General features: G+C 65.4%; 96 protein-coding genes and 1 tRNA gene (2 of these 97 running past the window's edge). 61 read left to right on the top strand and 36 right to left on the bottom strand.

Translation table 11 applies throughout. The features are described 5' to 3' along the window. Positions 1–362, top strand: the 3' end of a protein-coding gene (locus tag K323_RS0107030) for a sulfite exporter TauE/SafE family protein (RefSeq protein ID WP_022884582.1). Its footprint begins 403 nt before the window's first position; 362 of the gene's 765 nt are visible here — the last part of the coding sequence; the start codon falls outside the window, past its left edge; the stop codon is at positions 360–362. Between the two features lie 15 nt (positions 363–377). Here K323_RS0107030 and K323_RS0107025 read toward each other — a convergent pair whose 3' ends face one another. The 3 genes from K323_RS0107025 to K323_RS0107015 are packed head-to-tail and all read right to left on the bottom strand — an operon-like array spanning position 378 to position 3,348. Continuing rightward, positions 378–1,421, bottom strand: coding sequence for a proline racemase family protein (locus K323_RS0107025; RefSeq protein ID WP_022884581.1), 1,044 nt, complete (start codon positions 1,419–1,421; stop codon positions 378–380). Next, a complete protein-coding gene (locus tag K323_RS24735) occupies positions 1,418–2,359 on the bottom strand; it encodes an ornithine cyclodeaminase family protein (RefSeq protein ID WP_022884580.1) in 942 nt (313 codons plus the stop codon). Before K323_RS24735 ends, K323_RS0107025 begins: the two co-directional genes overlap by 4 nt. Further along, positions 2,356–3,348, bottom strand: a complete 993-nt coding sequence (locus K323_RS0107015; protein ID WP_245570937.1) for a proline racemase family protein — start codon at positions 3,346–3,348, stop codon at positions 2,356–2,358. Before K323_RS0107015 ends, K323_RS24735 begins: the two co-directional genes overlap by 4 nt. Positions 3,349–3,442: 94 nt before the next feature. Between K323_RS0107015 and K323_RS0107010 the strand changes: the two genes are divergently transcribed. The 9 genes from K323_RS0107010 to K323_RS0106970 all read left to right on the top strand — a co-directional run bounded on the left by K323_RS0107010 (position 3,443) and on the right by K323_RS0106970 (position 14,454). After that, positions 3,443–4,114: a GntR family transcriptional regulator gene (locus tag K323_RS0107010; RefSeq protein ID WP_022884578.1), complete on the top strand. Its 672-nt coding sequence runs from the start codon at positions 3,443–3,445 to the stop codon at positions 4,112–4,114. 165 nt (positions 4,115–4,279) lie between these two features. After that, positions 4,280–6,229 carry a glycoside hydrolase family 127 protein gene (locus tag K323_RS0107005; protein WP_022884577.1) on the top strand — a complete coding sequence of 650 codons (1,950 nt, stop codon included), beginning with the start codon at positions 4,280–4,282 and terminating at the stop codon, positions 6,227–6,229. Between the two features lie 73 nt (positions 6,230–6,302). Then, a complete protein-coding gene (locus tag K323_RS24730; protein WP_022884576.1) occupies positions 6,303–7,997 on the top strand; it encodes an ABC transporter substrate-binding protein in 1,695 nt (564 codons plus the stop codon). Positions 7,998–8,003: 6 nt separating this feature from the next. Then, positions 8,004–8,963, top strand: coding sequence for an ABC transporter permease (locus K323_RS0106995; protein ID WP_022884575.1), 960 nt, complete (start codon positions 8,004–8,006; stop codon positions 8,961–8,963). Then, on the top strand, positions 8,963–9,958 hold the full coding sequence (locus K323_RS0106990) for an ABC transporter permease (protein WP_022884574.1): 996 nt from the start codon (positions 8,963–8,965) through the stop codon (positions 9,956–9,958). The genes K323_RS0106995 and K323_RS0106990 overlap by 1 nt, the downstream gene beginning before the upstream one ends. After that, positions 9,955–10,779, top strand: coding sequence for an ABC transporter ATP-binding protein (locus K323_RS24725; RefSeq protein WP_022884573.1), 825 nt, complete (start codon positions 9,955–9,957; stop codon positions 10,777–10,779). The genes K323_RS0106990 and K323_RS24725 overlap by 4 nt, the downstream gene beginning before the upstream one ends. Then, entirely contained in the window at positions 10,776–11,675 is a 900-nt protein-coding gene (locus tag K323_RS24720; protein ID WP_022884572.1) for an ABC transporter ATP-binding protein, read from the top strand. The genes K323_RS24725 and K323_RS24720 overlap by 4 nt, the downstream gene beginning before the upstream one ends. After that, positions 11,672–12,994 (top strand): alpha/beta fold hydrolase, encoded by a 1,323-nt coding sequence (locus K323_RS0106975; protein ID WP_022884571.1) that lies wholly within the window; start codon positions 11,672–11,674, stop codon positions 12,992–12,994. The genes K323_RS24720 and K323_RS0106975 overlap by 4 nt, the downstream gene beginning before the upstream one ends. Continuing rightward, on the top strand, positions 12,991–14,454 hold the full coding sequence (locus K323_RS0106970; RefSeq protein ID WP_022884570.1) for an aminopeptidase P N-terminal domain-containing protein: 1,464 nt from the start codon (positions 12,991–12,993) through the stop codon (positions 14,452–14,454). The genes K323_RS0106975 and K323_RS0106970 overlap by 4 nt, the downstream gene beginning before the upstream one ends. 36 nt (positions 14,455–14,490) lie before the next feature. On the opposite strand, the gene K323_RS0106965 is transcribed toward K323_RS0106970, so the two are convergent. Then, complete coding sequence (locus tag K323_RS0106965) at positions 14,491–15,501, bottom strand: LacI family DNA-binding transcriptional regulator (RefSeq protein ID WP_022884569.1); 1,011 nt, start codon at positions 15,499–15,501, stop codon at positions 14,491–14,493. A 303-nt stretch (positions 15,502–15,804) separates the two neighbouring features. Here K323_RS0106965 and K323_RS0106960 point away from each other — a divergent pair, with 303 nt between their 5' ends. From K323_RS0106960 to K323_RS0106940, 5 genes are all read left to right on the top strand, one after another. Continuing rightward, positions 15,805–17,670: a glycoside hydrolase family 127 protein gene (locus tag K323_RS0106960; protein ID WP_033372607.1), complete on the top strand. Its 1,866-nt coding sequence runs from the start codon at positions 15,805–15,807 to the stop codon at positions 17,668–17,670. A 16-nt stretch (positions 17,671–17,686) separates the two neighbouring features. Beyond that, positions 17,687–18,985, top strand: a complete 1,299-nt coding sequence (locus K323_RS0106955; RefSeq protein ID WP_022884567.1) for an ABC transporter substrate-binding protein — start codon at positions 17,687–17,689, stop codon at positions 18,983–18,985. Between the two features lie 93 nt (positions 18,986–19,078). Next, positions 19,079–19,993, top strand: coding sequence for a carbohydrate ABC transporter permease (locus K323_RS0106950; RefSeq protein WP_022884566.1), 915 nt, complete (start codon positions 19,079–19,081; stop codon positions 19,991–19,993). After that, positions 19,983–20,849: a carbohydrate ABC transporter permease gene (locus K323_RS0106945; RefSeq protein ID WP_022884565.1), complete on the top strand. Its 867-nt coding sequence runs from the start codon at positions 19,983–19,985 to the stop codon at positions 20,847–20,849. The genes K323_RS0106950 and K323_RS0106945 overlap by 11 nt, the downstream gene beginning before the upstream one ends. Before the next feature lie 25 nt (positions 20,850–20,874). Continuing rightward, the gene (locus K323_RS0106940; RefSeq protein ID WP_033372604.1) at positions 20,875–22,065 is read left to right on the top strand and encodes a metal-dependent hydrolase family protein; all 1,191 of its coding nucleotides are present in this window, start codon (positions 20,875–20,877) and stop codon (positions 22,063–22,065) included. Positions 22,066–22,286: 221 nt separating this feature from the next. Here K323_RS0106940 and K323_RS0106935 read toward each other — a convergent pair whose 3' ends face one another. Continuing rightward, positions 22,287–23,432 carry an FAD-dependent oxidoreductase gene (locus K323_RS0106935; RefSeq protein ID WP_022884563.1) on the bottom strand — a complete coding sequence of 382 codons (1,146 nt, stop codon included), beginning with the start codon at positions 23,430–23,432 and terminating at the stop codon, positions 22,287–22,289. Between the two features lie 2 nt (positions 23,433–23,434). After that, positions 23,435–24,181 (bottom strand): TetR/AcrR family transcriptional regulator, encoded by a 747-nt coding sequence (locus K323_RS24715; protein WP_022884562.1) that lies wholly within the window; start codon positions 24,179–24,181, stop codon positions 23,435–23,437. A gap of 119 nt (positions 24,182–24,300) precedes the next feature. Between K323_RS24715 and K323_RS24710 the strand changes: the two genes are divergently transcribed. The 16 genes from K323_RS24710 (at position 24,301) to K323_RS30020 (ending at position 41,055) form a co-directional block, all read left to right on the top strand. Continuing rightward, positions 24,301–25,713: an MDR family MFS transporter gene (locus K323_RS24710; RefSeq protein ID WP_022884561.1), complete on the top strand. Its 1,413-nt coding sequence runs from the start codon at positions 24,301–24,303 to the stop codon at positions 25,711–25,713. Positions 25,714–25,814: 101 nt separating this feature from the next. Further along, positions 25,815–26,912, top strand: coding sequence for a class I SAM-dependent methyltransferase (locus tag K323_RS0106920; RefSeq protein ID WP_157509369.1), 1,098 nt, complete (start codon positions 25,815–25,817; stop codon positions 26,910–26,912). A gap of 267 nt (positions 26,913–27,179) precedes the next feature. Further along, positions 27,180–28,361 carry a branched-chain amino acid ABC transporter substrate-binding protein gene (locus tag K323_RS0106915; protein WP_022884559.1) on the top strand — a complete coding sequence of 394 codons (1,182 nt, stop codon included), beginning with the start codon at positions 27,180–27,182 and terminating at the stop codon, positions 28,359–28,361. Between the two features lie 125 nt (positions 28,362–28,486). Further along, entirely contained in the window at positions 28,487–29,380 is an 894-nt protein-coding gene (locus K323_RS0106910; RefSeq protein WP_022884558.1) for a branched-chain amino acid ABC transporter permease, read from the top strand. Continuing rightward, positions 29,380–30,417: a branched-chain amino acid ABC transporter permease gene (locus tag K323_RS24705; RefSeq protein WP_084697073.1), complete on the top strand. Its 1,038-nt coding sequence runs from the start codon at positions 29,380–29,382 to the stop codon at positions 30,415–30,417. The genes K323_RS0106910 and K323_RS24705 overlap by 1 nt, the downstream gene beginning before the upstream one ends. After that, entirely contained in the window at positions 30,417–31,193 is a 777-nt protein-coding gene (locus tag K323_RS0106900) for an ABC transporter ATP-binding protein (protein WP_033372547.1), read from the top strand. The genes K323_RS24705 and K323_RS0106900 overlap by 1 nt, the downstream gene beginning before the upstream one ends. Next, the gene (locus K323_RS0106895; RefSeq protein ID WP_022884557.1) at positions 31,193–31,903 is read left to right on the top strand and encodes an ABC transporter ATP-binding protein; all 711 of its coding nucleotides are present in this window, start codon (positions 31,193–31,195) and stop codon (positions 31,901–31,903) included. The genes K323_RS0106900 and K323_RS0106895 overlap by 1 nt, the downstream gene beginning before the upstream one ends. Before the next feature lie 26 nt (positions 31,904–31,929). Next, positions 31,930–33,210, top strand: coding sequence for an aconitase X (locus K323_RS0106890; protein WP_026851346.1), 1,281 nt, complete (start codon positions 31,930–31,932; stop codon positions 33,208–33,210). A 4-nt stretch (positions 33,211–33,214) separates the two neighbouring features. Then, on the top strand, positions 33,215–33,664 hold the full coding sequence (locus tag K323_RS0106885) for an aconitase X swivel domain-containing protein (protein WP_245570936.1): 450 nt from the start codon (positions 33,215–33,217) through the stop codon (positions 33,662–33,664). A 198-nt stretch (positions 33,665–33,862) separates the two neighbouring features. Next, entirely contained in the window at positions 33,863–35,092 is a 1,230-nt protein-coding gene (locus tag K323_RS24700; protein ID WP_022884554.1) for an NAD(P)/FAD-dependent oxidoreductase, read from the top strand. After that, complete coding sequence (locus tag K323_RS0106875; protein WP_022884553.1) at positions 35,092–35,427, top strand: (2Fe-2S)-binding protein; 336 nt, start codon at positions 35,092–35,094, stop codon at positions 35,425–35,427. The genes K323_RS24700 and K323_RS0106875 overlap by 1 nt, the downstream gene beginning before the upstream one ends. Further along, positions 35,424–36,902 carry an NAD(P)/FAD-dependent oxidoreductase gene (locus K323_RS0106870; RefSeq protein ID WP_022884552.1) on the top strand — a complete coding sequence of 493 codons (1,479 nt, stop codon included), beginning with the start codon at positions 35,424–35,426 and terminating at the stop codon, positions 36,900–36,902. The genes K323_RS0106875 and K323_RS0106870 overlap by 4 nt, the downstream gene beginning before the upstream one ends. Continuing rightward, positions 36,899–37,828, top strand: coding sequence for a dihydrodipicolinate synthase family protein (locus tag K323_RS0106865; RefSeq protein ID WP_022884551.1), 930 nt, complete (start codon positions 36,899–36,901; stop codon positions 37,826–37,828). The genes K323_RS0106870 and K323_RS0106865 overlap by 4 nt, the downstream gene beginning before the upstream one ends. Positions 37,829–37,972: 144 nt before the next feature. Then, positions 37,973–38,974, top strand: coding sequence for a proline racemase family protein (locus K323_RS0106860; RefSeq protein WP_022884550.1), 1,002 nt, complete (start codon positions 37,973–37,975; stop codon positions 38,972–38,974). A 9-nt stretch (positions 38,975–38,983) separates the two neighbouring features. After that, positions 38,984–40,513, top strand: coding sequence for an aldehyde dehydrogenase (NADP(+)) (locus tag K323_RS0106855; RefSeq protein ID WP_022884549.1), 1,530 nt, complete (start codon positions 38,984–38,986; stop codon positions 40,511–40,513). 377 nt (positions 40,514–40,890) lie between these two features. After that, complete coding sequence (locus K323_RS30020) at positions 40,891–41,055, top strand: hypothetical protein (RefSeq protein ID WP_022884548.1); 165 nt, start codon at positions 40,891–40,893, stop codon at positions 41,053–41,055. A 198-nt stretch (positions 41,056–41,253) separates the two neighbouring features. Here K323_RS30020 and K323_RS0106845 read toward each other — a convergent pair whose 3' ends face one another. Both K323_RS0106845 and K323_RS24695 read right to left on the bottom strand, forming a co-directional pair. Further along, on the bottom strand, positions 41,254–42,084 hold the full coding sequence (locus tag K323_RS0106845; protein WP_022884547.1) for an SGNH/GDSL hydrolase family protein: 831 nt from the start codon (positions 42,082–42,084) through the stop codon (positions 41,254–41,256). Between the two features lie 10 nt (positions 42,085–42,094). Beyond that, entirely contained in the window at positions 42,095–42,751 is a 657-nt protein-coding gene (locus tag K323_RS24695) for a HEAT repeat domain-containing protein (protein WP_022884546.1), read from the bottom strand. Between the two features lie 241 nt (positions 42,752–42,992). On the opposite strand from K323_RS24695, the gene K323_RS0106835 reads away from it, so the two are divergent. Both K323_RS0106835 and K323_RS29345 read left to right on the top strand, forming a co-directional pair. Further along, positions 42,993–49,214 (top strand): OmpL47-type beta-barrel domain-containing protein, encoded by a 6,222-nt coding sequence (locus tag K323_RS0106835; RefSeq protein ID WP_026851342.1) that lies wholly within the window; start codon positions 42,993–42,995, stop codon positions 49,212–49,214. Next, positions 49,211–53,239, top strand: coding sequence for an OmpL47-type beta-barrel domain-containing protein (locus K323_RS29345; RefSeq protein WP_022884544.1), 4,029 nt, complete (start codon positions 49,211–49,213; stop codon positions 53,237–53,239). Before K323_RS0106835 ends, K323_RS29345 begins: the two co-directional genes overlap by 4 nt. A 58-nt stretch (positions 53,240–53,297) precedes the next feature. Here the strand turns inward: K323_RS29345 and K323_RS0106825 are convergent, their stop codons facing one another. From K323_RS0106825 to K323_RS0106805, 5 genes are all read right to left on the bottom strand, one after another. Then, the gene (locus tag K323_RS0106825; RefSeq protein WP_022884543.1) at positions 53,298–54,323 is read right to left on the bottom strand and encodes a LacI family DNA-binding transcriptional regulator; all 1,026 of its coding nucleotides are present in this window, start codon (positions 54,321–54,323) and stop codon (positions 53,298–53,300) included. Between the two features lie 121 nt (positions 54,324–54,444). Further along, complete coding sequence (yjfF, locus tag K323_RS0106820) at positions 54,445–55,461, bottom strand: galactofuranose ABC transporter, permease protein YjfF (RefSeq protein WP_022884542.1); 1,017 nt, start codon at positions 55,459–55,461, stop codon at positions 54,445–54,447. After that, positions 55,458–56,489: an ABC transporter permease gene (locus K323_RS24685; RefSeq protein ID WP_022884541.1), complete on the bottom strand. Its 1,032-nt coding sequence runs from the start codon at positions 56,487–56,489 to the stop codon at positions 55,458–55,460. The genes yjfF and K323_RS24685 overlap by 4 nt, the downstream gene beginning before the upstream one ends. Next, on the bottom strand, positions 56,486–58,021 hold the full coding sequence (locus K323_RS0106810) for a sugar ABC transporter ATP-binding protein (RefSeq protein ID WP_022884540.1): 1,536 nt from the start codon (positions 58,019–58,021) through the stop codon (positions 56,486–56,488). Before K323_RS0106810 ends, K323_RS24685 begins: the two co-directional genes overlap by 4 nt. Before the next feature lie 99 nt (positions 58,022–58,120). Next, positions 58,121–59,101: an ABC transporter substrate-binding protein gene (locus K323_RS0106805; RefSeq protein ID WP_022884539.1), complete on the bottom strand. Its 981-nt coding sequence runs from the start codon at positions 59,099–59,101 to the stop codon at positions 58,121–58,123. Between the two features lie 262 nt (positions 59,102–59,363). On the opposite strand from K323_RS0106805, the gene K323_RS0106800 reads away from it, so the two are divergent. After that, entirely contained in the window at positions 59,364–61,622 is a 2,259-nt protein-coding gene (locus K323_RS0106800) for a glycoside hydrolase family 127 protein (RefSeq protein WP_022884538.1), read from the top strand. Positions 61,623–61,630: 8 nt separating this feature from the next. Beyond that, entirely contained in the window at positions 61,631–63,952 is a 2,322-nt protein-coding gene (locus K323_RS0106795) for an OmpL47-type beta-barrel domain-containing protein (protein ID WP_169515615.1), read from the top strand. A gap of 128 nt (positions 63,953–64,080) precedes the next feature. Here the strand turns inward: K323_RS0106795 and K323_RS0106790 are convergent, their stop codons facing one another. From K323_RS0106790 to K323_RS0106775, 4 genes are all read right to left on the bottom strand, one after another. Then, on the bottom strand, positions 64,081–66,018 hold the full coding sequence (locus K323_RS0106790; protein WP_022884536.1) for a glycoside hydrolase family 127 protein: 1,938 nt from the start codon (positions 66,016–66,018) through the stop codon (positions 64,081–64,083). 74 nt (positions 66,019–66,092) lie between these two features. Further along, entirely contained in the window at positions 66,093–66,917 is an 825-nt protein-coding gene (locus K323_RS0106785; RefSeq protein WP_022884535.1) for a carbohydrate ABC transporter permease, read from the bottom strand. 3 nt (positions 66,918–66,920) lie between these two features. Next, entirely contained in the window at positions 66,921–67,868 is a 948-nt protein-coding gene (locus K323_RS0106780) for a carbohydrate ABC transporter permease (protein WP_033372546.1), read from the bottom strand. 93 nt (positions 67,869–67,961) lie between these two features. Beyond that, a complete protein-coding gene (locus K323_RS0106775; RefSeq protein ID WP_022884533.1) occupies positions 67,962–69,302 on the bottom strand; it encodes an ABC transporter substrate-binding protein in 1,341 nt (446 codons plus the stop codon). 232 nt (positions 69,303–69,534) lie between these two features. Between K323_RS0106775 and K323_RS0106770 the strand changes: the two genes are divergently transcribed. Beyond that, positions 69,535–70,572, top strand: a complete 1,038-nt coding sequence (locus K323_RS0106770; protein ID WP_022884532.1) for a LacI family DNA-binding transcriptional regulator — start codon at positions 69,535–69,537, stop codon at positions 70,570–70,572. 93 nt (positions 70,573–70,665) lie between these two features. Here the strand turns inward: K323_RS0106770 and K323_RS0106765 are convergent, their stop codons facing one another. Next, positions 70,666–71,091: a VOC family protein gene (locus K323_RS0106765; RefSeq protein WP_022884531.1), complete on the bottom strand. Its 426-nt coding sequence runs from the start codon at positions 71,089–71,091 to the stop codon at positions 70,666–70,668. A gap of 167 nt (positions 71,092–71,258) precedes the next feature. Here K323_RS0106765 and K323_RS0106760 point away from each other — a divergent pair, with 167 nt between their 5' ends. The 3 genes from K323_RS0106760 (at position 71,259) to K323_RS0106750 (ending at position 73,520) form a co-directional block, all read left to right on the top strand. After that, positions 71,259–71,705 (top strand): FAS1-like dehydratase domain-containing protein, encoded by a 447-nt coding sequence (locus K323_RS0106760; RefSeq protein ID WP_026851335.1) that lies wholly within the window; start codon positions 71,259–71,261, stop codon positions 71,703–71,705. Further along, positions 71,702–72,142: a MaoC family dehydratase gene (locus K323_RS0106755; protein ID WP_022884529.1), complete on the top strand. Its 441-nt coding sequence runs from the start codon at positions 71,702–71,704 to the stop codon at positions 72,140–72,142. Before K323_RS0106760 ends, K323_RS0106755 begins: the two co-directional genes overlap by 4 nt. Before the next feature lie 160 nt (positions 72,143–72,302). After that, positions 72,303–73,520 carry a UDP-N-acetylmuramate dehydrogenase gene (locus K323_RS0106750; RefSeq protein ID WP_022884528.1) on the top strand — a complete coding sequence of 406 codons (1,218 nt, stop codon included), beginning with the start codon at positions 72,303–72,305 and terminating at the stop codon, positions 73,518–73,520. A gap of 33 nt (positions 73,521–73,553) precedes the next feature. Here the strand turns inward: K323_RS0106750 and K323_RS0106745 are convergent, their stop codons facing one another. After that, positions 73,554–74,117, bottom strand: a complete 564-nt coding sequence (locus K323_RS0106745) for a hypothetical protein (RefSeq protein WP_022884527.1) — start codon at positions 74,115–74,117, stop codon at positions 73,554–73,556. Then, complete coding sequence (locus K323_RS0106740) at positions 74,117–75,613, bottom strand: PspC domain-containing protein (protein ID WP_022884526.1); 1,497 nt, start codon at positions 75,611–75,613, stop codon at positions 74,117–74,119. Before K323_RS0106740 ends, K323_RS0106745 begins: the two co-directional genes overlap by 1 nt. Positions 75,614–75,727: 114 nt before the next feature. Between K323_RS0106740 and K323_RS24680 the strand changes: the two genes are divergently transcribed. Both K323_RS24680 and K323_RS0106730 read left to right on the top strand, forming a co-directional pair. Next, positions 75,728–77,350 carry an ATP-binding protein gene (locus K323_RS24680; RefSeq protein ID WP_022884525.1) on the top strand — a complete coding sequence of 541 codons (1,623 nt, stop codon included), beginning with the start codon at positions 75,728–75,730 and terminating at the stop codon, positions 77,348–77,350. 280 nt (positions 77,351–77,630) lie between these two features. Then, entirely contained in the window at positions 77,631–78,338 is a 708-nt protein-coding gene (locus K323_RS0106730; protein WP_022884524.1) for a LuxR C-terminal-related transcriptional regulator, read from the top strand. Positions 78,339–78,504: 166 nt separating this feature from the next. Here the strand turns inward: K323_RS0106730 and K323_RS0106725 are convergent, their stop codons facing one another. From K323_RS0106725 to K323_RS0106705, 5 genes are all read right to left on the bottom strand, one after another. Next, entirely contained in the window at positions 78,505–79,128 is a 624-nt protein-coding gene (locus tag K323_RS0106725) for a response regulator (RefSeq protein ID WP_022884523.1), read from the bottom strand. Then, positions 79,125–80,360 (bottom strand): sensor histidine kinase, encoded by a 1,236-nt coding sequence (locus tag K323_RS24675; protein WP_022884522.1) that lies wholly within the window; start codon positions 80,358–80,360, stop codon positions 79,125–79,127. The genes K323_RS0106725 and K323_RS24675 overlap by 4 nt, the downstream gene beginning before the upstream one ends. Before the next feature lie 278 nt (positions 80,361–80,638). Beyond that, positions 80,639–81,496, bottom strand: coding sequence for an ABC transporter permease (locus K323_RS0106715; protein WP_022884521.1), 858 nt, complete (start codon positions 81,494–81,496; stop codon positions 80,639–80,641). Further along, a complete protein-coding gene (locus K323_RS24670; RefSeq protein ID WP_022884520.1) occupies positions 81,493–82,488 on the bottom strand; it encodes an ABC transporter ATP-binding protein in 996 nt (331 codons plus the stop codon). Before K323_RS24670 ends, K323_RS0106715 begins: the two co-directional genes overlap by 4 nt. 168 nt (positions 82,489–82,656) lie before the next feature. Then, the gene (locus tag K323_RS0106705; protein WP_022884519.1) at positions 82,657–83,859 is read right to left on the bottom strand and encodes a pyridoxal phosphate-dependent aminotransferase; all 1,203 of its coding nucleotides are present in this window, start codon (positions 83,857–83,859) and stop codon (positions 82,657–82,659) included. A 322-nt stretch (positions 83,860–84,181) separates the two neighbouring features. Here K323_RS0106705 and K323_RS0106700 point away from each other — a divergent pair. From K323_RS0106700 to rplA, 5 genes are all read left to right on the top strand, one after another. Further along, positions 84,182–84,254, top strand: a tRNA-Trp gene (locus K323_RS0106700). Between the two features lie 41 nt (positions 84,255–84,295). Next, positions 84,296–84,574 carry a preprotein translocase subunit SecE gene (secE, locus tag K323_RS0106695; protein ID WP_022884518.1) on the top strand — a complete coding sequence of 93 codons (279 nt, stop codon included), beginning with the start codon at positions 84,296–84,298 and terminating at the stop codon, positions 84,572–84,574. Positions 84,575–84,672: 98 nt separating this feature from the next. Further along, positions 84,673–85,599 (top strand): transcription termination/antitermination protein NusG, encoded by a 927-nt coding sequence (gene nusG, locus K323_RS0106690; RefSeq protein WP_022884517.1) that lies wholly within the window; start codon positions 84,673–84,675, stop codon positions 85,597–85,599. A 121-nt stretch (positions 85,600–85,720) separates the two neighbouring features. Continuing rightward, entirely contained in the window at positions 85,721–86,152 is a 432-nt protein-coding gene (gene rplK / locus K323_RS0106685) for a 50S ribosomal protein L11 (protein WP_022884516.1), read from the top strand. 104 nt (positions 86,153–86,256) lie between these two features. After that, entirely contained in the window at positions 86,257–86,946 is a 690-nt protein-coding gene (gene rplA, locus K323_RS0106680; RefSeq protein ID WP_022884515.1) for a 50S ribosomal protein L1, read from the top strand. A 133-nt stretch (positions 86,947–87,079) separates the two neighbouring features. Here rplA and K323_RS0106675 read toward each other — a convergent pair whose 3' ends face one another. Both K323_RS0106675 and K323_RS0106670 read right to left on the bottom strand, forming a co-directional pair. After that, entirely contained in the window at positions 87,080–87,457 is a 378-nt protein-coding gene (locus tag K323_RS0106675; RefSeq protein WP_022884514.1) for a VOC family protein, read from the bottom strand. Between the two features lie 24 nt (positions 87,458–87,481). After that, on the bottom strand, positions 87,482–88,849 hold the full coding sequence (locus K323_RS0106670; protein WP_022884513.1) for an NAD-dependent succinate-semialdehyde dehydrogenase: 1,368 nt from the start codon (positions 88,847–88,849) through the stop codon (positions 87,482–87,484). Positions 88,850–88,981: 132 nt separating this feature from the next. Here K323_RS0106670 and K323_RS0106665 point away from each other — a divergent pair, with 132 nt between their 5' ends. The 3 genes from K323_RS0106665 to K323_RS0106655 all read left to right on the top strand — a co-directional run bounded on the left by K323_RS0106665 (position 88,982) and on the right by K323_RS0106655 (position 92,532). Continuing rightward, positions 88,982–90,184 (top strand): acyl-CoA dehydrogenase family protein, encoded by a 1,203-nt coding sequence (locus K323_RS0106665; protein WP_022884512.1) that lies wholly within the window; start codon positions 88,982–88,984, stop codon positions 90,182–90,184. A 59-nt stretch (positions 90,185–90,243) separates the two neighbouring features. Next, positions 90,244–90,864 (top strand): ATP synthase beta subunit C-terminal domain-containing protein, encoded by a 621-nt coding sequence (locus K323_RS0106660; protein ID WP_022884511.1) that lies wholly within the window; start codon positions 90,244–90,246, stop codon positions 90,862–90,864. 132 nt (positions 90,865–90,996) lie between these two features. Then, a complete protein-coding gene (locus K323_RS0106655; RefSeq protein ID WP_022884510.1) occupies positions 90,997–92,532 on the top strand; it encodes a M20/M25/M40 family metallo-hydrolase in 1,536 nt (511 codons plus the stop codon). An 88-nt stretch (positions 92,533–92,620) separates the two neighbouring features. On the opposite strand, the gene K323_RS0106650 is transcribed toward K323_RS0106655, so the two are convergent. Further along, positions 92,621–94,060, bottom strand: a complete 1,440-nt coding sequence (locus tag K323_RS0106650; protein WP_022884509.1) for an NAD(P)/FAD-dependent oxidoreductase — start codon at positions 94,058–94,060, stop codon at positions 92,621–92,623. A gap of 444 nt (positions 94,061–94,504) precedes the next feature. On the opposite strand from K323_RS0106650, the gene K323_RS0106645 reads away from it, so the two are divergent. Both K323_RS0106645 and K323_RS0106640 read left to right on the top strand, forming a co-directional pair. Continuing rightward, a complete protein-coding gene (locus tag K323_RS0106645) occupies positions 94,505–95,572 on the top strand; it encodes a DUF5684 domain-containing protein (protein ID WP_022884508.1) in 1,068 nt (355 codons plus the stop codon). Then, positions 95,569–95,850: a hypothetical protein gene (locus K323_RS0106640; RefSeq protein ID WP_022884507.1), complete on the top strand. Its 282-nt coding sequence runs from the start codon at positions 95,569–95,571 to the stop codon at positions 95,848–95,850. Before K323_RS0106645 ends, K323_RS0106640 begins: the two co-directional genes overlap by 4 nt. Here K323_RS0106640 and K323_RS24665 read toward each other — a convergent pair. After that, positions 95,805–97,316 (bottom strand): helix-turn-helix domain-containing protein, encoded by a 1,512-nt coding sequence (locus tag K323_RS24665; RefSeq protein ID WP_022884506.1) that lies wholly within the window; start codon positions 97,314–97,316, stop codon positions 95,805–95,807. The genes K323_RS0106640 and K323_RS24665 overlap by 46 nt on opposite strands. A gap of 140 nt (positions 97,317–97,456) precedes the next feature. Between K323_RS24665 and aceA the strand changes: the two genes are divergently transcribed. The 3 genes from aceA (at position 97,457) to K323_RS0106620 (ending at position 101,184) form a co-directional block, all read left to right on the top strand. Continuing rightward, positions 97,457–98,842 carry an isocitrate lyase gene (aceA, locus tag K323_RS24660; protein WP_022884505.1) on the top strand — a complete coding sequence of 462 codons (1,386 nt, stop codon included), beginning with the start codon at positions 97,457–97,459 and terminating at the stop codon, positions 98,840–98,842. A 51-nt stretch (positions 98,843–98,893) separates the two neighbouring features. Next, entirely contained in the window at positions 98,894–100,531 is a 1,638-nt protein-coding gene (gene aceB / locus K323_RS0106625; RefSeq protein WP_022884504.1) for a malate synthase A, read from the top strand. A gap of 110 nt (positions 100,532–100,641) precedes the next feature. After that, positions 100,642–101,184, top strand: coding sequence for a GNAT family N-acetyltransferase (locus K323_RS0106620; protein WP_022884503.1), 543 nt, complete (start codon positions 100,642–100,644; stop codon positions 101,182–101,184). Between the two features lie 28 nt (positions 101,185–101,212). On the opposite strand, the gene K323_RS0106615 is transcribed toward K323_RS0106620, so the two are convergent. Further along, positions 101,213–102,205 (bottom strand): NADP-dependent oxidoreductase, encoded by a 993-nt coding sequence (locus K323_RS0106615; protein ID WP_022884502.1) that lies wholly within the window; start codon positions 102,203–102,205, stop codon positions 101,213–101,215. 133 nt (positions 102,206–102,338) lie between these two features. On the opposite strand from K323_RS0106615, the gene K323_RS0106610 reads away from it, so the two are divergent. Then, on the top strand, positions 102,339–102,977 hold the full coding sequence (locus K323_RS0106610; protein WP_033372544.1) for a Pr6Pr family membrane protein: 639 nt from the start codon (positions 102,339–102,341) through the stop codon (positions 102,975–102,977). A gap of 73 nt (positions 102,978–103,050) precedes the next feature. Here the strand turns inward: K323_RS0106610 and K323_RS0106605 are convergent, their stop codons facing one another. Continuing rightward, a complete protein-coding gene (locus K323_RS0106605) occupies positions 103,051–103,563 on the bottom strand; it encodes a MarR family winged helix-turn-helix transcriptional regulator (RefSeq protein WP_022884500.1) in 513 nt (170 codons plus the stop codon). A gap of 89 nt (positions 103,564–103,652) precedes the next feature. Here K323_RS0106605 and K323_RS24655 point away from each other — a divergent pair, with 89 nt between their 5' ends. Then, positions 103,653–104,636 (top strand): EamA family transporter, encoded by a 984-nt coding sequence (locus K323_RS24655; RefSeq protein ID WP_022884499.1) that lies wholly within the window; start codon positions 103,653–103,655, stop codon positions 104,634–104,636. Next, positions 104,633–105,271: an NAD(P)-dependent oxidoreductase gene (locus tag K323_RS0106595; protein WP_022884498.1), complete on the top strand. Its 639-nt coding sequence runs from the start codon at positions 104,633–104,635 to the stop codon at positions 105,269–105,271. Before K323_RS24655 ends, K323_RS0106595 begins: the two co-directional genes overlap by 4 nt. A gap of 90 nt (positions 105,272–105,361) precedes the next feature. Here K323_RS0106595 and K323_RS24650 read toward each other — a convergent pair whose 3' ends face one another. The 4 genes from K323_RS24650 to K323_RS0106575 all read right to left on the bottom strand — a co-directional run bounded on the left by K323_RS24650 (position 105,362) and on the right by K323_RS0106575 (position 109,534). Beyond that, complete coding sequence (locus K323_RS24650) at positions 105,362–106,087, bottom strand: YqaJ viral recombinase family protein (RefSeq protein WP_022884497.1); 726 nt, start codon at positions 106,085–106,087, stop codon at positions 105,362–105,364. 87 nt (positions 106,088–106,174) lie between these two features. After that, positions 106,175–106,894, bottom strand: coding sequence for an AAA family ATPase (locus tag K323_RS0106585; RefSeq protein ID WP_022884496.1), 720 nt, complete (start codon positions 106,892–106,894; stop codon positions 106,175–106,177). Between the two features lie 64 nt (positions 106,895–106,958). After that, the gene (locus K323_RS0106580; RefSeq protein ID WP_022884495.1) at positions 106,959–108,017 is read right to left on the bottom strand and encodes an ABC transporter permease; all 1,059 of its coding nucleotides are present in this window, start codon (positions 108,015–108,017) and stop codon (positions 106,959–106,961) included. Then, complete coding sequence (locus K323_RS0106575; protein WP_022884494.1) at positions 108,014–109,534, bottom strand: sugar ABC transporter ATP-binding protein; 1,521 nt, start codon at positions 109,532–109,534, stop codon at positions 108,014–108,016. The genes K323_RS0106580 and K323_RS0106575 overlap by 4 nt, the downstream gene beginning before the upstream one ends. Positions 109,535–109,703: 169 nt before the next feature. Between K323_RS0106575 and K323_RS0106570 the strand changes: the two genes are divergently transcribed. From K323_RS0106570 to K323_RS0106560, 3 genes are all read left to right on the top strand, one after another. Then, positions 109,704–110,753 carry a substrate-binding domain-containing protein gene (locus K323_RS0106570; RefSeq protein ID WP_026851328.1) on the top strand — a complete coding sequence of 350 codons (1,050 nt, stop codon included), beginning with the start codon at positions 109,704–109,706 and terminating at the stop codon, positions 110,751–110,753. A gap of 181 nt (positions 110,754–110,934) precedes the next feature. Next, a complete protein-coding gene (locus K323_RS0106565) occupies positions 110,935–112,140 on the top strand; it encodes a Gfo/Idh/MocA family protein (protein ID WP_026851327.1) in 1,206 nt (401 codons plus the stop codon). Between the two features lie 103 nt (positions 112,141–112,243). Next, on the top strand, positions 112,244–113,245 hold the full coding sequence (locus K323_RS0106560; protein WP_022884491.1) for a sugar phosphate isomerase/epimerase family protein: 1,002 nt from the start codon (positions 112,244–112,246) through the stop codon (positions 113,243–113,245). A gap of 42 nt (positions 113,246–113,287) precedes the next feature. On the opposite strand, the gene K323_RS0106555 is transcribed toward K323_RS0106560, so the two are convergent. Further along, complete coding sequence (locus K323_RS0106555; protein ID WP_425402268.1) at positions 113,288–114,496, bottom strand: ROK family protein; 1,209 nt, start codon at positions 114,494–114,496, stop codon at positions 113,288–113,290. 138 nt (positions 114,497–114,634) lie between these two features. Here K323_RS0106555 and K323_RS24645 point away from each other — a divergent pair, with 138 nt between their 5' ends. Beyond that, on the top strand, positions 114,635–115,343 hold the 5' portion of the coding sequence (locus K323_RS24645) for an IclR family transcriptional regulator (protein ID WP_084697068.1). Its footprint extends 116 nt past the window's final position; 709 of the gene's 825 nt are visible here — the first part of the coding sequence; its start codon is at positions 114,635–114,637; its stop codon lies off the right edge, out of view.

Raw genomic sequence — 115,343 nt, 5'->3', positions numbered from 1 at the left:
ATACCAGACCGGTGACCTTCGGCTTGGTGCTCGGCGTCCTGGCGACCGGCGTCTACGGCGGCTATTTCGGTGCAGCACAGGGAGTTGTTCTCCTCGCCCTGCTCGGAATCCTGTGGTCGACGGATCTGAACCGCGCCAACGGCGCCAAGAATGTCCTCGCCGGGGTGGCAAACATCGTGTCGGCGGTGATCTTCATCTCCAGCGGCGCGGTCGACTGGATGATTGCCCTTCTGGTCGGCGTCGGTTCCGCCGTCGGTGGAATGATCGGTGCCCGAATCGGGCGGCGGCTCCCCGCGCCGGTGCTTCGCGTGATTCTGGTCGTCGTCGCACTGACAGCGGCCATCGTGCTGTTCGTGACCTGACCGATTCGCGCACGCTCAGCGCAGCAGGAAGCCTGAGGCCAATGGATCACGCGGGTCGAGAGGGAAGACATGCTCGCCCGTTCGGTGGGCCAGGCCTTCGATCTCAGCGCCGATGGCATGCGGGTGGGGATCCAGTGGGAGCGGGAGTGCACGTGCCGTGAATCGGGTGCCGACAATCGACTCCTGCATCAGCTGCGACCCAGCGGCCAGTCGCCCGGACTGGGCAAGGAGCGCGAGCCTCGCCCCGGTCGCAGATCCGCACGGGGAGCGGTCGATCCAGCCGTTGTTGAAGACGTTGACGATGCGTTGGTGTGGTCCATTCTCGGTGTCGCCCAGATCGTCGTAGAAGACGACACCGAAGACACCGTCTAGCCGCTCGTCGTGCGGGTGTCGCTCCGTGGCGCCTTCATTCAGGACAGTTCGAATCTCCTGGCCGAGTTCGGCCAGGCTCGCAGCGTGCTTCGGTTCGACGCTCAACCCGAAGGCATCCGCCGGTACGCAGGCGAAGAGGGCACCGCTGAACGCCAGGTCGACGACGAAGGAATCCGTCTCCAGGCGGACCGGTACGGCGAGTGCAACCGGGTATGACGCTCCCTTGTCCAACCAGACGCCCGTCACGACGCCACCCGCCTTCCGCACTCTGGCGATCGCTCGCCCGGCGGGTACGTCGATCGTGACCGTCGTCACCCCGTCGTCCGGGGCATCGACCATCCCGGATTCGACGGCGAAGACGCCGAGCGCCATGGTGCCGTGGCCGCACGACGGCGGATAGCCGTCTGCGTGGAAGAAGACCGCGCTGAAGTCGGCACTTTCAGTGTCTGCCGGGAAGCCTTCAGTGTCTGCCGGGAAGAGGTAGCAGCCGTACATGTCGGCGTGGCCGCGGGGTTCCCAGCACAGGAACGTCCGGAAGGCATCGATCTGGGGCGTGTTCAGTGCGTGGTGACGTCGTTCCGCGGCCGTCGCACCGGGGATGACCGGTGCCCCGTCGACGACGATCCGGATGGGCTGACCACCGGTGTGGTAATCGACGGTGCTTACGGCGATGGCCGGTGAAATCACGGTGTCGCGCCGCTTTGGCCGTTGCGATAAACCTCGCCGGCGACAACGAGGTCTTCCCACGACATCCCGGAACTGGTGAATACCCGTGGGCGAGAGTGGTCGACCGCCACCGTCCCGGTGATGATGCCCCGCATCGGCACGAGCGATGCAGCGTCGAGCAGCCCTTCTCCGATCGGGATGAGCACGTCGCCACCCTCGCGCATGGCGACCGCCGTGTCTTCAACGACGATCTGCGCCCTTGCCATGAGTGCAGACGGGAGCTCACGCGCATCCGGTTCATGTGACCCGACAGCGATCGAGCAGGAATCGTCTGGGACCAGCGAACCATCGAAAAGGGGCTCCCGCGCCGTGGTCGCGCAGACGATGATCTGGGCAGTGCGGACGTCTTCCGCCGACCCCACCCGAGCTTCAAGACCGCTCTCCTGAACACGCGCGGCCAGCGCAGCAGCGCGACCCTTGTCCCGACCGACGACCGATACGCGGCCAAGAGAACGGATGGCCCGCATCGCCTCGATGTGGCCCCAGGCCTGCGGCCCAGAACCGAACACGACGAGTTGGTCGACCTCGTTCGGTGCAAGACGGTCCGCCACCGCGGCAGAGACCGCCGGAGTGCGCAGGGTGGTTAGCGCAGTGCCGTCAAGGAGGGCGACCGGGCTCAGCGTCGCCGCATCCATCAGCAGGTACACGCCCTGGATGCGCTCCTTGCCGACAGCGGGATTGCCAGGGGCCACGGTGGCGACCTTGACGCCCACGAACTCAGAGGACCGTGACGGCATGAGAAGCAATTGCCCGCTGTCGACGTCCAGGATGCTGCGGCTGAAGTCAGCGGACGGGTCGAGGCCGGCGGTCAGATCGCGCTGGAGCGCACGGATTGCGTCGCCGAACCCGACGCGAGCGAAGACGTCGTCGGCGGAGATCCAGGGGAGGGCTTCGGTCATGAGAGAACGAATCCTGTCTCGAGCGAGTCGCCCGGGTCGAGGGTGAATGAGTGCGTTCCGGTCTGGTAGGCCATGCCCTCGACCTCGGGGATGACAGCGCCAGGCATGTCGCTCCCCGGCGCCGGACGCGCGCGACCGAGAAACCTGGTGCCCACGATCGAGTCGTGGGTGAGTACCTGCCCGGCTCCGAGTCGTCCGGAATCGGCGAGCAGTGCGACCCTCGCCGCAGTGCCGGAGCCGCACGGCGAACGATCGATGCGTCCGTCGGCGAACACGGTGACGTTGCGCTGGTGCGGACCGGCGTCGGTGTCACCCAGGTCATCGAAGATGATGGTGCCGTACACGCCGCTGAGTCTGTCGTCATCCGGATGCCGCGCCAGCTCACTGTCGTTCAGGGCCCACTTGATCTCACGACCGACCGCGCGCAGGCGCTCGGAGTGTTCCGTCGCCACCGATAGGCCGAGAGCGGATGCCGGGACGCTGGCATAAAGGGCGCCACCGAAGGCGAGGTCTACGGTGAGTTTTCCGACCGAGGTGTTGACGTCGACGCCGCGGGCCACCGGATAGGACGGCACGTTCTCGAAGACGACTCCGGTGATCTGGCCGGCCGACTGGCGCACGTGGGCGACGACCCTGCCAGATGGCACGTCGATGGTGACCGGAGTCAGGCCGTCAGCATCCGCGATGACGCGCCCGGTCTGCACCGCCCAGACGCCGAGCGCAATTGTGCCGTGTCCGCAGGCGGTCGAGTAGCCGTCGTTGTGCCAGAAGAGCACGCCGAAGTCGGCGCCGGCGTCGTCGGGCGGCACGATGAAGCCACCGTACATGTCTGCGTGGCCGCGTGGTTCGCGGCAGAGCAGCTGCCGGTAGGCGTCGATGGAAGGAGAATCCCGCGCCGTGATACGACGCTCTGCTACGGTGCGACCCTCTATGCGCGGCAGGCCTTCCGCTACGATGCGAAATGGCTCACCGGCCGTGTGGTAATCCATTGTTTCCACACGATTCGTAATATGGCACATATCATGATGCTAGTAAGAGCCCGCGGTTCTCGCGAATAGTAGTGAACTGACCGGAGGTGGGTCCATGGCAGTGTCGGCGATTCAAAAAGTGGAGCAGGTCGCGAGCCTGCGCGATCGGATTGGCGAGTCGTTGTCGGCCGCCATCGTCTCCGGAGAGCTCGCGCCGGGCACCCTTGTCTCTGTGCCGACGCTCGCCGCCCAGTTCGCGGTGTCTGCCACGCCGGTGCGTGAAGCCATGCTCGACCTGGAACAGCGAGGCTTTGTCGCGTCGGTGCGAAACAAGGGCTTTCGCGTGACCGAGGTCAGCGAGCAGGACCTCAAAGACATCATCGAATTGCGCCAGCTCCTCGAAGCTCCCGCCATGCGCTCGCTGGCCGGGAGGTTCCCGCTCGAGACCATTCCCCAGTGGCGTGCACTGGCCAGAGAGATCGTGGTGCACGCCGATGAGGCGAACCTCACCGGTTTCATCGAACGCGATCGCGACTTCCATCTCGGCCTTCTCGCGCTGTACGGCAACGATCGCCTGGTCGAGATGGTGCGCGAGCTGCGCTCGCAGACCCGCATGGTGAACCTGGCGAGAATGACGAAGAGCCACGAGTTGCCCGAATCCGCCAGGGAGCATCTGGAGATGCTCGATCTCATCGAGGCTGGAGACGGCGAGGCCCTTGAGGCGCTGACAATTCGCCACCTCGAGCACGTCGTCGGCTGGTGGTCCGGTTCCCCGTCAGAGGGCTGATCTGACCCGCCGGCAACGAGAACGCGCGCCGATTCTGACCGCGAAATTACGCCGAATCCCTGAGTGTGCACATCTCGTAATGCGAATGTAATATGTCACCCATTACATTTGTGAACGGTCACAAGATAGTGTGATGTGTCACACCGTACAAGGGGATTGGTTCGGATGAACGACAGTGAAGTCAATATCAGCGGCGTCGTAGCAACGACTCTGCCCGCCGTCACCACGGGTTCCGGTCGGGTGCGACCGCTGCCCTCATCCGATGTGATCATCGCCGATGGAGTTTTGGCCGGGTGGCAGCAGCGCAACCGTGCCGCAACCGTTCCCCACACCATTCGGCAGCTGAGAGAGTCCGGCAACCTCGATAACTTGCGCACCATCGCCGAGTCCGGTGATGCGGCGTTCCGCGGCCGTTACCCGTTTCTCGACACCGATGTGTTCAAGACGCTGGAAGGGCTCGCCTATGAACTCGCTCGCCCCAGCGCGGATGAGGCCTCACGGGAGTTCTTTGAGGAGTCTGTTGCGCTCATCGAAGCCGCGCAGGCCGACGACGGCTATCTGAATTCCTACTTCCAGCACCCTGGTATCGTGAAGCAGCCATGGGAAGACCTGTCATGGGGACATGAGCTGTACAACCTCGGTCACCTCATCCAGGCCGCCGTTGCCGCGTCCAGGCAGCTCGGCGACAACCGGCTGCTCGATGTGGCTGTGCGTTTCGCGGACCTCGCCGTGGCGAAATTCGGACCCGGCGGCGAAGAAGAAGTGCCAGGGCACCCCGAGGTGGAGATGGCCCTCGTTGAGCTCTATCGCACCACCAGCGAGGCACGCTACCTGCAACTCGCGAAACTTTTCATCGACCGGCGGGGCCATGGAACCGTCGCACTGAGCGTCTTCCCCGCCGAGTACTTCCAGGACAACGCGCCTCTCCGCGAGCTCGACTCGGTCACCGGTCATGCCGTTCGGATGGTCTATCTCGCCGCGGGCGCAACCGATGTCGCCATTGAAGCGGGCGATGCCGAACTGCTCGCATCGGTCATCCGGCTGTGGGACGACATGGTGGAGACCAAGCTCTACGTGACCGGAGGCCTCGGCAGCCGTCACTCCGACGAAGCGATCGGCGACCGCTACGAGCTTCCGTCTGAGCGCTCATACAGCGAGACGTGCGCTGCGATCGGCACCATGCAGTGGGCCTGGCGACTGTTCATCGCTACCGGCGACGCGCACTATCTTGATGTCTTTGAGATCGTCCTGTTCAATGCCTACGCCGCCGGCCTGTCGGCAGACGGTTGTGCCTTCTTCTACGACAACCCATTGCAGCGCCGCCCAGACCACCAGCAGCGCACCGGTGCCGAACCCGATGGCGAGCTCCTGCGTCGCGCCTGGTTCGTGTGCCCCTGCTGCCCGCCGAACATCATCCGCTGGAATGCCGAACTGCAGGACTACTTCGCGGCGTCCGATGCCGACGCACTCTACCTCGCCCAGTACGGCGACGCATCGGTCACACACGACGGGCTCGAACTGGGCATCCGCACCAGCTACCCGCTGGACGGCGAGATCACGATTCACGTCGAAGCCTCCCCCGGCGACGAGCGCACGATCGCGCTGCGCGTCCCTGCCTGGTGCCACGGCGCATCCGTCACCGTCAACGGCACGCCGGCCGCGGATGCATCGGAAAACGGATGGCTGCGACTGACACGCTCATTCTCCGCCGGTGACCTGATCGTGCTCACGCTTCCGATGCCGGTTCGGGCGCACGGGTCGCATCCGCACCTGGACGCCACTCGCGGAACGCTGAGTATCGCCCGCGGCCCTGTCGTCTACAGCGCAGAGCAGCAGGACAACGAGTACGACCTCGATGACCTGGTCGTCGATCCTGCGTGGGTGAAGGCGGCAGAGCTCTCCAGCGCGCAACTGAGCGGAGATGCTCCGGAAACCGTGATCATCAGTGTGCCCGCTGCGGTTGACACACCCGGGCGCGCGCTCTATCCCGAACTCGCCGAGAGCGTCTCCGCGCCGAAGCCGGGGGAACCGACGACGACGGTCACCCTTGTGCCCTACTACCTGTGGGGAAACCGCGAGGCCCTCGCGATGCGCGTCTGGCTGCGACGTCCATAGCCTGTCCCCGCTTCACAGCCCTTCCCCGCTTCACCCACCGGGGCGTTCGCCCCACAACGAGAGAGAAGAATCCATGAAGAAGCGCTACGCGGTGCTGGGCATAGCCCTCACTGCAGCCCTTGCCCTGACCGGATGCACCGCCGGTGGGTCCACAGCCCAGAACGGGAACGGCGTCAGCGGTGAACCCGTAAAAGGTGGCACACTCCACGTGCTCCAGAACGCCGACTTCTCCCACCTCGACCCCACCATGGGCTTCGACGGCGGGGTCAACAACATGTACCGGCTGATTTATCGCACGCTCACTACCCAGTCCACCGGCGAGGGAGCCGAGGGCACGGAGATGGTGCCTGACCTCGCGACCGACCTCGGCACGCCGAATGCGGATGCCACAGAGTGGACGTTCACTCTCAAGGACGACATCTTCTTCGAAGACGGCTCACCGATCACGAGCGCCGACGTGAAGTTCGGCGTCGAGCGCGCGTTCGACCCTGCGTTGGCCATCGGTTCTCCCTATGCGCGCATTCTCCTGGCCGGCGCCGACGACTACCAGGGGCCATACATCTCCGGTGACATGCCGGCCATCCAGACGCCAGACGACAAGACCATCGTCTTCTCCCTGAGCAAGCCGTTCGCGGACTTCGCCAGCGCCGTCGGCCAGAACGTGTTCGTCCCATTCCCGGCGGACGGCGACGTCACCGCCACCAGCGTCGACCAGCAGCCGATCGCCTCCGGCCCGTACCGGGTCGAGAGCTACCAGCGCGGTTCTGAACTGGTGCTGGTGCGGAACGAGCACTGGGACCCCAAGACCGACGAGGTGCGCAAGGCATACCCGGACTCCTTCGTGTGGACCTTCGGGCTCGACAGCTCAACTGTCGATGAGCGCATGATCGCCGGCCAGGGCGACGACAAGGACGCGATCGCCGGCTCGGTGCAGGCAGCGTCCATCCCCCGCATCCAGACCGATGAGATCAAGGAACGCACGATCTCCGGCATCCAGGGGTGCACCACATACCTCGGCCTGAACACGACAAAAGAGGTCATGAGCGACCCGCTCGTTCGGCAGGCGATCAGCTACGCCGTCGACAAGGTTTCTGTGCAGTCCGGAACAGGCGGAACGCTTCTGGCCGACGTCGCGAACACCATGTTGCCGCCGACAGTGGCCGGACAGACGGAGTTCAACCTGTACCAGAGCGACGACGACAAGGGCGACCCAGAGAAGGCCAAGTCGCTCCTCACGGAAGCCGGGTACCCGGACGGGATCGAATTCACCATGGACATCCGTAACCAGCCGAAGATGCAGGCGCAGGCGGAGGCCGTTCAGCAGTCGCTGGCCAAGGCCGGGATCACCGTGAACTTCAACTTGATCGACACTTCCACTTACTACGAGGTCATCGGCACCACGACGCAGCAGAACGATGCTGCCATCACCGGCTGGTGCCCAGACTGGGCGACCGGTGCCACGTTCCTTCCGCCGCTCTTCGAGGGAAGCCAGATCTACGAGAAGGGCAACTCGAACATCGCCCAGCTGAACGATCCGGGTGTCAACTCGCGCATCACTGAGATCAATGCGATGACGGATGTCGACGAAGCGAACAAGGCATGGGGCGCACTCGACGAGCAGATCCTGGAACTCGCTCCCGCGGTTCCGCTCCTGTTCGAGAAGACCGTCATGGTCGTCGGTTCCAACATCGCCGGGGCGTATTCGCACGCTGGATTCTCCGGCGGCATCGACTACGTCTCAGTCGGCCTCGCGAGCGTTCCGGAGTAATACCTGATGTCGACGGCTCCCAGTCAGCTGGCCATCGAGGTCGACACGGTGGGAGCGTCGCCTGGCGGCGGCGCTCCCACCCCGGCCCGACGCGTCATCTCCACCCTCCGCCGCTCCCCGGCGGTTGTCCTCAGTGTCGCGTACATCGTGGCCGTCGTGCTGCTGGCGGCACTTGCGCCGGTGCTGGCGAGCATCACGGGCTGGGGGCCGTACACATACGACCCAGAAGCAATCAACGCCGATCTCGGCGGCATCCCGATCGGGCCGCTCGGCGGAATCAGTGCAGAGCACTGGTTCGGGGTCGAGCCGCAGAACGGCCGGGACATCTTCGCGCGGATTGCGCAGGGCGCCCAGGTCTCCCTGCTCATCGCCGTCTCAGCCACCCTGGTGACCACCGTCGTCGGCGTCGTGCTCGGAATGGTCGCCGGTTTCTACGGCGGCTGGGCCGACCAGGTGATCTCCCGCGTCATGGACTTCCTGATGGCGTTTCCAGCACTGATCTTCATGATCGCCCTGCTTTCGGCACTGCCGGCAGGGAACAGGCCGGCGTTGCTGGTCATCGTGCTCAGCATCTTCGGCTGGCCATACGTCGCCAGGGTCATCCGCGGACAGACGATGTCGCTGAAGAACCGCGAGTTCGTCGAAGCCGCACGAGCCAGCGGCGCAGGCAACTGGCGGATCGTCTCCCGAGAGGTTCTCCCGAACCTCCGGGGGACCATTATCGTCCTGGCCACACTCGCCGTGCCCGGCTACATCGGCACAGAAGCCGGACTCTCCTTCCTCGGTGTCGGTGTCATGCCGCCGACACCGTCCTGGGGTCAGATGATCGCGAGTGCGGTCGGCTGGTACACGGTCGATCCGATGTTCTTCCTGATTCCGGGAACCTTCCTCTTCCTCACCGTGCTTTCGTTCACCGTCTTCGGCGATCACCTCCAGAAGGCACTCGACGCGGGAGATGCCGCCTGATGGTCCTCTACCTGTTGCGCCGGATCCTGTCGGCCCTCGGCATCCTGCTCCTCATCAGCCTGTTCACCTACGCCATCTTCTTCCTGCTCTCGCCTGACCCGGCTGTGCTGATCTGCGGCAAGACCTGCACGCCGGAGAGGATCGACCAGATTCGCGGTCAGCTCGGTCTCGACCAGCCGTTCTGGGTGCAGTACTGGGAGTTCTTGCGCGGTCTCGTCGCCGGCCGCAGTTACGGCGATGGTCCATCGGCGATCGACTGTGCCGCGCCCTGCCTCGGTTTCAGCTTCCAGACCAACGAGTCGGTCACGAACATGATCACCAGCCGGTTCCCAGTGAGCGCGACGCTCGCCATCGGTGCCGCTGTGCTGTGGTTGCTCGCCGGAATCGGCGGCGGTCTGCTCTCCGCTGTGAAGCAGGGAACCTGGTGGGATCGCGGCGCGATGATGGTCGCGCTCGGCGGCATAAGCCTGCCGAACTACTTCGTCGCCCTGATCCTGCAGTACGTGCTTGTGGTGCAACTGCAGATCCTGCCCTTCCCGACCGCGGTGGAGTTCGGCGAGAATCCGCTGTTGTGGTTCCAGTCCTACCTCATGCCGTGGCTGGTGCTCGCGTTCGCCTATGCATCCATGTACGCCAGGCTGGTGCGCACGAATGTGATCGACACCCTCGGCGAGAACTTCATGCGGACCGCCCGGGCGAAAGGACTGGCCGCTCCGTTGATCCTCAGGAGGCACGCGCTCCGGCCGGCGCTCACCCCTGTCGTGACGCTGTTCGGGATGGACTTCGCCGGTCTCCTCGGAGGTGCTCTGATCACCGAGACCGTCTTCGGGCTGAACGGAGTCGGAAAGCTTGCAGCGGACTCGATCGCCAAGAACGACCAGCCGGTCATCATGGGAGTCACCCTGCTTGCTGCGCTCTTCGTCGTCTTCGGGAACGTGATCGTTGACATCCTGTACACGGTTCTCGATCCGAGAGTGAGGGTCACATCGCGATGAACACCACACCACTGCTTGAAATCGAACATCTGACGATCACTTTTCCGACCGGAAGCGGCCCGGTTGACGTCGTCAGGGACCTCTCTGCCGTACTCGACGCCAACAGAACGCTCGGTGTCGTCGGCGAGTCAGGTTCCGGGAAGTCGATGACCTCGCTCGCCATCATGGGACTGCTCCCCTCGACCGCCAGGGTGAGCGGCAGCATCCGTTTGAACGGCCAGGAACTGGTCGGAAAGACCGATCGCGAGTTTCGAACCATCAGGGGAGAGAAGGTGGCGATGGTCTTCCAGGACCCGTTGTCGTCGTTGAACCCGTACTACACGGTCGGCCTGCAGATCGAAGAGGCGTATCGGTCGCACCGTGGCGGCTCACGGCGGGCGGCCCGTGCGGTTGTGCTTGACGCTCTCGAACGGGTGCGGATCAAGGATGCCGCCAGGCGGATCGACCACTACCCGCACCAGTTCTCCGGTGGAATGCGGCAGCGCATCATGATCGCGATGGCGCTGTGCCTCGAGCCAGAACTCCTCATCGCCGATGAGCCGACGACCGCGCTCGATGTGACGGTGCAGGCCCAGATCCTCGACCTCCTCGCCGAGCTCCAGCAGGAGACCGGCTCCGGGATGATCTTCATCACACACGACCTGGCCGTCGTGAGCCAGGTCGCTGAAGACATCCTGGTAATGAAGGACGGTGACGTCGTCGAGCGGGGCACGGCCGAACAGATCTTCAGCAACCCGCAGGCCGCATACACCAGGTCGCTTCTGGACGCTTTGCCGAGGATCGACGATCCGTTCGAGGAACTGAGGGGGACGGCGCGATGAGCGACACCATTCTTTCCGGCCACAACCTGACCAAGGAATTCATCACCAGGGGCGACGGCGCCTTCAGCGCGAGCAAGAATCGCTTCCGTGCCGTCGACGACGTGAGTTTCGATGTTCAGGCCGGCCGGACCCTGGCCATCGTTGGGGAGTCTGGATGCGGAAAATCCACGACGGCACGCCTCGCATCGAAACTGCTTGACATGACCAGCGGAACCCTTCGGTTCGAGGGAGAGGATGTCACCATCGCCGGCGCGAAGGAACTGGCCAGATTCCGGAGCAACGTGCAGGTCGTGTTCCAGGATCCGTTCTCGTCGTTGAATCCCCGGCACACCGTCGAGCGCATCATCTCTGCGCCGCTGGACTACCAGGGCATCAAGGTTCCGCGTGGAAGGGCGGCGCTCGTGCGCGAACTTCTCGAGCGCGTCGGCCTGAATCCAGACCACTCCCAGCGTTACCCGGGCCAGTTCTCCGGCGGCCAGGCGCAACGGATCGGGATCGCGCGCGCCCTTGCCGTCAAACCGAAGCTCGTTGTCTGCGATGAAGCCGTTTCTGCACTGGATGTTTCTGTGCAGGCGATCGTGATCAACTTGCTCAGGGACCTTCAAGCCGATCTCGGTCTCAGCTACATCTTCATTGCCCACGACCTCGCGGTGGTTCGGCAGATCGCAGACCGCGTGGCCGTGATGAGCCAGGGGAAGCTGGTCGAGCAGGGCGACCGCGACGAGATCTTCACCAATCCGCAACATGAGTACACCAAGACCCTGCTGGCCGCTGTGCCGAGGATCAACCCAGAGTGGGAACGGGCGCGGGCCGCGAGAATGGCCGAGGGCACGCACCCAGACCAGGACGTCACGCCACGCGCACGCGCCACGACAGACGACGGAGGACAGGCATGATCACCGCACGCTACACGGTGCCAGGAATGTACATCATCGATCACGAGGTGGATGTTCCGCTCGACTGGTTCGACGACGTTTCGACAAAGAGCATCACCGTCTTCGCCCGCGAGATCGTCGACCCGATTAAGAAGGGCGATGAGCTTCCCTGCCTGGTCTACCTCCAGGGTGGGCCAGGAGGGAAGGGACCGCGGCCGACGGAGGCGAACGGATGGCTCGGGCAGGCCCTGAAGACGCACCGGGTCGTGTTGCTCGACCAGCGCGGCACCGGCCGGAGCTCACGCATCGACGGACGGCTGATCGCCTCCATCGGAGACGATGCTACGGCCGCCGAGTACCTGAAGCACTTCAGGGCTGACTCGATCGTCGCAGACGCCGAACATCTGCGACGCACTGTCTTCGGCGACAGACCGTGGTCGACACTCGGCCAGAGTTACGGCGGCTTTCTGACCCTCAGCTACCTTTCCCGTGCACCTGAGGGCCTGGCCGCTTGCTATGTCACCGGGGGACTCGCCAGCGTCTGGCCTGACGCGAGCGAGGTGTATCGCCGCACCTATCCGAGAACGGAAGCGAAGAATCGCGAGTTCTATGCCAGGTACCCGCACGACGAGGCACAGGTCGGACGCATCGCCGATCGGCTGGCTGATGGCGATGTGCTCCTGCCAGACGGCGACATCCTCACCGTTCGCCGATTGCAGAGCCTCGGCATCGACTTCGGCATGAAACCGGGCTTCGAGCGGATGCACTGGCTGGTCGACGAGGCATTCGCCACAGGTCCAGACGAACTCAGTGACGCGTTCCTGGGCCAGGTGCTCGCGCGCAGCTCGTACGCGGACAACCCCCTTTTCGCCGTGATGCAGGAGAGCATCTACAGCTCTAATGAGACGGGTGCAACGAACTGGGCAGCGGAACGTGAACGAATCCTTCGGCCGCAGTTCGCTGAAACTGCGAGGCCGCTGCTGTTCACCGGCGAAATGATGTACCCCTGGATGTTCGAGGAGATCCGAGCCCTCAGGCCGTTCCGCGGAGCGGTAGAGCAGCTCGCCAGGGAGACGGAGTGGAGTGCTCTCTACGACCTCGACAAGCTGGCTTCCAATGAGGTGCCGGTCGCCGCGGCGGTCTACTACGACGACATGTACGTCGACGCGCACCTGCAGCTGGACACCGCACGGCACGTCGGCAACACCCAGGCCTGGGTGACCAACGAATACGAGCACGACGGGATCGGATCCGATCGGGTCTTCGCCAGGCTGGTCGAACTCGTGGCACAGAACGGCGGCCCGCGACGCGGCTCGCAAGAGAATGGAGCAGCACAGTGACAGACACCCAGCAGCACCAGGCGGCATCCGCCTCCTCGATGCCGGCTCCGGCCGCGCCAGACCCGCGCCTGCCGCGCCTGACCGAGGTGGCCGGGTTTGTCGAATACATGGGCACTGGGTGGGCAATTCCAGATCGCACGGCACCGGTCGAGCCGGGGGCGGCGGCCGCCGCGGCGGCGCACCGGGAGCGGTTGAGCGCTGCCTGGCCGAATCAGACGATCATCGTCCTGGCAGGCCGTGCCCCGGTGCGCGCGAACGACAGCTTCTACGGGTTCCGCCCAGACAGCAATTTCTTCTGGCTGACCGGATGCGACGCGGAGGATGCCGTTGTGGTGCTCCACCCGACGACCGGCGGTCATGACACGACGGTCTACCTGCCCGCTCCCGCATACCCTGGCGACCGCGGGTTCTTCGCCGACGCGGCACACGGTGAGTTGTGGGTCGGGTCTGCACCGGGAATGACAGAGTGGTCGACCGCACTCGAGGTGCCGGTGAAGCCACTCACGGACCTCGCCGGTGACCTCCGGACCGTGAGCGAGCCTGTGCTCGCCGGACAGGGCGGGTCAGGTCACGAAGCCGTGCGGGGCATCCGTTTCTCAACGGAACTCGTCAGAACGCTTGCCGAACTGCGCATGGTGAAAGACGAGTGGGAGATCGACGAACTGCGGCGTGCGGTCGACGCGACGGTGGGCGGTTTTGCCAGTGTGCTGCGGGAGATCCCGGCGGCCATCTCGGGCGGCGGTGAGCGCTGGCTGCAGGGCACATTCGACCGGCACGCGCGCACGTTCGGCAACGGTCCCGGCTACTCGACGATCGTGGGCAGCGGTGCACACGCGCCGACTCTGCACTGGGTGCGGTGCGATGGCCCAGTGCTGGAGAGCGAGGTGCTGTTGCTCGACATGGGGGTTGAGACGCGGGCTTTCTACACGGCGGATGTCACGCGCACGTTCCCGGCGTCCGGCACGTTCAGCGCGGCGCAGCGCCAGGTGCACGACCTCGTGGAGAAGTCGCACCTGGCTGGTCTGGATGCCGTTCGGCCGGGACGGAATTTCTCGGACTTCCACGGTGCGGCGATGGAAGTCATCGCGAATGGGCTGCACGACTGGGGCCTGCTTCCGGTCTCGGTCGACGAGGCGTTGAGCCCCACCGGTCAGCAGCATCGGCGGTACCTGGTCTGCGGTATCGGGCATCACCTTGGGCTCGATGTGCACGATTGTGCGCAGTCCAGTTACGAGGCGTACCAGGGTGGCGCGATGACGCCGGGGATGGTGCTCACCGTCGAGCCCGGCCTCTACTTCCACGCGTTCGACGAGACGGTGCCGCCCGAGTTGCGTGGCATCGGTGTGCGGATCGAGGACGACATCCTGGTCACTCCGACCGGGTCAGAGGTGCTCTCGGATGCCATGCCGATCGACGCGGTCGGTCTCGAACGCTGGATGGCCGAGCAGCAGTCCGCCTGATTGACCTCAGAGCCTGGAGCCAGAGGGAGGGTTGCTTCAGCTGTCCGCCATCGTTGAACCGCGCACGACCAGCCGGCAGAGGAGGTGCTTGATTCCGGCATCGGCGACTTCGCCTTCGAAGGATGCGAACAGGGTGCGCGCTGCGAGGCGACCCATGTATTCGAGGTTCATATCGACGCTGGTGATGCCTGGTTGGGTCTCGGCGGTGATGAGTGTCCAGTTGTCGAACCCCATCAGCGCCACGTCGTCCGGCACTGAGCGACCGCGTGCGCGTAAGGCATCGAGTGCCCCGCGCGCAATCTGGTCTGAGTCGCAGAGTACGGCGTCAATCTCAGTCGTCGAGCCCAGAAGGAGCGAGGTCGCTGAGCGACCCCAGCGCTCCGTCCATTCGCCGTAGCCGGGTTCGTTGATGATCTGCAGCCCTGCCTCGTTCATCGCCTCAGTGATTCCCTGCGCCCGGTCCGCCGACGCCTGATTGTCGATCTCGCCCCTGACGTGGGCGATCCGCTTTCTCCCGGTGGTGATGAGATGACGTGCAGCGATTCGACCGGCTTCGACGTTATCCGGCGTCAGAGAGATGTCTGCAGGGTCATCGGACGGCGTGTAGACGTAGATGACGGGAATTCCCAATTGGCGACCGAGTGAGGGGCGCGCGTCTGTGCGACTGCCGACGACCAGGAGCCCGTCGATCTGACGACTCAACAGCGTGTTGATGTGTCGCTGCTCACGGATGGCATCTCCCCGGGCATCGCACAACACCACAGATACTTCTCCCGCCCCTAAAGCGTCTTCTGCGCCCATCAGTACCGGAAGACTGAAGCGGCCCTCGAGGTCGCTCGTCAACAGGCCGACAGTGCCGGACCGTCCACGCGAGAGGCTGCGCGCTATCGAATTGTGGCTGAAGGATAGCTCTCGAGCGGTGGCAGCCACCCGGAGCCGCGTCTCCTCTTTCACCTCGGCTCGACCATTCAGTGCCTTCGAGGCTGTCGCCAGCGAGACTCCGGCCGCCGAGGCGACATCGCTGAGAGTCACCGCTTTCCTGGCCATTTGCACTCCGCTTTCAGTCCGCTATCTGCGCCATGACGACTCTATACCGCCCCACCTCGAAAACTTATCTCAAAGTATTGAAAGCGGTTTCGGAGTGCGCTACAGTATTTCGAGATGCACCGCGGCACCAGCTCACTCTGTGATATGTCACGCGGTACATACCATGAATCGCCGATCACATATGCACATCACGGGGAGAGCCGGCAGTTGACGACCATCACAACGAGCAATGACTTCACGAGCCTCGACGGACCAATCGCGCCGCCGCGGCTTGCTCGAGTTATACCGGCTGGCCGTAACGCCGTGAAGCTCGGAGCAGGACTCCTCGGTGACTGGTCGAGGCGAAATCGCGAGACCACCATTCCGCACGGTATCGCGATGCTTCGCGAATCGGGGGTCCTTGCCAACTTCCAGCGGCTGATCGGAGAGACAGACGCGCAATTCCGCGGTCCGCTGTTTGCCGACTCCGACCTGTACAAGATGCTCGAGGCCATCGCCTGGGAGTTGGGACACGAGGACGATGTCGAACTCCGCCGCTTCTTCATGGAATCGGTGGAACTGCTCGAACGCGCGCAACGCGACGACGGATATCTCAACACGGCGTTCCAGCGCGGCGAACGCGAACCGTGGAGCGACTTCATTCACGGTCACGAGCTCTACTGTCTCGGCCACCTCATCCAGGCAGCGATCGCGGCCAACCGGACGATCGGCGATGCGCGCTTGCTGGCTGTTGCCCTCAAGTACGTCGATCTTGTCATCAACCTCTTCGGAGCCGCAGAATCCGATGCCTACTGCGGACATCCGGAGATCGAGACCGCTCTCGTCGAGCTGTATCGACTGACCGCCGACCGACGCCACCTCGATCTGGCGAGTGCCTTCATCGACCGCAGGGGCAGCGGATTCATCGGCGCAGGCATCTATGGTTCCCAGTACTACCAGGACGATGCGCCAGTCAGAAGCACAGCGACCCTGCGCGGCCACGCCGTTCGCGCCCTCTACCTCAATACCGGTGTCGCGGACCTCTATCTGGAGACCGGAGACAGGAGCCTGCTCGAAGCGCTGCAACGTCAGTGGGACGACCTGACCACGCGCCGCCTGTACATTACCGGCGGCACCGGCGCGCGGCATCGCGATGAGGCCTTCGGTGACGGTTACGAACTGCCAAGCGAACGGGCGTATGCGGAAACCTGCGCGGGGATCGCCCTGATGACGTGGGCGTGGCGCATGTATCTGATATCCGGACACGCTCGTTACCTCGACACCTTTGAGACGACGATGTACAACCTGCTCGCAGCCGGAATCAGTCTGAACGGGACCGAGTTCTTCTACACGAATCCGCTGCAGCGACGGCCAGACCACGGCGCAACTCAGGAAGAAGCGTCCGGCGCCAGACAGCCATGGTTTTACTGCGCGTGCTGCCCGCCGAACATCATGCGCACATTCGCATCCATCGAGAACTACGCGGTAACCACCGTGACCGATCGCGATGAGCTGCAGATCGGGCTCTTCACGCACGCCGCCATCTGCAGCACACTGTCGAGCGGTGTGACGACCGAGCTCACCGTCGCCACCGACTACCCGGAACGCGGCGCGATTCGCATCGACGTAACGCGCGGTGCAGGGTTAGACGCGATCCTGTCCCTTCGCGTTCCCGCCTGGTGCGCAGACTTCGAGGTTTCCGTCAACAACACTGTCCTGACAGTGGAACCCGAGGAGGGCTGGATCCGATTGCCAGGAGCGCTGGCTGAGGGAACGGTGGTCGAGCTCCAACTGGGCCTGGAACCGAAGTTCGTCCGCGGCCACCCGCGGGCGGACGGCATCCGCGGATCCGTGGCGATCCTGCGCGGCCCGACGGTGTACTGCCTGGACCAGTCGGACAATGCGGTCGATATCGACTCAGTTGAGGCGCTCCTGCCCGCATCTGTGCACGAGTCCGCGGAGCATTCTGACAGCCCGGTTGTCGGGCCGAAGCTCATAGTGCAAGCGGGCGTTGATCAGCGCGCCCCGGACCAGATTCCGCTCTACGCATCGATTGGCGACGCACAGAATGAGGACCGGCAGGTTGCCGAAGTGGTGCTTCGCCCCTACGCGACGTGGGGGAACACGGAAACAGTCAGCGGAATGCGGGTATGGATTCCCTATGCCCAGCGTCATGAAACACATCAATAAAGGAGGCAGATCAACAATGCTACGCATCAACAGAACACGGCTGTCCAGCAGTGTCGCACTCGGCATCGCAGCCGTCTCGGTACTCGGGCTGAGCGCCTGCGCGACGGAAGAATCGGCCTCAGGGCCGGTTGAGTTGACGGTGTGGAGTCGGTCGGACGGAGAGCTTTATCTGACCGCACTGGCAGAGGAGTACAACAAGACCCACGAGGACATCCAGGTGAAGCCGGTGATCATCCCGAACCACGACTACCAGTCGAAGCTCGGGAATGCGATCGGCTCCGGCGACGCCCCGGATGTCGCGGCCCTCGATGACGTGCTTGCCCCGTACTTTGCCTCAAAAGGTGCCTTCGTCGACATCACCGACCGAGTCGGAGAACTCCCGTACAGCGATGACCTCAACGAAGCACAACAGTCGCAGGGAGTCGTCGACGGCAAGACGTACACCGTCCCGTTCACTTCGGACAACTCGGTGATGTTCTACAACAAGAATCTCTTTGCTCAGGCAGGCCTCGACCCGGAGAAGGCGCCAGAAACTTGGCAGGAGTTCGCCGACGCGGCAAACGCCATCGGAAAGCTCGGCCCCGATTACACCGGGTACCATTTCTCGGCCGGTTGCGGCGGGTGCACGGTCTTCACCTTCGCACCACTCGTATGGGCTGCCGGCGGAGACATTCTCGCCTCGGGCGAGAATGAGTCCAACCCTCCGGCCACCTTCGACGATCCGATCGTCGCGGAAGCAGTCGAGCTCCTGAACGGCATGTATCTGAACGGCGGCCTGACCACGCAAAGCCAGGTCGACGACGGATCGAACTATGGTGGATCTTTCGAGTCTGGGCAGTTGGGAATCGTCTTCTCTGGTTCCTTCTACCTGACACAGTTGGGAACAACACCCCCTGACTTCGACTTTGGAGTTGCACCCATTCCCGGCAAGACCGCCGGGGACATCGCCTCCTTTGCAGGTGGGGACGTACTCGGCATTCCAGAGGGTTCCGGTCATGTCGATGAGGCGTGGGAGTTTCTGACCTGGGCCACCGGTGATGAAGCGCAGACGGCTCTCGCCGAGCAGGGAATCACCCCAGTGCGCACAGACCTACTCGAATCGGTCTACTCGTCCAAGGGGCCACAGTTCGCCGCCCTTTCCGAAGCTGCGATGAACGGGAAGGTCCCGTACAGCATCCAGGAACTCGCGCTCTTCAACGATGCCAACGGTCCGCTGGTCGGATTGATGCAGAACGGAGTTTTCGGGGACGATGTCCCAGCCGCTATCGACGCGGCTCAGAAGACGGCCGACGGAATAGTCGCGAACGCGGGATAGCCAACCCTCGACAACACGGATGGCGAGGCGGCAACTCGTCGGCTCGCCATCCGTCGCTGATTCCTCGCATCATCAATTCAATGTGGAGCAGAAATGTCAGTAGACGCAGTCCCGATCAGACGATCGAGGCGTCGAAGGAGCGACTCGTGGATCGGTGTTGCTTCGATCAGCCCGGCCATTCTCCTGATCACCGTGCTGTTTGTCGTGCCGTTGGTGCTGATGCTGTGGATGAGCCTCAACAACTGGTCGTTCCTCGGCAAGCCCACCTTCATCGGGCTGGAAAACTACGTGCGGGCATTCACGACGGACACCACATTCGTGAACTCCATCGTCTTCACCCTCGTCTACACCGTGATCATCACGCCGATTCTCTTCGTCGGTGGGCTCGCCCTTGCGCTCTTCGTGAAGCGACCTGGGAAGGCGAGTGGGCTATTCAGAACGATCTTCTTCACGCCATATGTCGTTGGATTCGCGGCTGCCAGCTTCCTGTGGCTCTGGTTCGTTAATGACTCGGTCGGCCCGATAAGCGCAGCGACCAGCGCATTCGGTATCGACCTCGACCAAACGTCGTGGCTTGTGGAGAAATGGCCTGGCCTGGTTGTCGTGATCACCATGGTGACGTGGAAGGTCATCGGCTTCCAGATGATCCTGCTGTTGTCCGGGCTCCAGGGCGTTCCAGAGGAACTACTCGAGGCGGCGGCGATCGACGGTGCAGGGTGGTTCCGTCGGCTCTTCAGCGTCATCCTTCCACTCATGAAACCCACCGTGATCATGGTGCTGGTGTTCTCGATCAGCGGGTCACTTCTGGCGTTCGAGCAATTCTTCCTGATCACCACCGGCAGGCCGAACAACGAAACGATCACGGCTGTCTATTGGATCTACAACGTGTCATTCACCAAGTTCGAGCTTGGTTATGGTGCCGCGCTCTCTGTCGTGATGCTCGTGCTGCTCTTGGTCGTGACGGCGATCCAACTCAAATTCTTGAAAGGCCGGAGTGATGAAGACTGAGCCGCTGAGTTCACGCCGTCTCCGCCGGAAGCCATTCGTCTCGGTGTGGTGGTGGGTAACGGGAATCGTCCTCTCCTCGTTGTTCCTGATCCCCCTGGTGACGATGCTGCTGTCCACCTTCAAGTCCCGCACTGAACTCGGCATGAAGCCGCCGACTCTGTTGCCGCGAGAGCTGACACTTGACAATTGGCAACGACTCTTCGATCCGAGTGCCGGGCTGATCCAGAGCACGATGAACAGCGCCATAGTGTCGCTTGGCACCGTGGCGCTCACTGTTGTTGTGTCGGCGCTGGCCGGATATGGATTCGGGCGGTTCAGGTTTCGAGGGAGCGGCGTGCTCTTCTTCGTCGTCCTCGCCGGACTGATGGTGCCGTTTACCGTGCTGCTGACGCCTCTCCTCGTGGTTTTGAGGGGAATGGGACTCAGCAACAACCTGTTCGGGGTGATGCTCGTCTACACCGTGTACCAGCTCCCCTTCTGTATCTTCATCATGCGAAATGCCTTCTCCGGCATACCGAACGAGATCGAAGAAGCTGCGCTGATGGATGGCTGCACCAGGGTCGGTGTCTTCCGTCGAATATTCATCCCGCTCGTCATACCCGGCATCGTCACCTCCGCGATATTCGCGTTCCTGAACTCGTGGAACGAATTTCTGGCGGCGCTTGTGCTCCTGACAGACCAGGAGAAGTTCACCCTTCCGATCATGCTCGCCGTCCGCCAAGTCGGAAAGTTCGGTACCGTCGACTGGGGATTGCTTGATACCGGAATCGTGGTGTCGATGATCCCGTGTCTGCTGATCTTTTTCCTTCTTCAGCGCTACTACGTCAGCGGCATTTTCAGCGGCGCGGCGAAGTAGAACCACCCCACCGATGGGAGCCACGATGAACCAACAGGACATCACCATCACCAATGCCGTGATCTGGGATGGCGTGACCGGTGTCAACGCGGGCGGAATCAGGATCGTTGACGGGCGGATTGCCGAGGTCGGGGCCGACGTGTCAGCCGGCCAGTTCGACTTCGATGCGGCCGGCAGGACCGTCGTGCCTGGGCTGATCGATGCCCACTTCCACGCATACGCGACCAACCTGCACGGCTCCGACGTGTCGCTGAGCTTTGCGGCGCTCACTGCGGCCAGGCGACTGCGGTCTGCCCTCGAGCGGGGATTCACCACTCTGCGTGACGTCGCCGGCGGCGACTCAGGTCTCGCACGCGCCATCGACCAGGGAGTGATCGAAGCGCCTCGGTATTTCTACACCGGTGCCGCGCTCAGCCAGACGGGCGGGCACGGTGACCCTCGATCGGCTGATGACCAAGGAGGGCCGATTACCGACGGTTGGACCACGGTCATAGCCGACGGAGAGTACGAGGTGCGAAAGGCGGTGCGCGAACGCTTTCGTCAGGGAGCACACGCCATCAAGTTGATGACCTCCGGTGGAGTCATCAGCCTTACGGATCCGATCCGAGTTCCGCAGTACTCGTCAGGAGAAATTCGAGTTGCGGTGGAAGAGGCAACGCGGAGAGGCAGCTATGTCGCGGCACACGCGTATTCACCAGAGGCGATCGTGCACTCCGTTGAGAACGGGATCAGGTCCATCGAGCACGGCAACCTGCTGGACGCGGAATCGGCAAAGCTCATGGCCGAACGGCGCGCGTTCCTGGTGCCAACGCTCGCCGCTTATCACGCGATGGAGGAGCATGGTTCAGCACTGGGCCTTGACCCGGTCTCGCAGGAGAAGAATCGAAGTGTCTTGGCGGCGGGGGCTCATTCACTCGGAATCGCCAGATCTGCCGGAGTGCAGGTCGGCTTCGGAAGCGATCTGATGGGTGAGTTGGAAGAGCATCAGCTTCAGGGTCTCAGGCTTCAGATCGAGGCCGATGGCGTCGAGAATGTTCTGCGGTCCGCGACCAGCGTCAACGCCGCCCTGATCGGCAGGAGCGACATCGGACGAATCGCGGTGGGTGCTTTCGGTGACCTCCTGATCGTGGATGGTGACCCTTTCGCGGATCCTTCGACACTCTGGGACGAAAGCCGCGATCGCATCGTCATTCACGGCGGGCGAATCGTCTCCTGACCGAGGACGCTTTGCGATCCGCGAAGCGCCACACGAATCGCTTTTCAGACAGCGGTCACGGTTGAGTCAAGGCGTTGGATAGCGCCCGAGTCCTCGGCCGAGCTTGGCGAGCCTTTGAGCAATCGCGACACCGACGCGAAGAGCGCAGACGGTGGACCGTCGGCGCTCTTCGCGTGCGTGGAACACTCGGCCGGTAGATCGCTCCGGCCAGGGCGGAGGCTCTAGGCCGCCTCGGGGGCCTGGGCGAACATGCCGAGCAGGCCCTGCGGTGCGTCGGGAGCGAAGATGAGCTCGAGGTTCGCGGCCGACCCGGCTGCGGACTCGGTCGCACGGGGGAACATCTCGGCCTCATAGGCTCCGAGTGCGGCTTCGACGTCTCCAGGGTGCGCGACGATGGCGAGCGCGAGCTGGGAAGCGTCGTAAATCGCCAGGTTCGCACCCTCGCCCCCGAACGGAGACATCACATGCGCGGCGTCGCCGAGCAGCGTGACACCCGGTACCCGATCCCAAGAGTGTCCAACAGGGAGGGCGTTGATCGGCCGTACGGTCAGCTGGCCGTCGGCGTTGCCGATCAGGCCACGGATGGCGTCGTCCCAGCCGCCCATCAGGTCGAGCAGGAGCGCTTTGAGCGCAGTGGTGTCGGCGAGGTCGACGCGGTTGACCCAGTCCTCGTCGATGCGGTACCCGAGGTAGGTGTGCAGGCTGCCGTCACCCTCGTGGTGCGCGATAACGCCGATGTCCCCGTCGAGCGCGAACAGCAACCCGTCGCCGACGATGGCGGCTTCTGCGGGGTGCTTGGACAGGGCGTCGCGCAGGTCGGCCTCGATGAACGAGATGCCTGAGTATGCCGGCAATGCTGCAGAGACCAGCGGGCGCACGTGCGACCACGCTCCGTCTGCGCCGATGAGCAGGTCGGTCGTGAACCGGGTGCCGTCGGCCAGCTCGACCTCGTGGCGACCCGGATGGCCTGCCACCGGATGGACCGCAGTGGCCCTGCTGCCCCAGTTCACTGTGCCGTCTGGAAGCGAGTCGAGCAGGAGGTTCCTGAGCAGGCCGCGGTCGATCTCTGGCCGCTCCATTTCGCCGTCGTCCGGCGCCTCGAGCAAGACCGTGCCTGTGCGGTCGGCGATGCGCAACGCTTCGGCCCCCGGGGTCACGCCGGCCAGGAACTCGTCGTACAGTTCGGCTGCACGGATGGCCAGCTGGCCACTGTCGGCATGGATGTCGAGCATGCCGCCCTGCGTGCGGGCCTGGCGATTGGGCTCATTCTCGAAGATCTTCGCTTCGATGCCGTTGACGTGCAGTACGCGGGCGGCGGTCAATCCGCCGAGTCCGCCGCCGATGATTGCAATCGGGTAGTGCTTCATGATTACTCCTTATTAGTTGGTGGTTCTGGTTCTGGTTCTGGTTCTGGTTCTGGTTCTGGTTGAGGTAGTGGTTGAGGTGTTGCAGCGATGCCGGCGATCTGCGCTCTGACCGCCCATTGCCAGCGCTGGTCAGGCGTACCGCCGAGCAAGCTGTCTGCGTGCTCATTGATGTGCGGTGTGCTGACGCCGCCGGCGCCGCGGACCGCCTGGCCCTGTGCGCTGTGCTCGATTTCGGCCGAGCCATCGACGTCGCCCGGTTCGGACGCAGCGTGCTCCGCAGCAGTTGCGGTGGTGGACAGGAGCAGCAGATTCACTCCCCAGCTCGCCTGCCCGGCATTGACGCCACCCTCGATGAGTAGTCCGAGTAAGCGGTCCACCATGGCGATGAAGTTCTCGCCGGCGGGTCGAATGACGAGCACGGAACGGGCGAGCCCCGGGTTGGCGAACAAGAGCCCCCGGTAGTCGGTGAGCAGCGCTTCGATTCGCTCGTCCCAAGCGCCCTCTGTTCGCTGAGGAAGCTCGCCGAGGAGCGCGTCGAGGACCGCCCCGTGCAGCTCGGCCGTGTTACGGACGTAGACGTACAGCGATGCCGGACCGGTGTCCAGCTCGTGCGCGACCCGCCGCATGGTGGCTTTGCCGAGGCCCTCCTTGCGCATGATCTCGATGGTGGTGTCGACGATCCACTGGCGAGACAGTGGCGGCTTGGCCGGACGATCGCGACGACTTCTGGGTACAGGTTGATTAGTCATGATTCATGCTAACGATCGTGTTTGCCACGAACGAGATCGTTTGATCGTGGACTCCATCTGATTCTCTTCCTAGGAACATGTTCGTTCAAGAACTCGTACACCAGGCCGGGAGGCAAAAAATGACCACAGAGACACCACCGCGAACAACCCCGAACGTGCGCCTCCCCATGTTGGGAGTGCTGTTCGGCCTCCTGCTCGCGATGCTGGACAACTTCATCGTCGGCACGGCCCTGCCCTCCGTGCTGAACGAGCTGGGAGGCGCGCCCGTGTTGTCGTGGGTCGTCACCGCGTACACCCTGACCGCAGCCGCGACCACGCCCATTTGGGGAAAGCTCGGCGACCTCTACGGTCGCAAGCGAATGATCCTCACTGCCGTGGGGCTCTTCGTCGTCGGCTCTGTTCTGGCAGCGATCGCGCCAACGATGGGAATGCTCATCGGCGCGCGAGTCGTGCAGGGGATCGGTGCAGGAGGGCTCGCCGTCAGTGCCTTCGCCGTCATCGGCGACCTGGTTCCCCCGCGTGAGCGCGGTAAGTACCAGGGCATGGTCGCGATAGTCGTCGCGGCGGGCACCATCGGCGGTCCTTTGCTCGGCGGCTTCCTCACCGATGCCCTGAGCTGGCGTTGGGCGTTCCTGATCAATCTTCCGCTGGGGATCCTGACCTTGGTGTGGGTGGCGCTCTCGCTGCACGTCAAGCACGAGCGGCGGCGCGCGCGGATCGACTGGATCGGGGCGATGCTGCTCGTCGTGAGCCTGAGCGCCGTCGTGTTGATCAGCACGTGGGCGGGCAGTGCGTTCCCCTGGTTTTCACCACAGGCCATCGCGCTCGTCGTCGTTGCCGTCGTCAGCCTTGCCGCGTTCGTCTGGCAGGAGCGCCGCGCTCCAGAACCCCTGCTGCCCCTCCGTATCTTCGCCACGCGCAACTTCACGATGGCGGCGGTCCTCGCCCTCGTCAGTGGAGTCATCCTCTTCGCCTGTGTGCTGTACCTCCCGCTGTTCCAGCAGAACGTGCAGGGGGTCTCGGCGAGCGTGTCTGGCCTGCTGCTGCTCCCGATGATGATCCCGGTGGTCATCGCATCGCAGGTCGCCGGCCGGATCATGTCGGTGACCGGCCGCTACAAGATCCTCCCGATCATCGGCACGGCGAGCGCGGTGCTGGGCTCGGTGCTGCTCGCCACCATGACCACGACGACGCCGGTAGCGCTCACCGCGTGCTTCATGGTCCTGATGGGCATCGCGTCCGGGCTGACGCAGCAGATGACGACGACCATCGCGCAGAACAGCGTCGAGCATCGGGACATCGGCGCGGCGTCTGGAGCGGTCACCATGGTCCGCACAGCAGGCGGCTCCATTGCCGTTGCGATCTTCGGGTCGATCTATGCCGCGCACACCTCCGGTCTGGCGACCGGCGCCCTGGAGCCCGGGATCGCGGCGTCGGTCAGCCAGATCTTCGTCATCGTCGCCGTCGTCGCCGCGCTCGGTCTCGCTGCGGCGCTCACCCTTCGCGAGACCCCGCTCCGCGGCACCCGCTGACACGGCCCCCGGTGGCTCACTCCTCCACCGCTGCAGTCGTTGTGGCGTCTGTCAACCGGCGCGGGGTGGTGCGGTGGACGGCACGCGAGCATGATGAGAGCGTGACGAGCGACGAAGAGGTCAGCGGCGTGATGGCCGGGGACGGATATTACGACCGGCACTCGGCGACACAGCAGGGCGCCGCTGTCATCGGGCTCGATCTGCTGCGCACAGCGATTGCAGAATCAGATCGTGGAGCGATGGAATCACCGAAGATCGCCGACCTCGGCTGCGCTCAAGGGCACAACTCGCTCGCGCCCATGAAGGCCGCCATCGGGGCCGTTCGCCGACGCACGACCGCCGACATCGACATCGTGCACACCGATCTGCCCGGCAACGACTGGACCAGTCTGTTCGAAGTGATTGAGCACGATCCTGCGAGTTACATGGTCGGCCACAAGAACGACGTGCACCCGTCGGTGATCGGGCGTTCGTTCTATAAGGAACTCTTCGCACCGGCCACCCTGACGGCCGCGTGGTCCTCGTCGTCCTTGCACTGGCTGAGCGCCTCGCCTGGGCCTGTCGCCGATAACTTCTTCGTACAGTCATCGACCGATCACGTCGCGATCGAACGATACCGTTCCCGCTCTGTGACGGACTGGACCGACTTCCTGGCCCGCCGATCCGTCGAACTCGCGCCAACGGCATCCGTCGTCTTCGTCGATGTGCTCATGGGTGATGCGCGGGGCGGCGTGGCTGGAACCATGGGCTCAGAGGCGCTCTTCGACACTCTCGAACAGGCGCTGCGAGCAGCGCGCTCGGCCGGAACCATCACAGCGGAGGAATACGCCGCCATGGTCTACCCGACCTGGTTCAGATCCCTTGACGAAGTGCGTGCGCCATTCGCTCCCGCGTTCACCGGGCCAGGAGGGGAAACTCTGCAGCTCGTCACGCTCGAACCGACCACGCTCGCCGACCCTTTCCTGGCCGCGTACGACACCTCCGGCGACGCGGGGGCGTATGCACGGCAACAGGCGGGGTTCCTCCGGGGTTTCCTCGAGCCCAGCTTCGGAACCGCACTGCCGAGGCGGACGGCCCCGCAGCGCACGGCCATCCTGGACGCAGTCTTCGCCGACGCCGAGCGGCGGATCGCGGCCGACCCGCGCGCCGTTTCGCCGACGTACAAACTGGCTGCCGGCCGCATCCGCCGAGCCGCCTGACACCGAAACGCGTCCCCGGATTCGGTTAATCCCGCACGCCCGCACGCTGAAGCCCCGGACGGGTGTGAGACCCAGCCTGTCGACCGCCGTTTAACCGAATCCGGGGACAGTGCGCGACTCAGTAACGACTCGGTCACGACGATTGACCGCCTGGCTGTGGCATGTCATATTGTACTGAGCGGGCATCATGGGCCGCGAGTAGACACCGCTCGCAGCAGGATGCACTGTAGTACTACCCGGTTGTCACCATCAAAGGAGAGGCAGACAATGAAGATCACCAAGCGCAGCACGATGCTGTTAGGAGTCGCTACGGCGGTACTCCTGGCCACCGCCGGATGCAGCGGTGGGCTACTCGGCGGGGGCGGCGACGGTGGCGATGGAGGCGGCGAAGAGTCCGGCCCGATCAAACTCGCTCTGGTCGTTCCGATCTCCGGAAGCAGCGCCCCGACCGGCGCCTACATGGAGAACGGCGCCCAGCTGGCCGTTGACGAGATCAACGATGACGGCGGCATTCTCGACGGTCGCATGCTCGAACTCGACGTCGAAGACGAGGCGTGCGACGCACAGCAGTCCGTTGCCGGTGCGAACAAGGCCGTCTCCAACGGCGCGGTCGTCTCTGTCGGTGGCTACTGCTCTGGTGCGACCCTGCCAGAGATCCCGATCTTCGAGAAGGCCAATATCCCGATGATCATCCCGGCGGCCAACTCACAGGACATCGTGAACCAGGGCGCAAAGAACGTCTTCATGATCAACGGCACGGGCAAGCAGCAGTCCACCGCCGCGCTGACCTTCATGAAGGACCAGGGCTTCAAGACCGTCGCCCTCGTTGACGACAACACCAGCTACTCGAAGGACATCAACACCGAGACGGCAAAGCAAATCGAGGAAGACGGGTCAGTCACCGTCGCCCTCAGCACCTCTGTGACCCCCGGCGAGAGCGACTACTCCGCTGTCGTGCGTGACATCATGGGCGCCAACCCTGAGCTCGTCTACTGGACTGGTTACTACCAGGAAGGCGGCCTCATCATCAACCAGCTGATGAACGCCGGCTACACCGGAAAGATCATGGTCGCCGACGGCAGCGTCGACGCGTCGCTCTCCGAAATCGCGGGAGCAGGCGCAGAGGGCGTGTACGCCACGATGACCCAGACCCCAGACACTCTCGAGGGCGCTGAGGACTGGATCGCCAACTACAAAGAGGCATTCGGCTCAGACCCCGGCCCGTACTCGACCCAGTCCTACGACGCCGTGCGCCTCGCGGCCCAGGCGATCGAAGACGCCGGCAGCACAGACGGCGACGCGATCATCAAGGCGCTCGAGGCCATCGACGGTTTCGAGATGTTCTCCGGTCCGCTGAAGTTCACCCCGGAGCACACCCTCTCCAGCGGTGGATTTGTGATCCTGGTCGTCAAGGACGGCGCGTTCGTTCTTGAAGACGATCTGTCGTAGGTTCTGAATCGCACAGTTCCTGAAAGAACTGCGCGAGATGACGGATGCCGCGGCGCACGTCGCCGAAACGGCCCACGGCATCCGTCACCGCCACCGTATGCTTCGCTGACCCGAAACGGATTCTTATGGTCCAAGTCATCTGGGACGGGCTGTTCGTCGGCTCGTTCTATGCCCTGATCGCGCTGGGATACAGCATGGTCTACGGCATCATCAAGCTGCTGAACTTCGCCCACGGCGACATCTACATGCTCGGCGCCTTCATCGGTTTCGCCGCGCTGACGTCGCTCGGTGGCATCCCCGCCACTCTCTCCATCGGAGCGCTGCTGGTGGTGATGCTGCTCAGCATGGTGCTCACCGGTGGCGCCGGCGTGCTCATCGAACGGTTCGCTTACCGGCCGCTTCGCGGCGCACCCAGGCTCGCGGTGCTGATCACGGCCGTCGGTGTCTCGTTCTCGCTCGAGTACGGCATCGCCGCCATCGCAGGGCCGAACCCCCGTGCGTTCCCGATCCGCCTCGAGGGCAACGTGTTCAACATCATCGGCGCACGGATCTCGCTGCCGCAGATCATCCTCATTCTCATTGCGGGGGTGCTCATGATCCTGCTGAACTTCTACGTGCAGAAGACCTCGACAGGCCGGGCGATGAGGTCGATCTCGCTCGACCGCAACGCATCCCTCCTGATGGGCATCAACGTGAATCAGGTGATCAGCCGCACCTTCTTCATCGGTTCGGCCCTCGCCGGCGCCGCGGGTGTGATGGCCGGCGCGTACTACGGCAAGATCGACTTCCTGATGGGATTCATCATCGGACTGAAGGCCTTCACCGCCGCCGTCATCGGCGGTATCGGCAACATCAAGGGCGCCATGCTCGGAGGGCTGGTGCTCGGGTTCGTCGAGGCATTCGGGTCTGAATGGTTCGGCGGCCAGTGGCGGGATGTCTTCGCCTTCGCCGTGTTGATTCTCTTCCTGACCCTGCGGCCGACGGGCATTCTCGGCGAGCGTGTGACGGAGCGTGTCTGATGACCGAAAACGTCGACACCACACTCGCCCCGAAGAAGGTGGGCGCACCGCAGTCGTTCCTCTCCCGGGTCTTCGAGAGCAGGCAACTGGGCTGGGTCGCACTCGGGATCGCCCTCCTGGCACCCTTCGTCATCGCCACGCCGTATGCCCTGAACGTGATGACCACCGCGGCGATCTTCGTGTTGCTCGCCTCGGGCCTGAACATCGTCGTCGGCTATTGCGGGCTGCTCGACCTCGGATACATCGCGTTCATGGCCGTCGGGGCATATACGTCGGGGATCATCGCGAAGGCGTTCGAGTTGCCCCTGGTCTTCACGATTCCAGCGGTGCTCGTCATGACGGTGCTGGCCGGTCTCATCATCGGCGCTCCGACCCTCCGGCTACGCAGCGACTACCTCGCGATCGTCACCCTCGGATTCGGGGAGATCACCCGCATCACCGCGAACAACCTCACCATCACCGGCGGGCCATCCGGCATCTTCGGTATTCCAGGCTTGTTCGAGGTCGGCGACTTCGATTCCCAGGAGCCGGCGGTGTTCTACTACATCACCGTGCTGGTCGTCGCGGCATTCGTGCTTGCTGCTGCACGCCTGGGCAAGTCGCGGCTTGGCCGGGCATGGCGGTTCGTGCGTGAAGACGAAGACGCGGCGGAGGCCATGGGCATCCACACCTACAAGGTGAAACTGCTGGCCTACATCTTCGGCGCGATCTGGGGCGGCTTCGGCGGAATCCTGTTCGCCGCGCACCTGTCTGCCGTGTCGCCGCAGAGCTTCATCTTCCTGCAGTCGGCGCTGGTGCTGATGGCGGTCGTGCTGGGAGGCATGGGCAACATGCGCGGTGTGGTCATCGGTGCGCTGGTGATCAGCCTGCTGCCCGAACTGCTCCGCGACCTGTCTGACTATCGCTACCTGGCGTTCGGTCTGCTGCTCGTTGTGGTGATGGTGTTCCGCCCGCAGGGCTTCTGGCCGGCGCGCGGCTACGAACCGGAGCGGCGGAAGATGGAGAAACTCGACCCGGCACTGAAGGGGGCTAGCTGATGAGCGCCGTGCTCGAGGTGAAGGACCTCCAGATCGCCTTCGGCGGCGTGAAAGCCGTCGACGGGCTGAGTTTTGAGGCGCGCGAGAACGAGATCATCGCGGTGATCGGGCCGAACGGTGCTGGCAAGACCAGCGCGTTCAACTGCATCACCGGTTTCTACAAACCGACAGGCGGCGCCATCTCACTGAACGGCAAGGACATCACCGGCAAGCGTCCGGCCGATATCGCCGCCGCCGGAATCTCGCGCACCTTCCAGAATCTCCGGTTGTTCCCCGACCTGACGGTGCTCGACAATGTTCGGGCCGGGATGCATCTCTACGGCGGCCAGAACTGGGCGGATGCGATCTTTCACACTCCCCGGTTCAAACGGAGCGAGGCGCATTACACCGACGAGGCGCACCGCTGGCTTGACTTCGTCGGCTACACCGGGCCGCGCGGTGTGCCGATTCGCAACCTCGCATACGGCCAGCAGAAGCAGGTCGAGATCGCGAGAGCCCTGGCCCGAAAATCGGGTGTCCTCCTGCTCGATGAGCCGGCCGCCGGACTGAACTACACGGAAAAGCAGGGTCTGCTCTCCTTGTGCCGGCGCATCCGTGACCTGGGCACCGCCATCGTGCTGATCGAGCACGACATGGGTTTGGTGATGGAGTTGTCTGAACGGATCGTGGTGATGAACTTCGGGCACGAGATCGCCGAGGGCACACCAGCAGAAGTGAAGGCGAACCCCGCGGTGATCGAGGCGTACCTCGGCAAGGACGAGGAGGTGGAATCCTGATGGCGATGCTCGAATTCGACAACGTCGAGGTGTTCTACGGCAAGGTGCAGGCACTGCGCGGCATCAGCCTGCGGGTCGACGAGGGCGAGATCGTGGCGCTGCTCGGCAACAACGGTGCCGGCAAGACGACCACCCTGTCGACGGCATCCGCCCTGGTAAAGGCGCACTCCGGAAAGATCGCCTTCAATGGCGCCGACATCTCCAAGGCGCAGCCGTGGAACGTTGTCGGGGCCGGCCTGATCCATGTGCCGGAGGGGCGCCGTATCTTCAGCACGCTGACCGTGCTGGAGAACCTGCAACTCGGCGGCTATCTGGTCAAAGACCGCTCCGTGGTCGCCAAGCGCATTGAGCACGTGTACGAACTGCTGCCACTGCTCGCCGAGCGTCGTGCTCAGCAGGGCGGAACGCTTTCCGGTGGTGAACAGCAGATGCTGGCCATCGGACGGGGTCTCATCGCGGGGCCGAAGATGCTGATGCTCGACGAGCCGTCGATGGGGCTCGCCCCGTTGATCGTCGCCCAGGTGATGCAGGTCATCAGCGAGATTCGCGACCAGGGCACCACGGTGCTGCTGGTCGAGCAGAACGCGCGTGCCGCACTGAAGGTCACCGATCGCGCCTACGTCATCGAGGACGGCGTGACGACGATGGAGGGGAAGGCGGACGATCTGCTCGCAGACCCGCGCATCATCGACGCCTACCTCGGCGCGTGATGACGGACCCGCCGGCGGCAGTTGGGTTGATCGAGCCCGTTCACCTCGAGCTCTCCGGTGAAGATGAAGCGAAGCTCGCCGGTGAGCGCGGGCCGGCCGTCGCCATGGCCATGCGCCTGATCGTGGCGCTGGCCAAAGTTTCGCAGGCGCCGCGGCTGATCGACGTGGAGTCTGCCCACATCGACGGATGCCTCTACCACGGGCAGGCCGGGCTGGATTTTGCCGAGAAGCTGGCGGAGTTGGGCGCTTCGGTGAGTGTTCCGACGACGTTGAATGTCAGCTCGCTTGACCTCATGCATCCGGGGCTTGTTCGCCTGGATCCGGACGAGACGGCGGCGGCGAAGCGGTTGATGGACGCTTACGTGGCCATGGGGGCACGGGCAACATGGACCTGCGCGCCGTACCAATTGGCCGACCGCCCGGCCTTCGGCACCGACGTTGCCTGGGCCGAATCGAACGCGATCGTGTTCGCCAACTCGGCACTGGGCGCTCGCACCGCGCGGTACGGCGATTTTGCGGATGTCTGCGCTGCGATAACCGGACGGGTGCCGTATGCCGGCCTGCACGTGACGGCGAACCGCGTGCCGACGCTCGAGCTCGACTGCTCCGGCATCCCGACCCGCGTGCTCGACTCGGATGCCGCGTGGGCCGCGCTCGGGTTCGCCGTGGGGAAAACGGTCGGCGAGCGGGTGTGCATCCTCACCGGCATCGATTCAGAGGTGGCAGACGAGGATCGGCTCAAAGCACTCGGTGCGACGGCGGCGTCCAGCGGGGGAGTGGCGTTGTTCCATGTGGCCGGGGTGACGCCGGAGGCGGTGGCGGCTGGCGCCGACTGGCCCGCGCCCGATCTGCCGCGGATCTCGCTCACCGCCGACACGCTGCGTGCGGCACGCGACGACCTCACCACGGCGACGGTCGGCGACCGTCTCGATGCGGTGTCGATCGGCACGCCCCACTTCTCGCTCAGTGAGTTCGCCAAGCTGGCCGACGTGCTTCGTGATGGTGAGCCGTTCCATCCGTCGTGCACGGTGTGGATCTCGACGTCGCGTGACGTGCTGGCCCTGGCGCGAGAGGCCGGCTTCGCGCAACTCTGCGAACAAGCGGGTGCGAAGCTCGTCGTCGACACCTGCACGTACCTGGTGCCGATCCTCTCGGAGACGGTGCGCACGGCGATGACAACCTCTGGCAAGTGGGCCTGGTACGCGCCGGCGAACATGGGTATCGATGTGGTGCTCGGCTCGATCGACGAGTGCATCGCGTCGGCGCGGGCGGGGCGGGTGATCCGCGATGAAGCCGTCTGGCACTGAGGCGGTGACTGGCGATGAAGCGGTGGCTGGTGCTGAGGCAGGTGTGAGAGCGCAGATGCTCTGCGAAGGAGACGGATGCGGTGAGGTGCTCTGGCTCGACGAGCCGCTGTCGTTCTGGGGTGGCACCGACATCGCCACCGCCGTGATCACCGACGTGCACCACCCGCAGCACGGTATCTCCCTGGCTGGCCGGGTGCTGGTGATGAGCGCATCGCGGGGGTCGAGTTCGTCGTCGAGTGTCATTGCGGAGCAGGTGCGCGCGGGGGTGGCACCTGCGGCGATCGTGTTGTCGTCGCGGGACGCGATCGTGGTGCTCGGCGCGCTCGCCGCGGCCGAGGTGTACGGCACCCGACTGCCGATCGTGCTGCTGGGCTCCGCCGCGCTCGAGGGCCTGCCACGCACCGGGAACGTGTGCGTGCGCGCGGACGCGGACGCGGCATCCGTCACCTGGTAGCCAGTAGCGCTGCGCCGCTGGCACCCGAAAATGTTCTGGGCAACCGCAATTGCGGGTGCCCAGTGCATTTTTGAGCGCCAGGAGTTGGTGCCGCAACAACCGTGCACACGAGGAAGATGGGCGCATAGCGCAAACCACCGTGAATCCGCTATGGTATGTAACATATTATTGATCGGGCGAGGGGGCGGAGGAGCGAGCATGGCGAGCAGTGTGCTGATCGTCGGTGCCGGCATCATCGGTGCCGCCTGTGCTCGCGCCCTCGCGATGGCCGGCTTCGACGTCACCGTCGTCGATCGCGGCACGGTCGCAGGCGGCACCTCCTCCGCCTGCGAGGGAAACCTTCTCGTCTCGGACAAAGGCCCTGGACACGAACTGGTTCTCGCGCAATACGCGACCTCACTCTGGAAACAGACTGTCTCAGACCTCACCGAGCAACTCGGCGACGCCTTCCCCTCCGTCGAGTACGACCCGAAAGGCGGTCTGGTCGTCGCCACGACTGGCTCCGGCGCGCAGGCGCTTCTCGATTTCGCGGCCAGCCAGCGCGGCGCCGGTGTCGACGCCCGCGTGATCGAGCCAGACGAGGCTCGCCGACTCGAACCCGACCTGGGTCCACTCGCCGAGGCCGCCGTGCACTACCCAGAAGACGCCCAGGTGCAGCCCGCCATCGCCACGGAAGCCCTGATCGCCTCCGCCAGGCGATTCGGGGCACGAGTGCTCGAGAACACACCTGTTCTCGGCCCGGTGCATGACTCCTCCGGAGTACTCATCGGAATCGGCTCGCCGGCCGGTCACATCAGAGCTGAGCGCATCCTTATTGCTGCCGGCCCGTGGTCTGGCGAGGTGGCACGCATGCTCGGTGCGCCCCTGCCAGTACGCCCCCGGCGCGGCGAGCTCCTGGTCACCACACGCATGCGACACCGCATCTTCCACAAGGTTTACGACGCGGACTACGTCGGAGCCGTGGGCTCGGATGACAGCGCCCTGCAGACCTCGAGCGTCGTCGAATCGACGGCATCCGGCACCGTGCTGATCGGATCGTCCCGGCAGCAGGTCGGCTTCGACTCGCGGATGCGCGTGGACGCGCTCAGCGGAATCGCCGCGAAGGCGATCCGCCTGTTCCCGTTCCTCGCCGATGCCGCCGTCATGCGTAGCTACGGCGGATTCCGCCCGTTCATGCCGGACCACCTGCCCGTGATCGGTGAAGACCCACGGATGCCTGGGCTCTGGCACGCGACCGGTCACGAAGGCGCAGGCATCGGCCTCAGCCTCGCTACCGCGGAACTCATTCGCGACCTCATGCTGGGGGCGGATCCCGCCATCGACGCTGCACCGTTCTCAGTGGGGCGCGCATCCCTCGCCTCTCACCTCTCGGCGGCGGCCGGAGATGCGGTAGCCAGCAATGCCGCGCCCAGAGACGCGGTGGCCTGATGACGTCACGAATCCTCCCGTTTCAGAATGACCCGATCAAGCCGACAGCGCCCGCGCCCGTCACGATCACCGTCGACGGAGTTCCGGCGACCGGTGCCATGGGCCAGAGCCTGGCCGGGGTTATCCTCGCCAGCGGAACCCTCCGCTTCCGGCGTACCTCCGTGCACGGCGCTCCACGCGGAGTGTTCTGCGGAATCGGCGTCTGCTATGACTGCCTGGTCGAGGTCAACGGCCAGCGCGATGTGCGCGCCTGCCAGCGTCGCGCGCGTGACGGCGACGCGGTCGTCACCCAGCACGACGAACTCCCTGCCGCGCCGGCAGGTGATGCGGCATGAACACCTCACGAACTGACGTGCTCGTGATCGGAGCCGGCCCCGCCGGGCTCGCCGCCGCCCGCGCTGCCCGCGCTCGCGGCGCATCCGTCACCATGCTCGACTCCTCAGACCAGCTCGGCGGCCAGTTCTGGCGCCACCTTCCGCCAGAGCGCCCGTCGGCGAACGAACGGATGCTGCACCACGGCTGGGTGAAATTCCGCGAACTCAGTGAGACGGTCCTGTCCGACGACGGATGCCGCGTCATCCGCGGCGCCCAGGTGTGGGCCATCGAGCCCGACAGCACGAGTGCCGGCGCCGCGCACCTCGCGGTTCACGTTGTCGTCGGCGAGCCAGACGGCACAGGGCGCCGGCGCCTGGTGCTCACGCCAGACGCCATCGTGCTCGCCACCGGCGCACACGACCGCACGCTTCCCTTCCCCGGCTGGGACCTCCCCGGAGTCTTCACCGGCGGCGCAGCGCAGGCTCTCGCCAAAGGAGAGCGCCTCGCCGTCGGCCAGCGGGTCGTCGTCTCCGGGGCAGGGCCGTTCCTGCTGCCGGTCGCCGCCTCCTTGGCGAACACCGGCTCAGACGTGGTGGGCGTGTACGAGGCCAATCGGGTTCCTGCACTGGTGCGCGGCTGGCTGCCGAAGCCGTGGGAACTGGCCGGCGCCGCAGGCAAGGGCACAGAACTCGCCGGCTACCTGGCCGGCCACCTCCGTCATCGCATCCCGTACCGGCTCGGCCGCGCCGTTGTCGCTGCGCACGGAACCGACCGGGTTGAGGCTGTGACCATCGCCGCGGTCACACCGGACTGGGCGCCGATCCCCGGCACCAAGCAGCGTATCGAGGTCGACGCCGTCTGCGTCAGCCACGGCTTCACGCCGCGACTCGAGCTGGCCATCGCGGCCGGCTGCGAACTCACCGCGGAACGCTTCGTGCAGGTTGACGACAGCCAGCACACCAACGTGCACGGCGTGTTCGCGGCGGGCGAGATCACCGGCATCGGCGGAGTCGACCTCGCCCTCGCCGAGGGGCAGATCGCCGGGCACGCGGCTGCCGGTGGTCTCGCTGCCGACACCGAGGTGCGTTCGGCCGTTCGGCGCCGCCGCACGTTCCGGGGATTCGCGCGGCGCATCGAAGCTGCCCACGGCATCCGTGACGGCTGGCCGGCGATGCTCACCGACGACACCATCGTCTGCCGCTGTGAAGAGGTCAGTTACGGCACGCTGTGCCGGGCAACGGATGCGACCGGCTCGCGCTCCCTTCGCGCGCTGAAGCTCAGCACCCGCGCCGGCCTCGGCATCTGCCAGGGCCGCATCTGCGGACGCACGATCGAGGCGCTGCTCGCCGACCGGGTCGGCGATGCCGGACTCACCGACGGCGTCAGCACCGACCGCAGGCCGATCGCGGCGCCCATCAGACTCGGCGAACTCGCCGACCCAGCTCACCCCGACCCAGCATCCCAACACCCCGTTCCATTGAAAGGACCGAAATGAGCACGCAATTCGACCTCGGCGGCGTCATCGTCGCCACCACCCTCGCCTTTAAAGAGGACTCATCGGCGCCCGCCGGCCTGGCCGTCGATTATGACAAGTTCGCCGAGCACTGCGACTGGTTGATGAACAATGGATGCCGCGGGGTCGGTCCGAACGGATCCCTCGGCGAATATGAGGCGCTCACCGACGACGAACGTCGCAAGGTGATCCAGGTCGCCGTGAAAGCCGTTGACGGCCGCGGCGTTGTCATCGCCGGCGTGCACGGCACCGGATGGCATGCTGCCAAGCGCTGGGCCGAATACGCCAAGGAAGACGGAGCAGACGGCCTGTTGTTGCTGCCGCCGACCATCTACAAGTCCAACGACGATGAAATCGTCGAACACTATGCAAAGGTGGCCGAGGTTGGCCTGCCGATCATGGTCTACAACAACCCGTTCTCCACCAAGATCGACCTCTCTCCTCAGCTGATCGCCCGGCTCGCCGAAATCCCGGAGGTCGTCGCGGTCAAGGAGTTCTCCACCGATGTGCGCCGGGTGCTGGAGATCAAGGAACTCTGCGACATCGACGTCATCTGCGGTTCGGACGACCTGCTCTTCGAGTCACTCGTGGTCGGCGCCGACGGCTGGTTCGCTGGCTACCCGAACGCCTTCCCCAAGGAAGCCGTCGAGATCTACGACCAGGTCAAGGCCGGCAACATCGCCGAAGCGCTTGAGCTGTACCGGCACCTCATCACGGTCTTCCGCTGGGACACCAAGGTCGAGTTCGTGCAGGCGATCAAGCTCTCGATCGACCTGGCCGGCGCCAGCTATGGTGGCGTCACCCGCCCGCCGCGTGGTCCGCTGAGCGCCGAGCAGGATGCCCAGGTGCGCGCCGACACCAAGAAGGCACTCGACTACATCGCCAGTCGCCGCGCCACCGCCGCGTAACGCCGTGCGAGAGTGACCTTTCCGGTCGAGAGTGACCGGCGGAACGGGCGCACTCGACCGGAAAGGTCACTGTGGCGATGCGGGTGGCCGCGCAGCGGCGCAACCCCTGCGCCAAGTCCTATGAGTTCTTGAGAGGATGGCAGTATGCGTTCCAAGCGGATGTTCACCGCGGTCGACTCGCACACCGAGGGGATGCCCACCAGGGTCGTCACCGGAGGCGTGGGAGTGATTCCGGGCGCCACCATGAACGAGAAGCGACTGTATTTCATGGAGCATCTCGACGACATCCGTCTGCTGCTCATGAACGAGCCGCGGGGGCACGCGGCCATGAGCGGCGCGATCCTGCAGCCGTCGACCAGGCCCGACGCCGAGTGGGGCGTCGTGTATATCGAGGTCTCCGGATGCCTGCCCATGTGCGGTCACGGAACCATCGGTGTCGCCACCGTCCTGGTCGAAACCGGAATGGTCGAGGTCGTCGAGCCGGTCACGGAGATTCGCCTCGACACCCCGGCCGGTCTGGTCATCGCCCGGGTCGCCGTCAGCGACGGCCACGCGGACTCCGTCACGATCGAGAACGTCCCATCGTTCAGCGTTCGGCTCGACGACACCGTCGATGTTCCCGGTTACGGCACCATCGGGTACAGTCTCGCATTCGGCGGCAACTTCTACGCCATGGTCGACCTCGACGCGATCGGCCTGCCGTTCCACCGATCGGCGCAGCAGGCGATCAGTGCCGCGGGCCTGGCGATCATGGAGGCGATCAACGAGACGAACCCTCCGCGGCATCCGTTCATCGATGGCGTCGACCACTGCCACCACGTCGAGTTCATCGCGCCTGGGTCGACGGCCGAGCATTCCCGGCACGCCATGGCGATCTACCCCGGCTGGTTCGACCGCTCGCCCTGCGGCACCGGAACCTCTGCCCGCATGGCGGAGCTCTGGGCACGCGGCGAGCTCGCCCTCGACACCGACTTCGTGAACGAATCCTTCATCGGCTCACGATTCACCGGTCGCCTGATCAGGGAGACCACCGTCGACGGCATCCCGGCCGTGGTGCCAACCATCACCGGTCGGGCCTGGGTCACCGGCATCGGCCAATACCTGCTCGACCCCTCAGACCCCTTTCCCACCGGATTCCAGTTCTAAAGGAGCACCATGAACGCGCAGACCCCGACCCCCACCACGCCAGCCACCACTTCGCCGGAAGAATTGGACCGCATCGCCCGGCTGGCGACGGATGCCGCACCGGCCTGGGCAGGCACGTCACCTCGCGACCGGGCCAGGGCGCTGGTCGCGGCGGCGGATGCGCTGGTCGCCGACAAGGCAGAGTTGGTCGACATCGCGATGGCCGAGACGGGGCTCTCGGAGGCCCGCCTGAACGGGGAGCTGACCCGTACGGCGGTGCAGCTGCGACTCTTTGCCGACACCATCGTCGACGGGGAGTACCTCGACGTGCGCATCGACGAGGCTGATGACGCATTCGCCCTCGGGGTGCGTCCAGACCTCAGGCGCTACCTGATTCCGGTCGGGCCGGTGTTGAACTTCTCCGCCAGCAACTTTCCGTTCGCGTTCTCGGTGGCGGGCGGCGACACCGCCGCCGCGCTCGCGGCAGGCAACCCGGTGATCGTCAAGGCGCACTCAGGGCACCCGAGGCTCTCGGAGCGCACAGCTGCCGTTGTGGCCGACGCCCTCGAAGGTGCCGGTGCCCCCGCCGGCGTGCTGCAGTTGATCTTCGGCCAGCAGGCCGGCGTCCTGATGCTGAAGGATCCGCGCATCGCGGCCGGTAGCTTCACCGGCTCGATCAGGGCCGGCCGTCTCCTCGCCGACATCGCGGCAGCGCGACCGACGCCGATCCCGTTCTACGGGGAGCTCGGCAGCGTGAACCCGGCATTCGTCACGAGTGCCGCACTAGGCGCCGGAGCTGAGGCGATCGCCGACGGCTTCGTCGCCAGCGTGGCGGGCTCCGCCGGGCAGCTCTGCACCAAGCCGGGATTCCTGTTCGTTCCGACCGGCCACGGCCTGGACGATGGGCTGGCCACCAGGGCGGCGGCGGTTGCAGAACACCGACTGTTGAACCCCGGAATCGCGCGTGGCTACGGCGAACGGCGCGACAGCATCCTGGGCACTGCGGGCGTTCGCGTGATCTCGGAAGGTGCGTTGCGCATCGACGAAGACGGCCAGGGCTGGGCGACACCGACGCTGGTGAGTGTGAGCGCCGGCGACCTGGTTGCGCACCGCGACACTCTCGCTGAGGAGGCTTTCGGGCCGCTGTCCGTCGTGGTCGAGTACGACGACGAGGCCGAGTTGGCTCCGACCGCCGATGCGTTGTTCGAGGGCAACCTGACCGGCACCGTGCATGTGGGGGACGGCGAGGACTCGCCAGCGCTCCGCAGCCTGGTCGGCTGGATCACCGAGCACGCCGGACGCGTGTTGTTCGGTGGCTGGCCGACCGGTGTCGCGGTGACTCCGGCGCAGCAGCACGGCGGACCGTGGCCGGCGACGACCAACGACAGCAGCACCTCGGTGGGGACAGCGGCCATCAGCCGGTTCCTGCGGCCGGTCGCGTACCAGAGCGCACCACAGGCGCTGCTGCCGGAGCCACTGCGCGATGACAACCCCTGGGGCGTCCCGCAGGTTCGCGCGCACGCGGGCGAATCGCAGTCCTGGGGTGACACCTCCCGCTGACTCGGGCCTCCGCTGGCTGCGGATGCCCGACTGGCCTGCACTGCACTGCACGCGACGCGACGCGACGCGACCGCGTCACGCGGCTGAGGCGCACGCGGCTCAGGAGGGTGTGACGCGGGGCAAGCGCAGGCACACGGTGGGGAGGGCTACCCCGACGATAACCCACCCCCGGCAGGGAGTGCTTCGATCTCGCCTCGTCCGGGCCTCCTCGATGAGACCTAAGGGCGATTTCACGGGGCGCACCCCCATATAGTGGCGATCTTACCCGTGTGCGCTCGGAATCGAAAGGGGTGCGCCCACACTCCGACGCGGCACCCAGATGGGGGATAGGCTCGGAAACAAACGGGGATCTCCCCGCGAGAAGAAAGGTCGCCATTATGAACCTCCTGCTCATCATCGTTGCCGTCGTTGCCGTCGTGCTTCTGATCACCGGTGGACTGGTCGAGTCGCTGCAATTCCTCCTCTGGGTGGGAATCGTGCTCGCGATCATCGCGGTCATCATGTTCCTCCTCCGGTCCATCTCTGGCAGGAAGAGCGTCTAGCACTCGAACTCTCCGCTTCCACGCGGAATGACGAAGGCCGCGCGGGGTTCCGCGCGGCCTTCGTGCTCCCGTGGTGCGTCCGGCCGCCCGTCGCCCGCGAATACAGCAAGAACGCCCGAAACGCCGTCAGATGCTGATGTTCTCGATGACAGGTGGCCATTCCTTGATGTCTTCGCGCGTCTGGTCGGAGACGTCGGCTCAGCCGAGGTCGACCGGCGTGAGCTCCGGGCGCTTCGGAGGGCGGCCGTCGCCAGACGAGCGGCCGGTCAGCCGACGGCCGATCCACGGCAGTACGAACTCGCGGTAGTAGGCGAGAGTGCCCTGCACCCGCTCGTCTGAAGGGGCCTCGGCCGTCGCTCCAGCGCCCCATTCCCCGGGCACCGGCACATCGAGCGCTTCGAGCACATGGGCGGCAACTCGGGTGTGCCCGCGGGCGTTCAGGTGTAGTTTGTCGGCCGACCAGAAGCGACGCTGCCCGAGTTCGGTGTCAGCCCAGTTGTCTACAAAAGTGACCCCGGGCATCCCCTTGCCGGCGAACAGGGGGCGCACCGCGGCCGCCAGCTGGTCGCCCCTGCGCTGCATGAGCGAGCCCATCGGCAGGTGCGCAGACGGGTTGGCGCCGCTCAGCATGATGACGTGGGTGCCCTGCTCTCCGGCGCGATCCACGACGCGCATCAGCAGGTCGACGATGTACGAGATCGCCACCTTCGGGCGCATCAGGTCGTTGCCGCCGCCGCAAATGCTGAGCAGGTCGGGGCCGAGCGCAAGGGCCGGCTCGAGTTGTTCGGTCACGATCGGTGCGAGCAGCTTGCCACGGATGGCGAGGTTCGCGTAGGTGGGCGGCACTGTCGCCGCACTCGCGAGCCCGAAGGCCACCAGGTCGGCCCAGCCGCGCACCTGGCCGTCGCCGAGTTCATCGCCGACACCTTCGGTGAAACTGTCGCCGATGGCAACATAACGCTCATACTCAGCGCGCTGGTACTCAGCGCCCTGGTATGCGGCGGGCTTGTTCGCGGCGCGCTCGGTCATGGTGCGCCGGTCAGGCTTCGGTGCTGTCGGTGCTGTCGGTGCTGACGGTGCTGACGGTGCTGTCTGTGTTATCTGTGCTGGCAGACGTGTCGCCCTCGGTGTCGGCAGAACCGGCGTCGGAGGTGCCGCCGACTCGGGATGTCAGGAGGTCACGGGCCTGCTGCGCCGCGCGGCGCACGTCTTTGTCTGGGTCGCGCAGTCGCTGTTCGATGGTGGGCAGGTGCTCGGCGGTGCCTTGCGCTGCGAGGGCGTTCAGGGCGGCGACGCGAACGCGCGGGACCTCATCCGTCGTCAATCTGACCAGCTTGGGCGCGACCTGGAGGCCCCGGAGCAGGATGACTTTCGCGCACATCTCGCGCACCCGCCAGGCCTGGTTGGTGAGGCCGACGACGACATACGGGGCCGCGTTCTCGCCCCAGACGTGCAGGAAGGTGCGCGCACCCCAGAGTTCAGGCCAGTACAGGGCGGGGGCGCCTTCCAGGATGCCGAGCGCGTGTCGCCCGCCGGCGTAGAGCAGGAAGTCCTTGCCGGCATTCTTCGCGCGGAGCAGCGCGATGGCGCTGTCGATGACAGCGGACTCACCGTAGTGGTCGACGGCGGCCTTGATGCGTTCGTCGGTCGGGCTTTCGATCGGAACGCCCGGATGCGGCGTGAGTTTGTTTGACATGGCGGCTCCAACGCTACCCCGGTGGGCGCCCCGTCGTCGCATTGCGCTGCCCACGCAGCGGCAGTGAGCAGTACGAGAAAAGTATGTATCCCTGGTTTTCGCCCAATCCAGGCCGAAAGCAGGGCTATAGCGCGGACATTTCCGAAACATTCCGAAAAGGCTTGCGTAAAACATCACGGCATCGGTAACGTTCCTCAGCAAGAGTGTCTGGCTCAATGGCGAGAGGTATGAACTGGTGGCGTTGAAGTACACGAGGACCGCACACAAGGCTCGCGGACTGCGGTCCGCACTGGCAATCGGGTTGACAGCGGCGGTGACCGGTTCCCTCCTGATGTCGTCGCCCGCAGTTGCGACTCCGAACGAGGACGTCGGGTATCCGGTCTTCACCGGCAGCGAGAATCCGGTTCCCGCCACTGGAGTCGATTACAACCCGCACAGTCAACTGCAGGCGATCTTCGACGAAGATGTCGCGCAGGGCGCGGGTGCGACGACTGACAATGACTTCTGGTTCGACGAGATGCTCGCTCGCACCGGTACAGACGGCAGCCACGGTGACAACAACCAGTGGCTGTTCACCAGGGGTCGTGCCGTGTTCATGAAGGAGCACTCCCCTGCCACCCTCGGCTTCGGGGGCCAGGTCGCCTATTGGGAGTCGATCGACAACCGCGGTGCATACTCGATCACGGCATCCGTCGACGGTGAAGCCGTCTCGCTGACGGAAGACACCGCGGCACGCAAGCAGACCCCAAGCTATTGGCGCAGCGTGCACAACAACGCTGCACGCGGCATCCAGGTCATCCAGACGAAGTACATCACAGACGCCAACGTCGCGGTCACCGATCTCGATGTGGTGTCGACGGATGCCGCGAGAAGCGTGAAGCTCCGGGCCACGTCGCCGTACGCGTCGATTGTCGAGGGCGAAGAACTGACCGGTGCAGTTACGGCGTTCAACAAGCTGACCACGATCTTCCCGCGCTTCTCCGGCGACGGCTTCGTACCCGATGGCGGAAGCCTCACGGCGACGCTCGACGTGCCGGCAGGCGGGTCGGCCTCCACGAAGGTGCAGCTCGGTTTTGTCACGTCGGAGATCGCAGAGTCGCGCACAGAGTACGACGCGATCAGGGCGACGGCACCGGTCGAGGCGTACACCGCGCACGTCACCGCGTACAACGCGTGGTGGGCAGACAACGTGCCGTACCTCGACACCCCTGAGGACAACATTGACAAGACGCTGTTCTACCGCTGGTGGCTGATGCGGTTCAACTTCCTCGATGCGAACATCCCTGGCAACGACTACCAGTTCCCGACTTCGATGGAGGGTGTTCTCGGCTACAACAACGCCATCGTGCTAACCGCCGGCATGTTCATCGACGACCTCAAGTACTTCAGGGACCCCATTTACTCCTATGGCCCATGGGTATCGGCAGGCGAGACGTCGAAGAGCTACAAATACGTCGACAACCCGGGTGACCCGGCCAACTGGAGCAACAGCTACACGCAGTACATCTCAGAGGCCGGCTGGCGCTCCTACCAGTTGCACGGCGGACCGCCGGCGATCGCCCAGAACCTTGCGGAGTACGCCGAGTACGACGTCAAGGGCCTCATCGACGCCTACGACACAGACGACAGCGGGCTCATCGACTACAACTGGGGTGCGATGACCGGAAACGACGCCGATGCGGTGTCGTTCCACGAGCGCCCGAACGCCTCCATGGACCGGGCGGAGAACGCCTACCTGTACTCGAATGCGAAGGCGTCGGCAGAGGCGTATCGGCTCGCCGGCGACACGGCGAAAGCCGATGAGATGGACGCGTTCGCGCAGAACATCAAGGACAAGGTCGTCGAGCTCCTCTGGGATTCAGACGAGAACCTCCTGAAGCACCGCTTCACCAGTGACGGTCAGCTGGCCAAGTGGAAGGAGATCAACAACTACTACCCGTTCAGCGTCGGCCTGATGCCGAAGCCGGGAGACGACGACTACAACGACGACTACACCGAGGCGCTCCGCCTGTTCGCGGACGACGACGAGTACCCGATCTTCCCGTTCTACACGGCGAACCAGGCAGACCAGGCCGAGTACGGCGGACCGGGAAGCAACAACTTCTCCGTCATCAACTCCACGGTGACGTTCCGCATGCTCTCGAGTGTGCTCCGGGACTACCCGACCGAGTACATCGACGCCGAGTGGTACAAAAAACTCCTCTACTGGAACGCCTGGTCGCATTACGAGAACGACGGTGACAACCGTCTGCCAGACCAGAACGAGTTCTGGTCTGACGGGTCGGCCGATCCGCAGAACATCGGCTACCGCTCCTGGATCCACCACACGATCCTCGGGGCGACGAACTTCACCATGATCGAGGATGCGATGGGCCTGCGCCCGCGCAGTGACGGCAAGGTCGAACTCGACCCCGTCGACATCGACTGGGACCACTTCACGGCGAACAACATCAAATACCGTGACAAGGACCTGACGATCACCTGGGACCAGCCGGGCGGCGAACGGTATTACGGCGACGCTGTCCCTGAGGGCTACTCCGTGTTCCTCGACGGCGAGCTCGCCTTCACCGTCGACCAGTTGGCCCACGTGGTCTACGACCCGGCAACGGGGGAGGTCGAAGCACCGTCAGATGTGACTGTCAGCACCAGCACGACGGCAACCGTCGACGCACCGGAAGACGTGAGCTTTGCGGCATCCGACCGTGTCGTCGACCTGTTCTCCAAGGCCGGTGCCGACATCGACCCTGCCAGCGTCGGTTCACAGAACCTCGCGGCAGGAAAGACGGCGACGGCCACGTTCTCGGCAGATGGCCGTGCACCAGCAGGAGCCGTGAACGGCACAACGATCAACGAACCATTCTGGGGCTCGGCCGGGTCGCCGAATGCCACGGACAGCCTCGAGATCGATCTCGGTTCCCCGCAGCCGATCGATGACATCCGCACGTACTTTTACACGTCGTCGTCGACGGCGACCGTGCAGGGCTATGCGGAGCCGTCCGTCTACACACTCGAGTATTTCGACGGTTCTGACTGGGCACCGATCCCGGCCCAGGCGCGAACGCCGGTCTACCCGCAAGGTAACTTCAACCGGGCGCAGTTTCCGGCGGTCACGGCCAGCAAGGTACGTGTCACGTCGACACACGCCGCCGGGTCCACGACGGGAATCAAGGAAGTGCAGGTGTTCAACACCGGCGTCGAAGCGCCGGCATCGACCAACCAGGCACCCCACGTCGGCGCCTGGCGTGACTCCGGGTTCGTTGCGTCTGGTCAGGCGCGCCTGATCGGCACGGTCAAAGATGACGGGCTCCCGGGCGACGCGCTCGTTAGCGAGTGGTCGGTCGTCTCCGCGCCGCAGGATGGCGTCGCCGTTTTCGACGACCCATCCTCTGCGACGACCATCGCCCGGTTCACGACCGCAGGCGAGTACACGCTCGGGCTCACCGCGACAGACGGTGAGCTGACCAGCACGAAGGACATCGTCGTACTCGGCGATGTCGCAACCGGCGGTACGAACGTGGCATCCTCTGCAACACCGACCGGAGAATTCACCGCGGGTTGGAACGACGTGAACGCGGTGAACAACGGCACCATCCTGCACTCCGGCGGGGCCCAAACTGAACTCTGGGGCACCTGGTCAGGAGAACGACCGGCAACGCGGTGGCTGCAGTATGACTGGCAGAACCCCGTGCGGGTCGGCTCGATGTCGGTGAGCTTCTGGGGAGACCAGGGCAACAACGCGGCATCGGGCGCCGGCGTCAACATCCCGAAAAGCTGGAAGGCCCAGTACTGGGACGGCGCAACCTGGGTCGATGTGGAAAACCCGGAAGAGTACGGTATCGAGCGCACCGAACCGAACTCCGTCACCTTCGACGCGGTATCAACGACCAAGCTGCGCCTCATCCTCAGCGCGGCCGGCCCGGGCACGGGAGGCGAGCCGTACGCGGGAGTCGCCGTCAGCGAGTGGGAGGTCTTCGCCGTCGCGCCAGACTCGATCGAGCCGATCGACGTGCGCACAGGTGTCGACGAGGTCCCCGTGCTGCCGACGACCGTGACCGGAGTCTTCTCAGACGGTTCCCGTGCCCAGCTTCCCGTCGCCTGGCCGCCGATCGCGGCGGAGCAGGTTGCTGCGGAAGGGAGCTTCCCCGTGCTCGGAATCGTCGATGGCTCACCGCTGCCGGCCACCGCCACCGTGTGGGTGCGGGCGACCCCACCCGGCCAGATCAATACCGTCGACCCTGTGGCGGTCACGACGAGTGCCGGTGTCGCGCCCCAGCTCCCCGGCACCGTGACCGTGCAGTACAACGACGGGTCGCGCTCCAGCGGCATTCCCGTCGCCTGGGAAGACATCGACCCGGCCGACTACGCCACGGACGGAAGCTTCACCGTCGCCGGCACCGTGGAGAACTCCCCGGTCGGCGCCGTCGCGACGGTCAATGTCGGCTCAGGTGGACCTGGCGGGGAAGACACGACGAAGCCCGTCGTGACCCTGCAGCCTGACGCCTCCGTCCCTGCCTCCGGCTGGTACACCGCCGACGTCTCCATCACTGTCTCAGCGACCGACAATGCGGACCCCGCCCCGATGATCGAGGTGGGCGTCGACGGTGGCGAGTGGTCCACATACACGGATATCGTCGTCTCGGGAGACGGAGACCACACTGTGCGGGTGCGTGCCACGGACGCGGCGGGCAATGTTTCGAGCGAGAAGGAGCTCGCGTTCAAAATCGACGCGACGGCTCCCGTCGTCACACCCGTTCCTGACGCCGTCGCCCGCACCGTCAAGGCGACCGCGAGCGATACGCTGTCAGGGCTGGAGTCGATCGAGTACCGGGTTGCGGACGCAACAGAGTGGACGCCGTACACTCGTTCTGTGCTCGTCGGACTCGGCGAGACGACCGTCACTTTCCGGGCGAGCGATGCCGCAGGCAACGTCAGCCAAGAAGTACAAGTGGTCGTGCCGGAGACCGACGGCAATCACCGTCGCAACGTTGCCCTGCTGGCGACACCGACGGCATCCGTCACCGCCGGCTGGAACTCCGTCGCCGGGTTGAATGACGACGTCGCACCAACGGCATCCGGAGATGTGACGCCGAACGACAATGTCAATGTCTGGGGCGCCTGGCCAGAGATCGGCCAGCAGTGGGTGCAGTACGACTGGACCGAACCGGTCACCGTCGACGAGTCCGGCCTGTATTTCGTGGAGAACCTCGACGAAGCCGGTATCGGAATCGCCGTTCCGAGCAAGTGGAAGCTGCAGTGGTGGGACGCCGACGCCGGAACCGACGGTGAGTGGGCAAACGTGGCAGGCGCCTCGGCGTACGGCACAGAGGTCGACACCTTCAACTCGGTGACCTTCGACGAGGTGACAACGACCAGACTGAGGGCGGTGCTCGAAGCAAGGGGCGAGGTCTCGGGCGAGGGCAGCCTCGGCATCAAGGAGTGGCAGGTCTTCGAGGCGAGTGCCGTCGACGTTCCAGACGTCGAGGCGCCGCTGCTGGCCACGGCCGTCGATCCGCTGGCGCCGTCCGGCGGCTGGTACACGGCCGATGTCACGGTGACGGCAACCGCCGTCGACAATCGCGATGGACTCCCCGTAATCGAGGTGAAGGCGGGTGATGGCGAGTGGGCAGCGTACGCGGATCCCGTCGTCATCGACTCCGATGCGGTTCACAGCCTGCAGTTCAGGGCAACGGACGCGGCAGGCAACGTGTCGGAGGTGCAGGCCGTCGAGGTGAAACGCGACACGGCACCGCCTTCGGCTTCGGCTTCGGCAGACGCCAACACCCGCCAGGTGAGGATTGAGGCCGAAGACCTGCTCTCAGGCGTGACGTCCATCGAATACCGAGTCAGAGCCGGTGACTGGGTGGGATACACCGCCCCGTTCACCGTCGGTGACGAGGCGCAGACCGTCGACTTCCGGGCGACGGACGTTGCTGGCAACGTCTCTGCTGCGGGTGAGATCGAGATCGCGGTCAACCCGACGGACCCGACGGACCCCACCGATCCGACCGACCCGACCGATCCTGGTGAGCCGAGCGGCCAGCTGACCGGCAACGAGGTCGTCACCATCGGCGTGAGCCGGGTCGCACCTGGTGGGCAGCTGCCAATCACGGTGACCGGCGCCCAGCCCGGCGCGGTCTTCAGGGTAGAGCTCCACTCCGAACCGGCGGTACTAGGAAACCTGACGGTTGGAGAGGACGGCAGTGCGACGGGAACCTTCACGATCCCGTACAGCACGAGTGCAGGAGAGCACCGAGTCGTGCTTGTGCTCCCGGATGCAACGCTCGAGGCCACCATCACCGTGGTGCCCGCCGGCGTCAGCTCTCCCGATGTGATCGCCTCGACCGGTGTTGCGGATGGGACGGCATCTGCCGGCTGGCTGGCCGTGCTCGCCTTGCTGGCCGGGCTCGTGCTGACAGCGGTCACTATTCGCGTGCACGGCCGTAGGGCGATGGTGAAGCGGTGAGATCCGTCATCCGTCTCACCGCGTCCATCAGCTGCGCACTCCTGCTCGGAACCGGTCTCGTCGTGGCCGCCGCAACTCCGGCTGCGGCGGCCACCGAGAATCCGATTCTGGGCGACGGCAGCTACTACTCGGCCGACCCGACCGCGCTTGTCGTCGACGACACGCTCTATGTGCACGCCGGTCGTGACGAAGCGGGTGAGACGCAGAACGACTTCATTATGAACGAGTGGCAGGCGTTCTCGACAACGGATGTCGATGGCGGCCAGTGGGAGCACCACCCGAACCAGATGCGTCCTGAAACGGTCTTCGACTGGGCGACACCGGGGCGGGCATACGCGGGCCAGGTTGTCGAGGGGGTCGACGGTCGCTTCTACTGGTACGTGCCGGTGAACGAGAAGGACAGTGTTTCGCCTGACGCCTTCGGGATCGGCGTTGCCGTGTCTGACAGTCCACTCGGGCCGTGGACCGACCATGCCGGGGGTCCCATCGTCTCGCAGGAGATTCTCGGCAACACCATCCATAACATCGACCCGACGGTCTTCGTCGACGACGATGAGCGGGTCTACCTGTACTGGGGGAGCTTCGGCCAGCTTCGCTCAACCGAACTGGCCGCCGACATGAAGTCGCTGGTGGGAGAGGTGCAGTCGGTGGGCGGGCTGACCGGGTACTTCGAGGCGCCGTGGCTGTTCGAACGGGACGGCACCTACTACCTGGCCTATGCAGGCAACAACGCCGGGCCGACCTCCGACTGCACGCCGGCGAACTACCACGCCTGCATTGCGTACGGCACCGCAGACTCCCCGCTCGGCCCATGGACGTATCGAGGCACGGTTCTGAAACCGGTGTCATCGACCACCAGCCACCCGGCGATCACCGAGTTCAATGGACAGTGGTACATCGTCTACCACACGGCGGACGCGGTCGGCGGGAACCACTTCCGGCGCTCTGTCGCCATTGACGCACTCGAGTGGGACGACACGCAGACACCGGCGCGCATCAAGACCGTCACGCAGACGCCGGAGAAGTCGGCCGACCTGACTCCCCGCGCGAACATCGCACCGTGGGCGTCCGTCACCGTCTCGAACGACCCGGTTCCCACCCAGTACTGGGTGAAATCGCTGAACGACGAGATCATCAGGCCGAATCCGCTGCCGCCGGACATGTGGGGCAGCTGGACGGGAACGAGACCGGCCGAACAGTGGCTCCAGTACACCTGGGACCAACCAGTTCGGGTGGACAGCGCCGAGATCAAGTTCTGGCGCGACGCGCCCCCCGGCACAGGAAACGGTGTCTCAGACCCGGCATCCTGGAAGCTCCAGTACTGGAGCGCTGGCACCTGGCTCGACGTGCCGAACCCGAGCGAATACGGAGCGTCGACGACATCCGTTCAACAGGTGAACTTCGACGCCGTGACGACGACGCAGCTGCGGGCAACACTCGCCGCGTCACCAGGAGATGCCAACCCGGCTGAGTACTCGGCGCTCGCCGTCGAGGAATGGAAGGTCAACGCTACTGCGGCGACGGGTGTGCGCGAGGCGACGGCGACCACGCTCGTCGGCGAACTGCCGATATTGCCAGACCTCGTCACCGTCGACTATGCCGACGGGTCAACTCTGCAGGCACCGGTGCGCTGGGATTCCATCGACGAAGCGGATGTTGCCGCCGCTGGCACGATCACCGTCTCCGGTTTTGTCGAAGGCTACGCCGGCGGAACGGCCACGGCGACGGTCACGATCACCGAGGAACCGGCGTGGCGCACGAACGTCGCTCCCCAGGCCCAGGCGTCGGCGTCGTACACCGCAGACTGGAACAGCACTGGCGGCCTGAACGACGGCGTGGAGCCGACCACCTCTGGTGACACGCCGGACGAGAACCCGACGGTGTGGGGCGCGTGGCCGCAGGTGGACGACCAGTGGATCCAGTACGACTGGGCAGATCCGGTGACCTTCGACGAGGTGAGCCTGTACTTCATCCACAACCTCACGGGTGCCGGAGACGGCATCGCCGTTCCACAGGACTGGAGCCTCGAATACTGGAATGCCGACGCCGATGGTGGTTCCGGCTCTTGGGCACCTGTCGGAAACCCGACCGGGTACGGGACAGACGTCGACCGCTACAACGTGGTCGGCTTCGACACCGTGACGACCGACAGGCTCCGCGCGAATCTGACCGCGGCAGGAACGGTGTCCGGGCAGGGAAGCCTCGGCGTCAAGGAGTGGCAGGTGCGCGGGGAAAACATCGATGTCACCGCACCGGAGATCACCATGAACGCCCGCGGAACAGAGGGCGGAGCCGACTGGTTCGTGTCGCCGGTGACCGTTCGCGTGACCGCCGCAGACGACCGCGACCAGCGGATGACCGTGGGAACCCGGGTCGACGACGGCGAGTGGGCGAGCACCGAGAATGTGCGATCCAGTGAGGTCGTCGTGGCGAATGACGGTCTTCATACAATCAGGGGCACAGCGACGGATGCCGCCGGCAACGAGTCTGCTGAGCAGAGCGTTGCGGTATCGATCGACACGCAGGTGCCGACGGCGGAAGCCGTGGTGGACGCTGAAGGGCGGTCCGTGACCGTGACGGGCGCCGATGACGGTTCCGGTCTGGCCGGCCTCCAGTTCTCCGTCGACACCCAGTCCGCGTGGCAGGACTACGGCGAACCGGTCGTCGTCGACGAGCAGAAGCACGACGTCTTCTATCGCAGCGTCGATGTGGCGGGCAATGTGTCTGCTGCCGGCAAGGTTACGGTCCCGCTCTCGAACGATGCGCCCCTGGTCGGCAACATCGCGCCGCTCGCTGTGCCGACGGCATCCTTCACCTCCGGGTGGAACAGCGTGACCGCGCTGAACGACGACGCGGAGAGCGGCGCATCGTGGGGCACCTGGCCGATGGTCGGTGAGCAATGGATCCAATACGAGTGGGACAGGGAAGTGCCGATCGACCGGGCGGAGATCAAGTTCTTCGCCGACCAGCCGGACGAGGCGAACGGCGGGGTCATCCCGCCGCGCAGCTGGACGCTGCAGTACCTCGACAAGGCGACGCAGGCGTGGACGGATGTCCCGGCATCCGTCGACTATGCCCGTGAACGGGAGGTATTCAACTCCGTGGCATTCGAGCCGGTGGTGACGACGAGCTTGCGCGCGGTCATGCGGGCATGGGGTGAGGCAGAGGGCGAAGGATCAAGCGGCGTGTTCGAGTGGAGAGTTTTCGCCGCCCTGCCAACGGAACCACCGGTGGACACGACACCGCCGACGGTGTCGCTGAACGCCGCACCGGCCGAACCGGACTCCGGCTGGTACACGGGCGAGGTCACCGTTGCGGCTCTGGCGACGGATGACACCGACGATGCACCGCTCGTCGAGCAGAGCCTCGACGGGGCAGAATGGGTGGCATACGCCGGGCCGATCGTCGTCGCGGCAGACGGTGAGCACCTGTTGCGTGCACGAGCAACCGATGCCGCCGGCAATGTCTCCGAGGTCCAGGAGGCCCGGTTCCGAATCGACTCAGAGGCGCCGGTGACCACAGCGTCTGTTGCAACACTGACGGCGACGAGTGCGATGGCAGAAGCGGCCGCCGATGGTCTTGGCACGCCGAATGAGCCGGCTATGGTGACCTTCACAAGTGCAGACGCCCTCTCCGGTGTGGCCGTCACCGAGTATTCCGTCGGCGAGGAGTGGGAACCTGTGCCGGAGTCTGGCGTCACCTTTGCCGAGGTGGGCTCGTACACGGTGTTATACCGGTCGGTCGACGTGGCCGGCAATATCGAGCAGGCGCAGAGCATCGCGGTTGAGATTGAGCCGGTCGAGATCGAGCCGGTCGACCCTACCGTGCCGCCTGGCGAACCCGGTGAGCCAGGACAGCCGGGAGGAGCGGGAGGGCAGAGGCCAGACAACACGCCAGGCCAGGGCGCAGGTGGCCTCGCGTCCACCGGCTCCGAGCCTGGCCCCTGGGCGGTTCTCGCCCTGCTAGTCCTGTTCGCCGGCGCTGTGACGTTGCGCCTGCGTCGGAAAGCGGAGCGGGCGAGATAGCCTGCGCGCGGTCACAACCGAAGGAATTGAATGACGGGCGCTGTGGAAGTCGGCGCGCTCATGAAGCAGGCGCGGTGGACTCACGCACGACGAGTGCAGGCACCGCAGGTGGAGGGTCGGCCACTTCGTTGTCCGCGAGTACCGCCAGCAGGGTATCGAGGATCTCCCGCCCGAGCGCGTTGAAGTCCTGCCTCATTGTGGTGAGCGGCGGGGAGAAGTGTTCTGCCTCAGGGATGTCATCGAAGCCGATCACACTGACATCGGTCGGAACTGAGAGGGAATGCGCGTCGAGTGCGTGGATCAGGCCCAGTGCCATTTGGTCGTTCCCCGCGAACACGGCAGTGAACGGGTCGGCTGCAAAGTTCGCCGCCAGCTCTGTGCCGTGCCGGAATCCACTCGCAGGCGTCCAGTCACCGAGCAACGGCGCCTTGGCGAGGAGCCCCCGCTCCGCGAGCTCGTCACGCCATCCGCGCACGCGCTCTGTGGCATCCATCGAATCCGCGGGCCCCGCCAGGTGCAGGATGCTGGTGTGCCCGAGTCCGGCGAGGTGGGAGACGGCATGCCTCGCACCCTGGTACTGGTTGATGGCGACGCTGTGGAACCCGCTGCGCCCGCTGGACTCGACGGCCACAAGAGGCACACCGAGTTCGGTGCCGCGTACGGCGTCGAGTGCTCCTCGATGGGCGGCAATCAATACGATCGCCTCGACGTTCTGCCTGAGCAGCAGCTCGACGGCCGACGTCAGCGAGTCCGGGTCGGACTTCAGCATGCTGGCCATGCTCACGGCGTAGCGCGCCTGCCTGGCGGCCTCGTTGAACTGGAGCACCGTGCTCGATGGGCCGTAGTCCGGCCCCCCGGTCGTGATCAGTCCGATGGTGCGGGAGCGACGGGTGACCAGCGCTCGCGCAGCGGGAGAGGGCCGGTAGCGCAGTTGTTTGATCGCCTGCTCGACGCGCTCTCGCGTTGCGGGTCGAACGTTGGGCAGGTCGTTGAGCACGCGGGAAACCGTCTGATGGGACACCCCAGCCAGGCGGGCGACATCGAAGATGTTCGCGGCACGCGCTTTCTCGTCGTCCTTCGTCACCAGATTCGTTGGCTCCCACCGCCCTGCATGGCGCTCCTCTTCGTTGCTTCATTATTTCGTTTCCGGCGCGTGCCGCACGCATCCGTCACCTGCCACCGTGCGCGCGAACTGCGAGCCATGCTCATCTGCGCCTGGCGGTGAGGATCTTCTGCAGAATGATGAAGACGAGCAGAAGCACGCCGATGAAGATCCTGGTCCACCAGGAACTGAGGGTTCCCTCGAAGGTGATGATCGTCTGGATGGTTCCGAGCACCAGCACGCCGAGAACGGAGCCGAGGACAAATCCGTAGCCACCGGTCAACAGGGTTCCGCCGATGACGACGGCCGCGATGGCATCGAGCTCGGTCCCGACGGCGGTGAGGCTGTAACCAGACAGCGTGTAGAAGGTGAACAGCACACCAGCCAACCCTGAGCAGAAGCCGCTGATCACATAGACGAGCACGTTGGTGCGGGCGACCGGGAGGCCCATCAGCATGCCGGATTGCTCGCTCCCGCCAATGGCGTAGACGGTGCGACCGAGCCGGGTGTAGTGCAGCACGACCATGGCCACCAGGACCAGCGCGATGGCGATGACGACGCTCGGTGTGATGCTCATCCGGTCGCCAAGCGGGATCTTGGTCTGCGCAAGGGCCACGAAAAACGGATCGGTGATCGAGATCGAGTCCTTGCTGATCACATAACACAGGCCGCGAGCCAGGAACATCGCCGCGAGGGTGGCGATGAACGACTGGATCTTGAAGACCTGCACCATCAGGCCGACCAGGAGTCCGAGCACCGATGTGACCACCAGGATCAGCGGGATGACGACGCCGGCAGACCATCCGGCCTGCAGCAGGCTGGCCGCGATCATGGTCGACATTGCGACGACCGCACCGACCGAAAGATCGATGCCCCCGGTCAGGATGACGAACGTCATGCCGACGGCGAGAACGATCAGGTAGGCGTTGTCGACGAACAGATTGAGGATGACCGGGCCGGAGACGAATCCCCGATAGCGGCTGCCGCCGACGGCGAAGACCACGATCAGCAGAAGGAAGGTGACCAGCACCGGACCGTACTTCGGGCTGGTGAAAACGTCGCGAATTCCGCCGAGGACACGCCCGGCGCCTGTTGCGGGAGGGAACGGTGCGACGCTCATGCGGCCACTCCTTTTCGGGTTCGGGAAGAAAGCGAGGTGCGCCAGCGCGCGAAGGCGGCGTTGGTGGTCGGCGACTGCAACAGGCAGACCACGGTCACCACGGCCGCCTTGAACACCATCGTGGCGATCGGGGGGATCCCGACGGTATAGACGGTGGTGACGAGCGTTTGGATGACCAGCGCCCCGACCAGAGTCCCGAGGAGCGAGTACCGACCGCCCATCAGCGATGTGCCGCCGATGACGACAGCCAGGATGGCGTCGAGTTCGATGAAGAGGCCGGTGTTGTTGGCATCCGCAGCGGTCTGGTTGGACGTCAGGATCAGGCCGGCCACCGCCGCGCAGAAGGCGCAGAACGTGTAGACGGCGAACAGGAGCCCACGCGAACGCACGCCGGCCTGTCGGCTCGCCTCCGGATTGATTCCGACAGACTCGATCAACAGCCCGAGCGCGGTGCGGCGGGTCAACAGCGCTGCGAGGACGAAGATCGCTACGGCGATGACGGTCGCAACCGGCAATCCGAACAAGAACCCGGAGCCGAGCACCTTGAACGGCGGACTGTTCACGGTGAGGATCTGGCCCTCGGTGATGAGCATGGCCACACCGCGCCCCGCGGTCATCAGGATCAGGGTGGCGATGATCGGCTGGATGCCGAGCACGGCGACCAGGAATCCGTTCCAGACACCGAGAACCAGCGAGATCACCATCGCCACGACGATCGCCACCACGACGGTGCCGACACTCCCGGGGTCTGGCGAGCCGAGGATGATGGAGCAGGCGACCGCACCGGCGATCGCGCAGATGGCGCCGACGGAGAGGTCGATGCCGCGCGTTGCGATCACGAGGGTCATCCCGATCGCGATGATCAGGGTCGGTGCGCCATTGCGCACGATGTCGATCAGGCTGCCGAAGAGGTGCTCGTTTTTCAGCTCGATGCTGAAGAAGCCCGGGAAAGCGATGAGGTTGACGATGAAGAGTGCCAGCAGCATCACGACAGGCCAGAACAGCCGGCTGGCGAATATTCGGTTCATGAGGCGTCCTCCAGGATCGAACCGTCGGCGATGATGGCCAGCAGGCTCTCGACCGAGATGTCGTCGTTCTGGATGTCGGCGACCATGGTGCGGTCACGCATGATGACGATGCGGTGACTCAGCCGCAGTACCTCTTCCAACTCAGCGGAGATGAAGATCACCGACATCCCGTTCTCTGCAAGGTTCACGACCAGTTTCTGGATCTCGGCCTTCGCACCGACATCGATCCCTCGGGTCGGCTCGTCGAGGATGAGCAGGCGGGGCGCAATGGCCAGCCAGCGGGCCAGGAGGACCTTCTGTTGGTTGCCCCCTGAAAGGTTCTTCACCAGTGCGTCTGGGTTCGGCGGACGGATGCCGAGCGCCTGGATGTAGCTTGCGGTGAGTTCATCCTGGCGCCGCTTGGGGATCCGCCGGAACCAGCCGCGGTCGGCCTGGAGGGCGAGGGCGATGTTGTCGCGCACCGTCAGCTCTTCGACGACACCCTCCGCTTTGCGGTTCTCTGACGAATACGCCACTCCCCTGGAGAGCGCGGCCCTCGGGGTGCGGAGCCTGCCCGGTTTTCCGTTGATCGACAATGATCCGGAGTCCGGTCGGTCGATGCCGGAGATGATGCGGGCGAGCTCGGTGCGACCTGATCCGAGGAGGCCGGCCATGCCGACGACCTCGCCCTCGTACACCTTCAGGTCGATGGGTTCGATCGCACCCTTCTTTCCCAGGCCGATTGCCTGGAGGAACGGCGTCTCGCCGTCGTCGCCTGAGGTGGAGTCGTGGGTCTTCTTCTCCAGGTCGTCGAGAAGAGTGAGTTCCTTGCCGATCATCTTCTGCACCAGGTCGATGCGCAGGATCTCGTCGGTGAGGTATTCGCCGACCAGGCTGCCGTTGCGCAGCACCGTCAGCCGATCGGCTATCTCGTAGACCTGGTCGAGGAAGTGGGACACGAACAGGATGGCGACACCCTCGTCTTTCAACGAGCGGATGACGCGGAAGAGCTCGGCGACCTCATCGGCGTCCAGGCTCGACGTCGGTTCGTCGAGGATCAGGACCTTGGCCTGAACGTCGATGGCCCTGGCGATGGCGACGAGTTGCTGGATGGCGAGCGAGTGTGAACCGAGGAGGGAGTTCGGATCGATGTCCAGGTGGAGACGCGTGAGCAGTTCTGCCGCGCGTATGCGTGTGGCCCGCCAGTCGATGAGGCCGAATCTGCGCGGCTCCCTGCCGAGCATGATGTTCTCTCCGACACTGAGGTTGGTGAGGAGGTTGACCTCCTGGTAGACGGTGCTGATGCCGAACTCCTGTGCCTGGGCCGGGCCGGTGAACGCAACACGTGACCCGCTCAGCGTCATGATGCCGCTGTCGACGGAGTACACGCCGGTGAGGGCCTTGATCAGCGTGGACTTGCCGGCCCCGTTCTCGCCCATGAGCGAGTGGACTTCACCGGGGAACATCCGGAAGCTGACCTGGTCGAGGGCTTTCACACCGGGGAAGGAGATGGAGATGTTCGTCATCTCGACAACGGGAACGGGTTCGCTCATGCTGGGCTCTCTTCAGTGAGGATGAGGTGAGCGGGTCCGCCATGCTGACATGACGGACCCGCCTTACTCGGATGCTACCGGTGGCTTAGTACGTGCGGCCTAGTACTTGCGGTCTGGCAGCGCCTCGATCGCCTGCTCCTGGGTGAACGTCGTCTCGTCGGCGACGATGCGCTTCTCCACCTCTTCGCCTGCGACGACCTTCTCGACGATCTCGATCAGCTGCTTGCCGAGCAGGGGGGAGCACTCCACGATGAAGTTGATCTTGCCGTCGGCGAGGGCCTGCATTCCATCCTTGACGGCGTCGACGGTGATGATCTTGATGTCTTTGCCCGGCTTGAGACCGGCAGCTTCAATGGCTTCGATCGCGCCGAGACCCATGTCGTCGTTGTGCGAGTAGATCACGTCGACGTCGGGGTTCGACTTGAGGAGGGCTTCGGTGACCTGCTTGCCGCCCGCGCGGGTGAAGTCACCGGTCTGCGAGGCAACCACTTCGAACTTCGGGTCGGCCGCGATGACATTCGCGAAGCCCTCAGCACGGTCGATGGCCGGCGCGGCACCGGTTGTACCCTCAAGCTGAATGATCTTGACGGGTTCGGTCTGGTCCTTGTACTCCTCGACCAGCCACTCGCCTGCCTTCTCACCCTCCAGGATGAAGTCGGAGCCCAGGAAGCTCACGTACAGCGAATCGTCCTTGGAATCGACGGCACGGTCGGTGAGAACGACCGGGATGTCGGCATCCTTCGCCTCCTGTAGGACTGCATCCCAGCCGGTCTCGACGACAGGCGAGAAGGCGATGACGTCGACGCCCTGGGTGATGTAGGAGCGGATCGCCTTGATCTGGTTTTCCTGCTTCTGCTGCGCGTCGGAGAACTTCAGTTCGATCCCGGCTTCCTTGAAGGAATCCTGGATGTCTTTGGTGTTGGCGGTGCGCCAGCCGCTCTCCGCACCGACCTGCGCGAATCCGACGACGATGTCGCCCGGGTCTTTCGGTCCGTCTGCCGATGCATCTAATCCACCGGCGCATCCCGCGAGCGAAACGAGCATCGCGCTCGCGGCCAGGATCGTGACGAGTTTCTTCATCTGACTAAACCTCCTTGTTCAGCGTCCCGGCGGGGGAACGTTGCTGCGTGTCTCGGTGCCGGGCGGTCGGGTCATTCCGGCCGTGCTGGAATGCTAGCGCGTATTTGTGAGCGCTCACAACCCGTATCTCAATATTGATTATCACAACGTGCACTGTGCTTGACAGTCGGATTGTGAGCGGTCACACTGGCCACCAATGTGAGTGTGCCCGACGCGCGCAGTCGGTGGTCGAATCGGACCGCCTCAAACTCGAAGGAGAGTCATGGCTGAGAACGACAACGGCTACTCACGGCGATCGTTCCTGCGGGTCGGCGGCCTCATGGTCGGCGCGACGGCAGGAGCGGCGGCATTCATGCAGGGAGGCGGCGCGGCGCAGGCCGTGCAGACCATACCGACGGCATCCGCGTTCCGGATCCCCTCAGGACCGAGGCTGAGCGGGGCGTACCTCACCGGTCTCGACGGCAGCGTGATCCCAGACTCCTGGAAGGCGAAGCCGTTCGCGCTGTCGCAGGTGACCCTGGACCAGAGCGTCTTCACACGCGCTCAGCAGCAGATGCTGAACCTGGCACGGGAGTATCCAGCCGATCGCATCCTCGCGGTCTTCCGAACGAACGCGGGAATCGACACCAAAGGTGCCAGGCCGCCGGGTGGCTGGGAGGGTCCGGGGCACGCGGACGAAGAGGCCTGGGGACCGGGCGACTATCCAGGTAAGAACGCACCGAGGGCCAACCTGCTTCGCGGGCACTTCGGCGGCCACTTCCTGTCGATGATGGCACTGGCCTATGCGGGAACGGGCGATCAGGATTTCAAGACGAAGATCGATTACCTCGTCGATGCCCTCGGCGAGTGTCAGGACGCGCTGGCCGCGACGGGCAGGTACAGCCATCCGGGATTTTTGGCCGCGTACGGAGAGTGGCAATTCAGCGCGCTGGAGGACTATGCGCTGTACGGAGAGATCTGGGCCCCGTACTACACGGCGCACAAGATCATGGCTGGCTTGCTCGAGTGTTACCGGCTCGCCGGGTCGACGAAGGCGCTCGAGATCGTGGCGGCGATGGGAAAGTGGATCCACTCCCGCCTCCGCGATTGCACACCCGACCAGCTCGAGCGCATGTGGAGCATCTACATCGCCGGCGAGTACGGGGGCATGAACGAGGTCATGGTCGACCTGTACGCGATCACCAAAGACGACGACTTCCTGGACTGCGCGCGCTTTTTCGACCTGAATTCGCTCGTTGACGCCTGTGCGGCAGGCGAGGACATCCTGGACGGCAAACACGCCAACCAGCACATTCCGCAGTTCTCCGGCTACGCGAAACTCTTCGACTACACGGGTGAAACCCGGTACCGCGACGCGGTCACCAATTTCTGGGGGATGATCGTGCCTGGGCGAATGTACGCCCACGGTGGCACAGGAGAAGGCGAACTCTGGGGGCCGGCCAACACGGTTGCCGGCGACATCGGCGGGCGGAACGCCGAGTGTTGCGCCGCGTACAACATGCTCAAGGTGTCCAGGCTGCTGTTCTTCCAAGAGCCTGACGCCAAATACATGGACTACTACGAGCGTACGGTGCTGAACCACATTCTGGGCTCCAGGCGCAACGTGGACTCCGATACCAGCCCCGAAGTGCTGTACATGTATCCGGTGCATCCGGGGGCCATGCGCGAGTACAACAACGTCGGAACCTGCTGTGGTGGAACCGGCCTCGAGAATCACCTCAAGTACCAGGACTCGGTGTACTTCCAATCGGCAGACCAGACCGAGCTCTACGTCAATCTCTATGTGGCATCAACTCTGGATTGGTCGGAGAACGGCTTCCGGGTCGTGCAGCGCACGGCATTCCCGCAGGAGGGGTCCAGTGAAATCACGATCGAAGGCGACGGAGCGCTGAAGGTCAGGCTGAGGGTGCCGTCCTGGTCGGAGAATGGCTTCAGGGTCTCCGTCAACGGGAGCCCGCTCGACACGCAGTCGACACCAGGTTCGTACCTGCTGATCGACCGAGTCTGGTCGGCGGGAGACGTGATCTCGATCGACATGCCGCTCAGCGTGCATGCTGAGCCGGCTGTCGACGATCCGACCATCCAGAGCCTGCGGCACGGGCCGGTCACACTGCTCGCCGTGAACGACTCTGCCAAGTACCAGAAGTTCTCGTTGTACTCCGGGATGACGCTGGACAAAGGCCTGGAGAACGTGATCGTGCCCGCTGGCCAGAACCGATTCTGGATGGGATCGCAGGAGTTCGAGCCCGCATACTCCGGCGCCCACACGAAGTACCACATGTACTTCGAGCGTTCGGAACCGGTCATCGCGTTCGGGGGCGTCAGTTCAGCGGTGGTGAACCCGGCCCGTGGGGACAAGACGACATTTCTCGACGTGCTCTGGGCCAGTGGCCCTTTCGCGAACCGTGGAGAGTTCCTGACCGCTGTTCAGGATACCTCGCAGCAATTCGTGAACGAGGGACTTCTGGGCCGTCGTGATCGACAAAAAGTGCTGATCGCAGCAGGCAAGGCACGACTGTGATGGGGATCATGAAGAGACGGACCTGGGCACACAGTTGGGTGGCGATCGCCCTCGCTGCACTGATGACAACGGCCGGGATGGGCCTCGCGCAACCGGCCGCAGCGGCAGACGAGGTTCCTTCGTCGAACGTCGCGCCACGTGCCGAGCCGACGGCCAGCTACACAGCCGGATGGAACAGCGTTGGTGCCGTCATCGACGGCAAGCCGCCGGTCAACTCCGGCGGGGGGCACGGCGACGTCTGGGGCAGCTACGGGGAGAACCCGCCTTCGCAATGGCTGGAGCTGACCTGGGACTACCCGGCGACGGTGAACAGCTCGAAGATCTGGTTCTGGCACGACGCGCCCGCAGGCACCGGCGGCAACGTCGCCACTCCAGAATCGTGGACTCTCGAATACTGGAACGATGCCACCGCAAAATACGAGCCGGTGCCGAATCCGAGTGGATTTCCTGCCGTCGACGACGGTGTCAGTGAGACGACATTCGACTCCGTTACGACCGTCAAGCTACGGGCGACATTCAGCGCGTCGCCCGGTCTGGCAGACCCGGTGACCTACGCGGGCGTCGCCGCCACCGAATGGGAGGTGTGGGGAACCGGTGGCACCGCACCCGAGGTGCCCGCCGACCCGAACGGGCCCATCGAGATACGCGACGTGCACATTCCGACGACGATCGGCGTGGTGCCGGAGCTGCCGAATGAGATTACGGTCGTCTACGAGAACGGACGAGTCGATGACGCCGCCGCGGTGTGGACGAGTATCGACGCCGCGCAGGTCGCCGAGTCGGGCACTTTCGACGTCAGCGGCGAAGCGGCGGGCGTTGAGGCTCCCGTCTCAGCGCATGTCTGGGTGCGGGCAGGTGAGCCGGGCCCCATCGTCTGGATCGACTTCGTCTCCGTGATCACCCTGGCCGGGGTCGCTCCAATCCTGCCGGATACGGTCGTTGCGGAGTACGAAGACGGGTCGAAAGACAGCAGGATCGCCGTCGATTGGGACGACGTCTCCCCTGATGACTATGCAGAGGGTGAGACGCTCTTTTCGGTCAACGGGGTGGTCGAGGGAACAGACAGCCTCGCCGAGGCGACGGTGTTCGTCGATCTCGCCGACGACGGGGACGACACGATCTCGCCGACGATCTCGATGAGCGCCGATCCGGGACCGTCGGTCAGCGGATGGCACACCGAGGCGACGCTGGTCACCGTTGAAGCGCGGGACAACCGGGATCCGGCTCCGAGCCTTGAGGTGCGTGTCGACGACGGCGCGTGGCTCGCTTACGCCGGCCCGATTGCGATCGAAGCCGACGGCATTCACACCGTTGACGCCAGGGCGACCGACAGCTCTGGCAACATCGCCGAGTCGACGATGACGGCGCAGCTCGATGCCACCCGAGCGGTCACCACGGCGACCCTGGCTAATTTCGGTACCAGTGTCGAGGTCACCCTCGAGGCCATTGACGACCTCTCCGGGGTCGACCGCATCCAATGGGAGGGTCCAGGCACCTTCTGGGGGACATACCAGGCACCGTTCACGCGTGCGCTCACCGACGAACCACAGGTCATCGAGTTTGCGGCGACGGATGCCGCGGGCAACCAGGAGGCGCGGCAGAGCATTGAACTGCCGGCGCTCGCCGATGCCGACGTCACCGCTCCGGAGCTCACTCTGGTCGCGGGAGAGGAAGCCACTGATGCCGGCTGGTACACCGCAGACGTCACCGTGGTTGCTGAGGCGGTCGACGACACCGATCCGGCGCCGACCGTCGAGCTCTCCATCGACGACGGAGACTGGGCGCCGTACATGGCACCAGCAACCTTCACAGACGACGGCGAGCACATGGTGAAGGCGAAGGCGACGGATGCCGCAGGCAACGTCTCGGCGGAGCAATCGCTTGCCCTGAAGGTGGACGCAACGGCCCCGGTGCCCGCGGCTCTGGTCGATGAGGTCTCGCGTATTGTGACGCTGTCCGCGGACGACGCGACGTCGGGCATCGATCGCGTTGAATACCGGTTGAACGGTGCTCCGGACTGGTCGGCGTACGGCGATCCCATCCAGATCGGTGCGGAGGCGGGAACGATCGAGTATCGAGCGGTCGATGTCGCCGGAAACACGAGTGAGAGTCTCACCGTGTCCTTCGACGCCGCGGACGCAGCCCAACCTGGAGAGACGCCTGGCGGGACGACGCCACCCGGAGGAACTATTCCGCCGGGCGGCACCGCACCTGAAGGCATCGCATCGACGGGAACGGATGCCGGGCTTCCCCTGGCACTGGCAGCGCTGCTCCTGCTCGCCGGCCTCACCCTGGGCGGTACACGGCGGAGGCTGCGCCGGAACGCCTGACAGTCCCGCCTTCTCCCGACCTGTCATTGGGCCGGGAGAAGGCGGTCATGCCGCGATCGGCTGAAGGTGCAGGAGTTGTGCCGGCAAGTTTCTCGTTAACGGGCGATCTGCCGCCGGGTCGGAGTGGCCTATGCGGTGCGGAGCCAGACGCGCATGGTGCTTGGGCCCCTGTTCGCCCAGGAGTAGTAAGGGATCAGTGCGACGTCGGTCAGTGCGTCGTCGGTCAGCGCGTCGTCAGCCGTTGCGACCTCGGATACCTCGGTCCCGTACGGCCAGACCTGTCGATCTGGCGAGTCGATTCGCGCGACTATGACGGTACGACCGTCAACGATGCGCGGTGCCACACTCTCGTCGACGACGACCTGGTCGACGTGAGTTGCGCCAGGAAGGTCGATCGATTCCAGGCACAGAACGAGGGGCCCGCGTTCGAGCGCAACGCTGCCACTGATGGCGTCGATTCGCGCATCTGCCCGGGTGAACCGCGGGGTCAGCGGCAGGCGCAGAATGAGTGTTTCACCCTGTGAGAACACCCTGGTCACCGATACGGACCCTGGCGCGATCTGCGCGACCTGGCCCGCCTGCTCGAGGGAGGCATCCGTCGCCCACGCAGGAACGCGCAGGCTGAGCGTCCACTCGTCGGTGGGAGCCTCGGTGATCGTGATCCGGATCTCCTCCTCCACCGGATAGCGGGTGCTGACATCGAGCCCCACCGGCCGGCCATCGGGCAGCGCGGCGCGGATGGAGCATTGGGCATACTGGTGCAGTTGCAGCCCCGACGTGTCGACCGTCGCCAGGTAGCATCCGAGCGACGCCAGGGTGCGCGAGACGTTCGTCGGGCAGCACGAGACGTCGAACCAGGGCGCGCGGAGACTCGATGAGGCGCGCGGCACCTGAACATCGGACGCGACGGCGACGCCCTCTGCGCGCTGGTGCAGCGTGTTGGAATAGAAGAAGGAGCGCCCGTCTGGCGCCGGCGAAGTCGCGACGACGTTGAACAGGGTGCGCTCGATCAGGTCGGCATAACGGGACTTTCCAGTCGCGAGCAGGAGTCGCCAGCTGAGCATGACGGATGCGACGCCAGCGCAGGTCTCGCAGTATGCACGGTCGCTCGGCAGCACGAAGTCCTCGCCGAAGGCTTCGTCCTGGTGGTGCGAGCCCATCCCGCCCGTGAGATAGGTGCGTGCTGCGATCGTGTTCGACCACTGCGTCTCGAGGGTCGCAAGCAACTCGGTGTCGCCGGTTTCCACCGCGAGATCCACCGCGGCGGCCGCCAGGTAGAGGGCGCGCACTGCGTGCCCACGGAAGACGGTCGCCTCCCTGACCGGCATGTCGTCCTGATAGTAGGAGCGCCCCCATTCGATGTCCGCAAGCAGGCCATGCCCGCGGCGTTCGACGAAGAGCTGTGCCTGGTGCAGGTACTTCTCGTCCTGGGTGAGGCGGTAGAACTCCATAAGTCCGAGTTCGATCTCCGGATGCCCGCACACGGTCTGGATGCCGTCGTCGCCGAACGTGTCGCAGACGTGGTCAGCCACACGTTTTGCCACATCGAAGAGCGCGTCGGGGCCGCTGGTCCGGTATCGGGCGACCGCGGCCTGCATCAGGTGCCCGTAATTGTAGAGTTCGTGCCCCCACTCGATGTCCGTATAGCGGGGGGCCTGGCCTGCTCGTCCGAAGTTCGTGTTCAGGTAGCCATCGGCCTCCTGCGCCGCAGCCACCCGAGCGGTGATACTGCGGATCGAGGCGTCGATGGCGGCGTCGCCGGTCGCGCCGTATTCCCAGCTCATCGCCTCGAGCAGCTTGTAGATCTCCGAATCAGCGAACTCGCGTCCCCGACGGCTTTCGGGGAGGGTGCCGGCCACGGCTGCGTCAAAGTTGCCGAGCCAGCCTGCCCGCTCCATCCAGTGCTCGCAGTGCCAGAGCGTGGCTTCGGCGTTGACCCGGTTGCGCCGGCCCCAGTAGCCGTCGGAGTCGAGCACGCTCTCACGCAGCCCGAGAGGGCTCAGGCGTGTATGCGAAGGCGAAACCGGCTGCACGGCGCGGAGTGCGGATGGGGTGGTCAGTGTCATCGGTGGGTCCAGAGGTGTCGGTACGGATGGGGACGGGGATGAAACGGATGGCGGCGGCTGACGGTCTGGCATGGTCACCCCTTCAACGCACCCGACATGAACCCGCGGATGTAGAAGCGCTGCAGGGCGAGGAACAACACGATGCACGGGATGGCCAGCACGACGACGCCGGCCTCCGTCACTCCGTAGTCCACGGCGCCCATCGCCTGTTGCCGGAGGTTAGCGACGGCAAGGGGCAGCGGCGACTTCGCGGAGTCGTTGATCAGGATGAGTGGGGCGATGAAGTCATTCCACGCCGCAAAGAAGGCGAACAGTCCGACCGTGATCAGACCGGGCTGAACAGCGGGCAGCAGGATGCGCATGAGGGCGCTGAACGAGTTGCAGCCGTCGACCATGGCAGATTCCTCGAGCTCGGCCGGTACCGCTTCGAAGGAAATGCGCATCATGAAGAGGGAGAACGGAAGTTGGTACATGGTCAGCACCAGGCTGAGACCGACGAGGGAGTCGACCAGGCCGATATTGCCCAGTAGCACGTACAGCGGCACCAGGAGGCTCGCGTACGGGACCATCAGGATGGCCAGCACCAGGAGGAAGAGCGCGTTCTTGCCTGGGAAGGTGAATCGGGCGAAGGCATATCCGCCGAGGAGCGAGATGACCAGGGTCATCGCGACGGTCAGTCCTGAGACGATGAGGCTGTTCAGGATGAACTGGCCGAGGCCGGCGTCGTACTCCAGCAGCTTGAGGTAGTTGCCGAAGCCGAACCCGTCGGTCTGGGAGGTTCCCCCCTGTGCGGAAACCGAGGCGAAGGCGCTCCAGACCAGTGGGAACAGGAAGATGATGGCGAGCCCTCCGGTGAGGACGTAGTACGGCGTGCGGGTCAGGTTCTTGACGAAGCGCATGGGTTATTCCTTCTCACGGAGAGCGCGCACCTGCACGACGTTGATGATGACGAGGGCGACCAGCACGACGACGGAGAGGGCGGCGGCGGCACCGAGGTCGAACTTCTGGAATGCCTCGCGGTAGATGAGCTGCACGATCGTGATGGTGCTGTTGTCTGGACCACCCTTGGTGAGGATGTAGAACTGGTCGAACGCGAGCAGTGAGCCGGTGATGCAGAGGATCAGCGTCATCGCGATGGATGGCCGCAGGAGCGGAAGGGTGATCCTTCGGAATGTCTGCCAGCGTCCGGCACCGTCGATGCGGGCGGCCTCGTAGATGTCGGCGGGGATTCCCTGCAGGCCGACCATGAGGATCAGCATGTAGAAGCCGGTGAACCGCCAGACGACCAGGAAGACCGTCGACCACAGCGCGGCGGTCGGCGTGCCGAGGAACGACATCGGCTCATCGATAATCCCGAGCCATTCGAGGACCGGGCTGATCGGGCCGATGTTCGGGCTGTACAGCCCCCAGAACAGCAGTGAGGCGGATGCCAGTCCGAGCGCACTCGGGACGAGGATCGCGGTGCGCAGGAAACTGTTCCATCTGCTCGCCTCCTGCACGATGAGCGCGATGCCCAGGGCGAGGGTGAGCATGATGACGGTCACGATCGCGGTATAGGTGAGGGTGAACCCGACACTCGGCCACAGCAGCGGATTGTCGGCAAGGCCGGTGAAGTTCCCCGGCGCGTTCAGCCCCTTGTCTCCGCCCAGGAGACTCCAGTCGCTGAGAGACATCTGTCCGACCGTGAACAGGGGGACGACAAAGAGGAGGAGCACGAAGATCGCCGTCGGAGCGGCATAGAGCCAGCCCAGCCTGGCGCGCCTGCGCATCCACGGTGTGGACTTTCTGCGCTCCGGTGGACGCGCGGCAGTTGTCAGTTTCTGCGCATCCGCTACTGCGTGCGTTGTCATCGTGTTCCTGTCTGTGGCGGATCGTGGCGTCGGTCGTGGCTCATGGCTCCGGGCACGAACCCCGTGAGGACTCGTGCCCGGAGCCATGACGCCCTACTCTGCGAGAACCGCGGTGATCGCGTCGTTGTTTTTGTCGATATCAGCGCCGGAGCCGAAGACGGCTTCACGGGTAAGCACCAGCCACGGACCGTTCGGGTCGTTGAACGCCTCGCCGAATTTCAACGACTTCGGAGTGACGCCCTTCGCCGCGACCTCGTTGATCGTGACGACGCGCGGATCCTTCTCCGAGTACTTGTTCTTCGCGAGGTCGGTGCGAGCCACCACGTCACCGTTCTTGGCGAGAACCTCAAGCTGGGCCTCGTCGCCGAGACTCCACTCCAGGAACTCCCATGCGGCATCCGGGTTCTCGCTGGACGCTGCGATACCGATCGAGTCGCCACCAACGAAGGTGGATTCGCCACCATCTGGCCCCGGGATCGGGACGACACCGGTGTTCTCCGGCATTGAGCCGAGCATGGTCGACGGCATCGGCATCACGCCGACGGTGCCGTCGGGGAACGGGCCGGTCCAGGTGGCGCCGGTCTCATCCTTGGTGCCGGCGCCGACGATGCCGTCTGCAACCAGCCCACGGTAGAAGGCGTAGACTTCCTTGGCGGAATCGCTGGCGAGCAGGGACTCCGTGCCGTCTTCGTTCATCACGCCGTCGCCGGTGGCCCAGACCGACGGGAACCAGGTGAAGACCTGGCAGCCGCCGCAGTTGCCGCCGAAAAACGTGCCACTCACGCCGTCGAGACCGAGCGCGTCGATGGCGCGGGCATGCTCGCCGAACTCGGCGAGGGTGGTCGGACCCTGCTCCGGGTCGAGTCCTGCCTGGGTATAGAGGTCCTTGTTGTAGAACAGGACCGACAGGTCCATGGTGTGCGGCACGACGTACTTGCTGCCTTCGAATGTGCCGACCTCGATGTGTGACTGGGCGAGGTCATCGGCGAACGGGAGTGCATCGATGCGGTCGGTCAGGTCGAGGTAGAGGCCCTGTGAGGTGTAGTTGGGTGCGAACACGACGTCGGACGCAAAGAGATCTGGGAGGCTCTTCGAGCCGGCCGCGGCACCGACCTTGGCCTGATAGTCGTCCGTGGGGATGACGGTGAGCTTGACCTGGTTGTCGTGGCCTGCGTTGTAGGCCTCGACGAACGCCTCGCTCTGGATCTGCGTTGCGGCGCGGGTCCACATGGTGAGCTCGACGCCTCCTTCGGTCGATTCCCCTCCAGCGTCCCCTGACGCGCAGGCGCTGAGCGCCAGCGCCGCGACGCCGGCTACGGCGAGGCTGGTGATGAGTCGCCGGCTGCCATGGCTGCGGGTGCCTCTTGTGATTGCGAACATGTCTTGAATGTCCTCCTGCTCCTCTTTGAGCTTCTCCGGGACGCTGGGTGCCATGGAGAAGGGGGCGCCTTGGGGCAACCCCGAAATGCTCGTTCATGACCGTCATGAGCGAACTGGTGCTAGCCTTTTCGCCCTGGGTCACAGTCATCCGGATAGCGTTCAGGAAAATTTCCGAAAAGGTTTTCCTAAGAGTAGGACCGGTATAGGCTCACGGTCAAGTGGGAAACCGAAATCGAGAGTGCGAGACCGATCATTGTCGAAATGGTCTCGAAGGAAGGGCGGCACAGTGAAGCTGAGCGACTCCACGGACTTCGACGAGCGAAGCAAGCCGGCAACCCTCAAGGACGTTGCCGTCCTGGCGGGCGTGTCGATCGCGACCGTGTCGAAGGCGTTGAACGGTCGGGAACATGTTCGTGCCGAGACCAGGGAGCGCGTACAGCGTGCGGCGGAGAAGCTGCAGTTTTCGCCTAATGCCCTCGCCAAGGGTCTTCTTGCAGGACGCACCGGAACCGTGGGGTTGCTCACCAGCGACCTCGAGGGCCGCTTTTCGATTCCGGTCATGATGGGGGCGGAAGATGCCTTCGGGGCGGGGAGCACATCGGTCTTCCTCTGCGATGCGAGGGGAGACGCCATTCGTGAACAGCACCACCTTCGTGCCCTGCTCGGTCGAAGAGTCGACGGCCTGATCGTGGTCGGCGACACCACTAACAGCAGGCGGTCACTCGGCCACAACCTTCCGGTTCCGGTCGTCTATGCCTACGCGCCGTCGGAGGATCCAACTGATATCTCTGTGATCAGCGACAACGTCGGCGCCGGCCGCCTGGCCGCAGAGCACGTGATCGCCTGCGGACGCAGCCGTATCGCGTATATTTCGGGCGATGTGGGATACGAGGCGGCGCGCGACCGCGTCGAAGGCGCAACAGCGGCGCTCGCCGACCACGGTCTCGGCTTCACGGGTGATGTGCTGTACGGAGCCTGGACAGAAGGATGGGGGAGGGGGGCAGTGCGCACGTTGTTGGCGCGACATCCGGAGATCGATGCCATCTTGTGCGGAAGCGACCAGATCGCACGCGGAGCCCTCGACGCGCTCCGCGAAGTCGGTCGGGATGTACCTGCGGACATCGCCGTCATGGGCCACGACAATTGGGAGCAGATTGCCGCACAGTCTCGCCCACCGCTTTCGACCATTGATATGAACCTCGAAGAGGTCGGTCGCAAAGCGGCGCAACTGTTGTTCGCAGCCATCGACGGAACGACGGAGGCCGGCGTGCACGCAGTCTCCACGCGCCTCGTCTCGCGCGGTTCGACGGCTCTGGTGAACTGATCCATGACGCGCTCAGCTGACCAGGCGCGGTCAGCACTGTGCGGCTCGGCGGTGTCGGTCGGCTGACCGACGAATGGTCAGAGTCGAACGGATCTACAGCGCCGTGAGGAATTCCAGGCGGTTGCCGTTGTTGTCGCTGGTGTGGAAGCGGCGCATTCCGGGGAAGTCGTCGTTCCACTCGATTGCGATTCCGTGTGCGGTCAGCCTCTCCGCCAGGGCATCGAGTGCGGTGGGGTCAGCGACACGGATGCCGGGGTGCGCCTTCTTCTGCGGCCGAAAGTCCGACTCAACGCCGAGGTGGATCTCGAGCGCATCCGCACGCACCCACAGTCCGCCCCGCGCGACCATCGCCTGCGGCTTCTGCACTTCGGTGAGGCCCACAAGGTCGACATAAAAACGCCGGCATTCATCCTCGCCGCCGGCCGGCATCGCCAACTGCACGTGGTGAATCCCGAATCCGAAGCCGGTCTGAGCCGGCGTTGCGTCGTAGGCATTCACGTCGCAGGCATCCACCTTCATGAGTCCTCCCGTTGATCGCTCGTGATGCCACGATATCCGCACGCGATCCGTTCTCGTCCCCCCCACCCCTGGCGTCGTGAGGGGTCGACTTTCCCTAGTGCGGCCCTCTGAACACTAGGAGAAGCTGGCACCTCACGTTTCATTTGTGCCCCAAGTACACTCGAAGGGTGCCAGTGAACCCCGATATCCAGGGCAGGGTCTTCCCGCCCACGCCGCCGTACCTGGTCGGCCGCGAGAAGGTGCGCGAGTTCGCCCGCGCCGTCTTCGCGACCAGCGACATCAACTACGACCCGGATGCCGCCCGCGCGGCCGGTCACGCAGACATCGTCGCTCCGCCGACCTTCGCCGTGGTCGTGCAAGAGGCCACGCTTGCGCAGCTGCTGGCTGAGCCGGATGCCGGGATCGACTTCACCCGTGTCGTGCACGGCGACCAGCGCTTCAGCTACACGCGCCCGATCGTTGCGGGCGACGAACTCACCGCGACCCTCACCGTGGCGAGCGTCAAGTCGCTCGGCGGGCACTCGATGGTCACGGCGGAGTCGAGCATTGTCGACGCGCACGGCGCCCACGTGGTCACCGCGACATCCACCCTCGTCGTCAGGGGAGACGAATGACCGCCAACACGGCCCACGCGCCCGCAATCGACACCCTCACCGTCGGAGAGGTCGTGGCCGGCGGCAGCTTTCCGCTGACGCGCGATTCCCTGGTGCGTTACGCCGGGGCATCCGGGGACTTCAACCCCATCCATTACCGCGACGACATCGCCGTCTCGGTCGGTCTGCCTGGAGTGCTCGCCCACGGCATGCTCACCATGGGCCTGGCCGTGCAGCCCGTCGTCGACTGGGCAGGCGATCCGGCTCGCGTCGTCGACTACCAGGTGCGCTTCACCCGCCCGGTGCCGGTCGACGCTGAAGACGGTGCGTTAGTCACCGTTGTCGCCAAGGTCGGCGCCATCGACACGGATGCCGGCGTCGCACGCATCGATCTCACCGTCACGTTCGAAGAACAGACCGTGCTGGGCAAGGCGCAGGCGCGCGTACGGCTCACATGAGGCGCGCTGCGTTGCGTGCTGTCGTGGTGCGTGCCGGAGTGGTGGTGCGCGCGGTGGCCCAGGTTCGCCGACCCGCCCGAATGTGCTCTTCGTTGGACGCGGGAACGACCGATTCGGGCGGTTCGGTGTGCGAGGCCGTGGGTGCGGCAGGGGCCAGAGGATGACCGCACCCATCCCGCTCAGCGAACTCACCACCCTGCGTGTCGGCGGCACGCCGGCGAACATGGTCGCACCGGCTACCGAACAGGAGCTCGTGGATGCGGCGCTCGAGGTCTGGGCATCCGGCGACGACTGGATGCTGCTCGGCGGCGGCTCGAACACCGTCGCGGGCGACGAGGGCTTCGACGGCACGGTCATCCGCATCGTGACACGCGGAATCGAGGTGCTGCCGGCGGACGCCGCTGAAGCAAGCGCGACTGAAGCCAACCCGGTGGCATCCGGTGCAGCCTCTCCCGACGGCGGCGGCGCCGACCGCGTGCGCCTGCGCGTGCAGGCTGGCGAGCCCTGGGACGACCTCGTCGCCTACACCGTCGCCAACGGCTGGGCAGGAATTGAAGCGCTCTCCGGCATCCCGGGTTCGGCCGGCGCCGCGCCGGTGCAGAACATCGGCGCGTACGGGCAGGAACTCTCCTCGAGCCTGATCGCGGTCGACTTCCTCGACTATGAGACCGGCGAACGGCGACGGATGCCGGCGGCCGAGCTCGAACTCGGTTACCGCACTTCGGCGCTCAAGACGGCGATGCTCACAGGGGGTTTTGCGGGCATCGTGCTCGCGATCGAACTGGAGCTGCACGACACCGCGGTGGAGGCATCCGTTCTCGGCGGTGCGCTCGGGCGTCCCGTCGGCTACGCGCAGTTGGCCAACGCCCTCGACGTGCAGCTGGGTGACCGGGTGGCGATCTCCGCTCTGCGCGACACCGTGCTGGCGTTGCGCGCGTCGAAGGGGATGGTGCTCGACCCTGCCGACCCTGACACCTTCAGCGCCGGATCGTTCTTCACCAACCCGATCGTGACCGAGGCGTTTGCTCGCACGCTGCCGGCATCCGCACCGCGGTGGTCGCAGGCGCCCGAACGGCCTGACCGGGTGATCCCGCTTGACGAGTACGCCGGTGTCGGCCCGGTGCCGACGGACGGTGTCGAATACGGTGTGAAGCTGAGCGCCGCCTGGCTGATCGAGCGCTCCGGAGTCGTGCGCGGCTTCAGGCTGCCGGGCTCGCGTGCCGCGATCTCGAGCAAGCACACCCTTGCGATCACCAACACGGGTGGCGCGACCGCAGAGGAGATCGCCCAGCTCGCGCGCTTCGTGCAGGGTCGCGTCGCGGCCGAATTCGGTGTTGTGCTGCAGCCGGAACCCGTGTTCGTCGGGGTCGAACTGTAGCGCAGCGCGGATTCGGTGTGAGGCACCAACCGGTTAGCCGGCGCGCCTAGATGCTGCGGCAATCCCCGCGACAACGAGCACCAGTCCGACAGCGATGACCCCACCGAGCAGCCACAGTGACGGGTCGAGCGTGGCAGGCACGATGGTCCAGATCGCCATGAACGCCGCGAATGCGAGCAGGATGACGCCCCACAGGATGGTTCCGAAAAGCGGCCGGTAACGACGGGTGACGGATGCCGCCCCGGCGGCAGCTCCGCCCGTCGCGGTGAACGGCGTGGTCGGGCCGGTCGATGCGCCATATGTGCCGGTCTGTGGTTCGGGTTGGGATGCGAACTGGGGTTCGAATCGTGGTTGCTCGGGATCGGACGCTGCTGCCGCTTGAGCTGTTGCCGGTGGCGTCGGCGCAGGTGGTGGTGGCGTCGGCGTCGGTGCTGGTGCTGGTGGCACGGCGGGCACGTCGCCAACGGGCGGAATGGGGTCGGCTGGCGCGTTCGCGGGCGTGGGCTCGGCTTGGTTGCCGTTGGTGATCTTCGGAGAGTCTTCTGCTGGGTTCTCTGGGTTTTCTGGGCTCGCTGGGTTTTCTGGGGTGTTGGACATTACCGATTCCTCTCAAAGTTCTGCGCGTCGTCGCTCTGAATGACGGTGACGTGGCCGACGAGCGACCACACGCGAATCTGCGATGGCCGGTCGCCGGTTTTGCCGTCATAGCCCTCGTCGTTAATGGTTCGTTCGTCGTGCATCAAGAAATTGCCGTGGTTGGCCGTGCCGTCGTTCTCGTAGTCGACCCCGCCGATGATCGCGTTCGACTCGACCCGAATCTCGCGGTCGGCGGGAAGGATGAGTTCCGTCTCGCCCGCACCCAGCCAGACGTCGATGGTGCGTGAGTCGGAGCTGGCGGCGTCGTCGAGCGCTCTGAGGTCGACGGTGGCCCTGCCCGCGATCATGGCGTAGCCGGGCACGGCATCTGCGGCGGACGAACTCACCGACCAGTTCGGCGAACCGAACGGTGTGAACTGGGTGCCAGCCGGGAACACACCGATAATGAGCAGCGCCGCAGCGGCGAGAAAGCCGAAGCCGCCCATTGCGCCGCTGTCGCGTCCGCGGATGCCGGCCACGATGATGCCCAGTGCCAGCACACCGAGGGTGACGGCGAGGCCGAGCAGGAGGGCAGCGGATGACCAGGATCCGGCGGCGTACACACCTGCGGTCGCGGCGCCGGCGGCCAGGGCCAGACCCAGCACGATGGCGCTGAATCCGGCGCCGGGGTGACGGTGCTGGTGCCAGGCCTCCTGCGTGGCGATCCGCGCGGCATGCTGCTGCTGCTTCCAGGCCCGGTTCTGCTGTTGCCAGGCGCGGTTCTGCTCCTGCCAGGAGTCCCACGCGCTGCGCTGCGCGTCTGGCGCGGGTTGCTGCGGCGGGGTCGGCGGAACCTGGCCTGCGGATGCCGTGGCCGGGTCGCTTGCGCCCGCCGCGGCATCCGTCGACTCGCTTGGTGTTCCGACGAAGCCAGCGGTGCCTGCGGTGCCTGCGGTAGAACCGTAGCTGCCCTGCCCGTGCCCCGGCCTGCCCGCGGCCGGTGCGGGTACCCGGCGGAGCAGGAAGATCCCGAGCCAGACCAAGCCGGCGATGACGGTGATGGTCCAGCCGATCGCGAGCGTGGTGGCGAGCCAGTCCGGCATGCCCCAGGCCTCTGGCGGACCCTGCCACCAGAGCCCGCGGGTGAACGGCGTGAAGGTGAACAGAATGAGCGTGAAGATGCCGACCATGGCCGGGTCGAAGACGCCGCGGAAGAGCTGTTCGGCGTGGATGCGACCGTTGGCGTTCGGCAGGAGTGCCCAGCCGATGGCGTAGGCGAAGAGGAGTGGCCCGCCGAGGACGGCGAGGACGATGGCGATGCCGCGCACGATCATCGGGTCGAGGCCGGTGCGGCGGGCGACGGCGCCGCAGACACCGGCGAGCCAGCGGTCGCCACCGCGGACCATGCCGGCGCTACGGATCCAGTCGAAGAAGCGCGTGAGCTGCTCTGGCGCGGGGCGCTCCTGGCCGTTGTGTGGGGCGCTGTCGTTGGTGGCGCCGTGAGGTGAGTCGGTCATGATTCGAGTGTGGCGGCATCCGTTGCCGGCTGCTATCGGGGTTCACCCTGATTCGACCCTGAGATCTACCGAGGGGACTGCCTCAGGGTGGACAGTCGTGCTTGGATTGCCAGGATGAACACCGAACGCATGACCCGCCCGCGGCTCCGGCTTGTGGGAGGAGTCTGCGCGGGGTTCGCAGAGCACACTGGGCTGCCAGTCAGTGCCGTGCGCACGGTCACGCTCCTGCTCGCACTCTGTGGCGGAGCCGGCGCGCTCCTCTACGCCTGGCTGTGGGTGACGACGCCGTCTGAGATTTCCCGGGTCGCGGGGAGCGGGCTGCCGAAGGCGAGCCTGGCGCGGGCGTCGGGGCGCGATAGTGCGGTGGGGGGCGCTTCGAGCGCGGCGGCCCCGAGCCATTTCGCATGGAGTGCCGCGGGAACTCGGCCGCAGGTGCTGAACGCGGCGTCACATGACGCGAACGCTGTGACGGATGGCGCTGCGATCGGTGCTGCGGCGACGGGCGTTGCGGCGAGCGACGCCGCGACAATGGACGCCGCGCTGCCGCACGCTGTGGCGGCCGGTCCCGGGCTGCCGGACGGCGCGCCGGCCGACGCCGCGATCCAGGACGTCGCATCCGCCCGCTCGGCGCCCGTCACGGAGATTCTGCTCGGCCTCGCCCTTCTCGCCGCAGGAACAACACTGGTGGCGAGCAGGCTCGGGGCCGACATTCCGCTGGCCGTGGTGATACCGGCGATCGTCGTGCTGGCAGGTGTCGCGCTGGCCTGGCGGCAGTTCGCCGACATTCGGAGCGGCGCCGCCCAGAGTTCGTCTGCACTGATGGTGCGCACGCTGGGCGCACTCGTATTGGTGGCCGTCGGCATCCTGCTGTTTTTCGTCACCGGCGACGCCCCCAACGTCTGGACCGTCATCGTTGCTGCAGTGTCGGTGTTGCTCGGGGTTGCGGTGGTGATCGCGCCATGGTTCATCCGGCTCTCGAACGATCTCGCAGAGGAGCGCGCCGCCCGCGTGCGGGAGATGGAGCGCGCCGAGATCGCCGCCCACCTGCACGACTCTGTGCTGCAGACTCTCGCGCTCATCCAACAGAAGGCCGGACCGCATAGTGATGCTGCCCGTTTGGCGAGGGCGCAGGAGCGGGAGTTGCGCGAGTGGCTCTTCACCGGCGTCGGCGAACGGGCGGTCGATCTCGCGGCAGAACTGCGGCGGATAGCCGGCGTGATCGAGCACGACTTCGCCGTGCACTTCGAGCTGGTGACAGCGGGTGCTGTCTCAGACGACGCGCCGGACGCCCTCGTGGCCGCAGCCCGCGAAGCGATGCTCAATGCCGCCAGGCACGCCGGTGGCACGGTGTCGGTCTACCTCGAGTCCGGTGCGGGCGGCACATCCCTGAGCGTGACCGATCGCGGCCCTGGCTTCAGCCTCGATGACATTCCGGAAGACCGCCTCGGCGTGCGCGAATCGATCCTGGGGCGCATGCGCCGGGTCGGCGGGTCAGCGGCAGTGCGCCCCGGGCCAGGCGGGAGCGGAACCGAGATTCTCCTGACGCTGCCCGCCGCGGCGGCTGGAGTGGGGAATGCCGGGGCGGGGGCTGGAGTGGCAGGCGCTGCAGACCAAGGCAAGAGCGCGATGACAGATGACGGGGCGGGGGCTGGGACCGACCAAGGCAAAGGCGCCATGACGGATGACGGTGTGCGTGGCGAAACCGGCTCGCCTTCCCGAGAGGGGGAGAGCTGGTGACTCGCCGCGAGGTCGCGCCGGCCCCTTCAGCATCAGCCGAAGACCCACTCATCGAGCGGCTCGTGATGGGCGCCGCTGCTTACTGCCGGCCGTCGTCGCACGTGCCGGCGCCACCTCCCTCCCAGCCGAGCCCCGTCGCCCGGGCGCGCGATAATGCCCTGGGCACCCGACATTTCGGGTGCCCAGGACAATATCGGGTGCCAGCGCTCCCTCCACGAGCGAGCACCAACCTCGACCGCGTCACCCCGGCCCGCATTCACACACGAAAGAACGCGAAATCATGACTGAGCCGCACCCCGAGCCGCACTCCGAACCGCACTCCGGACCCGGCGCCCCCGAGCCGCTTCGGGTCGTGATCGTTGACGACCACTCGATCTTCCGGTCTGGCCTGCGTGCGGAACTCGACGGCGGCATCCGTGTGCTCGGCGAAGCGGCGACGGTTGACGAGGCCATCGCGCTCGTCGTCGCCCAGCAGCCGCGGGTGGTGCTGCTCGATGTGCACCTGCCAGGCGGGCGCGGCGGCGGTGGAGCCGAGGTGATCCGGGAGGCTGCGCCGCGAGCGCCGCAGACGCTGTTCCTCGCGCTCAGCGTTTCGGATGCGGCCGACGACGTGGTCAGTGTCATCCGTGCCGGTGCTCGCGGGTACATCACCAAGAGTGCGTCGGGTGCCGAGGTGTCGGATGCCGCCCGTCGCGTCTCTGAAGGCGACGCGGTGTTCTCACCGAAGCTGGCCGGTTTTGTGCTCGATGCGTTCGGTGCGGTGGCGGGCGAGACCGCGGAATCGACCGAGGAGCTCGACCGGTTGTCGGCGCGCGAGCAGGAGGTCATGCGCCTGATCGCACGCGGTTACACCTACAAGGAGGTGGCCGGCACCCTGTTCATCTCGACGAAGACCGTGGAGACTCACGTGTCTGCCGTGTTGCGCAAGCTCCAGCTCTCGTCGCGCCACGAGCTCACCGCCTGGGCGCTCGAGCGCAAGCTCCTCTAGGTGCACGCTGCCTGACCCCCACGTGCTCGGCTGATTCAGGAGATCTGGTTCGCTGGGGGCTTCGCTGCCGCGAACCAGTGAGGCCCGGTCGCGATGGCATCCGGGATCTCCTGAATTAGACCCGACGTGTGGGCGGCTGAGGCATGTCAGGTGACGGATGTCGCGGCTAGAGCAACCCGAGTTCCATCGCCCGGGTGACGGCGCGGGTGCGGTCGCTCACCTTGAGCTTCTCGAAGGCGTGCAACAGGTGCGTCTTCACGGTGGCCTCGCCGATGAAGAGCGACCTGGCGATCTGCGGATTGCTCTGGCCTGCAGACACGAGCGTCAGCACTTGGAGCTCGCGGGCCGACAGGCGTGGCGCGGCAGGGGCATCCGTTCTCACTCGCTGCACCAGCTTCGCCGCGATCGACGGCGCAAGCACCGTCTGCCCGCGCGCGACTGACCGCACGCCCTCGATGATCTCGGCCTGCGGCGCGGCCTTCAGCAGGTAGCCGCTCGCCCCGGCCTCGATCGCCCCGAGGATCTGATCGTCTGACTCGTACGTCGTGAGGATCAGCACCCGGGTGGTGGCGCTCGCCGCCAGGATCTGGGCCGTCGCGGCGACTCCGTCGAGCTGGGGCATGCGCAGGTCCATCAACACCAGATCGGGGGCGAGCGTCGTCGCGAGCGTCACTGCCTCTGCGCCGTCGGACGCCTCGCCGACGACCTCGATGTCGTCGGCCGCGCCGAGTAGGCCGACGATACCGCCGCGTACGATCGGATGGTCGTCGGCGACCAGCACACGGATCATCGGGCGGTCCGGTCGTTCGCTGGCACGTCAGTGTCGGCCAGTGCTGATTCATCCATCAAGTCGCCCGACGGAACGCTCACCCGCAGCACCGCGCCGCCATCCGGCCCGCCAGACACATCGAGCCGTCCACCGACCAGGTCGACACGGTCGCGCATGCCGGCCAGGCCGAATCCCGACTCCGTTTCCGGCGCGTACGAGCCAAGGCCGCGCCCGTTGTCACGCACCTCGAGTATCACGTCGTCGCCGTCACGGACGATGACGACGGATGCCACACTCGCGCGGGAGTGCTTCCGCACGTTTGCCAGCCCCTCCTGGGCGCAGCGCAGGAGTACCACCTCCAGCTCGCGGTCGAACCCGGCCACGAAGACCCGCGAATCGACCTGGATCCCGGTCTCCCGCTCGAACCGCACCGCCAGCCGCCCGACCGTTTCGGCCAGGCTTGACTCCGCGCCACCAGATGCCGCCGATCGCACAGGCGACATCGATGCCACCAGGCTGCGCGCATCCGTCAGCGCTTCGCGCGCCGTCGACTCGATCATCTCGACCGTGTCTTCGACGGCGCCGGTATCGGCGCCCAACGCGTCGAGCTCGCGCCGCGCACGCTGGGCAAGCATCACCGCGCTGGTCAGATTCTGCGCGATCGTGTCGTGGATCTCGCGCGCGAGCCGCTCCCGCTCGGCCGCGCTGCCGGCATCCCGGTGCAGCGCGGCGAGTTCGCCCTGCGCGGCCGTCAGCTCCTCGAGTAATACCCGATGCCGGTCACCCTTCTCAGCGATTTTCGTGATCCACAGGCCGAGAGCCACCGCGAACGCGAACGACAGGCCGGCGATCATGATCGCCTGCATGATGGCATCCGGCGTGCCGCCCTGCTGTATCGCAAAGCCGAGGCCGATCGACGTGGCGAGCAGGCCGCTCAGCACGATGCAGGCGACAACTGACTCGGTCAGCGCCCACAGGAAGGGGAAGGCGATTGCCTGCAGTGTTGCCACGTTCGGAGAGAAGAATGTTCCGACTCCGCAACCGACGATGAGCACGACACGAAAGGCGACGGATGCGCGCTCCTCGTCGAGTCCGCGCCTCCCGAACGCGACATAACAGACTCCGATCGCGGCGAGCGTTGCCAGTGCCGCGACGCGGCTCGCCTCGCTGGGCGCCCAGGTGACGACGGTGACGACGGCCATGATCGCGATCGCCCCGGCGAAGGCGACGTCCCACCAGCGCGTGACTGTCATGCGACTAGCTTCCCACTCGTCTGGTGCCGGGGCATCCGCCTCCTGCGGCAGGCCATGCCGCGCCCAGACCGTTCCTCGGCGGACGCTTCAGACTCCAGGTTGGAGCCGTGGTGCTGGCACAACTCCTGCTGGATGTCGCCGATCCAGGGAGCCGCGCCCGGAACGAAAGGGCGACCAACCCGGCCCACATAGATTCTGCAGGATTTATGCAGCGGCGTGGTGTGGAAGCCTGGAGAAAGGGGCCGCAACGGATTGCGAACGCCGGCCGACGGCATCCGTCAGCTGTCTTTGCGGATCCAGCGGAAGGTGACCCGGCTGAGTACCAGCCCGATGACCAGCCAGATGCCGAGGTTCAACGCGACGAGACCGAAGTCCCAGGCGCCGGAAGGCTCGAGGGTGGCGAAGCTCTCTGGCAGGAACACTCCGCGCATTCCCTGCGCCATCCACTTCAGCGGGAACAGGCTGGCCACGTTCTGCATCCACTCCGGCAGCATGTAGAACTGCAGGTAGACGCCGGAGATGAACTGCAGAATCAGCACAATCGGGATGACCACGGCCGTCGCGCTCTTACCCGTGCGCGGCAGCGCAGAGAGCGCGATGCCGAGCAGCGCAGACGTGATCACGCCGAACACGAACACCCAGGCGAAGGTCAGCCACTTCTCCGGTTCGGTCGGCAGGGCGACGCCCAACGCGAAGCGGGCGAAGAGCAACAGCAACGCGGCCTGCAGCACGCCGGTCACGAAGACCTGGCCGATCTTGCCGATGAAGTAGCTGATCGGCGAGAGCGGGGTGCCGCCGAGGCGTTTGAGAGTGCCGTCGCTCTTCTCCATGGCGATGTCGACGGCGAGGTTCTGAACGCCGGAGAGAAGCATGCCGGCCGCGAGCATGCCTGGCAGGTAATAGGCGCCGACACTGATGCCGCCGCTGCCGTCCGGCTCCGTGCCGATGTTGCCGGCCGCGCTGAACGCTGCCGCGAAGATCGCGAGCATGATGAAGGGGAACAGGAACGTGAAGAACAGGGTGTCGAACGAGCGGAAGTAGACCTTCGTCTCGTACCCGATGCGCGAGAACCCCAGACCCAGTCGATTCGGGGCGCTTGTGCGTGGCGTGGCTGTCGCCGGTGCGATCGTGCTCATGCGAGCACCTCCTGTGCAGTGTCGGTGTTGCCTCGATCGTCGTTGCCGCTGTTGTCAGTGTCGTTGCCCTCGCTGCCGTCGTCGACAGCAACCCCGGCGCTGCGTACCAGGTCGAGGTAGACGTCTTCCAGGCTGGGGCGGATAACTTCGAGATCGGCGGGTTCACCGCCGAACTCGGCGGCGAGCCGCGTGACGACGCCCGCCGGTTCGTGGGTTCGGCTTTCCTGAATGGCACCGGATGCGTCGCGCCAGCGCACCAACGGGACCCGGGCATCCGCCCCACCGATCTCGTCGATCGCGCCGATGTCGATCAGCTTGCCGCCGGCGATGACACCGGCCCGATCGCCGAGCTGCGCGGCCTCGTCGAGATAGTGGGTGGTGAGCAGGATGGTGGTGCCCTCGGACTTCAGGCGACGGATGAGGTCCCAGAACTGGCGCCTGGCTTCCGGGTCGAAGCCGGTGGTCGGTTCGTCGAGAAACAGGAGCTCCGGTCGCCCGATGATGCCGAGCGCAACATCCACTCGCCTGCGCTGCCCGCCGGAGAGCTTGCTGATGCGGGTCTTCGCCTTCTGCTGCAGACCGACGGCCTCGATGACCTCGTCGACGCTGCGCGGGTTCGGGTAGAAGCCGGCGAAATGGCTGAGCTGCTCTGTCACGGTGATGGCGCCGCTTTCGCCTGTGGACTGCAGCACGATGCCGAGCCTGGCTTTCCAATCGAGGCCGCCACGGTGCGGGTCGACTCCCAGCACGCTGGCCTCGCCCGAGGTACGATTGCGGTAGCCCTCGAGGATCTCGATGGTGGTGCTCTTTCCCGCCCCATTCGGACCGAGGAGGGCGAAGGTCTCGCCGGGCAGGATGTCGAAGCTGATGCCGGCGACGGCCTCGAAGCTTCCATACGACTTGCGCAAGTCGCGCACCCGCACGACGGGGGCGGCTGCCTGGGCCTCTGGATTGCTCTGGGCCTCTGGATTGCATTGGCCTGTTGGGTTCATGAGACCAGAATCGCAGCAGTCGCGCGCTCACGGTAGCCTCCGTCCGGTCGACCTCCGCATCCACCGGTCGACGGATGCCCGCGCCAATCGAATTTGCGCGTGAGGTGCCAACTTCTAGGGAAAGCTGACCCCTCACAGCGGGCGGCGCGCGCGGCGAGGGGCGCGACGCTAGGCGAAGAGGCGCTGGAGGCGCTGGACGCCCTCGAGCAGGGCATCGTCGCCGAGCGCGTAGGAGAAGCGCAGGTAGCCGCTCGGGCCGAACGCCTCGCCCGGCACCGCCGCGACCTCCGCCTGGTCGAGGATCAGGTCGGCGAGCTCGAGCGACGTTGTCGGCGTCACGCCGTTCCAGGTGCGACCGAGGAGGCCGGAGACATCCGGGTAGACATAGAACGCGCCCTGCGGTGTCGGCGTCACCATGCCGGGGATCTTGTTCAGCTCCGCGACGATCACCTGGCGGCGACGGTCGAAGGCGTCCCGCATCGCGAGCGCGGCATCCTGCGGCCCATTCAGCGCCGCGATCGCGGCGCGCTGCGAGATGTTCGACACGTTCGACGACAGGTGCGACTGCAGATTGGCGGCGCCCTTGATGGCGTCGGCAGGGCCGACCATCCAGCCGAGCCGCCAGCCGGTCATCGCGTAGGTCTTGGCGACACCGTTGACCAGGATGGTGCGGTCGGCCAGAGCCGGCACCGCATCAACGATCGACACCGCCCGAACTCCCTCGTAGGTCAGGTTCTGGTAGATCTCGTCGGTGATCACCCAGAGGCCGTTGGCCTCAGCCCACTCTCCGATCTCTCGGGTCTGCTCCGGAGAGTACACCGCGCCGGTCGGGTTCGACGGTGACACGAACAGCAGCACCTTGGTGCGCTCGGTGCGCGCCGCCTCAAGCTGTTCGACGGTGACGAGATACCCTTGGTCGCTGCCGGCGAAGACGTCGACCTGCACGCCGCCGGCCAGCTTGATGACCTCAGGGTACGTCGTCCAGTACGGCGTCGGCACCAACACTTCGTCGCCCGGGTCGAGCAGCGCCTGGAACGACTGGTACACCGCCTGCTTGCCACCGTTGGTGACGATGACCTGAGAAGGCTCTACGGCGAGACCGCTGTCGCGCAGCGTCTTGGCTGCGATCGCCTCGCGCAACTCTGGCAGGCCGGCCGCCGGCGTGTAGCGATAGTTCCTGGGGTCGCGAACCGCTTCGAGTGCCGCCTCGACGATGTGCTCCGGGGTCGCGAAGTCCGGCTCACCAGCCGCAAAGCTGATGACGGGGCGACCGGCCGCCTGCAGCGCCTTGGCCTTGCCGTCGACCTTGAGGGTCGCCGATTCCGCGATGGAGCCGATGCGGGTGGAGATTCGCTTGAGTTCGTGAGTCACATAACGAGCATACGGGGGCTGCCCGCGGCCGCGCAGGCATATTTCGCGGCGACCGAGCGGTTGTCATGGCAGGCCCGCCGGTTACAATTGACCCGGTACCCACGGGCTGTGACCATGACAAAGACTAGTGAATGCAGGCAGAACGGATGCCGCGGCATCCGTCACCGGGTCGGCGGGGCCCCAGCTTTACAGGGTTCGCGGCGTGACCTACACTTGACCGAGGTAGTTGAAATCTGCCAAGCTTCTTTGCGCCTATTTTTGGCTACACCATTGCGGTTGGTACTGGAAATATATGCTGTGGAGCTAGACGATTTCGGCCCATAGGGCGGTGGCTCAATTGGTAGAGCAGCGGTCTCCAAAACCGCAGGTTGCAGGTTCAAGTCCTGTCCGCCCTGCAAGTCGGCGAATTTTCGCCGGCCCATGAAAGGTGTAACAGGTGGCCCGAAAAGTTATCGACGATCAGCCCAGTGAGGAATTCGTCGCGAACGCGCGGAAGGTACGCGAGTCCAAAAGCGGACCCTTCGCCAGGCTGTCCATCTTCTTGAAGCAGGTAGTCGCCGAACTCAAGAAGGTCGTCACGCCGACGCGCAAGGAGCTCTTCACCTACACGGGTGTCGTGCTGGTCTTCGTGATCATCATGATGGCCTTCGTGTACGGACTCGACCAGCTGTTCGCCTTGGCAGTCACCTATGTGTTCGGAACGCCGAGCGGCTGAGTCGCCGGTGGTAGCGCAGCGCCGCTGCATGACATGCACGAATTCGCTGCACGGGTCACGTCCACGTGACCAACGCAACAGAGAAGGATTGAGAAACAGTGTCTGAGACGAATCGAGACGACGTCGACTGGGCCACGGCCGCCGAGCAGTCGTCTGACGACGACGAGGCGCAGGAGGGCAACACCCTCGCTGCGCAGGAAGACTCCGTGGAAGCAGCGGAGCAGGTCGCCCTGCACGTCGAAGACGAGAACATCGGTGTGGAGGACAACCTCGACGCCGCGCTGGACGCGCTGTCCGAATCGACAGACCCTGAGGCTGACGCGGTCGTCGACGACGCACTCGACGTGGACTCCGCCGACGAGGCTGAGGCTGCGGCAGAGGCCGTTGAAGATGAAGAGGTCGCCACAGACCCGTACGAAGAATTCCGCAAGGAACTGCGCTTCCTTCCCGGCAAGTGGTACGTCATCCACTCTTACGCCGGCTTCGAGCGCCGCGTGAAGTCGAACATCGAGAACCGCAAGCAGTCGATGGCGATGGAAGACTTCATCTACCAGGTCGAGGTTCCGATGGAAGATGTCGTCGAGATCAAGAACGGCCAGCGCAAGATGGTCACCCGCGTCCGCATCCCCGGCTACGTGCTCGTGCGCATGGACCTCAACGAAGACAGCTGGTCCGTCGTTCGCCACACGCCGGGCGTCACCGGGTTCGTCGGCAACTCGCACAACCCGACTCCGCTGCGCTTCGAGGAATCCTTCGGAATGCTCAAGGGCCTGGTCGAGATCGCGGATGTCGCACCGGTCAAGGGAACCGCCGGCAAGGGCGGCAAGTCCACCCAGCGCGTCATCCCGGCCGAGGTCGACTTCGAGATCGGCGAGACCATCACGATCAAGGAAGGCTCGTTCGCGGGTCTGCCTGGGTCGATCAGCGAGATCAAGCCCGAGAGCGGCAAGCTCACCGTGCTGGTGTCCCTGTTCGAACGTGAGACCCCGGTCGAGCTCAGCTTCGACCAGGTCACCAAGCTCTAACCCCAGCACCCCCACACCTCAAACCACCGCCCCTCGGAATCGCCGGGGACGCGGGAGAACCACGGATCTCGACACGCACTATCAGCGAGATTCAGGTTCGATCACTGAAAAGGAAAAGAATATGGCACCGAAGAAGAAGGTTACTGGTCTGATCAAGCTTCAGATCAAGGCCGGCGCCGCCAACCCTGCCCCGCCGATTGGTCCGGCGCTCGGTCAGCACGGCGTGAACATCATGGAGTTCTGCAAGGCGTACAACGCGGCGACCGAAGCCCAGCGCGGCAACGTCATTCCCGTTGAGATCACCGTGTACGAAGACCGTTCGTTCACGTTCATCCTGAAGACCCCGCCGGCAGCCGAGCTCATCAAGAAGGCCGCAGGCGTCGCAAAGGGCTCCGGCGTGCCGCACACCGACAAGGTCGGCAAGCTCACGAAGGCACAGGTCCGCGAGATCGCCGAGTCGAAGATGGTCGACCTGAACGCCAACGACCTCGACGCCGCGTCGAAGATCATTGCGGGAACCGCTCGCTCCATGGGCATCACGGTCGAGGCCTAAGCGCCCCAGCCACCGGCATCCGTTTCACGCGGCTGCCGCTTCACAACATTTGTGGGAGAGCCAGCCAGGCTCACAAAACCACACTCTCACTACAGGAGATTCACATGGCACAGAAGTCAAAGGCCTACCGGGCCGCGGCCGACAAGATCAAGGCCGACACCTACTACACCCCCGCTGACGCGGTCACCCTGGCCAGGGAGACCGGCTCGGCGAAGTTCAACTCCACCGTCGAGGTCGCGCTGAAGCTCGGCGTCGACCCGCGCAAGGCAGACCAGATGGTTCGCGGCACCGTGATCCTTCCCCACGGCACCGGCAAGACCGCCCGCGTCATCGTGTTCGCGACGGGCCCGGCGGCCGAGGCTGCCATCGCAGCCGGCGCTGACGAGGTCGGCGGCGACGACCTGATCGAGAAGGTGGCCGGCGGTTACACCGCGTTCGATTCCGCCGTCTCGACCCCGGAGCTCATGGGCAAGGTCGGCCGCCTCGGTAAGGTGCTGGGTCCGCGTGGCCTGATGCCGAACCCGAAGACCGGCACTGTGACGCCAGACGTCGCGAAGGCCGTCTCCGACATCAAGGGTGGAAAGATCGAGTTCCGCGTCGACAAGCACTCCAACGTGCACTTCGTCGTCGGCAAGGCCGGCTTCACGGTTGAGCAGCTGCAGGAGAACATCGCGACAGCGCTCGAAGAGATCGTTCGCCTCAAGCCAAGCTCCTCGAAGGGCCGCTACATCATGAAGGGCGCCGTTTCGACCACGTTCGGTCCCGGCATCCCGCTCGATGTGAACAGCATCTAAGCACACGCAACACCTCGAAGGGGCTCGCCGTCTGGCGGGCCCCTTCGTGCGTCTGTGCATGTGCGCGTTGTTGGGCGTTGTTAGGCATGTGTTCGTGCGGGGTGCCGGGCACCGAAAGCGGACGGCAGGCGCGCTACGGATCGTGCCGCGGCTCGTGGCTGACGAGGCCGACGGTGTTGCCCTCGCTGTCGCGGATGAATGCCATCCATTCGTCGGTTCCGGCCGGGCCGATGCTGTCGTCGACGTGGGTGAATATCACGTGCGGTTCGTCGATGATCTGCACCCCTCGCATCCGCAGGTCTTCGACCGACTGTCGCACGTCACCGACCTGCAGGTATACCAGGGCCGATGGTGCGGCGCGTTCGAGAAGCAGCCGGGACCTGCCGACATTGAAGAACAGGAGCCCAGGCGGATCGAATCGGGCGGCGGGCGGGCCGCCGAGCAGCACCTCGTAGAATGCGGCGGCCCGATCGAGGTCGTCGGCGTGCTGGGCTACCTGCAGGATCTCCATGTCGGCCTCCCGGCCTCGGCCAGGTCAGCCGATGCGGATCATCTTCTTGTTGACGAATTCCTCGGCACCGAAACGGCCGAGCTCCCGGCCGGAACCCGAACGCTTGACGCCGCCGAAGGGCAGTTCGGCGCCATCGGCCCCGACCACATTGATGAAGACCATGCCGGCCTCGATGCGCTCCGCCACCCGCATGGCCTGCTCGGCGTCGGTGGTGAACACGAAGGAGCCGAGGCCGAAGGGGGTGTCGTTGGCCAGTTCAACAGCCTCGCCCTCCGAGGCGACGCGATACACGGTCGCGACCGGGCCGAAGAACTCCTCGTGGTGCGCATCGTTTTCCGGTGTCACGTCGGTCAGCACGGTTGTCGGGAAGAAGGTGCCGTTCGCCTCGGCACCGAGCACCTTCTTGGCACCCTGCGCGATCGCCCGCTCGACCTGGTCGCGAAGTCGATCGGCCGCCGTCGTGGACGACAACGGTCCGAGAACGGTGTCTGGTGAGGTCGGGTCACTGGGGGTCACTTCACCGAGGGCAGCCGTGAACTTCTCGAGGAACGGCTCGTAGAGATCGTCGATCACGATGAAACGCTTGGCGGCGTTGCACGACTGCCCGTTGTTGTCGAGACGGGCCGCCACCGCGGATTCGACGGCGGCATCGAGGTCGTCGGTGGAGAGCAGGATGAACGGGTCTGACCCGCCGAGCTCCAGGACGACCTTCTTCAGGTGACGCCCCGCGATCTCGGCGACGGCGGCGCCTGCCCGCTCCGAGCCGGTGAGCGAGACACCCTGGATGCGGGGATCGGGGATGATCGCGGCGATCTGGTCGTTGGTCGCATAGATGTTGACGTAGGCGCCGTCAGGGAATCCGGCGTCCTGGAAGATCTGCTCGATCGCTGCGGCTGACTCTGGACACTGCGAGGCGTGCTTCAGCAGGATGGTGTTGCCGAGCATGAGGTTCGGACCCGCAAAACGGGCGACCTGATAGTACGGAAAGTTCCACGGCATGATGCCGAGCAGCACGCCGAGCGAACTGCGGCGGATGAGCGCTGAGCCCTCGCCGGCAAGCAGCTCGATGGGCTCGTCCTTGGTGAGGTCGGCCGAGTTGTCGGCGTAATACGCATAGATGTCTGCACTGAAGTCGACTTCGGCGAGGGCCTGCTCGAGGGGCTTTCCCATCTCGCGCACGATGATGTCGGCCAGGTGTTCCCTGCGCTCGAGGTGCAGTTCGCTGACCCGACGGATCAGCGCGGCCCGTTCGGCGACACTCGTCGACCGCGACCAGGTGCGGTGCGCATCGTCGGCGGCCTTCAGCGCAGTCTCGAGTTCGGCATCCGTTATCGTCGGATAGGTCTTGATCGTCTCTCCGGTTGCCGGGTTGACGACTGCGTACTCGCTCATAGGCCTCTTCCTTCTCGGGTGCGCGCCTCAGGGAATCGGCGCCAGTGCGTACTTCCCAAGATATATCAACGGATGCCGGAGCACAGGGCCCTGGGGACGACGGCAAGTATCGCGAGGTTCTAGGGTGAGGCCATGACGGATGAACGACAAGGCGGTGCCTGCGGGCCCACTCCACTGGTCGACGAAGTGTTCGACATCGAAGCTCTGCTCTCAGACGACGAACTGGCATGGCAGCTGAAGGCACGAGAATTCGCAACCAGGCGCATCCTTCCGATCATCGAAGACGACTTCGAGAACAAGCACTTTCGCCAGGAACTGGTCGCAGAACTCGGCGCGGCGGGGTTTCTCGGCATGCACCTGACGGGGTACGGATGCGCCGGTGCGGGCGCTGTCGCCTACGGGCTGGTCTGCCAGGAAATCGAGGCTGCCGACAGCGGCTGGCGCACCTTCGTCTCGGTTCAGGGTTCACTCGCGATGACGGCGATTCACAAATTCGGCTCTGAAGAACAGAGGCAACGGTGGCTTCCAGGCATGGCTGCCGGCGCTCTCATCGGATGTTTCGCGCTGACCGAGCCGACCGGCGGCAGCGACCCGGCCGGCATGTCGACCACGGCAACGCGCGAGGGGCTGAGCGGTGACTGGGTGCTCGATGGCTCGAAGCGCTGGATCGGGATGGCGAGTGTCGCCGATGTCGCAGTTGTGTGGGCACAGACCGACGATGGCGTACGCGGATTCCTGGTGCCGACGAGTACGCCCGGCTTCACGGCGACGCCGATCGACACGAAACTGTCGATGCGCGCGTCGATTCAGTGCGACATCCGTCTCGATGGTGTGCGTCTTCCCGCGGACGCCATGCTCCCGGATGCGCGCGGATTGTCCGGCCCGTTCTCGTGCCTGAACGAGGCGCGGTTCGGGATCGTCTGGGGCGCGATGGGGGCGGCGCGCTCCTGCCTGGACGCGGCGATCGGCCGGGCGAGAACCCGTGAGGTGTTCGGCAAGCCCATCGGGGCGACGCAGCTCATTCAGGCGAAACTCGCCGACATGCTTGTCGAGTACGAGAAGGGCGTGTTGCTGGCCTTGCATCTGGGGCGGCTCAAGCAACGCGGAGCGCTCACGCCGGCCCAGATCAGTGTCGGCAAGCTCAACAGTGTGCGCGAGGCGCTGCGCATCGCGAGCGAGGCACGCTCGATCCTCGGCGGCGACGGTGTCACCAGCGAGTTCCCGGTGATGCGGCACCTGGCGAACCTCGAGTCTGTTCGCACCTACGAGGGCACGGACGAGATTCACCAGCTTGTGCTCGGCCGCGCGCTCACCGGCCTGAGCGCCTTCGCCTGAGGCCCGTTCCCATGAGGGGCCATGTCACCTGCGTGCCCCGGCAGTGGGACACTAGAGGAATGAGCGAGACTCCCACGTCGGCCCTCAAGCAGGATCTGGAGGAGCTTGCCGCGTTCCGTGCTGCACTGCGCCGTTACCTCAAGTTCAGCGAGAGGGCGGTGCGTCGGCATGGGCTGACGCCGCAGCAGTACCAGCTCCTGCTCGCCGTCATGTCCTTCCCCGGGCCCGACTGGGCGACCGTCGGCGAGCTCGCCGAGGAGCTCGATATCCGGCCGAACAGCGTCGACCTCGACCGCCGCGGGATCAGGCCGCCGATCGACGTGCTGCCGTCGCTGTCGCGGCTGATGAACGCGGGGATCGGCGAGGGCCGCACCAGGGCCGACCACCGCGCCCTGGCCGACCAGCTCTACGCCAGCTACGCCCGCGGCCGCGAGGTGCGCCAGCTGATGTCGATCGTGGGGGAGCACGGTCTGCCCGAACCGGACAGGCGCAGCCTCGCGTTCGCCGACGCCTTCGAACGGGAGTTTCTCGGCCAGGGGGACGAGCGGCGTACCCTCGACGCGACCCTCGATCTCGGCTGGCGACTCCTGGAGCCGTTCCCGGACAATGAGCTGCGCCGGCTCAGCTCGGCGCTGATCGCCGAGTACCGCGTCGGAGCGACGGGTTCGGCCGGTTCCTGACCCGGCGGGCAGTTCTGCACCGCGCTCATTGACGTAACGATCCGGTAACGGCACTTTCGGGATGCCGGGACATGGGGCACCCTCGGCAGAGGACGATATGCCCCCGTTCGGGGGTCATTCAAAGGAGAAATCGTGCGAAGAAGAGCGGTAGTACTCACCGGGTTGGTCATCGCGGCCACCCTGGTGCCGGTGACGGCGGCTGTGGCCGTCGACGACGTCAACACCAACAAGCTGCGCAATGCGGTGACGGTGAACGGCATCCTGCAGCATGAACGGGTGTTGCAGCGAATCTCGAATGACAATGGAGGAACGCGGGCGTCTGGCACACCCGGGTTCGAGGCTTCAGCCGACTACGTCAAGGATCAATTGACGGGAGCGGGATACGTGGTCTCGGAGCAGGAGTTCGAGTTTCCGTTCTTCCAGGAGCTGGCGCCGGCAACGCTCGACCAGGTCTCACCGACCGAGACGTCGTACGAGACGGCCACCCTGGAATATTCCGGAAGTGGGGAGGTCACGGGGGCGCTGGTTGCGACGACGAACGTCGTGATCCCAGCGACCGAAGAACCCAGTTCGGCATCCGGATGCGCGGTCGGCGACTTCGTGCCGGCCGACTCGGTTGAACCGCAGGTTGCGCTGATCCAGCGCGGAACATGCACCTTCGCCGAAAAGGTCGCCGCGGCGACCGAGGCGGGCTACGACGCGGCCGTGATGTTCAATGAGGGAAACCCCGGTCGCACTGAACTTCTCACCGGCGTGACGATCGGCGAGCCGGTGGCCATCCCCGTGGTCGGCATCAGCTACGCGGATGGCGTCGCGCTGTACGAGGCGACGCAGGCCGGCCCGGTCAGCGTCGCGGTCAGCACCGATGTCATCACCGAAACCCGCACGACCAGGAACATCATCGCGGATACACCGAAAGGCGACCCTGACAAGGTGATCGTGGTGGGTGCTCACCTGGATTCCGTGCTCGCGGGTGCCGGCATCAATGACAACGGCAGCGGCACCAGTGCAATTCTCGAGACCGCCATCCAGATGTCTCAGAAGCACGTCAAGCCGCGACAGCAGGTGCGGTTCGCCTTCTGGGGCGCAGAGGAATCGGGATTGCTCGGGTCGACGCACTACGTCGACAACCTCACCGACGCCGAACTGTCGACCATCTACGCGAACCTGAACTTCGACATGCTCGGATCGACCAACTACGTGCGATTCGTCTACGACGGTGACGGTTCCGCCGACCCGGATGGTCTCGCCGGCCCTCCCGGATCCGCACAGATCGAGTCGATCTTCGACCAGTATTTCGCCGGGCAGGGTCTCGCGACCGCTCCGACGGCGTTCGACGGTCGCTCTGACTACGGGCCGTTCATCGCCGCCGGCATTCCGGCCGGCGGGCTCTTCAGCGGAGCCGAAGGGATCAAGACGGAGGAGGAGGCGGCCGTGTTCGGCGGCACAGCCGGCGAGCCGTACGATGCGTGCTACCACGCGGCCTGCGACGACATGAGCAACCTGAGCACCGCGGCATTGAACGAGCTCGGTGACGCTACCGCGCACGCGGTGATGACGCTGGCGAAGACGAAGTCCGGGTTCTTCGAAGACGGCAGCAGGATGTCGCTTGCGCCGCAGATCTCGGTCGACGACTTCGACTATCGAGGGAGCCAGCTGCTCCGCTGAGCCTGGTGTGAGGTGCCAGCTTCTGCTAGTTGCGAGCAAGTTTTACTAGCAGAAGTTGGCACCTCACACGCTTGTCAGGAGTCGGTCGTCAGGAGTCGAAGCCGAGGCCGAGCGCGTCGAGGGTCCTCAGCACGAGATTGCGCCTGCCCCGGTTGTGGTCGGCGCGGTCGAGCGACCAGCGGGTGGCCTGGATTCCGATCGACGCGATCGGTTCAGGGGGAAACGGCAACGGATGCTTCCGCACCATTTCCAGGCTGGTCAGCTCGGTACCCAGGTCGGCGAGCTGGTCGAGCATCACATTCGCGGCGAAATGCGTCGCACCGACGCCCAGTCCGGTGAAGCCGGCCGCGTAGCTGATCCGGCCTCCACGAGCTGTTCCGAAGAACGCGCAGAACTGTGTCGAGGTGTCGATTGCGCCGGCCCAGCGGTGGCTGAAGCGCACACCCTCCAGCTGCGGAAACGTGGTGAAGAAGTGGCTCGCCAGCCGTTCATGCGAGGTGGGACGGTCCTCGTACCCGCTCCGCACCCGCCGCCCGTAGTGGTAGACGGCGTCATAACCGCCGAACAAGATGCGGTTGTCGCCGCTCAGCCGGTAGTAGTGGAACTGGTTGGCCAGGTCGCCGAGTCCCTGGCGGTGTTGCCAGCCGATCGACGCGAGTTGGGCATCCGTCAGCGGCTCGGTCATCAGCACGTAGTCGTACACCGGCACGGTCGCGAGCCGGTTGCGCTTCAGGAGCGAGGGGAAGACGTTGGTGGCGAGGGCGGTTTTGGCGGCCTGCACCGTGCCCCTGCTGGTGCGAACCCGCGTGCCCTGCGTCGGCGTGAGGCCGTCGGTGTCGAGCGAACGCACCGGAGTGTGCTCGAAGATCTCGACGCCGAGCTCCGCGGCGACGCGGGCGAGTTCAGCGGCAAGCTTGCCAGGGTGCACCAGCGCGTTGCTGCGCTGATGCCAGACACCGGCGAGGTAGGTCGGCGAATTGACCTCGGCGCGCAGTGCGGCCTCGTCGAGATAGACGGTGTTCTCGTTGGTGCCTGTATTGGTGGGCTCCTCGCGCAGCCACTCGGCCTGGTGCTCCTCGACGGCGAGGTCGATCGAACCGGTGCGCTCGAACTCGCAGTCGAGGCCGAGCTCGGTGACGGCGCGCTCGATCGCGTCGAGGTTCTCGTCGCCCAGTTCTTCGAGGCGGTCGTATTCGGCCGGCCACCGGCGGCGCCCGTTCTCCTCACCGTGGGTGAGGCTCGCTTCGCAAAAGCCTCCGTTGCGACCGGATGCCGCCCAGCCGACGGTGCGCGCCTCAAGCAGCACCACGCGTGCGTCTGGGTCGCGCCGCTTGGCCAGGACAGCCGTCCACAGGCCACAGTAACCGCCGCCGACGACAGCCAGGTCACAGTTGAGATCACTGGTCAACCGTGGGTAACGCCGCGGCGAGATGTCGTCGAGCCAGAACGACGAAAGCCGGCTGCCGCGGAGCGACTCGACGACGACGGATGCCGCTGGCCGGTGTCTCTCGAAGACCGTTGACGCCATCGGGTATCGTCCTCTCTCTGCGGCAGCGACGCGTCTCTACGGCTGAGTCGCGCCGCGTGCGGCTCCATCGCCGTGCACAAATGGTACTGGACGCGCGTGCGAGCCGCGAGGAGATGGGTCCGGGCGGGCCGGGCGCCACGTCCCGGAAGATATACTCCAACCGGGGATTCGTTCCGTGCCCTGGGCCATACACAGCCCGATCTGAAAGAGGGGATTCCAGCGTGGCGAGACATCTGTCGCCGCCGCAGGCCATCGGGGGATACAGTGATGTGCGCCCGCTCGGCACCGGTGGATTCGCTGACGTCTTCCTCTACGAACAGGACATGCCGTGTCGCGTCGCTGCCGTCAAGGTGCTCCTCGCCCCTGCCGTGAACCCCGAGGTTCGTCGCACGTTAGGGCCAGGGCTGCGGTGTTCCCCACCCGTTTCCGAAATGAGGTCGCACCATGAGCCCTCCTTCTGATCCGTCTGCCCTGATCGGTGTTCTGGTCGTGGGGTATGTCGTATTCGCCCTTGTCGGCATTGCCGTCTATGTCTGGACGGCGCTCGCCCTCTCCCGCCTCTTCCCGCGCCTCGGCGGCGAATCGTGGAAGGGGTGGGTGCCGATACTGAACACGGCGGAGATCCTCCGCCTCGGTGGCGTGCCGGCCTGGTCGGTGGTGTTCCTGTTCATTCCCCTCGTGAACCTGTATGGCGTGTACCTCTATATCGTCGCCGCGCACCGCATCAACCTGCAGTTCGGGCGCGGCGCAGGCAGCACAGTTCTGGCGGTGTTGCTGCAGCCGGTCTGGGCATCCCTGCTGGCCTGGGGCAGCGACGCGGCCGACGCACAGCGGGGGCTGTTGGTCAGTGCTCAGCCGGTTGCCGCTCGGCCGATGGCCTCGCAGCCCGTAGTCACTCAGCCACCGCTGGACAACGTCGCGCCCTCTCCCGCATTTGTTCCGGTGCGTATCGGGGCGGTGCCCTGGGGGCCGCCCCCGGCGACCGTCGACGAACCGCACCCGGTGAACACCGTCGCCCCGCGCACGATCGCCCTCAACACCACTGCCCCGCACCCGGCCGGCCACGACCCGAGCGTCTTCGACACCATCATCACGCGGGCTCCCTTCGCCGACTCCGACGCCGCCGACGATATCGACGATATCGAGGCGACGATCGTCGTCGATCGGCGGCCGCGCGTGCGCTGGCGCCTCGTGCTCGAAGACGGCACGGCCTTCGACCTCACCGCAGCGAGTGTGGTGCTCGGGCGTAACCCCGTCGCAGCCAACCCGGCTGAACAACGGCTCGTGGTGCCCGATACCACCCGCACCCTGTCGAAAACGCATGCGCGGCTGGAACTTGCCGACGGCGCATGGCGGGTGACCGACCTGAGTTCCACGAACGGTGTGCTGGTCGTCGACGAGAGTGGCGTCGAGGTGCTTATCGACCCCTGGACCCCCGTCGAGATAGGCGAGAGCTTCGTGCTCGGCGTGGTCGGCATGCACCTGACCTCCACAGAGATTTCGCCGGCGTGAGCAGAGAATTTGCCGGCATAAGCAGAGAATTCGCCGGCACGAGCAGAGACTTCGCCGGCATGAGCGGGATTGTCGTCACCGCGGCATCCGTGACGGATGTCGGCCGTAAGCGCCAGGTCAACGAGGACTCCGTACTCGCCCAGGCGAGTGACCTCGGTCTGCACATCGTGCTCACCCGCCGCGCGGGTGGGGGCGCGCATGGACTCAGTGCCGGCCTGCCTGACTGGCGCGGTCAGCGGGGCGAGTGCGCCTCGAGGAACTGGTACACCTCGGTCTGATCGACGCCGGGGAAGGTGCCGGTCGGCAGCGCGGCGAGCAGGCTCGTCGGTGTGCGGGCAGCCGGCCACGACTGGTCGGCCCAGCGCTCGGCGAGGGCATCAGGTGCCTGGCGGCAACACGACTCGTCTGGGCACCTGGACACCGCTCGATGGGTCGTCTCCCGGCCGCGGAACCACTTCACGTGCGCAAACGGAACCCCGACGCTCACCGAGTAGTCGCCCTCCTTCGCCTTCTCAATGCGCGATGTGCACCAGAACGTCCCTGCCGGGGTGTCGGTGTACTGGTACCAGGGGCTGAACCTGTCCTCGACGTCGAAGACGGTCCTCGCCGTCCAGCTGCGGCAGACGGTGGTGCCCTCAACGGCGCCGAGTGCGTCGCTCGGGAAACGCACCGCGTCGTTCTCGTACGCCTTGATGATGGTGCCGGATTCGTGCACCTTCATGAAGTGCACCGGGATCCCGAGCCGCGCCGTCGCCAAATTCGTGAATCGGTGCGCCGCCGTCTCATACGACACGGCGAAGGCGTCGCGCAGGTCTTCCATCGAGATGCGACGCAGGTTCTTTGCCTCGGTGAGCAGTTTGACGGTGTCTTTCTCCGGCAGCAGGATGGCGGCGGTCAGATAGTTAGTTTCAACCCGTTGGCGTAGAAAATCCGCATAGTTTCCGGGCTCGTCGTGGCCGCAGAGGTGACTCGCGAACGCCTGCAGGATCGGCGACCGCGAATCGCGCGACGCCGATTGCTCCGTCGGCAGGTAGATGCGACCGTTCCGTTTGTCTGTGACAGACCTGGTCGAATGCGGCAGGTCGTTCACATAGTGCAGGGAATAGCCGAGATGGGTGGCCATGTCGGCCACCACCTGGTGCGACACCGGACCGCCCGAATGACCAACGGCACGCAGCAGCCCCAGGGCGAGTTCTTCGAGTTCAGGGAAGTGGTTGTCACGCTCGCGCATCGTGGCACGCAGCTGGGCGTTGGCTCTCCTGGCTTCCTCCGGTGTGGCCGCGCGCTCGCCGTGTAGGCGTTCGATCTCGCCGTGCAGGGCGAGGATCGTCTGCAGCGTGTCGTCGCTCTGCCCTTTGCTGACGCGTATCCGCGGCAGGCCGAGTGCGCTGAACACCGGACCGCGTTGCGCGCGTTCGACCGCGATCTCGAGGGCGGCACGTTCGCTCGGCGCATCCGATTTCAAGAGGTCGTCGACACTCGTGCCGAGTGCCAGCGCGATGGCGCGCAGCATCGACAGTCGGGGTTCTCGCTTGCCGTTCTCGATCATCGACACCTGCGATGGCGCTCGGTCGACGGCGGCGGCGAGGTCTTCGAGGGTCATCGTGCGCTGGCGGCGCAGCTGACGGATGCGACGGCCGAGGGTGAGCGCATCGAGCTCTCCCGCCTCGGCCGATCCCTTGCCGAGGGCATCAGTGAGCGGTGTGGGTGCGGTGAGGGCGATGGTGCGATCTGCGGTGACCATGGTTCATCGTCACACGGGCGAATAGTTCTGGCAAACAGAAGAAGCGTGAAACTTCTGCAGATGAACGTGGGTCACAGCCTGCTCCGTCGACGCAGAGTGGGAACCAGACACCGCACATTCCCGTTCTTCAGGAGGACACCATGACCGAACCGACAGCAGCCAGCGGCTCAGGCAACGGCCCAGCCGAACACCCAGCCGAACGTACGGCCAACCGGCCGGGCGACCAGACGCAGACCGCGGCGGAGCTCGAACTCGAGTGGGCAGCAGACCCGCGTTGGGACGGCATCCGTCGCGACTACACCGCCGAAGACGTCATCGCACTCCGTGGCCCTGTGCGCGAGGAGCGCACCCTCGCCCGGCGCGGGGCCCAGAAGCTCTGGGAGCTGATCAACGAGACCGGCACGGCCGAACACCCAGAGTGGGTCTCGGCGCTCGGCGCCCTCACCGGCAACCAGGCGGTGCAACAGGTTCGCGCAGGCCTGAAGGCGATCTACCTCTCCGGCTGGCAGGTTGCCGCCGACGCGAACCTGTCTGGCCAGACGTACCCCGACCAGTCGTTGTACCCGGCGAACTCCGTGCCGGCGGTGGTGCGCCGCATCAACAACGCGCTGCTCCGCGCTGGGCAAATCGACGCCAGCGAGGGGGTTTTGGCTAGCTCAACGAACGAGCCCCGCGACTGGATGGCCCCCATCGTCGCCGACGCCGAAGCCGGCTTCGGAGGTCCGCTCAACGCCTACGAACTGATGGCATCGATGATCGAAGCCGGGGCCGCCGGTGTGCACTGGGAAGACCAGCTCGCCAGCGAAAAGAAGTGTGGACACATGGGAGGCAAGGTGCTGGTTCCGACCGGCCAGCACATCCGTACCCTCAATGCGGCCAGGCTGGCGGCGGATGTCGCTGGCGTTCCGTCTCTCGTCATCGCCCGCACCGATTCGCTGGCGGCGACGCTCATCACCAGCGACATCGATGAGCGCGATCGGGAGTTTCTCACGGGGGAGCGCACCGCCGAAGGATTCTATGAGGTGCGAAACGGCATCGAGCCGGTGATCGCCAGGGGGCTTGCCTACGCGCCGTACGCGGATCTACTGTGGGTGGAGAGTGCAGAGCCTGATCTCGAACTCGCCAGAGCGTTCGCCGACCGGATCCACCAGGATTTCCCCGGCAAGAAGCTCGCGTACAACTGTTCGCCGTCGTTCAACTGGAAATCCCACCTGAATGACGCACAGATCGCCGCCTTCCAACGCGAGCTCGCGGCTTGTGGCTACTCATTCCAGTTCATCACGCTGGCGGGGTTCCACGCGCTCAACCATTCCATGTTCACGCTGGCGGCTGACTACGCCGAACGCCAGATGAGTGCATACGTCGACCTGCAGGAAGCCGAGTTCGCATCAGAGGGCTCCGGTTACACCGCGACTCGCCACCAGCGGGAGGTCGGCACCGGCTACTTCGACCGGATCTCCACGGCGCTGAACCCCACCAGCGCCACCCTCGCCCTCGCCGGCTCGACCGAGGCCGAACAGTTCTAAAAACACTTTCGAAGGAGAATCATCATGAATACCCCACCACCGACCATGTCCATGGAGCGTCCCGCTGAGGCGGTCGCCACCGGAAGCTTCGCCACGATTGACCCGCACCTCGAAGTTCTCGGGGAGCTCGGGCAGCGTTACGACGAGATCCTGACCCCGGAGGCGCTCGACTTCCTGGCCGAACTGCACGACCGGTTCGCCGGCATCCGTCACGACCTTCTGGCCGCCAGGCTGCAGAAACGGGTCGACGCAGCGAACGGGCGTGACCCGAAGTTTCTGGCCGAGACCGCGCACATTCGTTCCGACCCAAACTGGCGGGTGGCCGGCGCAGGCCCGGGGCTCGAAGACCGTCGGATCGAGATCACCGGACCGACCGATCGCAAGATGGCGATCAACGCGCTGAACTCCGGCGCGAAGGTCTGGCTGGCTGACCAGGAAGATGCCACCAGTCCGACCTGGGCGAACGTGATCGAGGGGCAGCTGACACTCGCCGACGCGGTGCGCGGCCAACTGTCCTTCACCAACGCCGATGGCAGGGAATACCGGGTCACCGGCGATACGCCGACAATCGTCATGCGTCCGCGCGGCTGGCACCTGGTGGAGAAGAACATCACTTTCGTCGATCGTGCGAGCAGGCGGATGTCTGCCTCGGGCAGCCTGATCGATTTCGGCCTGTACTTCTTTCACAACGCTCGTCGCCTCATCGAGCAGGGAAGTGGACCGTACTTCTACCTGCCGAAGATCGAGAGCCACTACGAGGCGCGGCTCTGGAACGATATCTTCAGCTTCGCCGAGGAACGGCTGGGCGTCGCGCACGGCACGATCCGCGCCACAGTGCTGATCGAAACGATCCATGCCGCATTCGAGATGGAAGAAATTCTCTACGAGCTGCGTGATCACTGCGCCGGACTGAATGCCGGCCGCTGGGACTACATCTTCAGCATCATCAAAACCTTCCGCAGTCGGGGGCGTCGATTTGTGCTTCCGGACCGTAAGCAGATCACGATGACGGTGCCGTTCATGCGCGCATACACGGAACTGCTGGTCTCCACCTGCCATCGACGCGGGGCATATGCCATCGGCGGCATGAGTGCGTTCATCCCCAATCGGCGGGACCCCGATGTGACCGAACGAGCGCTCGCTCAGGTCGCGGACGACAAGCGACGTGAGGCGGGTGATGGGTTCGACGGCACCTGGGTCGCCCACCCGGACCTCATCCCCACCGCCCAGGCAGAGTTCGACGCGGTGCTCGGTGGCCGGCCCAATCAGCTGGAGCGCACCAGGGATGACGTCGATGTCACCGCTGCCCAATTGCTCGACGTGACCGGAATCAGCGGTGACATCACGGAGGACGGCGTGCGTGACAACGTGACGATCGCGCTGCGGTACGTCGAGTCGTGGCTGCGGGGGATCGGTGCGGTCGCGATCGACAACCTGATGGAGGATGCCGCGACAGCGGAGATCTCCCGCTCGCAGCTCTGGCAGTGGATCCAGGACAACTCGGTGACCGCCGACGGCAGGCGGATCGACACGGAATGGGTGAGTGGGATCGTCGATGAGGTCTTCGCGGGGCTCGAACGCACGCCGGGGGACCGGTTCGACGACGCGCTCGACGTGCTGCGGGCATCTGCCCTCGAACCGGAGTTCCCGACCTTCTTCACGGTGCGGGCCTACGCGCGGTTCCTCTGAGTCGGGGCTGGCGCCGCCGCAGTGCGAGAGTTCCCGTTCCGGCCCCGAGTGCCCGGCGGAACGGGACCTCGGGGCCGGAAAGGCATCGAACGGCGGAATAGGCTGGCGGGATGACCCTCACGATTCGCGCCGCGGAGCCGACGGACGCCGCGGACCTCGCCGTACTTGCCGCAGCGACCTTCGAACTCGCCTGCCCTCCGGGCACCGCACCGGAGTCGATCAGCACGTTCATCACCGAGAACCTCAGCGAGGCGCACTTCGTGCGCTACCTGGCCGACCCGCATCGCGACATCCGTTTGGCTCATCTTGATGGCGAACCGACCGGATACACGATGCTCGTCTTCGGCGAGCCGGGTGACACGGATGTCGCCGCTGCGATCTCGCTGCGCCCCACGGTTGAGTTGAGTAAGGTCTATGTGCTCGGTCACCACCACGGCGCCGGCATTGCCGCCCCGCTGATGCTGGCAACGCTCGATGCGGCTCGGGCCGTCGGGGTGGCCGGCATGTGGCTCGGCGTCAACCAGCGCAACGCGCGGGCCATTCGCTTCTACGAGAAGAACGGATTCGCCCGCGCCGGCGTGAAATCGTTCATGGTCGGGCCAGAGCTGCATCAGGATTTCGTGATGGAACGGTCACTCGCCGTCGCCTCCTGACGCGTCCTCGACCCGCGTTGCTCGAGAATCAGGAGACGCGCAGCACGATCTTGCCGCGGGTGTGGCCCTCCTCGAGCACGCGGTGCGCTTCGGCGCCGTCTGCGATCTCGAAGATGCGGTCGACATGCACGCGAACGCTGCCGTCTTCGATCAGCGCGGTGATGAGTTGCAGCCGGCGGGCGTCTGGAGCCACCTTGTATGTGGTGCCACGGATGCCGGCTGCCGCGGCTTCGGCCGCCATGGTCGGCCAGCTCCCAGACGGAACGTTCACGAGCAGACCGCCGGGGCGCAGCACACCGAGCGAGCGGCTTCCGGTGTCATCGTGCACATTGCCGATGAGGTCGATGACGGTGTCGAGGCCCGACACGTCGTCTTCGAAGCGCTCGGACGTGTAGTCGATGACCTCGTCCGCTCCGAGTTCGCGCAGGAAGTCGAGATTGCGAGCCGAACCGGTGGCGGTCACGTGGGCGCCGAACACGCGGGCGAACTGCACCGCAAAGTGACCGACGCCGCCGCTGCCGGCGTGGATCAGCATCCGTTGCCCCGGCGCGGCCTTCGCCACGTCGACCACCGCGCCCCAGGCGGTCAGGGCTGCCAGGGGCACGGCGGCTGCTTCGACGTGCGAGAGGTTCGAGGGCTTTCGCGCAACGCTCAGGCTGGAGACCGGCAGGTACTCGGCGTATGTACCTGTTGTGCGGGGGAAGTGCGCCATGCCGTAGACCTCGTCGCCCGGCTGGAGGGGGAAGTCGGCGTATGGCACGCGGGCGACGACGCCACTGAAATCGCCGCCGAGCACCGCGGGCCAGGTGGTGATGGCCGCGGCGACGCCTTTGCCTGCCCGAGTCTTCGCGTCGATCGGGTTGATGCCCGCCGCGTTGACCTTCACGAGGAGCTCGTCGAGAACAGGGATCGGCACGGGCAGGTCGGCCAGGTGCAGCTCGTCTGCGCTGCCGGTGCGATCGATGACGAGTGCGCACATGGTGGTCGGCACGGATGTCGGGTCTGCTGAGGCGTCTGGCATGCCTCCATTCTGTGCCATGTGATTCTGTGCCCTGTGTGGCGTCCGCTTCCCGTCGTGGTTGCGCAGGATCGCTAAGCTGCACTCAGCGCGCAGCCGGCGAGGTCTGGCGCACAACGACAGGGGCGGGCAGCTGATGAGAAGAACCTACGGAGCGGTGCGTTTTGTGGCGGCCGGTGGAATCGCGGTCGCCGTCTTCTCACAACTGGTGTTCAGCCTGAGTTTCGACCAGCCCGATGTCACGCACTTCCTGTGGAACTACTTCAGCTTCTTCACCATCCTCTCGAACTGCCTCGCCATGCTGAGCCTCCTGGTCGCCGGCTGGTACTGCTTCAAGGTGCCGGTCGACCCGCCGTGGCTGAACCTGACCCGCGCCACGATCGCCACGTACATGGTCACGACCGGTGTGGTCTACAACATGTTGCTGCGCGATGTGTCGCTCGACCAGTCGAGCACGCTGGTCTGGTCAAACGAGATTCTGCACGTGTGGGCGCCGCTCTACCTGTTGCTCGACTGGGCCTTCGCGTCTGGGCGCACTCCGCTGCCCTGGAAACGGGTGTGGGTCGTTGTGGTGTTCCCGATCGTCTGGGCCGTGTACACGATGATCCGTGGCGCGTTCGTGGGCTGGTACCCGTATCCGTTCCTCGAGCCGACTCAGCCTGCTGGGTACCGCGGGGTGGTGTTCTACGTCATCCTGATCGCGATCGTGATCCTGGCCGCCGGCTACGGGCTCTTCGCCGTCAGCCGCGCGCGCAAGCTGCAGCCGCCCGCCTGAGTTCGCGCCGACAAACACGTGCCGCGACGGATGCTGCGGTGAGGCCTCGAGGGCTCGGCCCGCGTTTCGGCGGTCAGGTACTGCGCTCGTACTCGTAGAGCAGGGCGCGGAGCAGTTCTTCGAGCTGCGTGCGTTGACCGGCAGTCAGTGTGGAGAGGAGGCGTTCCTCATTGGCCACATGGTCGTGGAGCGCAGCATCGATGGTCTCTCGCCCTCGTTCTGTGAGGGCGACACGAATGGTGCGACGGCTGCTCGGGTCTGTTTCGCGGGTGACGAGATCCTTGGCGACGAGCCTGTCCAGCCGGTTCGTGATCGCGCCAGAGGTCACCATCGCACTGCCCGCAAGTTCGCCGGCAGTGAGACCGCGTCCGTCGACATCCGCTCGCATCAGGGTTGCGAGGAGATCGAACTCTCCGCGCTGGAGACCGTGCTGTGCGAAGAGCTCGATGAGGTCCCGTTCGAAGTGGCGCGTGAGACGTGACAGCCTGCCGAGAATTCCCATTGCACTGACGTCGAGACCCGGACGCACCTGCCCCCACTGCGCGATGATGCGATCGACGCTGTCTGCCGTGCCGCTGTCTGTCATGCCAACCTCTCAACGTTAAACTATTTGACGTTATACATTCTATCAGGTACCGTCTTCAACGTTGAACTATTGAAGGTTGAGAGGTTCGGATGGGAACGCTACGCATCACCCTGCTCACCGCCGTCGCGCCGCTGGTATGGGGAACAACGTACGTCGTGACCACCGAGCTGTTGCCGCCGGGGCATCCGCTCTTCGCCTCATTCCTGCGGGCGTTGCCAGCTGGATTGCTCGCGATAGCGCTCTCCCGCGCACTCCCAACGGGTGCGTGGTGGTGGAAGTCTGCGGTGCTCGGCGTGCTCAACATCGGGGCCTTCTTTCCGCTGCTGTTTCTCAGCGCCTACTATCTCCCCGGCGGTGTCGCCGCCACTCTGGGTGCCGTGCAGCCGCTGTTGGTGGCGCTCCTTGCCGTCGCCATCCTGCGTGAACAATTCTCGTCATGGCGTGTGGTCTGGGGTGTGATCGGAGTCATCGGCGTCGCACTGGTTGTGCTCCGTTCTACGGCGACGCTCGACGCAGTCGGCATCCTCGCCGGCTTGCTCGGCACCGTGTCGATGGCGTTCGGCGTGACGCTGACCAAGCGGTGGGGGCGGCCCGTTGGGGTGACTCCACTGGGGCTGGTCGGGTGGCAGCTGACCGCCGGCGGATTGTTCCTCTTGCCGCTCACCCTGGTCGTAGAGGGTGTTCCCGCGAGCATTGACGGGCCGGCGCTGGCGGGATACCTGTGGTTGGGGCTCATCGGGGGGCTCCTCACGTATACCATCTGGTTCCGAGGCATCGGGCGCCTCCCCGTTGCCTCGGTTGCCGTACTTGCCCTGCTTTCACCACTGGTCGCTGCGACGTTGGGAGCGGTGCTGCTCGGACAGAATCTGGGAATCGTGCAACTGGTCGGGTTCGCGCTTGCGCTGATGGCGATCATCGCCAGCCAGCTCACACCGTCACAAAGGCAGACGACGGCCTTCGCCCTCCCGGGGGGCGCGGAGGCAGACACGCCCACCGCGCACACGGCCGCTGTGAACGCGGCCGCTGTAGGCGCGGCGGGTGTGGACGCCGGCCAGAACAGAGGAGTGAAATGAAAATTGCAGTGATGGGAGCCACCGGAATGGCCGGATCCCGCATCGCGGCCGAAGCGGCCCGTCGAGGGCATCGGGTGTCGGGGTTCTCGCGCTCGAGATGCCCCATCGCCGAACAACTCGTCGGCGTCACGTTGGCCAGCGCCGATGCCACCGACGTGGAGGCCATGGCCCGCATCGCGGAAGCCAACGAGGTGATCGTTCTGGCCACCAGGCCGGCCACAGGCGGCGAGAGCGATGTGGGCGCTGTGGTGTCCCGAGTGCTTGATTCGGGCCTGGCGTCAGGGCGGCGCGTCATCGTGATCGGCGGTGCGGGGCCATTGCGAAGCCCAGACAGCCCATCCCGGCTCGTGATCGACGATTCGCGCTTCGTTTCGAACCGGTGGCGCGCGAGCGCCCAGGCAAGCATCGACCAGCTCGCCGCCTGCGCCGCACACGGCGCAAACTGGACGTACCTGAGCCCGCCCGCGCTCTTCGAGCCCGGTACGCGCACCGGCCGTTATCGACGCGGAGGAACCGAATTGCTCGTCGATGCGCACGGGGTGTCGCGCATATCGGCCGAAGACCTCGCGCTCGCCGTGGTGGATGAGATTGAACTGCCCCACGATGGTGGGCGCCACTTCACGGTTGCTTATTGAAAACGGTTGCTTATTGAAAACGGTGGCCTATTGAACGCGCGGCCTCGTGAACGCGCTGGCCGCGGAGCGGGTCGAGCGTGCGGCACCAGGTCAGCGGTAGGCGGGCGCGTAGTAGTCGTAATCGTCGTCTGGCGGATACTTCGCCGCCCTGGCCCGCTGCCGGGTGAGGATCTCCAGCAGCTGGTCTGCGAACCCGACCAGAATGGCGATCTGATCTTCGTCGCGATCGATCCAGCGGCACTCCGGTTCTGCCCCGACGGGCACGAAGTCGCGGTGCTCTTCCCAGACCAGCAGCGTGCGCTCAGCGCCGAGCACGTACTGCTGCCACCAGACCTGCCGCAGATATGACCGCGGGATGCTGCGCCAGGGTTTGCTGGTGGTCTTGATCTCAGCCAGCTGAAGTTCACCGCTGGTGCTCACGACCACGCCGTCCGGCGTCGCAAGATGGCGCGGCTGCCCGGCGGCGTGGAACAGGTTGGTGCTGGGCTCGATGCCGTGGTTGGCGAGCACCCAGGCGGCGATCTCCGGCTCCCGCGCGCGACCGTGGTCGGTGAAGCTATTGCCGCTGAACCCGCTGCCGTGCAACTTGTCGAGTGCGGCGTTCTGCACTGATTTCAGGGTCGCGAGCTTGGCGACATCCGTTGCCGTGATGCCCTGGCTGCGCGCTCGCAGCCACGCCACCCTGTCGGTCGAGTCGGCCACGATGCGCAGGGTGTGCGCCGCCCGTGCAAGCACGGCAGCTGCGGCAGGTGCAGTAGCCACGGCCGCCGACGGATGCTCGTCCACCTCGAAGAGGGAGAGCATCGTGTCGGTCATCCCTCCATTGTCCCCGTTTGGTGCGACACCGCCGAACACCGGCCCGCGCGGCGGCGATTCAGGAACAGATCGAGCCGACGACGAAGCTCACACCACGTGCCGGAGAAACCGGTCAGGGGAGTCGAGGAACGAACGCCAATTGCGAACCAGATCGAGGTCGTCGTACTCGCTGGAACGAATACCCCACTCGCCGACCTCGTACAGGTCGGCTCCTGGGTATGCGGCAAGAATCGGAGAATGCGTCGACAGCAGGAGCTGGGATCCGGCAGCGACAAGATCGCGGAGCAGCCCGATCAACGCCAGGCAACCCGGCAGCGACAGCGCGGACTCCGGTTCGTCGAGCACCCACAGCCCGCGCACCTTCGACCTGGCTGCCACGAGGTCAAGGAACGATTCGCCATGACTTCGTTCGTGGAAGACCCCCTCGTCTCCGATCGACTCCAGGTAGGTGAAGAAGCCGTGCATCGTTTCGGCGCGGAGGAAGAAGCCGCGCTTGGACGCACCGGCTCCCCTGACCAGCTGCAGATGATCCGCCAGGGCGGACTCTGAACTTCTGGTTCGGTTCATGGCGCCGGTCGACCCTCCTTCGGCATTCATGCCGAACGACGTCGCGATGGCTTCGACGAGGGTGGATTTGCCTGCCCCGTTGTCGCCGACGAGAACCGTCACTGCCCCGAGATCGAGCCCATCGTCGAGGAGTTGCCGCACCGGCGCGAGAGTCGCCGGCCACGTCGTGCGGTCCATGTGCGACTGTGGATATTCCTCGACCCGCAGAACCGGAAATCGGGAGAACGTCTCTGATGGCATGTGCCGATTCTGTCAGCAGCGTCTGTCATACGCGCCCGTCACGAGCGCCAATCCCAAGCGTGCGTCAGGTGCGTCGGGCGCCGCGGGAGGCGAAGCGCTGCTGGAGGAGTACGGCGACCACGATGATCAGGCCCTTTGCGACCGCCTGCACAGAGGTATCGAGGTTGTTCTGTGTGAACACGTTCGTCAACGTGCTGAAGATCAGCACACCGAGCACGGTGCCCATGATCGTGCCGCGTCCGCCAATGAGGAGCGTGCCACCGACGACAACGGCGGCGATCGCGTCCAGCTCATACAGAGTGCCGTGGGTGGAGGTGCCCGCTGTGGTGCGCCCCAGCATCATGATCGCAGCGATACCGGAGGCGAGGCCGGCCAGCACATAGATGTAGACGAGGTGTCGCTTGACGTTGATGCCGGCCAGGCGCGATGCCTCGAGGTTGCCGCCGATGGCGACGGTGCGGCGCCCGAATGTGGTGCGGTTCAGCAGGAACCAACCGGCGACGGCGACGATGGCGAAGATCCAGATGAGGATCGAGATGCCGAGGAAGTCGGACCTGGTGAAGTCGAGGAACCCCTGGTTGTTGACGATCTGGGTGCGGCGTCCGGAAATGAGCTCTGCGAGCCCACGTGCGCCGACCAGCATGGCGAGTGTGGCCATGAAGGCGACCACCTTGCCGTATGCGATGACGATTCCGTTGACGAAGCCGGCTCCGGCGCCGACGGCGAGGGCGACCAGCACCATGAGTAGCCAGGAGCTCTGTGTTGCGGCCAGCTGCACCGCGGTGAGGCTGGCGACAACCGTGGCCAGGCCCATCACCGAACCGACAGAGAGATCGATGCCACCGGCCGTGATGACAAAAGTCGCACCGATGCTGATGACGCCGATGATCGAGGCGAAACGGATGATGGTGAGGAAGTTGTCGATGTTGGCGAACCGGTCGCCGGCGGTGAGGGCGCCGACGGCGACCAGCACGGCCAGGGCGATGACCAGCCCGAGGTTGCGACCGACAGAGCCGCCGAGCAGTTTCCTGATCGCGCTGGTGTTCTCCGGCTTCGAACCGGGTGCGCCGGGGGATCCGGTGGCGGTGCCACCCTCGGAGACGGTGTTGTTCTGCTCGCTCACGCGGCACTTCCCTTCATGACCAGGTCGAGCACTCCCGGCTCGTCGATTTCATCTGCATTAGTGGTGCTGAGCACTTCGCCGTCTCCGATGACGAGCACCCGGTCGCTGAGGCCGAGTACTTCCTCGATCTCGCTCGAGACCACGATGATCGCGGTGCCGGCCGCAGCGAGCGACCGGATGAGGGCGTAGATCTCCGCGCGCGCTCCCACGTCGACGCCGCGCGTCGGCTCGTCGAGCAGCAGTACGCGCGTACCGTGCACCAGCCAGCGCGCCAGCAGGATCTTCTGCTGGTTTCCGCCGGAGAGGGTGCGCGCAGGGCGATCTGGGTCAGCCGGGCGAAGTTCGAGGGCGACCATCTGGTCTCGCGCTGCCTGGCGTTCGCGCCGCTCATTGAGCAGGCCGCCGCGCGCGAAGCGAGCGAAACTCGACAGCGTCACGTTCTTGAACACCGGTTCGTCGAGGATGAGACCCTGACTCTTGCGTTCCTCCGGCGACAGGCCGATGCCGGCGCGAACCGCTGCCTGCACAGAGCCGGAGCCGAGCATCTTCCCGGCTACCTTCACCTGACCGGATGTCGCCTTGCGGGCACCATAGATGGTCTCCAGGATCTCGGAGCGCCCGGAGCCGACCAACCCGGCGAGCCCGACCGTCTCCCCGGCACGCACCGAGAAACTGACACCTTCGAAGTACCCGCGCAGTCCGAGGTTCTCGACCTCGATCAGCACCGGTGCGTCCGCTGGAATCGGAACCGGCGCAGGGAAGGCATTGGCGACATCCCGCCCGGTCATCAACCGGATCAGTTCGGGGGTCGGGGTCTCGGCGACGCTCAATCCATTGGCGGTACTGCGGCCGTCTTTGATCACCGAGATGCGGTCGCCGATCTGTCGAATCTCCTCGAGCCGGTGGGAGATGTAGACGACCGCGATGCCCTGTGAGGTGAGCTCCCTGACCACGCGGAACAGGTTGTTGACCTCTTCAGAATCGAGCACGGCGCTCGGCTCGTCCATGATGATCAGCTTCGTGTCGCGCGAGAGCGCCCGCGCCATGCTGACGATCTGCTTCGTGGCGGCCGACAGCGAGCCGACCTCGGTATTCGGCGAGATCTCGCCGTGGCCGAGCCTGGTCAGCAGCTGGGTTGCGAGTCGGTTGGCGTTCCTGGCGTGCAGCACGCCGGCGGTGGACCGCTCGTGACCGAGGAAGATGTTCTCGGCGATGGTGAGCCCGTCGACGACGTCGAGTTCCTGGTACATCGTCGCGATGCCGAGATCGAGCGCGGCGACCGGGTCGGAAATGGTCACCTTTTCACCCAGCCAGCGGATCTCGCCGGCGTCGGGCTGGTGCACCCCGGAGAGCGTTTTTATGAGGGTCGACTTGCCCGCGCCGTTCTGGCCGAGCACGCAGTGCACTTCGCCCGGTCGCACGTCGAGGTTCACGCCCCGAAGCGCCTGCACGCCCGCGAAGCTCTTGCTGATGCCCGAAACCTCGAGCAGGAGGGCAGGCTGGTCGACTTCGATCATGTCGGAACGATAACATATGTCGACAAACAAACGTAAGTCGCCGATATGAACATTACTTCTGCTATCGTGTGATTCGTCAGCGTGGACCGGCGCGCCGATCGACCTGCAGTCGACGCGGTGACGTTCCTTCTCGTTGACACCCTGCGAACCACACACCTGGAGGAATCACATGCTTGCTCTACGCACCAGGCGCCAGCGGATGCTCATTGCAGCCGGCGCCGCCCTTGCCAGTGTCGGACTGTTGGCGGGTTGCACCGCCGGAGGCGACCCGGAGGCGAACACCCAGCCCAGCAACGCGTCGGTGGAGGGTAACGAAGCCTCCGGCGACACCATCACCATCGGCTTCTCTGGCCCTGCGGCCGACCACGGCTGGCTCGGCGCCATCAACTCGGCCGCGCTCGCCGAGGCCGAGAAGTACCCGGACATCGACCTCAAGGTCGCGGAGGGCACCAACGATGCCAACCTGCAGATCAGCCAGGTGGAGGGCTTCATCAACGATGGGGTCGACGCGATCGTGCTGCTGCCGACAGACGGTGCAGCCCTGACCGAGGTCGCCATCCAGGCGATGGAGGCCGGCATTCCCGTCATCAACGTCGACCGCGAGTTCTCGAGCACCTTCGCGGCCCGCGTCACGATCCTCGGTGACAACTACGGCATGGGCGTCAGCGCCGGCACCTACATCTGCGAAGAGGTCGGCGACAACCCCGATGCCGTGATCGCCGAGATCGCCGGCATCGACTCCCTGCCACTCACGCAGGATCGCAGCCAGGGCTTCGCCGATGCGCTCGAAGACTGCGGGCTTTCGGTCACCAACCGGGTCGCTGCCGACTTCACCGTGCAGGGTGGCGAGGCGGCGACGTCGCAGTTGCTCTCGTCCGCGCCGAAGATCGACGCTCTGTGGAACCACGACGACGACCAGGGAATCGGAGTGCTCGCCGCTATTGACGCTGCCGGGCGCGATGAGTTCATCATGGTCGGTGGTGCCGGTTCGGCCAACGCCATGCGCGAGATCGAGGCGGGAGACAACGTCTTGAAGGCGACCGTCATCTACCCGTCGACGCAGGCCGCAGACGGCATCCGTCTCGCGCGTCTTATCGCGCAGGGCAAGGCGATGAGCGACCTGGTCGAGATCGAGGTTCCGAACCGCATCGTACTGAACGCTCCTGTTGTTACCAGCGAGAACGTCGACAAGTACCTGCCGAGCGCGTTCGAATCCTAACCAGCGGTCGCCGGGTCTGGCATCTCACGCCGGGCCCGGTGCCCCCGCCATTGGCCAAACGCGTGCACGTCGGCGCGCCAGAACCAGCGCGCCTACGCCGCCAGAACACACGCGATAAAGATTGCCGCCAGAACAGATTGAGGTAACCGTGACCGACCACACTCCAGCATTGAAGATCGCGATGGTCGGACACGGCTTCATGGGTGCCGCGCATTCGCAGGGCTGGCGGGTCGCCCCGCGGTTCTTCGATCTGCCGGCTCGCCCCGAGATGTCGGTTCTGGTCGGACGACGAGCGGATGCCGTGGCCGCCGCCGCAGACAAGTGGGGGTGGGCGGAGACCGCGACCGATTGGCGCGCGGTACTTGATCGCGACGACATCGACATCGTCGACATCGTCACCCCGGGCGATTCCCACGCCGAGATTGCCATCGCCGCCCTCGATGCCGGCAAGCATGTGCTCTGCGAGAAGCCGCTGGCCAACAGCCCGGCCGAAGCCGCGGCGATGGCCGAGGCGGCCGAACGTGCCGCAAAACGCGGGGTGTTCGCCATGGTCGGGTTCACCTATCGCCGGGTGCCGGCCGCCACGTTCGCCCGTGACCTCGTCGCCGACGGCGCGATCGGGCAGATCCGACAGGTGCGGGCTATGTACCTGCAGGACTGGCTGGTCGACCCCGAGGTTCCGCTCGCGTGGCGGCTGCAGAAGCAGTTCGCCGGCTCCGGTGCGCTCGGTGACATCGGCGCCCACGCCATCGACCTCGCCCAGTTCATCACCGGTCAGAGACTCTCGAGCGTCAGCGGCATCCTGGAGACCTTCGTCAAGCGTCGTCCACTCGTTGCAGACGCATCAGGGCAGGCCGGCACCGCGCTGGCCGGCACAGCATCAGAAGAATACGGCGACGTCACGGTTGACGATCTCGCCCTGTTCACCGGTCGCTTCGACGGGGGAGCGATCGGATCGTTCGAGGCGACGCGGATGTCGACCGGGCGTAAGAATGCACTCAGGATCGAGGTCGCCGGTTCAACCGGCGCGATCTCATTCGACCTCGAAGACCTCAACGCGCTCGGCGTCTATGACGCGACCGCACCAGACACCCGCCAGGGTTTCACCCGCGTTCTGGTGACGGAGCCGGGGCATCCGTACCTCTCCTCCTGGTGGCCCACAGGGCACATGCTCGGCTACGAGCACGGGTTTGTGCACCAGGCCAAGGATTTCGTCGAAGCCATCTCGTCGGCCACCCAGCCGGAGCCGTCGTTCGACGCCGGGCTGCAGGTGCAGCAGGTATTGGATGCCGTCGAGCACAGTGCAGGCGCAGGCAGCGCCTGGACGCCGGTCGGCGAGGCTGCTGTCACCAGCTCTGCAGTGGTAGACCAGATCGCGGGGGTCTAGAGAGAATTGACGTACCCGTTCCTGAGCAAGCCTGAGTAGTTCCGAGCAAGCCTGAGTAGTTCCGAGCAAGCCTGAGTAGTTCCGAGTAATAAGGAGTAGTTCCATGCCTCGTCCGATCACTCTGTTCACCGGCCAGTGGGCCGATCTTCCCTTCGAAGAGGTCGCCAGACTGGCTTCGGGCTGGGGATACGACGGGCTGGAAATCGCCTGTTGGGGCGACCACCTCGACCCCTGGCGCTGGGACGATGAGGAGTACGTCGCCGGCAAACTCGCGGTCCTGGAGAAGTACAACCTGAAGGTGTACGCGATCTCCAACCATCTCAAGGGCCAGGCGGTCTGCGACGACCCGATCGACCAGCGGCACCGCGACATCCTGCCAGACGTGGTCTGGGGCGACGGTGAACCGGAAGGTGTGCGCCAGCGTGCCGCGGAGGAGATGAAGAACACGGCCAGGCTGGCGGCGAAGCTCGGCGTGAAGACGGTCACCGGGTTCACCGGTTCCTCGATTTGGAAGTACGTCGCGATGTTCCCCCCGGTGTCACAGGAATTGGTGGATGCGGGATATCAGGACTTCGCCGACCGGTGGAACCCGATCCTCGATGTGTTCGACGAGGTCGGTGTGAGGTTTGCGCACGAGGTGCACCCGAGTGAGATCGCCTACGACTACTGGAGCACCGTGCGCACTCTCGAAGCGATCGGTCACCGAAAGGCCTTTGGGCTGAACTGGGACCCGAGCCACATGGTCTGGCAGCAGATCGACCCGGTGAGCTTCCTGTGGGACTTCAAGGACCTCATCCTCAACGTGCACTGTAAAGACACCAAGGTGCGCCTGACCAACGGACGCAACGGCCGACTGGGCTCACACCTCGCTTGGGCAGACCCGCGCCGCGGGTGGGACTTCATCTCAACCGGCCGAGGCGATGTGCCCTGGGAGGATGCGTTCCGAATGCTCAACACCATCGGCTACACCGGACCACTCTCCGTCGAGTGGGAAGACGCCGGGATGGACCGGCTGGTCGGAGCCCCAGACGCACTCGAGTTCGTGCGCACGCATGCGTTCGAGGCCCCGGAAGCCGCCTTCGACGCCGCCTTCAGCACCCGTTAGGGAGGTTGTTCGCGTCATCGAGACGTGAGCGGGTGGCGACTGTCAGGCCCCGGCCGCAATGGCGTCGATGTTCGACACCATGGCCTCGACCCTGGCGGGGGAGAGGGCGTGGTGGATGGCGAGCATCCCCGCACCGAGAACAGCAGCGTTCGCGCCGACGTTCGACTGGGTGATCTGCAGGTGCGCGGTGGCCAGCGGCATCGACCTCGCGTAGACGACCTCACGCACGCCGGCAATGAGGTGTTCGCCCGCCTGCGCCATCGAGCCGCCGATGACGATCACCGAGGGGTTGACCAGGCTGACGCATGCTGTCAGCACTTCGCCGAGGTCGCGCCCGGCCTGGCGAACTGCCTGGATGGCGTCGAGGTTTCCGTGCTTGACGAGTTCGACGACATCCTGGCTGCTCGCGGTGTCATGGCCCTGCTCGCGCAGTGCGCGCGCCATCGCGGGGCCGGAGGCGAGGGCCTCGAGGCAACCGCGGTTGCCACAATGGCACGGAACGTCGGCGCCGCGCGGCACCTGCACGTGGCCGATGTCGCCGGCGATGCCCTGGGCGCCGCGCTGGAGGATCCCTCCGGAGATGAGGCCGGAGCCGATGCCGGTCGCAACCTTGACGAAGATCAGGTGTTCGACATCCGGCCACGCCACCTCGCGCTCACCGAGCGCCATGATGTTCACGTCGTTGTCGACGAGGATGGGAACGTTGAAGTGCCCCTTCAGCCAGGCCGGCACGTCGAACCGGTCCCACCCGGGCATGATGGGGGGATTGATCGGCAGGCCGGTGCTGTACTCAACGGGACCGGGGAGGCCGACGCCGATGGCGAGCAGGTCGGAGAGGGAACGGCCGGTCTTCTTGATCAGCGCGTCGCCGGCCTCGATGACCCAGTTGAGAACCGCCTCAGGGCCGCGCGCGACTTCGATGTTCGCCGAGTCTTCTTCGAGGGGTCGCCCGGCGGGGTCACTCACGGCGATGCGTACGTGCGACGCGCCGATGTCGACAGCCAGGACGACCTTGATATCGGTGGCGAGGGCGAACTGTGACGAAGGGCGGCCTCCGGTCGATGGTGCGTCGGCGGTCGGCGAGACCAGTCCGAGCTGCATCAGCGCGTCGACTCGCAGGGCGATGGTCGAACGGGCGAGTCCAGTGAGATTGGCGAGTTCGGTGCGCGTGCGAGAGCGGCCGTCGCGGAGGATCTGGAAGAGGTCGCTCGCTCCGGAGGAACCCAGCACATCGCCGCGACTTATGTCGATCACGACTTCATTCAATCACAGATTCACGCTGGTTTTGTCGTCAGGAATCATATGTAGTCACAGGACGGTTCCGCACGGCGGTCCCCATAGGTCGATGAGAGGTCTGCGCTCTGCTGCGACCAAGTAGCGTGAGTGCACATGTCAGGTAAACCGTCGCGAGCCGCACCGCCGGGCGGCGCCGAGGCGGCGCCGGTCGACGACCGTGGTGTCGCTGCGCGGCTGTTCGCCATCCTCGACGCCTTCACGGCGCCCACCGTCGCTGCTTCCCTCACCCTCAGCGCCATCGCCGAGCGCGCCGGACTTCCGCTGTCCACCACCCACCGCATGGTGGCCGAATGGGTGGCGTGGGGAGGACTGGCCAGGCAGGAGGACGGTCGATACACCCTGGGGATGCGGCTGTGGGAGATCGGTGTGCAGACGCCGACGGCACGAACGCTCCGCACCATCGCGCTGCCCTATCTCGAAGACCTCTACGAGAGCACCCGTGAGCACGTGCACCTGGCCATCCTCGACGGAGGGGACGCCCTTTACCTGGAGAAGCTCTCCGGACACCATGCAGTCAACGTCATCTCTCGAGTGGGCGGTCGGCTCCCGCTGCACTCCACCGGCGTGGGGCTGGTCCTTCTCGCCTACGCACCGAACGACGTGATCCAGTCCTACCTGAACGACCCGCTGCAGAAGTTCCTGCCGCAGACGATGACGTCGTCCGATGAGATCCGCGCGCGGCTGTCCGGCATCCGGGCGCACGGGGTCGCCCTGATGAGCGAGGAGATGACAGCAGGGTCGAGTTCCGTGGCCGCTCCAATCCGCGACCGCACCGGCCAGGTCGTCGCAGCGGTTTCGATCG

Origin of the sequence: Glaciibacter superstes DSM 21135, assembly GCF_000421145.1 — a bacterium.
GTDB classification, from domain to species: Bacteria; Actinomycetota; Actinomycetes; order Actinomycetales; family Microbacteriaceae; genus Cryobacterium; species Cryobacterium superstes.
This window is presented reverse-complemented; position numbering and strand designations above follow the sequence as displayed.

What these genes read in the sequence shown, in the direction of transcription:
- K323_RS0106865 (WP_022884551.1), top strand. Translation starts at nt 36,899, where the DNA reads ATGAGCACGCAATTCGACCTCGGCGGCGTCATCGTCGCCACCACCCTC.
- K323_RS24675 (WP_022884522.1), bottom strand. Translation starts at nt 80,360, where the DNA reads ATGACAGTCACGCGCTGGTGGGACGTCGCCTTCGCCGGGGCGATCGCG.
- K323_RS0106805 (WP_022884539.1), bottom strand. Translation starts at nt 59,101, where the DNA reads ATGAAGAAACTCGTCACGATCCTGGCCGCGAGCGCGATGCTCGTTTCG.
- K323_RS24710 (WP_022884561.1), top strand. Translation starts at nt 24,301, where the DNA reads ATGACCACAGAGACACCACCGCGAACAACCCCGAACGTGCGCCTCCCC.
- K323_RS24650 (WP_022884497.1), bottom strand. Translation starts at nt 106,087, where the DNA reads ATGACCGACACGATGCTCTCCCTCTTCGAGGTGGACGAGCATCCGTCG.
- K323_RS24685 (WP_022884541.1), bottom strand. Translation starts at nt 56,489, where the DNA reads ATGAACCGAATATTCGCCAGCCGGCTGTTCTGGCCTGTCGTGATGCTG.
- K323_RS0106955 (WP_022884567.1), top strand. Translation starts at nt 17,687, where the DNA reads ATGCTACGCATCAACAGAACACGGCTGTCCAGCAGTGTCGCACTCGGC.
- K323_RS0106780 (WP_033372546.1), bottom strand. Translation starts at nt 67,868, where the DNA reads ATGACAACGCACGCAGTAGCGGATGCGCAGAAACTGACAACTGCCGCG.
- K323_RS24735 (WP_022884580.1), bottom strand. Translation starts at nt 2,359, where the DNA reads ATGACCGAAGCCCTCCCCTGGATCTCCGCCGACGACGTCTTCGCTCGC.
- K323_RS0106605 (WP_022884500.1), bottom strand. Translation starts at nt 103,563, where the DNA reads ATGACAGACAGCGGCACGGCAGACAGCGTCGATCGCATCATCGCGCAG.
- K323_RS0106940 (WP_033372604.1), top strand. Translation starts at nt 20,875, where the DNA reads ATGAACCAACAGGACATCACCATCACCAATGCCGTGATCTGGGATGGC.
- K323_RS0106675 (WP_022884514.1), bottom strand. Translation starts at nt 87,457, where the DNA reads ATGGAGATCCTGCAGGTAGCCCAGCACGCCGACGACCTCGATCGGGCC.
- rplA (WP_022884515.1), top strand. Translation starts at nt 86,257, where the DNA reads ATGGCACAGAAGTCAAAGGCCTACCGGGCCGCGGCCGACAAGATCAAG.
- K323_RS0106595 (WP_022884498.1), top strand. Translation starts at nt 104,633, where the DNA reads ATGAAAATTGCAGTGATGGGAGCCACCGGAATGGCCGGATCCCGCATC.
- K323_RS0106750 (WP_022884528.1), top strand. Translation starts at nt 72,303, where the DNA reads ATGACCGCACCCATCCCGCTCAGCGAACTCACCACCCTGCGTGTCGGC.
- K323_RS0106560 (WP_022884491.1), top strand. Translation starts at nt 112,244, where the DNA reads ATGCCTCGTCCGATCACTCTGTTCACCGGCCAGTGGGCCGATCTTCCC.
- K323_RS24705 (WP_084697073.1), top strand. Translation starts at nt 29,380, where the DNA reads ATGACCGAAAACGTCGACACCACACTCGCCCCGAAGAAGGTGGGCGCA.
- K323_RS0106575 (WP_022884494.1), bottom strand. Translation starts at nt 109,534, where the DNA reads ATGATCGAAGTCGACCAGCCTGCCCTCCTGCTCGAGGTTTCGGGCATC.
- K323_RS0106620 (WP_022884503.1), top strand. Translation starts at nt 100,642, where the DNA reads ATGACCCTCACGATTCGCGCCGCGGAGCCGACGGACGCCGCGGACCTC.
- K323_RS24720 (WP_022884572.1), top strand. Translation starts at nt 10,776, where the DNA reads ATGAGCGACACCATTCTTTCCGGCCACAACCTGACCAAGGAATTCATC.
- K323_RS0106900 (WP_033372547.1), top strand. Translation starts at nt 30,417, where the DNA reads ATGAGCGCCGTGCTCGAGGTGAAGGACCTCCAGATCGCCTTCGGCGGC.
- K323_RS0106845 (WP_022884547.1), bottom strand. Translation starts at nt 42,084, where the DNA reads ATGACCGAGCGCGCCGCGAACAAGCCCGCCGCATACCAGGGCGCTGAG.
- K323_RS24700 (WP_022884554.1), top strand. Translation starts at nt 33,863, where the DNA reads ATGGCGAGCAGTGTGCTGATCGTCGGTGCCGGCATCATCGGTGCCGCC.
- K323_RS24665 (WP_022884506.1), bottom strand. Translation starts at nt 97,316, where the DNA reads ATGGTCACCGCAGATCGCACCATCGCCCTCACCGCACCCACACCGCTC.
- K323_RS0106785 (WP_022884535.1), bottom strand. Translation starts at nt 66,917, where the DNA reads ATGCGCTTCGTCAAGAACCTGACCCGCACGCCGTACTACGTCCTCACC.
- rplK (WP_022884516.1), top strand. Translation starts at nt 85,721, where the DNA reads ATGGCACCGAAGAAGAAGGTTACTGGTCTGATCAAGCTTCAGATCAAG.
- K323_RS0107015 (WP_245570937.1), bottom strand. Translation starts at nt 3,348, where the DNA reads ATGGATTACCACACGGCCGGTGAGCCATTTCGCATCGTAGCGGAAGGC.
- K323_RS0106610 (WP_033372544.1), top strand. Translation starts at nt 102,339, where the DNA reads ATGAGAAGAACCTACGGAGCGGTGCGTTTTGTGGCGGCCGGTGGAATC.
- K323_RS0106650 (WP_022884509.1), bottom strand. Translation starts at nt 94,060, where the DNA reads ATGGCGTCAACGGTCTTCGAGAGACACCGGCCAGCGGCATCCGTCGTC.
- K323_RS24715 (WP_022884562.1), bottom strand. Translation starts at nt 24,181, where the DNA reads ATGACTAATCAACCTGTACCCAGAAGTCGTCGCGATCGTCCGGCCAAG.
- K323_RS0106860 (WP_022884550.1), top strand. Translation starts at nt 37,973, where the DNA reads ATGCGTTCCAAGCGGATGTTCACCGCGGTCGACTCGCACACCGAGGGG.
- K323_RS0106615 (WP_022884502.1), bottom strand. Translation starts at nt 102,205, where the DNA reads ATGCCAGACGCCTCAGCAGACCCGACATCCGTGCCGACCACCATGTGC.
- K323_RS0106645 (WP_022884508.1), top strand. Translation starts at nt 94,505, where the DNA reads ATGAGCCCTCCTTCTGATCCGTCTGCCCTGATCGGTGTTCTGGTCGTG.
- K323_RS0106965 (WP_022884569.1), bottom strand. Translation starts at nt 15,501, where the DNA reads ATGGCCAGGAAAGCGGTGACTCTCAGCGATGTCGCCTCGGCGGCCGGA.
- K323_RS0106895 (WP_022884557.1), top strand. Translation starts at nt 31,193, where the DNA reads ATGGCGATGCTCGAATTCGACAACGTCGAGGTGTTCTACGGCAAGGTG.
- K323_RS24655 (WP_022884499.1), top strand. Translation starts at nt 103,653, where the DNA reads ATGGGAACGCTACGCATCACCCTGCTCACCGCCGTCGCGCCGCTGGTA.
- K323_RS24725 (WP_022884573.1), top strand. Translation starts at nt 9,955, where the DNA reads ATGAACACCACACCACTGCTTGAAATCGAACATCTGACGATCACTTTT.
- K323_RS0106740 (WP_022884526.1), bottom strand. Translation starts at nt 75,613, where the DNA reads ATGACCGACTCACCTCACGGCGCCACCAACGACAGCGCCCCACACAAC.
- K323_RS0106765 (WP_022884531.1), bottom strand. Translation starts at nt 71,091, where the DNA reads ATGAAGGTGGATGCCTGCGACGTGAATGCCTACGACGCAACGCCGGCT.
- K323_RS0106670 (WP_022884513.1), bottom strand. Translation starts at nt 88,849, where the DNA reads ATGAGCGAGTACGCAGTCGTCAACCCGGCAACCGGAGAGACGATCAAG.
- K323_RS0106800 (WP_022884538.1), top strand. Translation starts at nt 59,364, where the DNA reads ATGGCTGAGAACGACAACGGCTACTCACGGCGATCGTTCCTGCGGGTC.
- K323_RS0106585 (WP_022884496.1), bottom strand. Translation starts at nt 106,894, where the DNA reads ATGCCATCAGAGACGTTCTCCCGATTTCCGGTTCTGCGGGTCGAGGAA.
- K323_RS24670 (WP_022884520.1), bottom strand. Translation starts at nt 82,488, where the DNA reads ATGAACCCAACAGGCCAATGCAATCCAGAGGCCCAGAGCAATCCAGAG.
- K323_RS0107010 (WP_022884578.1), top strand. Translation starts at nt 3,443, where the DNA reads ATGGCAGTGTCGGCGATTCAAAAAGTGGAGCAGGTCGCGAGCCTGCGC.
- K323_RS24680 (WP_022884525.1), top strand. Translation starts at nt 75,728, where the DNA reads ATGAACACCGAACGCATGACCCGCCCGCGGCTCCGGCTTGTGGGAGGA.
- K323_RS0106915 (WP_022884559.1), top strand. Translation starts at nt 27,180, where the DNA reads ATGAAGATCACCAAGCGCAGCACGATGCTGTTAGGAGTCGCTACGGCG.
- K323_RS24695 (WP_022884546.1), bottom strand. Translation starts at nt 42,751, where the DNA reads ATGTCAAACAAACTCACGCCGCATCCGGGCGTTCCGATCGAAAGCCCG.
- K323_RS0106565 (WP_026851327.1), top strand. Translation starts at nt 110,935, where the DNA reads ATGGTCGGACACGGCTTCATGGGTGCCGCGCATTCGCAGGGCTGGCGG.
- K323_RS0107005 (WP_022884577.1), top strand. Translation starts at nt 4,280, where the DNA reads ATGAACGACAGTGAAGTCAATATCAGCGGCGTCGTAGCAACGACTCTG.
- K323_RS0106790 (WP_022884536.1), bottom strand. Translation starts at nt 66,018, where the DNA reads ATGACACTGACCACCCCATCCGCACTCCGCGCCGTGCAGCCGGTTTCG.
- K323_RS0106570 (WP_026851328.1), top strand. Translation starts at nt 109,704, where the DNA reads ATGCTTGCTCTACGCACCAGGCGCCAGCGGATGCTCATTGCAGCCGGC.
- K323_RS0106995 (WP_022884575.1), top strand. Translation starts at nt 8,004, where the DNA reads ATGTCGACGGCTCCCAGTCAGCTGGCCATCGAGGTCGACACGGTGGGA.
- K323_RS0106795 (WP_169515615.1), top strand. Translation starts at nt 61,631, where the DNA reads ATGAAGAGACGGACCTGGGCACACAGTTGGGTGGCGATCGCCCTCGCT.
- K323_RS0106715 (WP_022884521.1), bottom strand. Translation starts at nt 81,496, where the DNA reads ATGAGCACGATCGCACCGGCGACAGCCACGCCACGCACAAGCGCCCCG.
- K323_RS24730 (WP_022884576.1), top strand. Translation starts at nt 6,303, where the DNA reads ATGAAGAAGCGCTACGCGGTGCTGGGCATAGCCCTCACTGCAGCCCTT.
- aceB (WP_022884504.1), top strand. Translation starts at nt 98,894, where the DNA reads ATGGAGCGTCCCGCTGAGGCGGTCGCCACCGGAAGCTTCGCCACGATT.
- K323_RS0106910 (WP_022884558.1), top strand. Translation starts at nt 28,487, where the DNA reads ATGGTCCAAGTCATCTGGGACGGGCTGTTCGTCGGCTCGTTCTATGCC.
- aceA (WP_022884505.1), top strand. Translation starts at nt 97,457, where the DNA reads ATGACCGAACCGACAGCAGCCAGCGGCTCAGGCAACGGCCCAGCCGAA.
- K323_RS0106945 (WP_022884565.1), top strand. Translation starts at nt 19,983, where the DNA reads ATGAAGACTGAGCCGCTGAGTTCACGCCGTCTCCGCCGGAAGCCATTC.
- K323_RS0106730 (WP_022884524.1), top strand. Translation starts at nt 77,631, where the DNA reads ATGACTGAGCCGCACCCCGAGCCGCACTCCGAACCGCACTCCGGACCC.
- K323_RS0106810 (WP_022884540.1), bottom strand. Translation starts at nt 58,021, where the DNA reads ATGAGCGAACCCGTTCCCGTTGTCGAGATGACGAACATCTCCATCTCC.
- yjfF (WP_022884542.1), bottom strand. Translation starts at nt 55,461, where the DNA reads ATGAGCGTCGCACCGTTCCCTCCCGCAACAGGCGCCGGGCGTGTCCTC.
- K323_RS0106975 (WP_022884571.1), top strand. Translation starts at nt 11,672, where the DNA reads ATGATCACCGCACGCTACACGGTGCCAGGAATGTACATCATCGATCAC.
- K323_RS0106725 (WP_022884523.1), bottom strand. Translation starts at nt 79,128, where the DNA reads ATGATCCGTGTGCTGGTCGCCGACGACCATCCGATCGTACGCGGCGGT.
- K323_RS0106990 (WP_022884574.1), top strand. Translation starts at nt 8,963, where the DNA reads ATGGTCCTCTACCTGTTGCGCCGGATCCTGTCGGCCCTCGGCATCCTG.
- K323_RS0106775 (WP_022884533.1), bottom strand. Translation starts at nt 69,302, where the DNA reads ATGGCACCCAGCGTCCCGGAGAAGCTCAAAGAGGAGCAGGAGGACATT.
- K323_RS0106875 (WP_022884553.1), top strand. Translation starts at nt 35,092, where the DNA reads ATGACGTCACGAATCCTCCCGTTTCAGAATGACCCGATCAAGCCGACA.
- K323_RS0106665 (WP_022884512.1), top strand. Translation starts at nt 88,982, where the DNA reads ATGACGGATGAACGACAAGGCGGTGCCTGCGGGCCCACTCCACTGGTC.
- K323_RS0106950 (WP_022884566.1), top strand. Translation starts at nt 19,079, where the DNA reads ATGTCAGTAGACGCAGTCCCGATCAGACGATCGAGGCGTCGAAGGAGC.
- K323_RS30020 (WP_022884548.1), top strand. Translation starts at nt 40,891, where the DNA reads ATGAACCTCCTGCTCATCATCGTTGCCGTCGTTGCCGTCGTGCTTCTG.
- K323_RS0106935 (WP_022884563.1), bottom strand. Translation starts at nt 23,432, where the DNA reads ATGAAGCACTACCCGATTGCAATCATCGGCGGCGGACTCGGCGGATTG.
- K323_RS0106855 (WP_022884549.1), top strand. Translation starts at nt 38,984, where the DNA reads ATGAACGCGCAGACCCCGACCCCCACCACGCCAGCCACCACTTCGCCG.
- K323_RS0106660 (WP_022884511.1), top strand. Translation starts at nt 90,244, where the DNA reads ATGAGCGAGACTCCCACGTCGGCCCTCAAGCAGGATCTGGAGGAGCTT.
- K323_RS0106755 (WP_022884529.1), top strand. Translation starts at nt 71,702, where the DNA reads ATGACCGCCAACACGGCCCACGCGCCCGCAATCGACACCCTCACCGTC.
- K323_RS0106870 (WP_022884552.1), top strand. Translation starts at nt 35,424, where the DNA reads ATGAACACCTCACGAACTGACGTGCTCGTGATCGGAGCCGGCCCCGCC.
- K323_RS0106745 (WP_022884527.1), bottom strand. Translation starts at nt 74,117, where the DNA reads ATGTCCAACACCCCAGAAAACCCAGCGAGCCCAGAAAACCCAGAGAAC.